Below are 115,343 nucleotides of genomic sequence, written 5' to 3'. Positions count from 1 at the left end.
GCAATGACATCGGGGCCCGGGTGAACATCGTCTGCAGAATCGTCAGATCATGGCCTGAAGCAGCCGCAGCTGTCGCACGCACCTCCCACACCACCGAGGCGTCCGTCAGCACGGGCTTCACCAGCACCGGACCCACATCGTCGATCCGGCGCCGACGCCACGGATCCTCGGTCGCGGCCTCGCTCACCAGGGCGGCGACCGGCTGCCCGACAGCATCATCCGCGGACCACCCGAAGAGTTCCTGGGCTGAACGACACCACTCGACAACCCGGCCGCTCTCATCGATCCGCATCAGCACGTCACCGTCGAGCACTGCGACACCTCCGCCCCATCCATGCCCCCGCACAAGGACAAGTGGGCTGCCTCGCACCAACCAGCCACCGATCGGCGCAACGTCGGGGCCCTTCTGCGGAGACCTGCGAACGGTGACCGCCCCTTCGCCGACAGCGTCAGCGCGAAGCCCGAGCGCAGAACCGCCCGTTGGTGTTCCTGGTGGGTTTCGGGGTCGGTGGCCGTGACGTCCGCGCCGGACACTCCGGTACCGCCCTCATACGCCTGCCGGGCGGTCATACCGCAGCAGGCCGGGAAGTCTGCAGAGGCGGTATCAGATATGTGGGCGTCGCGGCGCTAGGGTTGTGACTGCCGGGGCGCCGCAGGGAGGGACCGCAGGTGGTCGGCGTCGTTGGTGCCGCATCTTCTTGCGAGTGCGGCACCGGCCCTGTCCGGGTCCCTGGCAGTGTTCCCGAAACGAAGGTGCCATGCCCGCCGAGAACTCGCCCGCCGGTAACCTCGACGACGAGGACTACCCCGCCTTCACCATGGGTCGCGCTGCCGACATCCTCGGCATCACCCCGGCCTTTCTCCGGGCCATCGGTGAGGCCGAGCTGATCACTCCGCGGCGCTCTGAGGGCGGCCACCGCCGTTACTCCCGCCACCAGTTGCGTCTCGTCGCCCGCGCGCGAGAGCTCGTCGACCAGGGAACTCCCGTCGAGGCCGCGTGCCGCATCATCAGCCTTGAGGACCAGCTGGAAGAGGCCCGGCGCCTGAACGAGCAGATGCGCCGCAGGCTGGGCGCCTCCGGTATGGGTGACAACCGTGAGCTGAGCAGTCCGCCTGAGTGAATATCTGTCACCGCCGTTGCAGAATTAGCCACCGAATCGCCAAAGCTTCTTCATCTCCGCGAGAACAGAACGCTGCCCTCGCTGAATCAGGATGGAAGGAGTCGCGGGCGTTCCGTGTGCGCCTGTGTTAACGTGACAGCAGTTGCGGCTTTGGTTGCCGGAGATTTTTTATGAGAAATCCTCCTGGTTTTCCGGTATCCCGGATGAGTGATCATCGCGGCGACTCGGGTCTGCGCAGTGCGGATCCCGGCATTCCCTAGGGAGATTGAATATGGCATCTGGCACCGTGAAGTGGTTCAACGCGGAAAAGGGCTTCGGCTTCATCGAGCAGGACGGCGGCGGCGCCGACGTGTTCGCGCACTACTCGAACATCGCCACCTCCGGCTTCCGCGAGCTTCAGGAAGGCCAGAAGGTGACCTTCGACGTGACGCAGGGCCAGAAGGGCCCGCAGGCGGAGAACATCGTTCCTGCCTGACGCTGACACGCGTATGACGTGGCTGGGGTCCGCGCTCTTGGGGCGCGGGCCCCAGCCCGTTTACCCCTCGTTTCTCACCTTCCCGTCTTCCCGCCTTTCTGATTTTCCTTTCGGTTCATTCTTGCGAATTCTGCCGCGATTCCTCGCCGCCGAATGTGATTCATCCGGCCCCAACCGGCCGTGGGTATCCGCGTGACCATCGCCTGCAGGGCCCATCCGGTCAAGCAAGTCGGGCAGGTCATCACCAAACAGGACCGTCGCGATTTCACGGCCGCCGAGGTGAGCAGGGCACTGGCCGGGCTCGGTTTCACCTGTTGAGAGGCGCCGTCTGTCCGCCCACAGGGCCACCCCCGACCCTTCGTCCCTTCCCTGGGCATGCCCGGGCAGCGCACGGACGCGCAGCCGGAGGGCACATCCAGGGCAAGATCGAACTCACGGTCGCTTGGGAACGAGCCGTTTACCCGAAGCGTCCGGCGCCCGTCCGCGGGGCACGGCGGCCATCGAGACGCCGACGCGGAGAGCTCGGGGCGCGTCTGGCGACCAAGGCGGTCGCGATGCTCGCTGATGCGGACCGAGCCGACCGCACGGGTCGGCTCGGTGCACCGCAGGAGATCGCCGAGACGGTCGCATTCCTGATGCCGGCGGAACGGAGACATCACCGGCCGGCACATCACCGTCTCCGGCGGCAGCGGTCCGGCGTTCCGACGGTGGAGTGGTCGGTCGCAAGACGGCGCGCTGCTCACGTCGCGCCCTCCAGTTCGTCGGTCTCGACAACGGCGCTTGAAGCCCGGCGGCCGACCAAGCCCAGCCTCCACTTCTCCCGGACCAGTCGGTGCAGCGCGACGCGGGGCGCACGCGCCTGCGGGATTCCGCGTCCCCGGGGGCCACTTTGCGGTCTCAGCAAATCTGCTGGGTGTCGATCGTCGTCCGGACCGAGCATGACCGGCAGATGCTCCCGGATGCGAGAGGTACGCCGTGGTCGCTACGACTCACCCTGTTCAGCCCCTTCTCAGTGCGCGCAGACGCTGGACGGTGCTGGCCGTCTGCTGCCTGAGCATGTTCCTGGTGGGGCTGGACACCACCATCGTCAACGTGGGTCTGCCGGCCATCGGGCGTGGTTTGGGTGCGGGGACCCGCGATCTTGAATGGACCGTGGACGCGTACACCCTCGTCCTGGCCAGTCTTCTGATCTCCTCGGGTGCGTTGGCGGACCGGTTCGGGCGCCGACGGGTGTTCCAGTGCGGTCTGGCCGTCTTCGGTACGGCGTCGCTGCTCTGCGCGCTGGCCCCATCGGTGGGCGCGCTCATCGCGGCCCGTGCCGTCCAGGGGATCGGCGCCTCGATGCTCAGCCCCGTGGCTCTCGCGATCGTGGTGAACGCGATGCCCGACCCGAGGGAGCGAGCACAGGCGATCGGTGTCTGGGCCTCGGTCTTCGGGCTCAGTATGGCCGCCGGCCCGGTCACGGGCGGCGCTCTGATCGCGGGGTTCGGCTGGCGGTCGGTGTTCTGGGTCAACGCGCCGGTCATCGTCGCCGCCCTTGTGCTCAGCGCCCTGTTCGTGCCGGAGTCCCGTGGGCAGCGGGCGCGGCGGCTCGACATCCCGGGTCAGACCCTGCTGACCGTAATGATCGGCGTCCTGGTCGGCGTCCTCATCGAGGGGCCGCGCATCGGATGGACATCGCCCGCGGCGCTGGCCGCCTACGTGGTCACCGGTGGGGCGACGGCGGGATTCATGGGGGTCGAGTGCCGTCGAAGCGAGCCGCTGATGGATCCGCGCCTCTTCCGGCGTCCGGTCTTCAGCAGCGCGGTCCTGGGCGCCGTGGCGGTCTTCGTCGCCCTGAACGTGACACTGCTGCTCAACACCCTGTACTTGCAACACACTCGGGGGTGGACGCCACTGGCCGCCGGGGTGGCGACCTTGCCCATGGCCGTCGGAGCGACCGTCTGCGCCCCGCTGTCGGGCCGGCTGGTCGGGCGCAGCGGACCGCGGCTGCCGCTGGTCCTGGCCGGCGGCTTCATCACGGGGGGCGGACTGTGCCTGGTAGGACTCGACCAGCGTACGAACGTGCTCCTGCTGCTCTTGGCTTACTTGCTCATAGGCATCGGGTTCGGCTTCGCCAACGCGCCGATCACGAACACCGCGGTCAGCGGGCTTCCTCCGGCCCGTGCCGGCGTTGCCGGAGCGATCACCTCCACCGCCCGTCAGGTCGGCTCGGCACTCGGTATCGCCCTCGCCGGCGGGCTGGTTGCGGGGACAAGCCCGGCGGGGCTTGCCCACGCGTCCCGTCCGGGATGGATCCTGGTGGCCGCCTGCGGAGTCCTGCTGTTCCTCGTGGTTCGCGCATCGCGGCCGAAGACACCCGCGACCGCGGCTCGATGAGCCCGCGGACGACCGCCAGGGCTGTTGCGCAACTCCCGTCGTCCGCCCGAAGGACGGACCCCGCAGCGTCCGGAGCGTACGATCGCGGGGCGGAGGGGCGCACGCGTAAGCAGCCTCAACCCGGGGCCGCAGTCGCGGCGCCCCGCCGGCAGGCCGGACGCCGCTACCGCTCACATCAGGCCGGCGAGGTCACTGCTCGGCCGAAGTGCCGGGCGAAGAACCGGACCGCGCTGTCGGCCTCGAACCTGGGCAGCTCCTTGTGCCTGCCCGCGTTGGCGTGCAACGTCTTCTCCTTCGAGGCGAAGGCGTCGAACAGCGCAAGACCGGCCTCGCGCGGGATGTGCTCGTCGTCCCACTGCATGTCGAACTCGATCGGGACGGTGATTCGCTTCGCCTGCTCAGCCAGGACATCGGGCCAGTGCAGACCGAACACCGCGGCAGTGATCCTGGGTTCGATCGCCACAAGTGGCACGCCGATCGCGGTGCCCATGTTGATGCCGAAGTAGCCGACCGGCCCGTCGGTGCCGATCTCCGGAAGTTCCTGCAGGGCGTCCAGGGTCGCCTGCCACTCGGGCACGGCGCGCTCGGCCAGGTGGGCGTTGTAGCGGACGACGATCGGGCCTTCCGGCTCGCCCGCCGCCCTCGCCCGGTACAGCGCGGCGATCTCTTGCTCGTCGTGCGCCGTGCGCGGTCGGTCGCCATGACCGGGCGCGTCGATGACGGCGACGTGGAAACCGCAGCCGGTCACGAGGCGCTGTGCCCGGCCGGCCATCGCGGGTGACTTCTTGTGGTTGCCGCCGCCGTGGCCCATCAGGATCAGGCGGGCGCGATCGGTCGCGCCGGAAGCCGGCGACCAGAGCACGCCGGGGACGTCGCCCACGGTGAAGTCGCGCTCGACCATGCCGTTCGACGACGACTCGGCGGTGAACTGCAGAGAGTGCACAGGTGGTGCCTTTCGGGAGTGCCTTGTTGTCGAGGCGCTCCCGGCGACACCTACGTCAATCGCCCGGCCGTGACGGGAAGGGGGAGCACCCACATCGATACAGCGTTCATGGGTCTCACCTCCTCGGGCGGTGTCACGGGCAACTGCAAGCTATCAGTCTGATCATCATTCCTCATCCCTTTTCCGTCATGCGATCCCAACGCCGGACAGGTCCCGCGGCGTCGTCACCTGGGGCCCACCCTCCCCGGCAGCACTGCGTCGCCTGACCGCAACGGCCCGCTGAACGACCGAGTCGAGCAGGCTGCCCTCACCGACGTGCGTCGCCCGGCGCTGACCTTTGCTCTCAGGCCGAGAGCGCCGATTCCTGCCAGTCCGGATCGTGTGCGCAGGCGGCCGCCATCTCGTCCAGGGAGACCTGGAGGGCGGCGGCCAGAGCTGCGACGGTGAAGAAGGCCGGTGTGGGAGCCCTGCCTGTCTCGATCTTGCGCAACGTCTCTGCGGAGACTCCTGCCGCAGCCGCCACCTCCGTCATGCTCCGGTCGCCGCGTGCCTGACGCAACAGCGCGCCGAACCGCTCGCCGCGTTCTCGTTCCCACGGGGTCAGTGGAGTCCTCACCATGACCGTGATACTAATACCGGTATAAGTATTGGGTCTTCTCGGGTTGGGAATCAAAGCACATGGTGGAGATCAAGACCGATGCCGCGCTGGACGCGATGCGGGAAGCCGGACGCGTGGTGGCCCGGGCTCTCGCCGCCGCCCGGGAAGCAGCCCGGGTAGGGGTGTCCCTGCGGGAACTCGACGAGGCGGCCCGCGCCGTACTGGCCGAGGCCGGAGCCCGGTCGCCCTTCCTCGGATACCGGCCGTCCTTCGCCCCCACCCCCTTCCCCGCGGTGATCTGCACCTCGGTCAACGACGCCGTGGTCCACGGCATCCCCACCAACTACCGACTGAGGGACGGCGATCTGGTGAGCATCGACTGCGGCGCCCAGCTCGACGGCTGGACGGGCGACGCCGCCATCACCTTCACCGTCGGAACACCGCGCCCCGCCGACGTGGACCTGATCGACGCCACCCGGCAGGCCCTGGACGCCGGCATCGCCGCCGCCCAAGTCGGCAGCCGCATCGGCGACATCTCACACGCCATCGGCACCGTCGCCCACAAGGCCCGCTGCGGGATGCCCACCGACTTCGGCGGCCACGGCATCGGCCGCCGTATGCACGAAGACCCCCACGTGCCCAACCGGGGCCGTCCCGGCCGCGGTTTCCCCCTCCGACACGGCCTGGTCCTCGCCATCGAGCCCATGCTCATGGCCGGCGGACAGGACACCTACCGCACCGATGTGGACGGCTGGACCCTGCGCACCACCGACGGCAGCAGGGCCGCCCACATCGAGCACACCGTCGCCATCACCGACCAGGGCCCCCGCATCCTCACCCTGCCCTGACCCCGGCACCCACCATCAGACGGGCCGTGGTCTCCGCCCAACCGCCGGACGGAAGCGCGCCGAGTCGGGGCCCGGCACGGGCGTGCACACCGGGGGACCGGATCGTCGTGCCGTCTGAGGAGGCGGGTCACGCCCCCGCGCTAGGCGGCGGTCTGGGAGGCGGCGGCGTCGGGGCGCAGGTCGTCGAGGCTGAGCCGGTGTGCCGGGGCGTCGGGCAGGATCATCCGGTGGGTGGTGTGCAGGTCGGGGCCGACGTGAAGAAGCTCGCCGGGCTGCATCTCGCGCCAGTAGGGGTTGTCGTCCATGCGTTCGCTGGCTACGACGACGGAGGGGTGGTCGGTCAGGCGCTCGCAGTGGATGCGCATGCGGCCGTGGCTGCCGCTGTGATCGAGATGCCGGCTGCCGTGCTGGCCGCCCGCCCGACGCTCGAGGACGTACAGATCATGGGTGTCCGGATAGCGCAGCGCCCACAGCTGGTCGGAGGTGACGAGGATCAGGTTCAGGGCGTAGACCGGCAGGTTCCCGGCGATCCACCGGGCCGCCTGCTCGATACCCGCAGAGACGTCACCGTCGTACTTGCGGGTCTCCCGGGAGATCAGGGCGAAGAACCGCTCGGAATCGGTGTCGCCCTGGACCAGCGACCTGTCCTCGCCAAGGTGGTCATCGAGCTTGTCGAGACCCTCGATGACCCCGTTGTGCGCGAAGAGCCGCCCGTCCTGCTCGAAGGGGTGTGTGTTGCGGGTGTCCAGGCTGCCGGTGGAGGCGAAGCGCACATGGGCCAGGAAGGTTGCCGACTCCTCCCGCCTGGCCTCCTGGGCGAAGGCCCGGTCCTGGTACGCCGCGATGGGTGCCTTGTCGACGCGCGGGGTGCCGTCGGCGGCGAAGTACCCCAGGCCGGTGCCGTCCGGGTCGTGATGGCTCTGCCGGCTGAGACTGTCGGGGGCGTCCAGCAACCAGAACGTGGCGTGGGCGCGCCGCGGAGCACAGCTGAGACCGAACAGGCGGCACATGGGTTCCTCCTCGAAGCGGCGGACGGCGGCCCGCCGCCGGTGTCGGGTGGTCGGCGAACAGGTTCGGGAATGTGCGGACCGTGGTCAGTGACGGCCCGGGCGCCGGGGGTTCTTGGTCTCCGCGCCATGGGCGAAGCCGCCGGCGTCGTCGGCGTCGCGGTGTGGCTCACCCTGCTTGTCCAGGCGGGGCAGGACGCGGCGGAGGTCCTCGATGAGCAGGTCGGCCAGGTCGTGGCTGAAGCCGTTGCGGACCACGATGCGCAGGACGGCCAGGTCGGTGCGGTTCTTGGGGAAGGTGTAGGCGGGCACCAGCCAGCCGCGTTCGCGCAGTGCGGCTGAGACGTCGAAGACACTGAAGTGGTCGATGCTCTCGCGTACCCGGAAAGCGAAGACCGGGATGTCGCTGCCGTCGGTGATCAGCTCGAACGGGCCCAGCCCCGCGATCTCACGGGCCAGCCGGGTGGCGACGTCGCGGCACGTCTGCTGGACGCGCCGGTAACCGTCGAAGCCCAGGCGCAGAAAGTTGTAGTACTGGGCGACGACCTGGGCGCCGGGACGGGAGAAGTTGAGCGCGAAGGTCGGCATGTCGCCGCCGAGGTAGTTGACGTGGAAGACCAGGTCGTCGGGGAGGGCGTCCTTGTCACGCCACAGGGCCCATCCGACACCCGGCATGACCAGGCCGTACTTGTGGCCGGAGGTGTTGATGGAGGCCACGCGCGGGAGCCGGAAGTCCCACTCCAGGTCCGGGTCGAGGAAGGGAGCGATCATCGCTCCGGACGCGCCGTCCACGTGGATGGGGATGTCCAGACCGGTACGGGACTGCAGGTCGTCCAGGGCCGCGGCGATGCCGGCCACGGGCTCGTAACTGCCGTCGAAGGTGGAGCCGAGCACGGCCACCACGCCGATGGTGTTCTCGTCGCACAGTTCGACCGCCGTCTCGGGCGTGAGGTGGTAGCGGTCACCCTCCATCGGTACGTAGCGGGGCTCCACCTCGAAGTAGTCGGCGAACTTCTCCCAGCAGATCTGCACGTTGACACCCATCACCAGGTTGGGCCGGTCGGTCGGCTTGCCCTCTGCGCGGCGCCGGTGCTGCCAGCGCCGCTTGAGCGCCAGCCCGCCCAGCATGGCCGCCTCGCTGGATCCGGTGGTCGAGCAGCCCGTCGCCTGACGGGGATCCTCGGCGTGCCAGAGCCTGGCGAGCATGTGCACGCACCGGGTCTCGAGCTCCGCGGTCTGCGGATACTCGTCCTTGTCGATCATGTTCTTCTCGGCGCACTCGGCCATCAGACGCCGCGCCTGGGGTTCGGCCCACGTGGAGACGAACGTCGCCAGGTTCTGCCGGGCATTGCCGTCGAGCATCAACTCGTCGTGCACCACCTGGTAGGCGGTGTCCGGTTCCATCTCCCCGTCCGGCATCGCATACCGGGGCACCCGGATGGGTTCACGGCTGAAGACCGGGTTGATCGCCAGGTCCCTGCTCTCACCGCGGTCATGATGATGCACCGGCATACGCGCTCGGCCCTCTCTGCATCGGTCGGAACGGCCGCAGCCAGCGTTCCCCCACCGGGGAGCCGCGAACCAGGCAGATCGGCGGCCGGGACAGGTCGGCGCCTGCGGCGCGGGTGATGGCCTGGCGGTGGGGATGTTCAGCACCGTGCGGCCGTAGGACCACGGCCGCACGGGCGGCGTCGCGGTATCCCAGACCCTCCAGGCCTGGGGCGGTGACTGTGGTGTGGGGACGGGTGAAGCGCGGCAGGCGGTGGCCGAGCAGGTCCTGAAGCATCCGTACGTATCCGGCAGTGTCGATGATGATGCCGCGCTGCATCGGATACATCGTGTCGGTGCCGAAGGTGACCGTGGGGACGTCGGTGATCAGTCCCCTGCCGGCGGTCCGGGCGCGGGTGCGGGCGCTGCCCCTCTCCAGGGCGATGCCGCATCAGCGCCGGCACGTCGGCCAGGGTCGGTGCCGGGTGGCGTCGGTGCGCAGAGGGGGTTGCCGATCACGGGATCGCCTGCCTGATCCGCTGGCACGGGGCGCAGTGGCGGACCTGCGGCACGATCATCAGTCGTTCCCGCTCGATGGGACGCCGGCACAGGTGGCAGGCGCCGTAGGACCCCTCTTCCATGCGTTTGAGGGCTGCTTCGACGTCGGCGAGGACCATGCGGGCGGAGGCGGCGAGCTTGACGTGAACCTCGACCTGCCCGGCGGCGCGCTGCTGGAGCCGGTCCTCGGCGCGGGAGGTGACCGGGCCGGCGAGCTGCCGCAGTTGCTCCTGGCGGAACAGGCGCTGCTCATGCAGGTTCTCGCGCAGCGCCGCAAGATCTTCGGCCGACAGATGCGTCGTACTCTCGACGATGATCCGGTGGTTCACCACGTCACCCCTTCGAGGCAGGGCGTAGGAGGCTGTACGGGCGGTGGTCAGGCGGCGCGGCGCCGGCAGGCGACGCAGTGGCGCGTGTAGGGCAGGATCTCCAGCCGCTGCGCGGGGACGGCTCTGGCGCAGCCCACGCAGGTCCCGTAGGTGCCGTCCTCGATGCGGGCGAGAGCTTCATCGATCTCCTTGAGGACCCGCTCCATCGCGGCCCTCTGCTCGGACAGCGGGCAATCGTCCGCGGTCTGTCCGACCTCGTCGAGTGCCTGCAGCTGCGCCAGCCGGGAGGTGCGGGCGTGCTCCAGCCGTTGACGGGCCTCATCCAGGTGGGGATCGGCACGAGTGACATCCAGTGACATGATCGTTCCCTTTCGCGGCGGGCGGCACGCGTGCCATCGCGCGGGACGGGCCGAGGGCGGCCCGGAGGTGTGGCCGGGGCCGCCCGCCGGCTGTGGGGTGGTCGTGTGCCTTCCACCTTCTCCGGGTCCGTCGCGGACACCTATCGGGCTGGGGCCCCATTTCCGCCGGTGTGAGGGATCCATGCGGCCGCAACATGGGTAGTGCGGGCCCGGGGAAATGGGGGCCGGGTCCCATCGACGGGGCACTCGGGAAAGGGGCAGGCTGGCAGCAGCCCCACCGAGGCACCCCCGGGTTGGCGAACAGAGGCTGTAGAAGGAGAGGCGCAGGTCCTGTGTCCTTGTTCTGGCGGATCTTCGCCCTCAACGCCGTGGTGCTGGGCACGGCCACGGCGCTGCTGCTGTGGGCTCCGGTGACTGTTTCCGTGCCGGTTCTGCTGACCGAGGCGATCATCCTGGTCGGTGGTCTGGCCGTCATGCTGGTCGCCAATGCCGCGTTGCTGCGATTCGGCCTGGCTCCGCTGGACCGGCTCACGAAGCTGATGGCCACCGTGGACCTGCTGCGGCCCGGGCAACGGCTGCCCGCTTCCGGCGGCGGCGAGGTCGCCGAGGTGATCCGTACGTTCAACGCCATGCTGGAGCGGCTGGAACAGGAAAGGGCCACCAGCAGTGCCCGGGCCCTGCTGGCTCAGGAGGCCGAACGCCGCCGCATCGCCCAGGAGCTGCACGACGAGGTCGGCCAGAGCATGACCGCCACCCTGCTGGGACTCAAGCGCGCCGCGGACCACGCACCGGCGCCGCTGCGTGAGGAGCTGCACGAGGTGCAGGAGATCACCCGGGAGAGCCTGGACGAGGTCCGCCGCCTGGTGCGCCGACTGCGGCCCGGGGTGCTGGACGATCTGGGCCTTGTCAGCGCGCTGACCTCGCTCACCGAGGACTTCGCCGCTCACACCGGGCTGCAGGTCACCCGTCGCTTCGATAGCGAGCTGCCCGCCCTTGCGCCCGAGACGGAACTGGTCCTCTACCGCGTCGCCCAGGAGTCACTGACCAACGCCGCCCGCCACGCGGACGCCGAACGGCTCACCGTCGCCCTGCGGCACACCGACGACAGCGTGGTACTGGAAGTCACCGACGACGGCTGCGGCATCGGAGCGCCGCGCGAAGGAGCCGGCATCCGCGGCATGCGCGAGCGGGCCCTGCTCATCGGCGCCACCCTGGACATCACCTCCGCACCTCGCGCGGGCACCCGGGTCAAGCTCACCGCGCCCTTGCCCGGAAAGCAGTCGTGACCGTGCCCGAGACGTCCACGATCCGCATTCTTCTGGCCGACGACCACGCGCTGGTCCGCCGCGGTGTGCGGCTCATCCTCGACCAGGAACCGGACCTCGAAGTGGTCGCCGAGGCCGGTGACGGCGCCGAGGCCATCGAGCTGGCCCGCACCCACGACGTCGACCTGGCCGTGCTCGACATCGCCATGCCCCGCCTGACAGGCCTGCAGGCCGCTCGGGAACTGGCGGCCCTCAAGCCGGATCTGCGGATCCTGATGCTGACCATGCACGACAACGAGCAGTACTTCTTCCAGGCCCTGAAGGCCGGTGCGAGCGGCTATGTGCTGAAGTCGGTCGCCGACCAGGACCTGGTCGCCGCCTGCCGGGCCGCAATGCGGGACGAACCCTTCCTGTATCCCGGCGCGGTGACCGCTTTGATCCGCAACTATCTCGACCGGGCCCGCCACGGCGAGGAGACCCCCGACCAGGTCCTCACCCCCCGCGAGGAAGAAGTCCTCAAGCTGGTGGCCGAGGGACACTCGTCCAAGGAGATCGCCGAGCTGCTGTTCATCAGCATCAAGACGGTCCAGCGGCACCGGGCCAACCTGCTGCAGAAGCTCGGCCTGCGTGACCGCCTGGAACTCACCCGCTATGCCATCCGCGCCGGCCTGATCGAACCCTGACCTCACCTCCTCGCGCACCGACTCCGCCTCGGCCCTGCCCATCGGCCTCGCAGTCGCGCTCCTTCAGCGTCCATGGGGCACTACGGACCCGCTCCCTGCCGCCTCCTTCCCAAGACGACTCGTGGAGCGCCCATGTGCAGTGCATCCAGCGGGCCAGTCCGGGACCCACGACCGGTCGGCACCTGGGTCGCGCGCGGGGCCCGTGGCCCGCCCCGTGGCTGCCCTTCGCCCAACTGTTGGTTATCGCAGGTCAGTTGGCCGACGACCCGGACGAGCGCTTCGACGGCGGCGCGGAGTCGGCCTTGCCGCCTGCTGAATCGCGGTAGCGGATCGGCGCACCGGCCAGGCCTACCAGTCAGCGGCGGGGGTGGGTGCGGGCCAGAAGGAGGGCGATGTCGTCGTCCACTGGTCCGTCAGGGGCCAGCGTGTCGACGACCGATGCGCACAGGTCGTCCAGACTGGAAACGGGGCCTGCGAGTGCGGTGCGCAGCCGCTGCAGCCCCCGGTCGACGTCGTGGTCCATCTCGATCAGACCGTCGCTGTAGAGCCCGATCACGCTACTGTCCGGCAGCTCCACCTCGGTCGATTCGAAGGAGCCCAGTCCCACGCCGATGGGTGCACCAGGAGGTACTTCGGCGAAGTCGACCGATCCGTCCGGGGAGATGATCGCGGGTGGGGGATGGCCCGCGCTGGACATGGTGCATCGCTGGGACTTCGGGTCGTACACGCCGTAGAGGCAGGTGGCTCCGACAGCCGATGGTGTGGAGGTGTCTTCGTCGAAACGGTCACGGGCGCTGTCGACGACGAGTTCGTCCATGAGACGTAGCAAGTCGTCGGGCGGCACTTCCAACTTGCTGAGCGCACGGGTCGTGGCGCGCAGGCGTCCCATGGTCACGGCTGCGTTGATGCCGTGACCGACAACGTCTCCGACGACCAAGGCGACGCGGGCATCGGACAGTGGGATGACGTCGAACCAGTCGCCGCCGACGCCGACGTGCGTGTCGGCGGGCAGGTAGCGGGTGGCCACCTCGAGTGTGCCGCCGCCTGACAAGTGGTGCGGCATGAGGGCGCGTTGAATCGCGAGCGCGGCCGTTCGCTCTCGCGTGTATCGCAGGGCGTTGTCGATGATCAGTGCTGCCCGGGCCGCGAGTTCCTCGGCAAGGCTGAGGTCCGCCCTGCTGAACGGGACCGGGTTCTGGCTGCGCACGAAGACGGCGATGCCGAGCATCGCACCGCGGGCCTGCAGGGGGACGATCATGAGGGAATGCATTCCGGTCCGGCGAATGACCTGAGCCCGATCCGGGTCGTCGTCGAGCCAAGTGCCGGGGGAGATGTCGATGACAGGCTCGAAGTAGGACCTACGAGTCTTGAGTACGGCGGTGAAAGGAGATGCAGCCGGAACGTAGACCGGCGTCCCGCGCACCCAGAGAGACTCGCGAAGATCGTCGTGAATGGAAGCGGCGCCGGCGCGGTAGAAGCCGGGGATGCTCGTGTCGGTGGACTTGAGGCGTCGCAACGGCTCCTTGTCCAGCGGCACGGCCTCGACGAGGTCGATGGTGACGTAGTCGGCGAGGTTCGGTACCGCTGTCTCCGCCAGCCTCTGGCTGGTGACCAAGGGGTCCAGATCTGTGCCGATGCGGCTTTTCGCTTCATTGAGCAAGCGAAGTCGTCCGTGTTCCTGCCCGGTGCCGACCTGCACAGCCACAGAACAGACGCCGAGTGGTCGACCGTCGGGTCCATCGAGACGGATCAGGGCGACGCTGTAGTAACGGTCCTGAGCCCGAACCCCGGCAGGCCACAGTTCGTGCCCGAGCAGCGGCACGCCGCTGGACAAGACGTGCGCCATGGCGCATTCCAGAAACTCCGGGTGACGAGCACGGACCACGTCGGTGACATAGCCGCCCAGCTCAGGATCGGAGCTGTAGATGTCCTGATTGTGAACGCTTCCGTTGAACCAGACACAGCTCAATTCCCGGTCCCAGATGGCCAGACTGATCGGCGAGTGGTGGAAAAGCGCATCCACCGCAGCCGGATCCAGGCCTGGCCGGCCAAACGTGTTCGGCCCCCATACGAGCCACCCCGCGCCGCCGTCAGCGTCCAGAGGAGTGACCCGCAGATCCGCGGTCGCCTCATGGCCGTCGCGGCGGCGGATCCGCACCCGCCCTGACCAGGGGCTGCCGGCGAAGACACGGGCACCTTCCGGAGCGCCCGAAACCAGCAGCCGCTCGGCGGGACCATGGAGCACCTGGTCAGCCGAATAGCCCCATAGGCGCTCGGCGGCGCCGGTCCACACGGACACGCTCATGTCGGCGCTGAGCACTGCCAGGACGTCACCCGGTTCCACTGCCCACTCTTCAGTTGAGGATCTTGCAGAACCATCAGTGGACATATTGCAACTATGCCGCGTATGTGCCGGCCCCTCCACGGCAGGAGGCCACGCTGTTCCCGCCTCGAAGCCATCGGATGCCCGACGCGCTCAAGGGGGGCTCTCCGAGTAGCGTAGGACGCACGACGTGCCATCGGCCGCCTTCCGCTGCCGGCCTCTCCGTCGCCCCCGATGTGCGTCCGCTGCTGGTCGTGGCGTGACATCCCAAGTGTGGCTCGGGCACTGAATTCCACACGGTGCGGAATTCCGGACAAGCGCTAGAGAGGCAATCATGGCCTTTGCCACTGCCAAGGACGGCACACAGATCTACTTCAAGGACTGGGGATCGGGCCCGCCGGTCGTCTTCTCCCACGGCTGGCCATTGATCGCGGACGCGTGGGATCCGCAGCTGAAGCTGATGGCGGACAACGGCTTCCGGGTCGTGGCCCACGACCGGCGCGGGGGTGGACGCTCGGGCCAGCCCTGGCAGGGCAACGACCTCGACACGTACGCTGAGGACCTGGCCTCGGTCATCGAGGCCCTCGACCTTCGTGACGTCATCCTGGTCGGTCACTCGACCGGTGGGGGAGAGGTCACGCGCTATGTCGGCCGACACGGCGCGAGTCGTGTCACCAAGGCGGTTCTGCTCGGCGCGATCCCCCCGTTGATGCTCAAGACGGAAGCGAACCCGGAGGGGCTGCCGATCGACGTCTTCGACGAGATCCGCAAAGGCGTGCTGACGGACCGTTCCCAGTTCTACAAGGACCTCAGTGCTCCCTTCTACGGCGCCAACCGCGAGGGATCGACCGTTTCGCAAGGCACTCGCGACGAGTTCTGGCTCTGGAGCATGACGGTGGGCATCAAGGGCGCCCACGACTGCATCAAGGCGTTCTCCGAGACCGACCTCACCGAGGACCTGAAGAAGTTCGACATCCCCACGCTGATCATTCACGGCGACGACGACCAGATCGTTCCCATCGTTGCGTCCGCGAACAAATCGTCAAAGCTCGTCCAAGACGTGACCTTCAAGGTCTACCCGGGTGCTCCGCACGGCTTGTCGATGGTTCCCGAGTTCGCGGATCGGTTCAACGCCGACCTGCTCGCATTCGCACGCGGCTGACCGGCAACGGGGTCATGTGGTCTTGGGTTGGCCGGTCCCGCGGAGAGCGACGCCCTCTGACGGCCGCGGGCACGCCGATGGCCGTGATTCATCGCATGACGTGGTGCCGCGGGCGTGCCGGTCACTTGGGCCAAGGCGAATCAAGGATGCGCTCCACCATGGTCGTGCGCCGGAAACCCGGAATGAAATGTTCCAGCACGTCCTGGTTCACGGTTCCGTACGTGGTGTCGGGACGGTTTTTGAGGCCTTCGACGAAAGCCTGCAGAAACTCGTTCTTGAAGTCACCCCGCGGATGGACGGCGGTGATCTCCTCCACCTCGCCGGGATCCCTCCCGCCCAGCCCCAGGCCCACCACATCGGTCAGTACTCCGTAGTTCGTGGCGGCGATCTCCGGTCCCAGCCGGCCCGGAATGCCGGGCGTCGTGTGCAGTGCAATCGCCATCCACACCGTGTCGGTGGCCACGGTCGAGAAACCATGGTCGAGCAGAAACTTGCGCGCGTGGTCGGCGCCGTCCAGTTCGAACCGCTGCTCCTTTTCGGAAAACGGCCTCAAGAGGCCGGAATCGTGGAAAAGAGCCGCCAGGTAGAGCAGCTCGGGGTCCGGTTCCAGGCCGAGCTCGCGAGCGTGAATCGCGGCGAAGAAGAAGACGCGCCGGGAGTGGTGGAAAATAAGGGGGCTGCTTCTCTCCTGGATGAGCCGGGTGGCTTCGGCGGCCGCCGGGGTCTCGGGAACCTCTACGCCCGCGACGATTTCGGTCATGAGCTCTGTGCCCCTTCGGGTATCTTTTTCGTGCTGCACTGGACGGATGCTTTCTTCGACGATGCCGACCACCCGGCCTTCCGCGCCGCCTCGGTCCGGCCGTGAACCACCCGAATCCAGACACGCAAGGAAGGTGACGATGAGCTCCCACACACATCGGGTCGCGATCCTGGTGTACGACGGGGTCAAACTGCTGGATGTCGCCGGCCCCGCAGAGGTGTTCACCGAGGCGAATCGGTTTGGTGCCCACTACCGGATCGTGCTGGTGTCACCGAACGGTGCGGACGTCGTCTCATCGAACGGGATCCGGATCGCGGTCGACGGCGACACCGAATCCGAACGGGACCCCCACACGTTCCTTGTGGCGGGCGCGGACGTCTACCCGAGTACCCCGGTCGCCCATGATCTGGCCCGGGCCGCTCAGACCCTGTCCGCCCGAGCGGCGAGGACCGCCGCCATCTGCACGGGAGCCTTCGTCCTCGGCGCGGCTGGTCTCCTGGAAGGCAAGCGTGCCACCACGCACTGGAAGGTCACTCACCAGCTCGCCGCGCGCTGTCCGACGACCCGCGTCGAACCCGACGCGATCTATGTGCGAGACGGCACCACATACACCTCGGCGGGCGTCACCGCCGGCATCGACCTGGCACTGGCGCTCGTGGAGGAGGACCACGGCCCCGACCTCACTCGCGACGTGGCCCGCGCCCTGGTGGTCTACCTGCAGCGCTCGGGCGGCCAGTCCCAGTTCTCCGCCCCGCTGCAAGGACCACCACCCCGCACACCGGCGCTCCGTAAGATCACCGACTTGGTGACGGCGGATCCCCCAGGGAACCACTCACTCGGTGAACTCGCGAAGCACCTCAACCTGAGCCCTCGCCATCTCACCCGGCTCTTTCGCGACGAGCTGTCCACCACCCCGGCCCGCTTCGTGGAATCGATACGTTTCGACATGGCGAAAGCCCTGCTCGACCAGGGGCACACCGCCACGCAGGCGGCCGCCCTCGCCGGCTTCCCCAGCTACGAGAGTCTGCGGAGAGTCTTCGCCAGGGAGCTGTCGATCAGCCCTGCGGCCTACCAGCGCCGCTTCGCCACGGCGCGCCGCGGCAACGCCGGGTAGAACCACGGGCCCAGGCCTGGCCGAGCCGGTCAGCCGTGGAGGGCGTCGCGGAGGGTGGGGTAGCAGTTGATGATCGTGTCGAGTTCCACGATGTGCAGGGTGCGCAGGACGGAGTCCTGGGCGCTCGCGAGGCGCAGCCAGCCGCCTGCCTGTGTGGTGGCCTGGTGCGCGGCGACGAGCAGGTTGATGCCGGCGGAGTCCATGAAGGTGACCTGCCGCATGTCGACCACCACTCGGGGAGGAGTACCCATGTGGGACAGATCGAGGGCCCGCTGGAGGGGCGGGGCTGTGTCGTGGTCGATTTCACCTGCCACGGTGAGCACGTGGACGCCGTCGGTGGAGGTGGTCACGACCGACAGATGGTCGGGCTGGTGCGCCTCTCCTCCGCCACGCTTCCCCCCACGCTGTCGGATACTTCAGGCCGGTTCTCCCGGCGGGCCGACCTGCATCCTACGGGCCGGCCCTGTGAGAGGTTGAGTCAGGCGGCGGGGCGAGGGCGCATACGGACCACGAGGGAGGTGTCCTGCCGGGTGGCAGACAGCCGGGTCGTCAGTATTCTCCGGTTGCGCTGCGCACTGGCGTGATGATCTCGTCGACGAGCCACCGTGCGGCCTGTGAGGGATAGGGGCTCCGCAGGCTCAGCACGATGTGCGTCACGCCCGCTGCGATGAGCTCCGTGATGGCCTTGCGGTCGGTGGCCGGGTCGTCGTAGGAGACGATGTACTGCACGGAGCGGGTGATCGTCCGCGGATCACGGCCGATGGCGGCGCAGTGGTGGTCGAGAACGGCATTGCGCTCGGTGATGTAGTCCAGGGTGTTGTGCGGCGGCCCGGGGATGTTCCAGATGTCGGCCTGCTCGGCCACCAGTCGGAGCGTCCTGTTTCCCCAGCCGCCGATCAGCAGGGGCGGTCCCGACTGCTGCACAGGTTTCGGCTCGTTGCGGTTGCCGGTCACGCTGTAGTAGCGCCCGTGGAAGTCGAACACGTCCCGCGTCCACATGCTGCGGAGGATGGTGATGGTTTCCTTCAAGCGGGCGATGCCTTCGGCGGGCGGGACCAGTGTGAGGCCGTAGGCCGCGTACTCCGCGACGGCCGGGTTCTCGCCGGCGATGCCGCCCGCGTCGGGTGGCTGCGTGGTGCCGCCCACGCCGAGGCCCATGATCAGGCGGCCGCCGGAGATCACGTCGACTGTTGTGGCGATTTTGCCGAGGACGGCGGGTGGCCTGATCCGGTTGCTCGTCACAAGCAGGCCCAGGCGCAGCCGCCGGGTTCTGGCGGCCAGGGCGCTCAGCAGCGTCCATCCTTCGAGGATCTGCCCGTCCTTCGGGCCGGCGATCGGCATGAGGTGGTCCCACAGCCAGGCGTCCGCGATTTCGGGCAGGTCGTCGGCCTCCTGCCACACGCGGAGGATGTCCTCGTAGGGAACCCGCATCGGGGTGGTCTTGATTCCGAATGTCAGGGAGGGGAGTTGCTGGTCGGACATGGTTGCCACGCGCCCTTCGAATCGACGCGTCACCGTTGACGGCGACGCAACCGTCAACATAGCGGATCATCAGTGTCGCTGACTATCAGTCTCCGGATATGCTGCGGCCATGACCCGTGACGCACCGCCCGAGGTCCTCTCCTCCCGCCTCGGTTATCTGCTCAAGCACGCGTACCTGCGATTGACCGAAGAGTCGGCGCGGGCCTTGGCGCCGCACGGGATCGACGGCCGTGAACTGGCGGTTCTGGCCGTCCTCGACGCGTATGACGAGCTGTCTCAACTGGAAGCGTCGGGCAAGCTGGGCATCGACCGCACGACGATGGTGGCCCTCGTCGACGCTTTGGAGGGCAAGGAGCTCGTCGAGCGGCGCCGCAGTCCGCAGGACCGACGCAAGAACATCGTGCAGCTGACGCCGACCGGACGGGAGCGCCTTCGCGACGCCGAATCCGCCCGCCAGGAGATGGAACGCCGGTTCCTCGCCCCGCTCTCCGGAACAGACGCCACGTGCTTGGTGCGTGCCCTGCAGGCCGTCGTCGGTGCCCCGACGAGAGATGGCCAGGCGTCTGACTCGGCATGACGGACGGCGGCGGCCCGCATCCCCAGCCGTCCGCAAAGGGTGAGACGGGTCCCCAACCGCCTCGGGTCACGCTGCGTCAGTTCTTTGGACGCATGGCGTTCGACGAGTTGACACCGTTCAAAAGGGCCCCTGGTGCGGACGCGGGCGGAGCTCCGGGCGGCCAAGTCCCGTAAGCCGTCCGGCGGCTCACCCCCAGCAGCCATACCCTGAGCCCGCGCGCCCGTTAGAGTCCGAACAGGTCTGCTGCGTTGTCGTGGCACACGGCCCGCAGCCACTCCTGCCCGAGTTCCAGCCGTTCCAGTGCCTGGAGTTGGTGCAGGTAGGGGTAGGGGATGTTGGGGAAGTCGGAGCCGAGCAGGATGCGGTCGCCGAGGTCGGCGAGCCGGGGCAGGGCCTGGCGGGGGAAGGGCTCGAGTTCCTCGGCGAAGTCGGTGAACGTCATCGTCGTGTCCAGCCGTACCTGGTCGTACCGCTCGGCGAGGTCGAGGAACTCCTGGTACTCGGGCATGCCCATGTGCGCGACGATCAGCCGCAGCTTCGGGTGGCGGGCCAGTACTCGCGCGATGGGTTCGGGGCCGGTGTGCTTTCCGGGTGCGGGCCCTGAGCCGCAGTGCATCACCACGGGGACGTGGGCCTCGGCCAGCAGTCCCCACGCCTGCTGGAGTCGCGCGTCCGCCGGATCGTACGCCCCCACCTGCACGTGTGCCTTGAACACCCTGGCCCCGGCTTCGAGAGCCTCCCGGACGTAGGTCTCGACGTCGGGTTCGGGGTAGAGGGTGGCGGTGTGCAGGCAGTCGGGGGTGCGGCGGGCGAAGTCGGCCGCCCAATCGTTCAGCCACCGGGCCATGCCCGGCTTGTGGGGGTAGAGCATGGAGGTGAAGGCGCGCACGCCGAACTCCCGCAGCAGGGACGTGCGTTCCGACTCCTCCTTGCGGTAGGTGATCGGCCACTCCAGGCCGCCGATCAGCGGGCCGTTGGTGTCGAAGTAATCCCACACCTTGTGCAGGACACGCTCGGGCATGAAGTGGGTGTGGACGTCGATCAGCCCGGGCAGACCGAGCCCGCTCCAGAAGCGACGGACTTCACCTGCCTCCTCGCTCACGACCGTGCGGGGGGAACTCACCTGGTACTGCCTCTCTCTCGAACGGCCTGCGACTGCCACCGGCGTCAGGGCGCTGAAACGAGCCCGCCACCCTCGGGTATCAGAAGCCCTGGAGGATGGCTTCGGCAAGGAGGGTGAGGCCGACACAATCGTGGTGATGAGGGCGTTGTCGATCGCTCCACGAGACGCGTCACTGCGTGGGGCTGACGCGGATCAGCGTCTGCTGCCCGCTTGCGACGAGCTTGCGTTCGCCGTCGTCCCGGACGCCGAATACCTCCAGCCGGCACACGGTCAGGGTGCGGCCGGCCCTCACGACGGTCCCGATCGCTTCGATGTGGTCGCCGACGGCGGGCGCGAGGAGGTTGATCTTGTATTCGACGGTGAGGACCTCGCAGTCCTCGGGCAACAGTGTCAGCGCCGCGTAGCCGCCGGCGCTGTCCGCGACGGCGCTGGTGGCGCCGGCGTGAATGTAGCCGTGCTGCTGCGACACCTCGGCGCGGGCGGGGAGCACGATGTGGACGCGGCCGGGGCCTATGTGCGTGATCCGTGCGCCGAGGTGGGCCATGAGGCCCTGCCGGTCGAAGCTGTCCTGGACGCGCTTGCGGACCGCAGGGCTCGCCTGTTCCACCTGCGTCGGGTCTTCCATGAGACGGTCCTCCTTCATGTCGGTATCGGATGGAGCGAGCAGGCCGGTCAGGCAGCCAGGCGTTCCACGAGCAGGACAGCGCCGATGATGATCATCATGGCACCGGAGGCGCGGGTGATCGCCCGGGCCGCGGAAGGCCTGGTCTTCAGGACGGTGCGGGCGAGGAGGCCGACGGTGAGGTAGGCCGCCGTGCAGGCCGTCATGTGCAGGGTGCCGAACAGTCCGGTCTGTGCGGCGACGGGCCAACCGCAAGGTGGTGTCGATGAATTGCGGGAACAGCGAGAAGTACAGCAGCAGCGCCTTCGGGTTCAGGCCGCTGATGCCGGCTCCCTTGAGCATGACCTGCATTCGTGAGGAGCCGGCCGACTCCTCGGAGGCCGCCAGAGTGGCCGGCTGCCTCAGCACGCTCCAGCCCAGCCACACCAGGTAGCCGGCACCGGCGACGGTCAGCGCGGTGAGCACGGCCGGCGAACTCGCCACTATCACCACCAGGCCCGCGACCGCGAGGAGCGTGTAGCCCGCGTATCCGGCGATCAGGCCGGCCACCGCCGGCAGGACCGAGCGCTCCCGCAGGCCCGCCGAGATCGCGAAGGCCCAGCGCCTGTTCGGCGAACCCGACTACCTCCTGCGGGTCGCCACCACCGACCTCGCCGCCTACCAGCGCCTCTACGACCAGCAGCTCGCCCGACTGCCCGGCGTCCAGCGCCTGACCTCCACCCTCGTGATGAAGAACGTGGTCGACGACCGCCCCCTGCCCGCGTAACCGACGACCGCCCCTGCCCGCGTAGCCGACGACCGCCCCTGCCCGCGTGGCCGAGTCGGCGCCCGCGGGCGGCCACCCCCTACTTTTTAGGTAGACTGACCTACCTAGTACGGAGAGGGAGTGTGATGAGCGAGACCGGAACGGCGGCAGAGCGCCCCGGCAGGCGGCGGGGGGCGGCGCGCGAGAAGCTGCTCGCTGCCGCGGCGCGCCGCTTCTACGCGGACGGTGTGGCGGCGACAGGGATCGACACGATCACCGCCGAGGCGGGTGTGGCGAAGATGAGCCTGTACAACAACTTCTCCTGCAAGGCCGATCTGGTGATGGCCTACCTCGATGCACGGCATGAGGAGTGGTTGGGTCTGTACCGGCGGAGGCTGGGGGAGGCCCAGGGTGGTCGCGGCGGCGTGCTGGCCGTATTCGACGCCTACGCCGATCACGCGGCCTTCGCGTACGAGCGCGGTTTCCGGGGCTGTGGCCTGCTGAACGCGGCCGCCGAGCTGCCCGCCGGGGATGAGGGCCGGGACGTGGTGCGGCGGCACAAGGAGGAGGTCGAGGACCTGCTCGCCGGGCATCTCGAGGAGATGCTGCCCGGACGGCCGGAGGAGGTGCGCGCGGTGGCGGAGCATCTGTCGTTCCTGCTGGAAGGCGCGATGGCGCGCGCCGGCCTGGAAGGCGCGGGTACGCGTCTGGAGCATGCCCGGGCGATGGCGGCCGACCTGCTGGACCGGCTGTGACGCGGCCCGCAGCACACGCGGCAGACTCGGTCGGCGTGGGCGCGACGTGCGTGCTGATGGCGTCGGTGCTGTGGGGCACCACGGGCACCGCCGCGACCTTCGCCCCAGCGGTGGGACCGCTCGCGATCGGGGCTGTCGCCATGGGGCTGGGCGGGCTGCTCCAGGCCCTGATCGCCGCCCCCAGCATCCGCCGGGAGGCCCCTAGGCTGCGCGCGCACAGGGGTGTGGCGCTGCTCGGTGCACTGTCGGTGGGGGCCTACCCTCTGGCCTTCTACACCTCCATGCACCTGGCCGGGGTCGCCGTCGGCACCGTGGTGTCGATCGGCTCGGCCCCGCTCGCCTCGGCCCTGATCGAGCGCGTCGTCGACGGGCGCCGCCTCACGCACCGCTGGATGGCCGGGGCCGCTCTGGGCCTGTCCGGGACGGTGCTGCTGTGCACAGCCGAAGCCGCCGACGCTCACTCCGGGCCCGGTGCCCGCTCCGCAGGGGAGACCGTGCTCGGGGTGGGACTCGGCCTGGTCGCCGGGCTCACCTACGCCCTGTACTCCTGGGCGGCACACCGCCTGATCAGCCGCGGTGTCACCTCCGGCGCGGCCATGGGAACCGTTTTCGGGCTGGGCGGGCTGCTGCTGATGCCGGTGCTGCTGGCCACCGGCGCCCCGCTCCTTGCCTCCTGGTCGAACGCGGCCGTCGGCGCCTACATGGCCCTGGTGCCCATGTTCCTCGGGTACTTCCTGTTCGGCTGGGGCCTGGCGCACGTTCCGGCGAGCACCGCGACCACCCTCTCCCTGCTCGAACCCGCTGTCGCGGCCGTCCTGGCCGTACTCGTCGTCGGTGAACGCCTGCCCCTTGTGGGGTGGGCCGGCATCGCCTTGGTCGTCGGCTGCCTGGCCGTGCTCACCACGCCCACCCGGACGACTCATCGACCGCGCGGGCTCACGACGGACCAGAGCACCGGCGCAGAGGTATCCGGCTTGGCCGACCCAGGCCATGGCCCGGAGAAGGTCGGCACCGGCTGAACTACAGCACCGTGCGCGATGTCCGAACCGCCCCGCATCGCGTCGAGGGGGTTCACGGTGGCGGATCGGAAGTGCATGGCGAACGGGGGCACAGCCCCCACCACAACGATTCGACCTTCCCCAGCTCGGTCGGCAAGCGCGGCGCCGAACGCCAATACCGCTTCGGCGACCTGAGCACTGGTCACGCGACCGGCCCTTCGGCCGCGGCCGACACCACCGACCTGGACTGACCGCACCGGTCGGGCGCGCCGGGCGACCGCCATGCTGCCCGTGGCTGGTGGCATCGGCAACGAGGCGGACCTGAGCCAGGTTTGAAGGACAAGCTCAGGCCGGGAAGCCGTAGTTGTAGCCCTGAGCGTCCAGCTGGTTGAGGAGTCGGGCGAGCGCCTGCACCGTCTGCGAACGGTCACCGCCGCCGTCGTGCATGAGGATGATCGCGCCGGGGCGCAAGTCGTGGTTGATGTTGCGCAGGATGCCGTCCACGCCCGGGCGCCGCCAGTCGTTGGCGTCGTCGCTCCAGCCGAGCGGCTGCAGGTGGTTGGCGCCGGCTATCGCCCGGATCGTCGGGCTCCAGTCCCCGCCGGGCGCCCGGTAGTACATCAGCTTCGCGCCGTCTCCCGCGGCGTTGGTTATCTCACGCTTGGCGTCCACGATCTCGTGGACGTTGTACTCGACCGGCTTGCGGCTCTGCTGCTCGTCATGGTGGACGGAGTGGTCGCACAGCCGGTTCCCGGCCGCGACGATCGCCTTGGTCAGGTACGGGTGGCTCTGGGCGAGCGGCCCGACCTCGCAGAAGGTGGCCTTCGCGTGGTGCTGGGCGAGGAGCGCCAGCACCTGCGGGGTCCACCGCGGGTCCGGTCCGTCGTCGAAGGTGAGCGCTACGGACTTGCCGGTGCCCTCCACCCCGTGGCCGACCAGCACGTCGGAGCCCGTCGGGGTGCTCGGCAGCCGCCTGAAGGCGTTCGCCGAGCCGGACTGCGAAGCGGGCCCGGACGGATTCGCGGTGGCGCCCCCGTGGCGGTCGGACTGCGTTCCTCCTGCCGCGCGGCCGGATGCCGACGCGGACGGGGAAGCGGACGAGGGCGACGGCGCCTGGGACGACGAGTGCGCCCTGGGGGAGGAGGGCTTCGTCGAGGGAGTCGCGCTGCTGGGAGAGCTCTGAGGTGTGTGGCCGCCGGTGTGCGGCCCGCACGCCGTGAGCACGGTTCCCGCGATCGCCGCCGTGAGGGCGGCTGCCGTCGCCCCTTTGAGTCTGGCCAATGCCACAGATCTTCCTCCTGGGCACCACTAGGTGCCCGAATCGGTGCTGGTACTGGTCACGCGGACGCGCGCAGGGCTGGACGCAGGCGCGCCGCCGGGCCGACGGCGCGCCTGCGTCCACCGGCAGGGTCCGCTGGAGATCTGCGTCCCTGCGCATCAGTGCCCGGGGGTTACCGGTCGCCCCGAGTGCTCCGGGGGTCGTTCACGGGGCGGGCTCCATCGCCCGCCGCGGATCCCTGGTCCCGATGGCGGCCAGTACATCCGTTTTGCGCCTGATGTCCGACCACCATAAAGGCCTCGGTCGCCCTGCTTAACAATTTCAATGCGTGATGAATGTCGCATTGCTTCCTGAAGTGGAGGGGCGCGAGGTGAAAAAGCCGCCCGCGTGATACCGGGCAGTGGCATCCGTGCGCAACGGGAGAAGTCAGGCCCGCACTATTCTGTGACGACTTGACCGGAGAGTGAGTGCGTCTTCACTCGCTTTGTCGCCGAGATGGTGCCCGCGTCATCGAAGTACGAGCAACTAGTCCAGAGTGCGTCTCTTCGATCAGTGATTCGTTGATTCGTCGTTCTGATCATGCTCAGCAGGGGGATCTGAGCTCGGTGCGGCCGGTGGCGTGATCACAGGCAGGTGATCAATGGGATCATTTCTCGGCTCCGGCGCTGGCTGTGAGCGCCGCAACCTCCCGAACGTTTTGCCGTCACACCTGTCGCACTCCTCATCTGGCTCCGCTCGTGATCGAGGAGTCAAGGCACTGGGCGTCCCGGTACTTGTCCCGGACCTCGGGGCGTTGCTGAAAGCCGGCTGACCTATAGGTGGCGACGGCGCCGACATTGGAGCTCGGGGTACAGACGATCGCGCTCGACGAGCCCAACTCCTGGAGTGCGACTGCCGCGGCGACGGTGATCGCCTTGCCATAACCGTGACCGCGATGTTCCGGGTGCACGCCCATCGGTTCGAGCAACCCGGGCCTACCCGGACCGGCCGACCACGCCGTCACCGTCGCCACCGCGTTGCCCCGGTGGTCGTACGCGATCAGAGACCGGGCGTCGATGTACGGCGATCCGGCCGCCATCGCGTGCCAGCCCTCGTCCGTGAACCTGGACCCGTTGAACGCTGCGCGATGTACGGCGGCGAATACGTGCGCCTTCTCCGGCCCGACCACCTCGATCCGCACTCCTGGGTCCTCCACCGGCTCCGTGAGGTCGCGTCGCAGCGGCGTCCACGGCTCGTCGGCGTTCCAGCCGTCCTCCGACAGCAGATCTTGGATCAGTGCACCCATCGGCGCCTCGATGTTCGCCTTCCCCGCACGCAGCACGCCGCGTTCCGGCTCGGTCACGTCTTCGACCAGCTGCTGCGCCAGCTCCGCGTCCCGATGGGCGTCCGGCGCGACAGTCAGCCGCAACAGCCCGGGACCGTCCAACAGTCCCACGGCGAGAATCTGTCCGTCCCGGCTCCACGTCCTGACCGCCGCGGCAGTCGCTTCCGCACCTGACCGCCAGAACCAGCCCAGGTCCCCCGGATGCAGTTGCATCGGCGTCCCGTCGTACTGCCACTCCCGCAGTACGCCCACTGCCTCGCTCAGCCCGTCGACGCCCGGCTTGCCCAGCTCAATCGCCATACCCCCGATCACACACCACGGCACGGACAGTCCGCACCCGGTTTCCGACCGGCTCGCGTGGTGCGGGATCGGGGACTCGGGAAGGCGGCTGATGATCGAAGAGACACGGCCTGAACCAAGAGCTGTCCCGCAATGATCGTGTGCAACGGCGTGGCGGGCGGCTGTCGATCGGCCGTGGTCGCAGCGGCGACCGCGCGACCCTGCTCACCCGCTACGAGGACGTCAAGCACGCGCTCTCCGACCCGCGCCTGAGCCGGGAGGGTCTGGCCCGGCCGGACGCGGCCCGGATCACCGCCAGTGAGGCGGGCAGCATCTTCGACAGCCCGATGGCCAGGGCGCTCAACGCCGAGGGACAGCAGCGCTGGCGGCGGATGGTGGGAAAGTGGTTCACCGCCAAGCGCATGCAGGCGCTGGTGCCCAAGATCGAGGCGACGGCCGACCGGCTCATCGACGGCATGCTTGAGCACGGCCAACCGGCCGACCTGGTGCGGCACCTGGCCTTCCCGCTGGCGGTGTACGTCATCTGCGACATGCTCGGCGTCCCGGACCGTGGAGGAAGTACTCCGCTTCGAGCCCTACACGGGTTTCGGCATGCTTGGAGCTGCTGCGCTTCCTGACCATCGCCCACCTCGGGCGCCGCCGCACCGCGCTGGAGGACATCGAGCTCGCCGGGCGCACCATCCGCCAGGGCGAGGGCGTCATCATGCTCGGCGAACTCGCCGACCGGGACGCCTCCGTCTTCCCCGACCCGGGCCGACTGGACATCACCCGCGACGCCCGCCGGCACCAGGCCTTCGGCGCGGGCAACCACCACTGCATCGGCCAGCCGCTGGCCCGGAGGGAACTGCAGGTGATCTACCCGACCCTGTTGCGCCGCATCCCGACTCTCCGTCCGGCGACCGAGCTGGACCAGGTCCCGTTCAAGTACGACGCCGTTATCTACGGCGCCCACGAACTTCACGTCACCTGGTGACCGGGGAACTCTGAGTGGCTGGTTCGTGAGTCTTTGAGTGGATTTGCTGTCGCCTGATGGTGTGGCGGCGGGGCGGAATCCGCCGGCCCACGGTTGTTGATCTGGTGATGTGTTCGGGTGAGTGAACGCAAGCCGTACCCGAGTGACTTATCGGACGAGCAGTGGTCGTTGATCGAGCCGGTGATCACCGCGTGGAAGGACCGGCACCGCTCGGTCAGCGGCCACCAGGGCGTCTACGACATGCGGGAGATCGTGAACGCGATCCTCTACCAGGGGCGAACCGGCTGCCAGTGGGCCTATCTCCCGCACGACCTGCCGCAGAAGAGCGCGACGTACTACTACTTCGCCGCCTGGCGGGACGACGGAACCGACCAGGTCATCCATGAACTCCTGCGCTGCCAGGTCCGTGAACGCGCCCGCCGATTAGAGGACCCGACCTTGGTGGTCCTGGACACCCAGAGTGTCCATGTGGCCGCCGGGGTCCCCGCCACCACGAGTGGCCACGATCCGGCCAAGCGGGTGCCCGGCCGCAAACGCGGCCTGGCCGTGGACGTCCTCGGCCTGGTCATCGCAGTCGTCGTCCTCGCCGCGAACACCCACGACAACGCCGCGGGCATCATCCTGCTGGACCAGGTCGCCGAGCACGCCGGCGGAACCGTCCGCAAAGCCCTGGTCGACCAGGGCTTCAAGAACCAGGTCGTCATGCATGGCGCCGGCCTGGGAATTGATGTCGAGATCGTCGCGCGCAACCCGCAGGACAAGGGGTTCGTGCCGCAGCCGAAGCGGTGGAGGGTCGAGCAGACCTACGGGATCCTGATACTGCACCGGCGCCTGGTCCGCGACTACGAGCACCGCCCCTCCTCCTCCGCCTCCCGCGTCTACTGGGCGATGACCCACGTCATGACCCGACGCCTCACCGGCGCGAGCGCCCCCTCCTGGCGCGCGGCGCAGGCGGTGGCAGCGTGAACATCCGGCCCCTGCTCGATGCCCTGGACCTCCAGGAAGAAGCCGCCCGGGCCCTGGCCGACGACCTCCGCGCACAGATCGACGACCTGCAGACCCGGTTGCGGGAGGCCGAGACGCACCTGGAGCACCTCACGATCACCCGCAAGACCGTCATCGGCCTCGCCGACCGGCTCCCCGCGTCCGCGCCGGACCTGCCGAGCACCCGGACTACCCCCGCATCCTCGCCACCTTCAACCACGCGACCGGGCCGCTACGGGCCAAGGACGTCTGCGCAGCCCTCGGCCACGAACTGCTGCCGAAGAACGTCGAAGGCACCCGCGCCAAGCTGAAACGCCTGGTCAAACTCGGGATCCTCACCGAGGCCGACACCGGCAACTTCGCCAGGAAGCAATAGCCAGCAGAACTTCCACCAGCGTCCTTGCTCCCACCTCAGCCAGAAACGGACATCGCCTTACGAACCGCCCACTGAGAACTTTCGGGCGGCCAGGACCGAAGTCCTGGCCGCCCTCCGCACAATCACAGAAGTCATCTCTGCCAACTCGTCGGCTCCAGTGCCGCAGGCAATGTTCGCCCTGTCGGACGGTCTGCGACGATGGGCTGTATGGACGAGGAAGTCATTCCCATTCTTCATGTCGTGGATGCCGCGGCCGCCGTTCGGTGGTACGAGCGACTGGGCTTCGTCAAGCAGTGGGAGCACCGCTTCGAACCGCGACTTCCCGCGTTCGTCGAAGTCGCCCGGGGCAGGGTGCGGTTGTTCTTGTCGGAACACCAGGGCGATGCCCGCCCCGACACGTTGGTCTACCTCCGCCTTCGTGATCTCGATGCCACTGCTTCCGAGTTCGGTGTGCAGGTGAGGGACGCTCCCTGGGGACGTGAGATCGAGCTGCGCGATCCTGACGGCAACCGGCTTCGGATCGGCACGCCGACGGAATGAACTCTCGTCCGCGCTATGGACTCCATCAGCAGCGGCGGCATCTTCCGACGAGAGCCACCATTCGAAGACATTTCCGCTACAAGGACCTTCACCGTGGGCCGGACGGACTCGCTGAGGCGGGCTGAGTGGCCGTTCCGCCCTGAGCGTGTGGTTCATGACCGGCGGGGCGGCGATCATCCTCGTGACGGCCATCCTGCTTTTCCACACAGGGCACCGTGATCACGGTTACGTGCCGCTCGTGACAACGGGCGGATCGGCACGCTGATGCAATCCATCTGACGCCACGTCAGTTGATGACTCCGCAGTGTTGCAGACGGCGATCGAGCGCAGGCCGCACCAGGCTTCGGGGGTGTGGGCCTCGGCCGTCGGCAGGGTGCTCCCGGTGACGACAAGCACCCAGGGGGGGATCCGCGAGGGCTCGCATTGGATTGCGTTTTCCGCCTGAAGCCACGTCCGGCCGTGACCGGCCTGGTGATACCGAGCCCCGGATCGACCGGAGCCTTTGGTGTCTCGGGAACGTATGGCAGCGGCGAAGTACAGCAATCGCGTTCCCGCCTGTCGCCCGGTCGCGTCGGACAGCTTGCCGATCGCGGCATGTCTCTTCCCTGTCGCGGCGTGCCTCTGTGGTCGAGTGGCCCGTGCCGCCAGGGGTGTCGCCCGGCTCCGGCGGAAGTGACCAGGAAGCCTTCTGGCTGACGGTGAGTCAGGTAAAACCTGTGGAACCGCTCTGAGAGCCCTATTTCAGCGGTGTGTGCCGTGTCACGCATTTCAAGGGCTACCTAAGTTGTCTGCATCACAGCGCAAATGTCCATTTAACGCTCATGCTCGAAACGGATGCCGACTCCCGAAGTAGGGCTAGTCGGCAATTTCTTGGGCGCGCATTTCCAAAGTGACCCATGACACAGCACTCGTGACATTCCTCTTTGTTCCCTCGGAAAGGTGCCGCATTATGACCGCTTACGTCTGTCCTCCTGCCGTGATACACGGCGAGCACGCCGTGGAGACCAGCCAGATCGTGGCGGAGGTGCGCGGCCGGCACCCGCACGCGGCGTGGGCGCCGCGGATCGACGGCATCGCGGCCAGTACGGGCATCGAGACCCGCGGGTGGATGCTGCCGCTGGAGACCGCCGTCGCGCCCGGCAACGGCGGGGGCCTGCGGACTGTCGGCATCGGGCCGGCCCGAGAGGCGCTTGCACGCGACGGGTTCACTCAGCAGGACGTGGACCGCGCGATCGCCGCCCTCGAGGCGATACCCGCGCCGCAGACCGTCCAGGAGCGCACCGCGCCGGCCTGGGAGGCCGTGCAGTCCTACGGGGAGCGCGCGGCGCGCGGGGCCCTGCAGATCGCCGGGTTGGACGCGGCAGACATCGACTGCCTGATCACCAGTAATTCCACCACCCCGGCGCTCCCGGGTCTGGACATCGCCCTGGCCAACAGGCTTCCGCTCCGCAACGACGTGATGCTGCTGCCGGCCACACAGTGGGCCTGTATCGCGGGGACCCGCTCCCTGGCGCTGGCGGCGGATCTCGTGGCCGCGGACCCCGACCGTGTGGTCCTGGTCGTGATCGCGGAGGCGCTGAGCACGACCTACCAGCCCGCGGACGACACTCTCGAGTCCCTGATCGTCCGGTTGCTGTTTGCGGACACGGCAGTCGCCGCGGTGGTCACGGGCCGCCCGAGGCGCGAGTCGATGCTGCGGCTGGACGCCGCCTGGCACCACACCCTGCCCGGCACGCAGGACCTGCACCGTCTGGAAACGCGGTCGGACGGAACCCACTTCGTGATGGACCGGCGCGGGCCGCGCGCCGTACAGGAGACGGTCACCGCGATGTGGGAGTGGCTGCGCGTCCGCTACCAGGACCACCCCGACGCCTGGCACCCCGACGTGCTGCTGGCGCACCCCGGCGGGACCAAGGTGCTGGAGTACATGGAGCAGACGATGCCCGACGCGTGGCCCTCGGGGCTGCTGGACTACAGCCGGGACAGCTACACCGGCGGCAACCGTGGAGGCGCCGCCGTGTTCGACATCATGCGGCGGGCCCACGACGCCGGGCAGAAGCCGGGCAGTCGCGCCGTCCTGTACGCGGCGGCACCGGGCCTCTCCGCCACCGCCCTGGATGGGGAGTGGCTGTAGTGCGCGCCCGCGCCGCCCGTACCAGCGAACCGGCCGTCCGCGTCACCGGTACCGCCGAGGGCACCGCCCGTACGTCGGCGGCGCCGGGTGACGCGTACGGCGCCCGTACCCTCACCGCGCTCCCCTTCGCCGGCCGCGCCTCCGCCCGCAGCCGCGTCACCTCGTGAGTTCCGCCCAGACCACCTTGCCGGTGTCCGTCCACCGCACCCCCCACCGGGTAGTGACCCTGTGCACGATGTGCAGGCCACGACCGCCGTCGTCGAGGAGGCCGCCCCGGCGCAGACGCGGCCTGCCGTTGCCGGTGTCACCCACCTCGCACAGCAGGCCGCGACCGGCCCTGATCAGCCGTACCGTGATGGGACCGGTGGCGAAGCGCACCGCGTTCGTGACCAGCTCGCTGACCAGCAGCAGCACGTTGTCCCGGGTGTCGTCCCTGGTGCGCCATTTCCGCAGCAGCGCGGCGACCTGCGCGCGGGCACGGGCGGGGGCGTCGTCGCGGGCGGGCAGCCGCCAGGTCGCGGTGTCCCCCTTGCGGTAGCCGATCATGCGCGCGAGCAGCAGGGTCACGTCGTCGCGCTGGTGCCCGGGTGCCAGCGCGGAGACGACGTGCCGTGCGGCCTGCTGCAGGGTGTCCCAGGGGTGCACCGTGGACACGACCTCCGCCAGCCTGCCGATGCCCTCGTCGATCGACATGCCCGGATCCTCCACCAAGCCATCGGTGTAGAGGGCGAGCAGGGAGCCTGGGGGTGCGCCGAAGGTGTGCACGTCGAACGGCTCCCGCAGAGCGAACTCGGCGCCCAGGCCGGGATGCGGGCGGACCGCGAGCGGACCCGCGTGCCCGTCCGGGGACACCAGGACCGGGGGGAGGTGGCCGGCGCTGGACAGCGCCACGCGGTGACTGACCGGGTCGTAGAGGGCGATACAGCAGGTCGACCCCAGGGCGCTGTAGCCGGCCGTCAGCCCGGACTCCGCGTCGTCCAGCAGCGTCACGGTGTCGTCCAGGCGCTCCAGCACCTCGTCGGGTGCCAGCCCCGCGGACAGCAGCGCGCGGGCCTCCATGCTCAGCTGGCCCATGGTCGCCGCGGCTCCCAGGCCGTGCCCGACGACGTCACCGACCACCAGCGCGGTCCGGCCGTCCGGCAGCGGAAAGCTGTTCACCCAGTCGCCGCCGACGCCTGCACTGTCGGGGGTGGCGGGCTGGTAGACGCTGGCGATCTCGACGGTGTCGCCGCCGGTCCGGGGCAGCAGTCGGCGCTGCAACGCCAGCACCTGCGTGTGCTCGCGCTGGTGCTGACGGGCCAGGTCGACGTGATGGGCGGTCCTGGCCACCAGTTCCTGCAGGTCGAACAGCTCGCTGTCGCGGAAGGGGCAGTCCGACCGCCGCCAGACCTCCGCCACGCCCAGCACGACGGGCGGCGTGCCCTCCAGGACCAGCGGAATGCACGCCACACCTGCCGACCGGTCGCCGGGCACCAGGGCACGCATCACTCGCGGACTGCCGAGTACCCGCTCGACCGCCTCCCGGTCGGGCATGACGATGGCCTGCGGGGCGTCGTCCCGCCGTACTGCCTGCGCAAGCAGACGACTCGCGTCGCTGGGAAGATCGTCGCCCGGAGTCACGTAGCCGTCGGGCCACGCCCGGTCCGGCACCAGGGCCGCCCGGCGTAGCCGGATGCGCCCCTGCGCCTGCCCGGTGACCCCCTCGCCCGTCCACACGGCGAAGTCGAGGTCGACGGCTGCCACGTCTCCCCAAGCCAGCAGGGACTCCGCCAGCGACTGCGCGGTCTCGCAGATGTCCAGCGAGGTGCCGATCGCGGTCTCGGCGGCGAACAGATGCAGCCTCCTGGCCATGGCGATCAGGGAGACGGTCAGGCCCTCGTGAGGCACCGCGGCGGGCAGGATGCTCAGCGAGACCACCAGCTCCGACCCGTCGGAGCGCCGCAGGCGCTGGATCCGGGCGACATGCGCCTCACCGGTCGACAGGACCTGCCGCAACCGCCGTGTGACCGTCGGTACGTCCCCGCGGGGCAGGAGATCGACGAAGGGACTCCCGGCCACGGCGTCCAGACCCGCGAATACAGGGGCGTCCAGATTGCAGCAGGTGATCCTCAGGTCCCTGTCCAGGTTGACCACGCCGAGAATCTGTTCCTGACCATCGGCTGCCGGGTTGTCGGGTACGCGTTGGCGGCCGGTGCGGTCGCCCTGCGCGTCGGCAGGACCGGCGGGCGCTGCCGCTCCGCTGCGCGGGACGTAGCGCCCCAGGGCGCTGCTGACCAGGCTGAACGGCGAGGAGGACGAGGAGGAGGGTGTGGAGTCCATGCGGCTCTCTCAGCATTCCCCGGCGCAGCGCCGGGGCCGTACTCGAACCCATGCGACGGGACCCCGAGATCCCTGACCGCACACCTCATTCAATAACACCGGTGGTCGCTTCGCCCACACCAGCGGATCGCGCGGTGAACGCGGACAGTGACGGAACACCGCGGTCGGTGGGGGCCGTGCTCACCTGGCAAGGGGCCGCCGCCCGCCAGGATGCGACGACCGCCACAGGACCACTGGACGCCGACGCCGCCGGCTCCGGTGAGTTCCGGGCACATGGCACATGCTGCTGTGCCGGGCGATCGTCGCCTGGGGCTTCGTCTTCCAGCGGCCCCTCACCGGTGCTTGCCCTGGAGCTGTCGTTGCGGGAGCCGGGGCGCAGGTCGGGGAGCCGCTGGGTCCGGGTCGATCACCCGGCCGTGACCGTCGAGACGGTACAAACCGGCGGAGGACCGCAGCGGGGATGTGGTGGTGCGGCTGCACGAGTCCCGGGGCGACCGGGTGCGGGCCGCCCTCACGCCCCGGTTCCCGGTGGGTCGGGCCGAGGTGACGGGCCTGCTGGAACGGCCGCTGCGCGACAGCGACTTGCCTCGAGCCGCGACCGTTCCGGATTCGCACGCTGCGGGTGCGACCAGGGTGACTACTTGCGTCCCACGCCCTTCTCGCCGATGTGGAAGATCCTGTGGCTGTCGCGGGTCATGTCGACGACCAGCTTGGTGGTGGTGTCGCGGCTCCAGGTGAGGGTGACGACGGCCTCCGTGTAGTTGCGGGTGGTGCCGTTCTCGGTGACCTTCCAGGCGAGCGGGACGTTCTGCGCGCGCAGGACGCCGTCGGCGTGCTCCCGGTCCTCCCAGGCCGCCAGCTCCTTCTCGAAGGCGGGCGTGAGGTAGTGGCTGCGCAGGACCTGTCCGAGGTTGCCCCTGTCTTCGTCGATCACCGCGTCGATGTAGGCGCCGTAGAAGTCGGCGATGCGGGTGATGTTGTCGGATGGTTTGCCGCTGACGCTGCGCGGGGCGCCGGCGGAGGCCTGGGCGGTGGCGCCGACGCCGAGGGCGACGGCGAGGACGCCGGCAGTCAGGACGGTGCGGGACTTGCTGCTCATGTGTGTTCCCCGTTCTCCGAGTCGTGATGAATCGCGCCGAATGGCGCTGTCGGTGGTTGATGGGCAGCCCTCCCCACCCCCGTGGCGGAGGGCGGCCCCGGTCATGCGGTCAGTGGAGCTTGTGCACGGCCGTGACGGTCGTCTTCTTGAAGGCCTTAACCGGCGCGTCCCTGAAGCCGCCGAGCTGACCCCGGTCGACGACCGTGACGGTCCTGCCGTCCCGGCCGACGGAGAGCAGACGGATGTCGGAGGCGCCCCAGAGGGTCACCGTGTGCAGGCCGTAGACGTGGGCGCCCTCCTCGGCAGGCAGCGTGCCGTAGTCCTTCAGCGTGGCCTCGGCTTCCGGGTCGGCCTTCTCGATGCGTACCGCACAGGACTTGATGTCCTTGTTCAGCCGTGAGAACCGGCCCTTCGCCGCAGCCGTCGTGGACGACTGCACGCTGACCTGGCGGGCGCTCGTGTCATGGTCGGTACGGAACTCCCGGTACCAGGTGTCCGAGCCGCCGCCCAGCGCCATGCTCAGGCAGCGGTCCTGTTCCACCGCCTCCGGTGCGCCGGCGGTGACCTTGCCGGCCGTCCAGGACGAACTCGGGTGCGGCGGGAGGTCGGCCGCCGCGAGGAAGCCGGGCGCCTTGGCTGCCGCGTTCGCCGGTGTGGGGAGCGTCGCGCCGAGGGCGAAGCCCGTGACGGCGAGTGCGTGGAGCGCGCCTGCTCCGGTGCGCTTGGGCATGGGTGTCCCCCGTGGATGAGTGCATGGGTGTCGTCTGTCGTCCGCCGCCGGCTGGTCGGTCCGGCCCTGGTCGGTGCGACACCAAGAGCATCGGCCGTCACGGCGGCCCGGTGCAATGCCGGACGCCCGTCCGGCGACGGTGGAACCGTCCCAGCCCGTCTGACGTGCAGGTATATGGACCGCCTGGGATACGGGGACACGGTGGAGGACGGGGGAACGGTGTCGACCGGGGACGACGTCGAGCAGTTCGCGGCGCTGCTGCGCCGACTGAAGGACCGCACGGACCGGAGCTACGGCTCCCTGGCCCGGCGGCTCAACATGAACACCTCCACGCTGCACCGCTACTGCGCGGGCGAGGCGGTCCCGCAGGACTACGCCCCGGTGGAGCGCCTGGCCGCCTTCTGTGGGGCTGCATCGGAGGAACGCCTCGAACTCCACCGCCTGTGGCTGCTCGCGGTGACGGCACGACAGCGGCCGAGGGCGGGTGAACGGGGCGCGGGGGAGCAGGCAAGTGCCGAGGAGGCAGCGGAGGCGATCGGGTCCAAGGGGGCGCTGGAGCCGACAGGGGGCGAGCGGGCTTCGGGTCCGGACAGCCGGACGGCGCGGGGCGGGGGTGCCGGCGCGGACGGCGTCGGTGGTGATGGCGGTGGTACGAGCGGTGCACCGCTGCGACTCTGCGCGGGCGCACCCGACGCCGGGCGACCCGCTCGCCACGCTCATGGACCGGGCAGTCCCGAGCCGACGGCCCAGTGGGATGTGGCCCGCTCGACCGGACGGCCCTGGTACCGCCGTCGCCGCACCGTCGTCGGAGCCGCCGTGGCGACCGCGCTGCTGGTGACGCTGGGCAGTCTGTCGGCGCTGTCGGCAGATCGGTCCGACGACGACTCCGCCAGAGCCCCCGGTCAGTCCCGTACGGCAGGAGCCGGTACGTCAGGCCACCTCTCGGCCACTGCGACCAGTCCCTCTCCCAGCCGCTCGTCGGCCTCTCCCTCCGCAGGAGTTCGGGCTTCGGGGCGCACCGAGTCGAAGGGCGGACCGTCGAACAGGAAGAGCGACGCCCCGGTGACGACCGGTGTGCCGCTCGCCTGGACCGCCGACTCGCAGATCTGGCAGGGCGGTTGCGGACACGACTACGTCATCGCGAAGAAGCCGACCCAGGTACCCCCGCCGCCGGTGCAGCAGGACGCCGGGGCGTGGGCGGCGACACAGGGGGCGGTGCACGGGGGGCAGACGATGGTGCAGATCTCGGTGCAGGGGAAGTCGTCCACGGCCGTGGTCCTGCAGGCCCTCCGGGTTCGTATGGTCAGCCGTGGCACCCCGGTAACCGGCAATGTGTACGCCATGGACCAGGGCTGCGGCGGAGACCTGACGCCTCGTGACTTCTCCGTGAACCTGGACGTCAACCGCCCGATCGCCCGCGCACGCCCCGGCAACGACAGCGGAAAGCGCCTCCCCGCAGTTCAGTTCCCCTACCGCGTCTCCGCCGAGGACCCGGAGGTGCTGCTGGTCACCGCGACGACGAAGGCCTACGACTGCAACTGGTACCTGGAACTCGACTGGTCCTCCCAGGGCAGCACCGGCACGATCCGCATCGACGACCACGGCCGCCCGTTCCGCACCAGTAGCACCCAGGGCCTGCCCCGCTACTGGTACGGCGCGAACGGCGACGGAGTGCGTCAGTGGGTGCCCGCCGACATTAGAGGTCCTGACAAAGGCGTTGGACGTGACGGTGGGTGATGAGCAGGTGGCGAGGCCGAGGAATGCTTCGTGGGTGTCGTCGCGTCGCTCCCAGCGGATACGCAAGCGGCGGTCCGCCGGTCGGCGACACCGCGAGCGGGATGCCCTGCCCGTCGACGACGACGTGGTGTCAGGTGTCCCGTGGGGTCAGTCGAAGAGGGCAACGACTCCATTCACCCAGATCGCGAGGAACGCAAGGGCCCCCACCATGCAGCCGACGCCCGCCAGTACACCGCCGACCGTCCACGGCTCGGAGGGCGCCTCGTACTCCTCCTCCAGGCCGTCCCGGTGGGAGGCGGGGTCGTCCCAGTCGACGGGGTGCCCCAGCTCCTCGGCGCAGGCGGTCCGCACTGCGACCAGCTGCCCCTCCGCGAAGGCGGTGCCGGCCATCGCCTCGGGGCCGCGCCAGGCGAGGGCCTTCATCCGCCACCCGGGAGACCCGTACCGCGCCTCGAAGGCGGCGGTCTCGTCGGCGTTGCGGTCCTCTTCGAGGTACATCCAACGTCCGGCCTCGGCGGCGTCGCCGTAGAGCCGGTACACCTCGGCCAGACGCCGACGGAGCGTCAGGTCGTACGGGATGGATGAGACGAGACCGCGCAAACGCTGGCGCGCGACGGGAACCCGGCCGGCGGCCAGGTCCGCGTCGACTCGGGCAAGGGTCTCACTCAGGGGCATGAACACATGATCGGGTACCGCACTGATCCACGTCGACGTGGTTTGTCGCACGCTCCCGTTCAGCGGGGCACAGGAGTTGATCAGACGGTGGCCTGCTGGAACAGCGTCTTGAGAGAGAGCTGCTAGAGGCGGTCACGCTGGGTGTCGGCTGGTCGCCCCAGGGCGCCGGCCGGGGGAGTGGGTAGTCATAGGGGGCTGCCGACCATCGCGGTGCGGGGTTTTACAGCCCGAGGTCGGACAGGCCCGGGTGGTCGTCGGGGCGGCGGCCCAGCGGCCAGTGGTACTTGCGCTCCTGCTCGGCGATGGGCATGTCGTTGATGCTCGCGTGCCGCGCGCGCATGAGGCCGTTGTCGTCGAACTCCCAGTTCTCGTTGCCGTAGGCGCGGTACCACTGGCCGGAGTCGTCGTGGTATTCGTAGGCGAACCGCACCGCGATGCGGTTCCCGTCGAACGCCCAGAGCTCCTTGATGAGGCGGTAGTCCAGTTCCCGGTTCCACTTGCGGGTCAGGAACTCCACGATCTCGTCGCGGCCGGTGACGAACTCCGCGCGGTTGCGCCAGCGCGAGTCGGGCGTGTAGGCGAGAGCGACCTTCTCGGGGGCGCGGGTGTTCCAGCCGTCTTCGGCCCGGCGGACCTTGATGATCGCCGTTTCCCGGGTGAACGGCGGGAACGGCGGGCGCTGCTCGGACATGACGCACTCCTCTGGGAAGCCCTGCGGCACTGAGAACGATCGTTCTCACGGTGTCGTCTACACTAGGAGAACGCTGGTTCTCATGCAACGGGCAGGAAACGTGGACACCGATCTGGCACGTGAGCGCATCCTGGACGCCGCCGAAGACCTCTTCTACGCCCGAGGCATCCAAGCCGTGGGCATGGACGTGATCCGCGACGCCTCGGGCGTCACGCTACGGCGCCTCTACCAGCTGTTCCCCTCCAAGGGCGACCTCGTCGAGGCCTACTTGGCCCGCAGGGACGTCCGTTGGCTCCGAAGCCTTGCCGCCCACGTCGACACGGCCGCGGAGACTCCGCAGGAGCGGCTGCTCGCCGTCTTCGACTGGCTGGAGGACTGGTTCACCCAGCCCGACTTCCGCGGGTGCGCCTTCATCAACTCCTTCGGCGAGCTGGGCGGCACATCCCCCCGGGTCGGTGCAGTGGCTCGACACCACAAGGACACCTTCCACGCTTACGTGCGAGAGCTGGCGACAGCTGCGGGAGCGGCAGCGGATACCGGCACCCAGATCGCCCTACTGGCCGAGGGGGCCATGGCCACCGCCGCCATCTCAGGCACACCCGCAGCGGCTCGCCAGGCCAAGCAGGCGGCGCAGCTCCTGCTGACGCTCGACACACGCCGCGTCAGCTCTGACCTCCCTTCGTAGCAGGAGTCGTGGGCGCGCCTTGCGGGCGGCCGCCGGCTCGGCTCGGGCGGAGCGGGGGCCGCCCTCGGGCACGCCTTGTCCTCCTGTGCTCCGAATCGGCGACGAGCCGATGGCTCGGGCTCCCTGTCGACGCGATCAGGAGGCTCGGCCTCCGCCCGATCGCTGCCGCCCCTCCTGGGCTGGGTGCCGCCAGGAGGACCAAGTCGGGCCGCACCAGGGGGACGTCCAGGGCTTCCCTGGTACCGCACTATGCCGATACGCGGTTGATGCCGGCGAGCAGAGCGCGTAGGGGCGCGGTGTCGGGAGTGTCCGCAACGGCCGCGTCGACGGCGTCGTCCATGGCTTTCTCCCAGTCCTCCGGCAGGGCGAGTCCGGACGCCCTGACCACCCGCTCCGAGAAGACCGCCACGACCCTCCTTGCCGGCCTTCACATCGTCGGCGTCTTCCTTTCTGAGGCCGCAGGTCCAGGCTTGCGCGGACCGATCACACCGCTGACCGCGTCGGCTCAGGGCAGTGGGGATTGGGAAGGCGGCGAGGCACGCGAGGTCGTACGCCGTACCCTCATGGACATGTCGATCGTCGCTACTTGTGCGGTGCTGGCCATAGCCGTGCTGCACCTCTACATCCTGGTCCTGGAGATGTTCCTGTGGACCACGCCCCGGGCCAGGGCCTCCTTCGGCACCACGGAGGAGTTCGCCGCCTCGACGAAGACTCTGGCTGCCAACCAGGGCCTGTACAACGGCTTCCTCGCCGCAGGCCTGGTGTGGGGCGCAGTTGCCGCCGATCCGGCCGGCTTCCAGGCCAAGGTGTTCTTCCTGGTGTGTGTCGCGGTCGCAGGGGCCTACGGGGCGGCAACCTCGAGCCGCCGGATCCTGTTCGTCCAGACGGTGCCTGCGCTCGTCGCACTGGCACTGGTGGTCGCCGCCCGCTGAGTCCGTCACGGGCCGAGGACCGGTGTGGAGGGGGATGTCCGGCCGAGTAGTGGTTGATCAATCGGGGCGGAATGAGGGGGTTTCGCCTCGGCCTGGCTTACCCGCTGCACCCCATCCGATGGGCCAGGCTCCCGATCTGGCACCAAGTGCCTGATCCCATCGGGGATTTGGGTGTTATCGTCCCTCGCATGGCTGAACTGATCGCTCCCACGGAACGGCTGCATTCCTCGTGGCTCGCGGCGCGTGACGAGTGGCAGCCTGGCGCTCACCAGGACGGGGCCGGCCTGCGTCTGGTTGGTGACGATGACCTCGACAGTCCGGAAGGGTTCGCCTCGTGGGTCGAGCGCCTGCGGCAGCAATCGGACCGGTCGCTGCCTGTCGGGGAAGGACGCGTCCACGCCACCCACTGGTGGATCGTCGACGGCGAGACGTACCTCGGGGCCATCGACCTTCGGCACTATCTGAACGCCTTTCTGTTGGAAGGCGGCGGAAACATCGGCTACAGCGTTCGGCCTTCTGCCAGGAGACGCGGACTGGCCACGTGGGCGCTGGGAGCGGTTCTGCTCAAGGCGCCGGCGCTCGGTCTGGACCGGATCCTCCTCACCTGTGACGATGGCAACGTCGGCTCGGCGCGCACCATCGAGAGCAATGGCGGCGTCCTCGAAGATGTGCGCAGCATCGAGACCGGGGTCAAGCGCCGCTACTGGATCACTCTCGATCACGCTGGTCGCAGCCATTCATTGGTGGCCGCGACGAGGACGATCGCCTCGTAGCGGACGGCTGGTTCGTACCTCGTGGCCAAGGGTGGTGCCTTTTGAGGCGATTGATGCCGCACTCGACGGCGTGCCGAGCCTTGGAGTCCTGCGGGCCGTGGAGTCATGTGCACCGCTCAGGGGCACGTCGGTGTCCCGTTCTGTCTCACCTCGCCCGCTCGTGTGTCGGCGTGATGCCGGAAAGGGGCCGTGGGCTGGTCGGGCGGGTGTTGTCCGGGGTGGTCACTCGCGCCGGCCTGCGCGGTCGCCGGTGAGGCGGGCCTCGAAGCCGTCGAGGAGGGACTGAAGGCCGAACGCGAAGGTGTTGTCGGGCGCTTCGGCGTACTCCGTGGCGGCCGTGGTGCCGAGGCGTTCGCGCAGGCGCGGAAATTGCATGGCGGTCTCGGTGGCGCGTGTCATGGCGTCGGCCATCAGTTCCTCCGCGTCTGCGCTGTTCTTGCTCAGCCGGCGGTTCAGCGAGACCTGGGCGGCAGGGCCGAGCGCGCTGCCGAGCACGAAGGTGAACACGGTGGCGGCCGCCCGGTCCGCGTCGGCGGCGGCGAAGCCCGCCTTTTCGTAGATGGCCAGGCTGAGGTCGTTGTGCTGGGCCTGGCCGGGTCCGTGCAGGAGGTGGCTGCCGAATGCCTGGACGAGCCAGGGGTGCCGGGTGAGCATTGCGTGCATGCCGGTGGCATGGGCGGTGGCGGCGGTGCGCCAGTCGGTGGCATCGAGATCGGGCGACTCGACCTCGTGCCAGATCGCGTCGCTGGCGAGTCGGACCAGGTCGTCCTTGGTCTTGATGTGCCAGTAGACGGCCGTGGCGGCCGAGCCGAGCCGTTTCGCCAGGCTCCGCATGTTGAGGCCGTCCAGTCCCTCGTCGTCGAGCAGCTCGATTGCCGCACGGACGATCCGGTCTGCGGTCAGTGTGTCTCGCGGCATGGCCACCACCCTACTTGCACTTAGTTCGTGACGAGTCTTGAACTTTGTTCGAGGAGCGGTCTACGCTGCCTCTCGTACTTAGTTCAAGTACTCGAAGGGGGAGCAATGCTGCAGGACAAGCTGTCGGAGTTCGTCAAGGCGCAGGCGACGGAGTTCGCCGTGCCAGGCGTTGCCGTCGGGGTGCTCCTGGACGGCCAGGAGATCTACGCCTCGCACGGCGTGACGAGCCTCGGCAACCCGCTGCCGGTCGACGAGAAGACGCTGTTCCCTCTGGCGTCGGTGTCCAAGACCTTCACGGCGACCGCGCTGATGCGCCTGGTCGCCGAGGGGAAGGTGGACCTGGACGCGCCGGTGCGGCGCTACGTCCCCGAGCTGAAGCTGGCCGACGAGCAGGCCGCGGCGCAGATCACCGTCCTGAACCTGCTCAACCACACCGCGGGCCTGGACTGGAACCTGATCGACGACGGCGAGGGCGACCGCTCCCTGGCCGGGCTCGTGGCAAAGCTGCCCCAGCTGCCGCTGATCGCACCGCCCGGTGCCCGGGCCTCGTACAGCCAGGCCGGTTACAACCTGGCCGGGCGGATCGTGGAGAAGGTCACGGGCCTGCCCTTCGAGCAGGCCATGGCCTCGCTAGTCCTGGAGCCGGTGGGCCTTGTGGACACCGTGTACGGCCTGTCCGAGGTGATGGTCCGCAAGTTCGCCGTGGGCTACAACCGCGGCGACGACGGCGAGCTGCACCCCGCCCGGCCCTGGGGAGCGTTCAAGGAGGGCGCACGCGGCGACAACCCCGGTGGCGGCCTCGCCTCCTCGGCGAGCGATGTGCTGCGCTGGGCGCGGTTCCAACTCGGCGACGGCGGTGGCGTCTTGCCCGCCGCAGAGCTGCACCGCATGCGGGAGCAGACGGTCGAGCTGCGCGCCAGCACGCTCGGCGACGGCTTCGGCATCTGCTGGTTCCTGCACGACCTGGACGGCCTCCATGGGATCGGCCACGGCGGTTCGGGCAACGGCCAGTTCGCCGAGCTGCTCATCGTGCCCGAACGCGACTTCGCGGTGGTCTCCCTGGCCAACGTCGGCCCGGACGGCTACCCCTTCAACCAGTCCGTCGTGCGGTGGGCGCTCGAGCACTGCCTCGGCGTCGTCGAGAAGACGGCAGAGCCGGTCCCGTACGACGAGGGACAGGCCCAACAGGTCGTCGGCCGCTACGAGATCGACGCCATGAACCTCGACATCGCCACCGACGGCACCCGTCTCACCCTGGCGGTCGGGATCAAGCCGGAGATCCGCGAGGCATCGGACGAGGAAATGCCCCCGGACCACCCGGCCGCGGACATAGGCTTCCTTCCCGGCGACGGCGACGAGTACATCGTCACTGAAGGCGGCCTCAAGGGGCAGCGTGGCTACTTCTCCCGCGACGTCAACGGCTCGGTCACAGGCGTCGACCTCGCCGGCCGACTCTTCAGCCGGGTCGCGAAAGCATCCTGATCCAACGCAGGAGGGGCGGTCCCGAGCGGCCGCCCCTTCCGGCATCTCGAACCGACGACAGTCGGCTCACGGACACGACCCTTTTATGCGAACGAACCTCAGCCCCGCCGAGGGCACCGAAAACCCTGTGCGCCAGGTGCGTCTGTCGCTGTCCACGCGCACCCTCACCACCGTCGCCGACCTGCTGTGCGCTCAATGGTCCGAGAACGGCACGAACGCGTCCGGGACCTGGCGGCGCTGACGCGGCGCACGCTCACCGCTCAGACAGGCATGGATCGCCGCCTGATGCTCAGGGCCTGCCGTCGGGGTCGTGCCGGGTGATCGTCGTTGGATCAGTGCGGGCGGTCAGGGTGGAGAGGTAGTCGTCCAGGAGCCCGACTTGCCGCTGCGGCGGGAACGCCGCCGGGTCGAAGAGGGTCTGGACCACCAGGCCGAGAACGAAGGCCTGAGCGCCGACCGCGATGTCTGCGGGGTCTCCGGGGGGAAGTTCGCCGAGTTCCTGGGCCGCGGCCACCCGTTCGGTCAGCCTGTCGCGGCTTTGGGCGTACTTGCGGGCGTAGTCGGTGCTCAGGGTCGGGTCGGAGAGTGCGGCGTCCCAGGAGGAGACCCAGATCCGGTTGCTGTCGGTGGCCTCGGCGGTCAGCGGCAGGATGTCCAGCAGTGCGTCCCTGAGGGCCGCCAGACCCGCGCCTCCATGACGGCGGGGGCGGGCGATGGTGCGCTGTTCCAGCAGGTCGAGGGCGTACTCCACCAAGGCGCGTTTGCTGGGGAAGTAATGCGTGAGCAGGCCGGTGGTCGCGTCGAGTTCGGCGGCGACGGCGCGCAGTGTCAGGCCGGCGAAGCCGCGTGTGGCCATGACCTGCCAGACCGCTTCGGAGACGTCGCGTCGGCGGGCCTCGTGATCTCCCTTGGTGCGTGGCATGCTGCCACGGTACATTGTCATAACACTTGTTATGTGAATGGGGGAGGCCTCATGTTTTCGCTGTCCCTGGGCGAGGGAGCTCACCTTGGACCGTTGGAGATCTGGCATGCCGAGGAGTTCGCGGACCATATGGACCGGGCCCGTGAGCACATCCGTCCGTGGGTCGGGCCCGCGTTCGTCACCGACGATGTGGAGGGGGCGCGGGCCACGCTCAAGAGGTATGCCGAACGGCAGGCCGGTGACGGTGCCCGCCTGTATGGCATCTGGCGGGCTGGATTGCTGGTCGGCGGTGTGATGTTCACCGACTTCCAGGCTGCTTTCGGCTCTTGTGAGATCGGTTGCTGGCTGGAGCCGTCCGCCGAGGGCCACGGTCTGATCACGCGGGCATGCGGCGCGTTGTTGGACTGGGCGTTCACCTCCCGGGGGCTGCATCGAGCCGAGTGGCACTGCCGGGCCGACAACGACCGCAGCTCAGCTGTGGCCGAACGGCTGGGCATGACGCTGGAGGGCGTGCGACGCCAGGCGTGGCCGTATGGGGGCGTGCGCTACGACAAGCAGCTGTGGGCGCTCCTCGCCCCGGAATGGCGGGGCCTGGGGCAGTGACCGGCGACCAGCACCTCCAAGCGCGCCTCCGCTCATGAAGGCCGCTTCCCGACCAGCCCGCCACCGAGGCGCGCAGCGCTCGATCCTTGGCTTGCTGCGGTCGCTCGGGTACGGGAGCGGAACACACGGAACAGCCACGCAACCCAACGGAGTCCCGCTTCGCGTCTGTCTCTTGGGAACCACGGGGCGGACGAGGCGTGGAAAAGCATTGCCATTCGAGGGGTATTGACGGGCCTCGCCGACACCTTAAGATCCCTGCTGCTCGAAGTAACGATCAGTGTACGGCATATCGAACGAGGTCAGCCGGCAGCTCGGACAAGCTGCCCTACTCCGGCCGGTACGCAATGCAACGATCCGTCACAAAGGAATGAGCCGCATGCCTTCAGAAGCCGGAGTGCCCCGCAGAACCGTCCTCACCGCCCTGGGCGCCGCCTCCCTCGCCGGGACCCTCGCCGCCGCCACTCCCGCCGGCGCCGCCGCGCTCACCGGCACAGCCCCAAGCGCCGCGGCCGCGGACCTCCCCGCCGCAGCCGCCCACTGGACCTTCGACGAAGGCTCCGGCACCTCCGCCGCCGACTCCTCCGGCAACGGTCGCACCGCGACGCTCCAGGGCGCGGCCGGCTGGGACACCGGCAAGGTCGGCGCCCACAGCCTGAGCCTCACGGCAGGCGGCAACGCCGCGGCGTCCGGGCCGGCCCTCGACACCTCCAAGGGATTCTCGGTGGGTGCCTGGGTCAACCTCGCTCAACTCGGCGGCTACCAGACCGCCGTCAGCATCGACGGCAAGGTCGTCAGCGCCTTCTACCTGGGGCTGCGCGATGACACCGGCACGTTCGCCTTCGCCCGGCTCGACTCGGACGCCACCCAGAGCGCCGCGGTGGCGGCCGCCGCTTCAGCGCCCACCACCGGCACCTGGACCCACCTGGTCGGCGTCAGCGACCCGGCCGCCGGCGTCATTCGCCTCTACGTCAACGGCGTGCTGGAGGGGGAGACCGCCTACACCGCGGGCTGGGCCGGCAGCGGCGACACCGCCATCGGCCGTGCGCTCTACGGCGGTGGGCACGTCGACCAGTGGCACGGCCTGGTCGACGACGTGTGGATGTTCCCGTCCGTCCTCACCTCCGACCAGGTCGCGGCCTTGGCCGGGGTCCCTGTGGAGACCACGACGCCGCTGCTGAGCGTGGACGTCGGCACCCCCGCCCACGCCGTGTCCCCCATCCTCCCGGGCTTGATGTTCGAAGACATCAACCACTCCGGCGAGGGCGGCATCTACGCCGAACTGGTGCAGAACCGCTCGATGATGGCCAGCGACACCACGCCCGTCCACTGGTCCGCCGTCGGCGGAACGACCCTCGCGCTCGACACCGCCACCCCGCTCAACGCCGCGCTCAACCGTTCCCTCAAGGTCGCGCTGCCGAGCAGCGTGGGGGCCGGAGACCGGGCCGGCGTCGCCAACGACGGCTTCTGGGGCATACCGGTGCGGCCCGGAACGGCCTACACCGCCCGACTGTTCGCCAAGGCGTCACGACGCATCGGCCCGCTCACGGTGGCCATCGAGTCGGCAGACGGTGCGACGGTGTACGCGTCCGCTCACGTGTCCCACATCGGCACCGCCTTCCCGGACCGCCCGTTCGAGCTGACCCTGCGGACCGGTTCGAGCACCCCCGTGGTCGGTGACGCAAGGCTGACCGTCACCACGGCCGACCCCGCCGCCGCGGGCGAGACCCTGTGGCTCCAGCATGTGTCCCTCTTCCCGCCCACCTACAACAACCGGCCCAACGGCCTGCGCATCGACCTGATGGACAAACTGGTCGCTCTGAAGCCGAAGTTCCTGCGCTTCCCCGGCGGAAACTTCCTCGAGGGCAACACCATTGCGACACGGTTCAACTGGAAGAACACCATCGGTCCGGTCTGGGAGCGCCCCGGCCACATGGACGACGCCTGGGGCTACTGGTCCACGGACGGCCTCGGCCTCCTCGAATACCTGGAATGGGTCGAGGACATGCACGCCCAGCCGGTCCTCGCCGTGTTCGCCGGCTACTCACTCAAGGGCGAACACGTCACCGGCGACGCGCTCAAGCCGTTCATCCAGGACGCACTCGACGAGATCGAGTACGTCACCGGTCCTGTCACCAGCACCTGGGGCGCACGACGTGCCGCCGACGGACACCCCGAGCCGTTCCCGCTGGAGTACGTCGAGATCGGCAACGAGGACTGGTTCGACTCCTCTGGGTCGTACAACGAGCGGTTCGCGGCCTTCTACGACGCGATCAAGGCGAAGTACCCGCATCTGAAGCTGATCGCCTCGACGTCCGTGACGAGCCGCACGCCGGACCTGATCGACGAGCACTACTACCTCGCGCCGTCCGCCGCCCAGGCCTCCACCCACAAGTACGACAACCGGGACCGCAATTCGACGAAGGTGTTCGTCGGAGAATGGGCCGCACAGGAGGGCCGCCCCACACCCGACCTCAACGCGGCGCTCGGCGACGCCGCTTGGCTGGCCGGGCTGATCCGCAACTCGGACCAGGTCCTCATGGAGTGCTACGCGCCGCTCTTCTCGCACGTCAAGAACAACGTCTGGGCCACCAACCTGATCGCCTACGACAACCTCACCAGCTATGTGTCGCCCAGCTACTGGGCACAGCACATGCTGACGAGCAGGCTCGGCAACACGGTGCTGCCGGCCACCGCACGTGCACTGCCCGGCCTCGCCACCGTGGCCACCCGCTCCGGGAACCGCCTCTACCTCGCGGTCGTCAACTCCGGGACGGAGAAGCTGAGCGTGCCGGTCGAGCTGAAGGGACTGGCCAAGGGGGTCAAGAGGCAGGCCACCGCGACGGTTCTGACCGGCCCCTCGCGCACCACCACGAACACGCTGACAGAACCTGACACATTGGTGCCCAGGACGAGCACCGTCACCGGCGCGGCAAAGTCCTTCACCAGCACCGTGCCGCCGCTCTCGGTCACCGTACTGGAGCTCGTCCTGACCTGAGGCGATGGCCGGGGCGGCAACTCGCGCAGGTGCTGATCCAGCCTCGCTGCATCATGACGCGCACTCAAGTGAGGGCGGCGCCCCTGGCGCCGCCCTCTTCGTCAGGCCTCATACGTCACTTCCGGGCACACCTGATGATGGTTCGCGAAGATCCCCAGGGCGGAGCCTTGGCGAAGATATTTGACCGTTCGTTTCAATATCTTCTAGGGTTCGAGTGTGGCCAGAACCAAGGAATTCGACCCGGACGCCGCACTGCAGTCAGCCCTGGAGTTGTTCTGGCGGCGCGGCTACGAGGCGACCTCGATGGCGGACCTCGTCGAACACCTCGGCATCGGGCGCGCCAGTATCTACGCCACCTTCGGCAACAAGCACGAGCTGTATCTGAGGGCGCTGGACCGGTACAACGAGAACCGCGACCCGGTCCTTCTGCGCGAACTGTCCCAGCCGGGTCCCGCGCTGCCGGCTGTGCGGACGGTGGTGCGGCGATTCGCTGCCGAGGCGAGCTCCGATGACCAGCGTGGCAAAGGGTGCTTCGTCACCAACACGGCCGCCGAGCTGGGCGCGCACGACACGGCGGCGGCCCGCAGGGCCGAGGCGAGCTGGGACCACATCGAGACCTTGCTGCACTCGGCGCTGGTGCGCGCCCACGCGCAGGGCGAACTGCCCGCGGACCGCGATCCGCAGGCGCTCGCACGGATGCTGCTGGTGCTGATGCAAGGCCTGCGGGTGGTCGGCAAGGCGTCGAACAACCCGCGTCGCGTGCAGGATGCGGCCGAACAGGCGCTGAGGCTGCTGGACTGAGCAACACCTCCGACGGAGGGCCTCCACGGGTGGATTGTGAAACGGTTGGTCAAATATATGCGTGAGGAAACGGCCGTTACGCAGAGCTGGAACACCACGACCGCAGACACCCCGATCGCGCCTGCGCCCGGCCCGGTGGGCCACTCGCCCTCGTCCTCGCACCGCGGCTGCCACCCGCAACCCCGGTCGGGGACGGCTGCTCCCTCGATCTGCCGGGTGCACTTCTCGCCACTGCCGTGATCGCTGAGCGCCGCGCCCACGACCCTCTGCCCCTCCTGGAATTCCTCCGCGACCACCGCCGGGCCCTCGCGCCGGCCTTGCTCAATGCCCACATCAAGTGACCGAGTTCCGACCAAGGGAGTCATCGCCATGGCCGCACGCTTCAGCGGTAAGACCGTCCTCGTCACCGGCGCAGGCTCCGGCATCGGCCGCGCCGTCGCGCTAGCCTTCGCCGCCGAGGGGGCCTCAGTGGTCGCGTCAGGACGTACCGCCGTATCGCTCGACGAGACAGTCGCACTGATCGAGAGCGAGGGTGGTACGGCGGCCGCGGTCACCGCAGACGTAACCCGCTTTGAGGACGTCAGGGCTCTGGTCCGCCGTACCGTCGACCACTTCGGCAGCCTCGATGTCGCCGTCAACAATGCGGGCGTCTTCCGGGGCGGCGCACCCGTAGCCGATCTCCCGGAGGAGGACTGGCGTGCCTTGCTCGACATCAACGTCACCGGTGTCCTGTTCAGCCTCCAGGCCGAAGTCGCCCAGATGCGCGACCAGCCCACCGGCGGCACGATCGTCAACATCGCCTCCAACCTCGGTGCGCACCGCCGTACGCCGGGCCTGGCCGGCTACATCGCCAGCAAAGCGGCCGTCTCCGCGTTGACCCGCGCCGCTGCTCTGGACCACATCGCCGATGGGATTCGCATCAACGCTGTAAGCCCAGGCCCGTCTGCCACCACCATGTCGCTGCGACCCGGCGAGACCGACGCCGACCGCGCCATGCGGATGAAGAGCGTGTCCCCGCTGGGGCGTGTCTCATCCACCGCCGAGATCGCAGCAGCGGTGCTGTATCTGTCCTCGGCGGACGCCGCCTCCGTGGTCGGCACCGACCTGGTCGTCGACGGCGGCGCCGCTGCCTGACCGCGGCTGCGGTGATGGGCAGGCGGCTCGACCTGGCGCCGGCCGCCGCCGTGCCCCGCCCACGTACCGCGACGGACGGTTCCGGACTGGAGATCGTCAAGCAGTAGGCTCCTTCCGCAACACGACGCAAAGGGGAGATCGGTGGCGCGGGTTGCGGTGATCGGTGGAGGTATCAGCGGGCTGGGGACGGCGCTCATGCTTGGCCGACGGGGCCACACGGTCACGTTGTTCGAGCAGGACTCGCGGCAGGCGGGAGAGGACCTGGAGCGGGACTTCTTCCACTGGGACAGGCCCCGGGTCCCGCAGGCCGTCCAGCCCCACTCGCTGCTCGCGCCCGTGCGCACCGTGTTGCGCGCCGAGGCCCCTGACGTCTACGCGGACCTGCTGGCACGCGGAGCCCGGGAGTACCACGAGTTCGACTGGTTCGGTGAGCATCCGCCGCGTCGGGCAGGTGATGAGGACTTGGTGACCCTGCGAACCCGCCGCATCGTGCTGGAGGCCGCCCTGATCGCGGCGGTGCGTCGGGAACCCGCCGTTGAGGTGCGCCGAGGCTGCCGGGTGCGCGCCCTCACCCTCCGGGAGGGCCGTCCTGCCCGCGTCACGGGCGTGCAGGTGGGTGCGGAAGTCCACCGGGCCGACCTCGTCGTCGATGCTTCCGGTCGTCGCTCGCCGGTGCCCGCCTGGCTGATCTCGGCCGGCTGCCGCCCGCCTCTGGTCGACAGCCATCGCACCGGGATCGCCTACCTGTGCCGTTGGTACCGCCTGCGGACCGACGGCCCGCGTGACCCAGGGCGAGTGAAGACGGGCTCGGCAGCACCGTTCGCGCTCGCCGGCGTCTTCCCTTCCGACAACGACACCTTCGCGGTGAGCCTGGTCCTCTCCACGGATGATCCCACCCGCGGCGCGCTCACCGACCCTGCCGTGTTCGAGGCCGTCGCTCGCCGCTTCCCCGCGACGGCTGCCTGGCTCGACCTTGCGCCCGAACCGCAATCCGCCGTCTTGGCGATGGCCGGCCTGCACAACCGCTGGACCTCCCTCGCCGACGACGACGGGCCTGTCGTCACCGGCCTGGTCAACGCCGGAGACAGCCTCATCCACACCAATCCCACCTTCGGTCACGGCGCGGCCCTCGGCCTGCGTGCCGCCCAGTACCTCGCCACCCATGCCGACCAGATCGCCGCGGACCCCGTCGGTTACCACACCTGGACGGCACAGGCCCTCCGCCCGTGGTTCGACGCGCAGGTGAAGGCCGACCGCGCTGACGAGCAACGCCTCGCCGAGGGCTCACCACCCGCAGATCGACGGGCTGCGGCCCTTGCCGCTTGCGCCTTCGACGATCCCGTCGTCATGCGAGCCCGAGCCCAGGTGCGCCATCTCCTGCAACTGGCCGAGGACGCCTACGGCACCGACGAGGTGGACCGACACGTCACCGCCTGGCTGACCGCCCACCCGGACTTCACGCCGAAACACGACGGCCCGACCCGAGATCAGTGGGATGCACTCATCCCAAGTTGAGCACTTGCCCGGCACCTCACCTTCGGCGCTCAGTGTCGTCTTCTGGTCTGCGGCCTTGCGACCGTGCGGCTTGGTTGGCGGTCAGAAGGGTGATGACCGCAGGCCGGAAGCCCAAACCGGCATAATGCTGCGCCGGACTGCTCGACCGTGCCGTCCGCGGCCAATTCCTCAGCCACCGCTGACAGTTCCGCGAGGCCCGCGAGGCCCACCCCGGTGCCGGGCTCGGCGAAAGCCGAGCGAGGGAGAGCGAGTGCCTTGGGCAGGGCCGGGTCGTCGCCCGTCAGCGCGCGGAGCGTGACGCCGTCCGGCAGGGGCGGCCCGGAAGCACCGAGCGGTACGGGCACGCAGCGTCGGAGCTGCCTCGGCCAGCCACACCTGGAGTTCCGTCTTCTATGGGGACGTCGTCTTCGTCTCGGACATCGTGCGGAGGCCCCTGCTGAAGGTGGCCGCCAGCGCGGCGGCCGTGACGAGCATGGGGAAGACCAGCATGGCGCGGCTGGCGGGTGCGTGCGCCAGCAGTGCTCCGGCCAGGGCGGGAGCCGGGGCGGCCGCCGAACCCGCTGCCAGGAGCAACACGCTGACCACGCGCCCTTGCAGATGGTCCGGGGTGACGGCGGCCTGGTGGCCGAAGAGGGCGGCGTTCGCGCTCGGCCCGAGGAACACCGCGGCGGCCAGCGGCACGGCGGCCAGGACGGTACCGGCCAGCAGCGCGCCGGCCGTCATCAGTACCGCGGTCACCCAGCAGAGCAGCGGGATCAGCACGGGCAGGCGCAGCCGCCGCTGCAGGAGCGGGGCGGCGAAGGCGCCGAGGAAACCGCCCAACGCGAAGATCGTGCCGGCGAGGCCGACCACGAACGGTGACACGCCGGAGCGACGGAGCGACAGCGTCATCGCGAAGATCATGCCGGTGAAGGCCATGTTGAGCGGGACGGCGATCAGCAGCAGGGACCGCAGGAACGGTTGGCGCAGCAGGAAGCGGAACCCCTGGGCGGCGGACGCGCCCACCGTCTGGGCCGGCTCGTGCCGGGGCTGTTGCAGAGGCCGGCGGATGCACAGCACGGCCATCAGCGACATCAGGAAACTCAGCGCGTTGCCGAGGAACGGCAGGGCCCGGCCGATGCCGAACAGCAGGCCGCCCAGCGGCGGCCCGGCCAGCGAGACCCCGTAGGTACGTGCCTCGTTACGGGCGACGGCGGTGGCGATCTGGTCGGTGCGCACCAGGCTGCGCACGGCAGCGTGCTCCGCGGTGCTGAAGACGGCCGTGGCGGCGGCGCCGACGGCCACCACCGCGAGGACCAGGGGCAGGCCGCCCGGCCGACCACCACCGCGCAGACGAGCAGGGCGTACACCACGATCCGGACGCCGTCGCAGGCGATCATCAGCCGGCGCCGGTCGAACCGGTCGGCGAGGACGCCGGCCGGCAGGCGGCAGACCAGCGCGGCGACGAGCCCGGTGGTCCCGACGAGCCCGGCCCGCGCCGGGGAACCCGTCTGCTGGAGGACCAGCAGCGGCAGGGCCAGGTCCGTCATCGCGCCGCCCAGGTCCGACAGACACTGGCCGGCCCACAGCAGGTTGAAGTCACGGTTCCGCCACAGGTCCGGCGCCCGGCCGGTGTCCGGTGACCCCGCGTCACCCTCTACGACCGGCACCTGCCTCACGCCGGGTCCCCGGCCGACGCCGAGCCCCCCACGGGCGCCGCCGGCGCCGTTTCCGTCCGGGCGGTCGCATCCGCCGTGGGAACACCCTCGGCGGGTCTTGTCGGGATGACCAGCATCTTCGTCACGGAGCCGTCGTCGGCGACGACGTCCCGGAGGTGGCGGAATCCCAGGCGGCGGCACATGGCGAGGCTGGCGGAGTTGTCGGCGCCCACCATGCCGTAGGCCTCCGTCAGGCCAAGGCCGTCGGCGGCGTGGCGGAGCAGGCCGCGCACCACCTCACCGCCCAGCCCTCGCCCCCAGTGCTCGGGGGCGAGGGCCGTGACCAGCTCGTGGCCGGCGACGTTGCCGGTCTTCTTCACCTCGGCGTGGCCGACGTACGTGCCGTCGAGCCACAGGCCCCACACGTCGAAACGGTGCTGCGGGTAGACGTCGGTGAGGATGGCGCGGAACAGCGCGCGGATCTCGGGTTCGGGTACGCGGTCCTGGCCCATCCAGCGGCACACCTCCTCATTGCCCAGCAGAGCGACGAAGACGTCCTCGTCCTCCGCTCGGTAGGGGCGGAACTCCAGGCGTTCGGTGTGCAGTACGGGGGTCATGCGGGCTCCTCGGGAGGGGCACGGTGCGACGGGACCGGGGGCGTGGGCGCCGGGACGGCGGGCCGTGTGTGAGCGGGTGAGGGCGGCCGGGCCGGCAAGGTGTGCCGACCCGGCGTAGCGGTACTGCGCCGGTCAGGCTCCGGCGTTCTCCATGCGCTCACGCAGGCTCCGCGGGCGCATGTCGGTCCAGACCTCGTCCACGTAGGCGGAGCACTCGGCCTCGGTGCCCTCCTTGCCGACGGGCTGCCAGCCCGCGGGCACCTCGAGATCGGCCGGCCAGAGGGAGTACTGCTCCTCGTCGTTGCGCAGCACCTGGTATCGGGTGTTCTCGTCCATGTCGGGTTCCTTCGTCGTCACTGGGTCGGATGGGTCGGATGGGTCGGTCGGTCGGACGGTCGGTCGGACAGGTGGAGGGGACGTGCAGGTCGGGCCGGTGGGCGGGGTGGTGCACGGGGTGACCCCCGCCGGAGTGGGCGGTTCGGTGCGCGGGGTGACCGCGGGCCGCGCCGGGCCGTCCGGGACCGGCGTGCCTCACGGATTCGGTGGGTCGTCACCGGCCTCCCCGGGTGTGGCGGGCGATGTGCCGCAGGGCATCGGCGAACTCGTCGGCAACCCGCCGCACGGTCGCGGTGTCGTGGATGCCCGGCCGGTGGTGCCAGGTGAAGGCGAGCCGGCCGTGCTGCACCGCGCCCACCACCTCCACCAGGTGGGAGCCGGGGTCACGCGGGTCGTGGTCCTGTCCGAAGGAGCCGTGCTCGGCGCGGACCAGGCCGCCGGCCGTGGTGTCGGGGCGGGCGTCCCACTGGCCGAGGTAGTTGAAGACCACCTGCCCGTCCGCGCCGGCACGGAGGCGGTCGCGGACCTCGGGCGGACCGAAGGTGCGCAGGGCGCCGAAACCGATGCCGTTGCCGGGCACCGCGCGCAGCTGCCGGCGCACCGATTTCACCAGGGACCGCCAGTCCCGGCCGGCACCGAGGTCACCGGGGTCGGGCACCTGAAGGGCGACCGGGTGCACGGTCGTGAACCAGCCGACGGTGCGGGAGAGGTCGACACCGTCCAGCAGGTCCTCGCGGCCGTGGCCCTCGAGGTCCAGCCGGACCCGGTCGTGTCCGGTCCAGCGGGCCAGGGCCAGGGCGAGCGCGGCCAGCAGCACGTCGTTGACCCGGGTGCGGTACGCCGTCGGGGCGGCGCGCAGCAGGGCCTCGGTGTCGTCCTCGCCGAGTTCCACGTTCACCACGGCGGTCTTCGCCGCCTCGGCGTCCGGTTTCGCGTCGGAGGGTGCGGGCCGGGCGCGCACGGCCTCCTCCCAGTAGGGGAGTTCGTGATCGAGGCCGCCGTCGGCGACGTGTGCCGCCAGTTTCCGGGACCACGCGCGGAAGCTGGTGCTCCGCTCGCCGAGCGTGACCGTGCCGCCGTCGGCGGCCTGCCGGTAGGCCGTCTCCAGGTCGTCGCGCAGGATGCGCCAGGAGACGGCGTCGACGACCAGGTGGTGGGCGACGAGGAGGAGGAACGCCGGCCGGTCCGGGCCGGCGGTGAACAGCGCCGCGCGCAACTGCGGCCCGCGGGCCAGGTCGAATCCGGCGTGCAGGTCGTCGGCGGCCTTCTCCATGGCCGCGGCGCTGTCCTCCGAGGACACACCCGCCAGGTCCTGGTGCACGAGTACGTCGTAGGCGCCCGCGGGCGGCGGGTTGAACTGCCGCCAGCCGTCGCACTCCCGGGTGAACCGCATCCGCAGGGCGTCGTGGTGGTCCAGCAGAGCGTCGAGCGCGGTCCGCAGCGCCGTCAGGTCGGGGGTGCCGTCGAGTTCGAGCAGCGCCGACTGGTTGAAGTGGTGGTGGGCGGAGCGTGGGGTGGTCAGGAACCACTCCTGGATCGGGGTGAGCGGTACGTCGCCGGTCACCGGCCCGTTCCCGGAACCCTGCGGCGTGTCGCGGACGACGGTGGCGAGTTCCGCCACGGTCTGGTGGGCGAACAGGTCCCGGGTGGCCAGGTGCAGTCCGTCCCGGCGCAGTCGCGAGACGACCTGCATGCTCAGGATGGAGTCGCCGCCGAGGGCGAAGAAGTTGTCGTCCACGCCGATGCCGTCGACGCCCAGCACGTCGGACCAGACGCGGGCGATGCGCCGCTCGGCCACGGTGCGCGGTGCCGTGCGAAGTCCGCCGACCGCCTGGGCGGGGCCGGGGGCGGGCAGGGCGCGCCGGTCGGTCTTGCCGTTCGGGGTGAGCGGCAGCCGCGGCAGCGGCACGAAGACCTGCGGCACCATGTGCGGCGGCAGCGACTCGGCCAGATGCTGACGGAGTTCGGCGACGGACAGGGCCTGTGCTCCGCCGGACGCCAGGGACTGCGGCGGTTGGCCGCCGCTCCCGTGCTCCACCAGCACGGCGGCCGGGTCCGCCGGTACGACGTAGGCCACGAGCCGGGCGGGCCCGGTGGCCGCGCCCTCCGCCGGGGCGTCCGCCCGTACGACCACGGCCGCGTCCCGCACCAGCGGGCTGCGACGCAGGGCGCTCTCGATCTCACCGGGTTCGATGCGGAAGCCGCGCAGCTTCACCTGGTCGTCGGCGCGTCCCGCGAACCGGAGCTGACCGTCGGTGCTCCAGCGCGCCAGGTCGCCGGTGCGGTACATCCGCTCCCCGGGCGCGCCGAACGGGTCGGCGAGGAACCGCTGTGCGGTGAGTCCGGGCCGGCCCAGGTAGCCGCGGGCAAGGCCGGGGCCCGCCACGTACAGCTCGCCGGTCACTCCGGGCGGGACGGGTCGCAGCGCGGCGTCCAGGACGTACGCCCGGGTGCAGCCGGCGGGGCGGCCGATGGGCGGGGCTCCGGTCCCCGGGGCCAGCGGGCCGGTCCAGGTGGCGACCACTGTGGCCTCGGTGGGCCCGTAGGAGTTGATCATTCGGCGTCCGGGTGCCCAGGTCTCGACCAGGTCGGCCGGGCACGCCTCGGCGCCGACGATCAGTGTGCGCAGCCCGGGCAGGGCGCCGGCCGTCTCCGGAGGGACGGTGGCCAGCGCGGCCGGGGGGATCAGCGCGTGGCTGATGCCGCGTCCGGCGAGCACCTCGGCCAGCCGTTCGCCGACCAGCGGACCCTCCTCACCCGTGACCAGGGCGGCCCCGCTGAGCAGGGAGACGCACAGCTCCAGCACGGAGGCGTCGAAGCTGGGCGAGGCGAACTGCAGCACCCGGTCGCCGGGGCCCGCGGCATAGCGCTCGGCGGCGGCCGCGGCGAAGGAGGCGAGGCCCCGGTGGGTCACCACCACGCCCTTGGGCGTGCCGGTCGAGCCGGAGGTGTAGATCACGTACGCCGGGTGGGCGGGCACCAGTGCAGTGGTACGGTCCGCGTCCGTGGGGGCCGTCTCGGCGCCCTCGGCGGCCCACACCTCGGCCGGGTCGTCCAGGATCATGTGGGCACCCGCGTCCCGGATCATGAACTCCCTGCGCTCCGCGGGGTAGTCGGGGTCCACCGGCAGGAAGGCACCGCCGGCCTTGGCGACGGCCAGCTGGGCCACCACCGAGGCCGCGGAGCGGGGCAGGGCGAGGGCCACGACCCGCTCCGGCCCCACACCCACCCGGATGAGCCGGTGCGCAAGCCGGTTGGCCGCCCGGTCGACATCGGCGTAGGTCAGCTCCCGGTCGCCGTCCACGAGCGCCACCGCGTCCGGGGTACGGGCCGCCTGCCGCTGGAACAGATCGGGCAGGACGGTCTCGGGCACCGGGCGGAAGGTCCCGAGTCCCTGGTCCAGCAGTGCCTTCCGTTCGTCGTCGCCGGTCAGCGGCAGGGCCCCGAGGGGGCGGTCGGGGTCCTCGGCGACGGCGGTCAGCAGGGTGCCGAGCTGGCCGGCCATCCGCTCGGCCGTGGCCGGGTCGAACAGGTCTGTGTTGTAGGTGATCAGGCCGTGCAGCGCTCCGGTACCGGTCTCGGCGAACTCCAGGGTGAGGTCGAAGGCCGCCTGCCCGGAGTCGGGTTCCACGTCGTCGACCTCGAGACCGGGCAGGTCGAGGCGGGCGGCCGGGGTGTTCTGCAGGACGACCATGACCTGGAAGAGCGGGCTGCGGCTGGTGTCCCGGACCGGCTGCACCTCGTCCACGACCCGCTCGAACGGCACGTCCTGGTGGGCGAACGCGTCCAGGACGGTCTGTCGCACCCCGGTGAGGAACTCGGCGAAGGACCGCCCGGCCTCGATCCGGGAGCGCAGCACCAGGGTGTTGACGAAGAACCCGACGAGGGCCTGGGTCTCGGCCCGGTCGCGGCCGGAGGTGACGGTGCCGACGGCGATGTCCTGCCCGCCCGACAGCCGGGCCAGATAAGCCTGTGCGGCGGCGACGAGCGTGGTGAACAGGGTGGTGCCCCGGCTCCGGGCCAGCCGATTCAGACGCCGGGCGGTCCGGGCGGGCACCAGCAGCCGGGTGGCCGCCCCGTTGCTGGTGCGCACCGGCGGCCGGGGTCGGTCGGTGGGCAGCTCGAGCGGCTCGACGTCCGCCAGCGTCTCTTTCCAGTACGCGAGTTTCTCGTCCGTGCCGGTGCCGCCGGCCGTGCGCTGCCAGTGCGCGTAGTCGGCGTACTGGACCGGCAGCGGCGGCAACTCCTCGCTCTCACAGCCCAGTTCTGCCCGGTAGAGATGGGCGAGGTCGCCGAGCAGGACCGAGGTCGACCAGCCGTCGGTGACGATGTGGTGCAGGGTGAGCGTCAGGACGTGCTCGTCCTCGGCCAGCCGGACCAGGCCCGCGCGCAGCAGTGGCCCCTGGCGCAGGTCGAACGGACGGCTGCGTTCCGCGGAGAGCAGCCGGCGCAGCGCCGGCTCGCCCTCCCCGGGCGGAAGGTGGGACAGGTCGTGCAGCGGCAGGTGCACCTCGCGGGGCGGGTGGACTATCTGCACGCCGCCACCGTCCACGCTGTCGAAGGTGGTGCGCAGCGACTCGTGCCGCGCGACCAGGGCGTCGAGCGCAGCGCGGAGCGCGCCGGCGTCCAGAGTGCCGCGCAGCCGCAGGGCGAGCGCGGTGACGTACTCGCTGGCGCCGGGCGCGAACTCCTCCAGGAACCACAGGCGTTGCTGGGCGTACGACATCGGCGCGACCGCGTCCCGGGCGACCGGGACGATCGGCGGGCGTCCACCGGCCTGCTGCTCCGTGAGCAGGCTCGCCAGGCCGGCTGGTGTGGGATGGGTGAACACCGCGCGCGGCGTGAGATCGGCGCCGAAGGCCTCGGCGAGGCGCGAGGCGAGGCGGATGCTGAGGATGGAGTCGCCGCCCAGCCCGAAGAAATCGTCCTCCACGCCGGGCGGTTCGATGCCCAGGACGTCGGCGAACACCTGGGCGGTACGGCGCTCCGCCTCGGTGCGGGGCCCGACGCGCTCCCGCCCGTCCAGGGTCTCCGGGACCGGCAGGGCCGCCCGGTCGACCTTGCCGTTCCCGCTCAGCGGCAGGGCGTCCAGCCGTACGAAGACGGCGGGGACCAGGTAGTCGGGCAGGGCGCGGGCGGCGAAGTCCCGCAGCTCGTCGGGGTCGTCGCCGGCCGGACCGACCACGTAGGCCACGAGCCGCTTGGCACCCGGCCGGTCCTCGCGCGCCAGCACGGCCACGTCCACGACGTCCGGGTGGGTCGCGAGCGCGGCCTCGGTCTCGCCGGGCTCGACCCGGAACCCGCGGATCTTCACCTGGTCGTCGGCACGTCCCAGGAACTCCACTGTGCCGTCCGGCCGTCGCCGGGCCAGGTCGCCCGTGCGGTACATCCGGGTGCCGGGCGGACCGAAGGGGTCGGCGAGGAAGCGGGCCGCAGTGTCGCCGGGACGCCCGAGATAGCCGCGCGCCACGCCCTCGCCGGCGATGTACAGCTCGCCCGCCCAGCCCGGCGGTACGTTCCTGAGCCGGGTGTCGAGGACGTGGACGCGCATGTCGTCCAGTGGATGGCCGATGGGCACGGTGCCGGGCACCGTCGCCGGGTCGCCGAGGGGGAAGGACGTCGCGAAGGTCGTGGTCTCGGTGGGCCCGTAGCCGTCCACCACGGTCAGGCCGGGGCACGCGGCCAGCACCCGGCGCACCGCCTGGGCGGGCACGACGTCACCGCCGGTCCACACCTGGCGAAGGCCCCGGAAACAGTCCGGCGCGTCCTGGGCGAGCAGCCGGAACAGTCCGGCGGTCAGCCACAGCGCCGTCAGCCCGCCGTCGGCCGCCAGCCGTCGTACCAGTGCCGCGTCCACGTTCTGGCCGGGCGCCACGACGACACAGCCTCCGGTGAGCAGCGGTGCCCACACCTCGAAGGTGGCGGCGTCGAAGGCCACCGGCGAGTGCAGCAGCACCCGCGCGCACACGCCGCCGGCGAAGCGGCTGTCGGTGGCGAGCGCGGCGATGTCGCGGTGCCGTACGGCCACCGCCTTGGGCCGCCGGTGGAGCCGGAGGTGAACATCACGTACGCCAGCCGATCCGGGTCGGCGGCCTGGGCCGCGGGCGTCGGCGGGGCCGTGCGCGCGGCGGTGACGTCGGCCGCGGTGAGGCGGAGCGTGGCGCCCGCCTGGGCGAGCAGGGCCCGGCGGCGTTCTTCCGGGGCCCGGGTGTCCACGGGGAGGTAGGCGCCGCCGGCGACGAGGACCGCGAGCTGGGCGACGACGAGTTCGGCGGAGCGGTCCATCAGCAGGGCGACGCGGTCCTCCGCCGCGAGGCCGTCGGCCAGCAGCCGGGCGGCCAGCCGACCGGACCAGTCGGCGAGTTGGCGGTAGGTCAGTTCGCGCTCGCCGTCGCGCACCGCGATCGCCTCCGGGGTCCGGCGGGCCTGCTCGGCGAACAGGTCCACCGGGCTGCGCGGGGCCGCCCGGCGGGCGGTGGTGTTCCAGGCCGCCAGCAGCTCGCGGTCGGCCGCCGTCAGCGGATCGAGGTCGTCCACGTCACCGTCGATGCCGTCGGCGAGGGCGGTGAGCAGGGCGGCCAGCCGGTCAGCGGCCTGTTCCACGGTTTCCCCGTCGAACAGGGCGGGGTCGTAGGCCAGGTCGAGGCCGAGCCGTTCACCGAGGTGCGCGCGCAGGCACCAGGGGAAGGTGGCGGCGTCGTCGGCGCGCACCTCTTCGACGCGGACGCCGGTGCGGGCCGTGGCCGACTCGTCCACGGGGTAGTTCTCGAACACCAGCATGCTGTCGAACAGCGGCTCGCCGGACGGGACGTCGCTGACGGCCTGGATGCGGGGAAGAGCGAGGAAGTCGTGGCGTCGGGCGTCGCTCTGCTGCTCCTGCAGACCACGCAGCCAGGGCAGTACGGCACCGCCGGGAATGCGGACGCGGGCCGGCACCGTGTTGATGAACATGCCGATCATGCCTTCGACGCCGGGCAGCTCGGCGGGGCGGCCGGAGACCGTGGTGCCGAACACCACATCGTCCCGGCCGCTGCAACGGGCCAGCAGCAGCGCCCACGCGGCCTCCACCACGGTGTTGACGGTGAGTCCGGTGCGCGCGGCCGTCCGGCGCAGCCGTCGCGAGACCTGCTCGTCCAGCTCGCGGTGGACGGTCGCCGAGGACCGGGCGCGGTGGGCCTCGGCAGGTGTGCGGTCGTACGGCAGCGGGGTGCGGGCGGTGAACCCGGCCAGGGCGTCGGCCCAGTGGTTCTCGGCCGCCGCGGTGTCCTGGTCGCGCAGCCAGCGCAGGAAGTCCGCGAAGGGCCTGCGTGCCGGGGGAGGGGTGTCGGGTCCTCCGGTCAGCGCGGCGTGGCGTTCGCAGACCTCGGTGAGCAGCTGCCCGGTGCTCCAGCCGTCCAGGGCGATGTGGTGGGTGGACCACAGCAGCAGCACCTCGTCGCCGGGCAGGGCGGCCAGGGTGAGGCGGGTGAGCGGTGCGGTGGTGAGGTCCATGCCCGCGGCGCGGTCCTCGGCGAGCAGCCGCTCGGTCGCCTCGGCCCGCTGCTGCCGGGTCAGGGCGCGCCAGTCCAGGTGGGTGACGGGCAGCTCGGCACTGCGGTGGACCACCTGGACCGGGTGCGGCAGGTTCCGCCAGTGCACACTGGTGCGCAGCGCCGGGGTGCGGTCGGCGACCTGCTGCCAGGCCGCCGCGAACGCGTGCGGATCGGCGACACCGGACAGTCGTACCGCCGTACGGTCGAAGTAGGCGCCCTCGGTGTCGACGAGCCCGTGGAAGAGCATGCCGGACTGGAGCGCGGTGAGCGGCAGGACGTCCTCGACGTGCCGGCCGTCGCCCACGAGCCGGTCGAGCTGCTCCTGGCCGAGGCCGGCGAGGGGGAAGTCGGACGGGGTCCGGCCACCGGCGCCGGGGCGGGCACAGTGGGCCACGAGGTCCCGCAGGGCCCCGGCCGTCTCCTCGGCCAGCTGCCGAACGGTGGCCTGGTCGTAGATGCCCGTCGGATACGTCCAGCCGAGTTCCAGCCGCCCCTTCTGCACCACGCCGGTGATGTCCAGGAGGTAGGGGCGCGGTTCGTCCGGGTCGGTGTCGCGGCCGGCCGGCGGCAGGGAGCCGCGCAGGAGCCCGCCGGCCTCGGTGCCGCCCGTGTCCCACTGTCCGTGGTAGTTGAACCCGACCTGCGGGGCCGGATGGTCGGCGAGCCCGCTGCCGGGCGGCAGGTGGCGCAGGGCGCCGTGGCTGAGGCCGTGCAGCGGCACCGCGCGCAGCTGCTCCTTGACCGAGCGGAGCGTGTGGTGCCAGCCGGCGTCGGGATCGACCCGCAGGGCGAGGGGGAACTCGGCGGTGAACCAACCCACGGTCCGCGACAGGTCCACATCCGGGAAGAGCTCCTCCCGGCCGTGCCCCTCCATGCCGATCAGCACGGTCTCCCGCCCGCACCAGCGGACCAGGGTGCGGCCGAGAGCGCTGAGCAGGACGTCGTTGACCTGGGTGCGGTAGACCTCGGGAACCCGGCGCAGCAGGGCGTCGGTCGTCTCCGCGTCCAGAGTGACGGTCACGGTCGCGGCGGCGCCGTGGGTGTTGCGGCCGGGGCGTCCGGCGGGCAGGCCTGCGGGGGCCTTCGCGGCGTCCGTCCAGTACGGCAGGTCGGAGTCGAAGGCGCCGGAGCGGGTGTGCTCGTCGAGCCGGGCGGCCCAGTGGCCGTAGGAGGTGCTCGCAGGGGGCAGTTCCACGGGCCGTCCGGCCGCGGCCGCCCGGTACGCGGTCTCCAGATCCGCGAGCAGGATGCGCCAGGAGACGCCGTCGACGACCAGGTGGTGGGCGGTCACGACGAGTTGGCCCGCCTGGTGCGGGCCCCGGTCGAAGAACAGGAGGCGGGCGACCCGCCCCTCGGTGGGATCGAGGGCGGCCTGCGCCTCGTCCGTGATCCGCTGGACCTCCGCCTCCAGGGTCGTGACATCCAGCCCGGACACCTCATGACGGGTGAAGACGGTGTCCGTCGCCTCGGCCAGGACCTCCTGACGCCAGCCGTCGTCGGTGTGCCGGAACCGGGTGCGCAGGGCAGCGTGATGGCGTACGAGCGTGTCGGCGGCCCGCCGCAGGGCGGACGGTTCGGTGCCCGGGGCCAGTTCGAGGCGCTGCGTCATGGTGAAGCGCATCCGCTCCCCGGGGGCCCGCCCGTCCAGGTACCAGTGCTGGATCGGGGTGAGCGGTGCCTCCCCGGGCGGGGTGTCGCCGGCGGTTGCCGGAGGAGCAGCGGACTCGTCGGCGCGCAGGGCGAGTTCGGCGACCGTCTGATGGCGGAAGACGTCCTTCGTGGTGAGGGCGAGCCCGGCCTGGCGGGCGCGGGAGACGATCTGGATGCTGAGGATGGAGTCGCCGCCGAGCGCGAAGAAGTTGTCGTGGGCGCCGACTCGTTCGACGCCCAGTACCTCGGCCCAGATGGCGGCGAGGCGTGCCTGCGTGCCGGGCCGCGGGGCGACGTACGAGGTGCCGCTGTCCGGCTGGGCGGGCGGCGCGGGCAGCGCGCGCCGGTCGGTCTTGCCGCTGCTGGTGCGCGGAATGCGGGCCAGCGCGACGAACGCGGTGGGCACCATGTGGTCCGGAAGGGTCCGCCGCAGCGCCACCCGGAGGGCGTCGGCCGACAGCATCGTGTCACCGGCCGGCACCACATGGGCGACCAGCATGAGGCGGCCCGCCTGTTCGCGGGCGGAGACCGCGGCGTCGGCGACGTCCGGAAGGGCGAGGAGGGCCGCCTCCACCTCGCCGGGCTCGATGCGGAACCCGCGGATCTTCACCTGTTCGTCGACCCGGCCCAGGAACTCGAGCAGCCCGTCGCGGCCCCAACGGGCCCGGTCGCCGGTGCGGTACATCCGTTCCCCCGGCGCCCCGAACGGGTCGGCGAGGAAGCGGGTGGCGGTCAGGCCGGACCGGTTCAGGTAGCCCCGGGCCACCTGCGCCCCGGCCAGGTACAGCTCGCCCGGCACCCCGGGCGGCACCGGACGCAGGGCGCCGTCGAGGACGTAGGCCCGCAGGTTCCCGCCGGGGCGGCCGATGACCGGCCTGCCGGGGCCCTGCGTGACGCGGCCGTAGACGGCGTCCACGGTGCACTCGGTGGGCCCGTACATGTTGTACACCGCCACGCCCAGCTCCCGTTCCGCGGCGGCGAGTTGCCGCCAGATGGCCGTGGGCACGGCCTCGCCGCCGATGAGCAGCAGACGCGGGTGGCGGCGGCCGGGGGCGAGCAGTCCGGCGGCGAGGAGTTCGCGCAGGAACGACGGCGTGACGTTGACCAGGTCCAGCCGGTGTTCGGCGACCTGGGCGCAGAACGCCTCCGGGTCCAGGCGTGCGTCCTCGTCGATCAGGTGCACCTCGTGGCCGAGCGCGAGCAGCAGGGGCCCTTCCCAGGAGGTGTCGAAGGAGAAGGAGGCGCTGAGCGCGGCCCGCAGCCGCCGCCCGTCGGCGGTGTGCGGGGCGAGCAGGCCGGCGCGGTGGTCGTGGCAGAGGTTGACCAGCTGCCGGTGCTCGCCGGCGACGCCCTTCGGGCGGCCGGTGGAGCCCGAGGTGTAGACGACGTAGGCCGTGTGCCGCGGCAGCAGCGGCCGGTGCCGGTCGGCATCGGTCGGGTCGTGGGCGGGCAGCCGGTCCCAGGGCACCTCGCCGAGGCCCGTCAGCAGCGTGTGCGGCCGGGCGTCGTCCAGCAGCAGACGGACGCGCTCCTCGGGAAGGGCGGGATCGAGGCAGAGGAGGGTCGCGCCCGCCTTGAGGACCGCGAGCAGCGCCACCACCAGCTCGGACGTACGCGGCAGCCGTACCGCGACGATGTGTTCGGGACCGGCCCCGAGCGCGATGAGATGGTGGGCGAGCCGGTTGGCCCGGCCGTTCAGCGCGGCGTAGTCCAAGGTGGCGTCCTCGGCCGCGAGGGCCGTGCGGTGCGGCGTGCGGGCGGCCTGTGCCTCGAAGAGGGCGGGGAAGGTGGACTCCGGCTCGGGCAGCGGGGCGCCCTGCCCCTGCCGCAGCACCTGGCTCCGCTCGCCGTCGGTCATCAGCGGCAGCGCGCCGACGGCACGCCGGTCGTCCTCGGCGACGGCCTCCAGCAGGACCTGCAGCCGGTCCGCGAGGCGTTCGGCGGTGTCGGCGTCGAACAGCCGGGTGTTGTACTCCAGGTGGCCGGTGAGACCACCGTCGCGCTCGACGAAGTCGAAGGCGAGGTCGAAGGTGGCGTTGCGGACCGGCGGAGTCACCGGCTCCACCTGCAGATCCGGCAGCCGGGGAGCCTCCGCACTCAGGTTGTGCAGGGCGACCATGACCTGGAACAGCGGCGTGCGGCTGGTGTCCCGCTCGGGCTGTACCGCGTCCACCACGCGCTCGAAGGGCACCTCCTGGTGGGCGAAGGCCTCCAGGACGGTGGTGCGCACCTCGGCCAGCAGCTCGCGGAACGGCAGCTGCGGACGCACCCGGGCGCGCAGCACGAGCGTGTTGACGAACATGCCGACCAGGTCGTGCAGTTCCGGTCGCTCGCGGCCGGCGGTGACGGTGCCGACGGTGACGTCCTCCTGACCGGCCCAGCGGGCGAGCAGTACCTGACAGGCGGTCACCAGAGTCATGTACAGAGTGGCGTCCGTCTCACGGCCGCGGGCGCGCAGCCGCTCGGTCAGCGCGGCGGGCAGGTCGAAGGTCACCAGGGCTCCGTCGCGGGTGCGGACGGCCGGGCGCGGCCGGTCGGTGGGCAGCTCCAGCGGCGTGACGCCGTCCAGGGCTCTGCGCCAGTGAGCGAGCTCGGCCTCCGCGCGGTCGGCGCGGGAACGCTGCCAGACTGCGTAATCGGTGTAGCGCACGGGCAGGGCGGGCAGCGCCGGGCGCCGGTTGTCATGGGCCGCCGTGTACAGCTCGCCCAGGTCGCGGCCGAGGACGCCCATGGACCAGCCGTCGGTGACGATGTGGTGCACGGCGAGGACGAGCACGTGCTCGTCGGCGGTGAGCCGGGCCAGCCGGGCCCGCAGCAGTGGCCCGGTGGTCAGGTCGAAGGGGGTGGCGGCCTCGCGCTCCAACAGGGCGTCCAGGGCGGCGGAGTCCGGGCAGTCCTCCAGCGGGAGGTCCACGGGGCCCGGCGGGTGGACGACCTGCCGTGCCTGGCCGTCCTGCTCGGCGAAGGTCGTGCGCAGCGCCTCGTGCCTGGCCACCAGTCCGTCCAGCGCGGTGTGCAGGGCACCGGTGTCGAGCGGGCCGCGCAGCCGCAGGACCGACAGGGTCGTGTACTCGGTGCTGCCCGGCTCGAACCGGTCCAGGAACCACAGGCGTTGCTGGGCGTACGACAGCGGCGCGGGGGCGTCCTCGGCGGCGGCCGGAACGGCGTCAGCCGGGGCGGTGTGCCCGGCCGGCGGCTCAGCCAGGGCCGCCGCGAGGTCGGACAGCGTGGAGTGGGTGAACAGCAGCCGGGGCGAGACGTCCGTTCCGAAGGCGCCGCGCAGCCGGGAAGTCACCCGCACGGCCAGGATGGAGTCGCCGCCGAGGGCGAAGAAGTTGTCGTGCGCCCCGATCTCACCGGTGTCCAGGACGTCCGCCCAGGCCGCGGCGACCAGCCGTTCGGCGGCCGTGCGCGGGGCGGTGCGCTCGCCGTCGGTGGCGAAGCCGTCCGGACCGGGCGCGGGCAGGGCGCGCCGGTCCAGCTTGCCGTTGACCGTGAGCGGCAGCGCCGCCATCGGCACATAGGCGGCCGGCACCATGTGCGCCGGCAGCAACCGTTGCAGGTGGGCGCGGAGTTCTGCTGCGGGCGGGGGCGGTACGGCCCGGTCGCCGCTTCCGGTCCCGACGACGTGGGCGACCAGCCGGCGGGTACCGGCGGTGTCGTCGTACACGCCGACGGCGGCCGCGCCCACGCCCGGGTGGGTGTGCAGGGCGGCCTCGATCTCGCCGGGCTCGATGCGGTAGCCGCGGATCTTCACCTGCTGGTCGGCGCGGCCCAGGTACTCCAGGGTGCCGTCTGCCCGCCGACGGGCCCGGTCCCCTGTGCGGTACATCCGGCTGCCGGGGCGGCCGAAGGGGTCGGCGACGAAGCGGGCGGCGGTCAGGCCGGGCCGGTTCAGGTAGCCGCGGGCCAGGCCCTCCCCCGCGACGTACATCTCACCGACCGCGCCCGGCGGTACGGGCTGCAGCCTGGCGTCGAGGACGTGTACGCGCAGGTCGGGGATGCCGGTGCCGATGGGGCTCCCCATGCCGGTGGCGGCGGTCGTGCGGTCCAGCGGGGCGTAGGTGACATGCACGGTGGTCTCGGTGATGCCGTACATGTTCACCAGGCGGGGCGCGGTGTCCGGGTGGCGGGCGTACCAGTCGGCGAGCCGGGACACGTCCAGCGCCTCGCCGCCGAAGACGACCGTGCGCAGCGCCAGGCGGGCGCCGGTCTCCGGGTGTTCGGCGTCGGCACGGACCAGCGGGTAGAAGGCGGACGGCGTCTGGTTGAGGACGGTGACGCGTTCGTCGGCGAGCAGACGCAGGAACTCCTCGGGGGAGCGGGCGGTGTCGTCCGGGACGACCACGAGCCGGCCGCCGTGCAGCAGCGGGCCCCACAGCTCCCACACCGAGAAGTCGAAGGCGTAGGAGTGGAACAGCGTCCACACGTCGTCCGGGCCGAAGCCGAACCACTGCCGGGTCCGGGTGAACAGCCGCACCACGTTGGCGTGCGGGACGACGACACCTTTGGGGCGGCCGGTGGACCCGGAGGTGTAGATGGCGTAGGCAGGGCTCTCGGGCAGCGGGCGCAGACCCGGGTCCGCCGGGCCGCTGACCGGGCGCCGGGCCAGGTCGGCACGCACGCCGGGGTCGTCCAGCAGCAGGACGGGCACGGTGGTGTCCGGGGCGGCCTGCGTGGTGGTCACCACGGCCACCGGCCCCGCGTCGGCGAGGAGATGGGTGACTCGTTCGGCCGGCAGCCCGGGGTCGAGGGGCAGGTAGGCGGCGCCGGTCCTGAGCACGGCGAGGACGGCCACGACCAGGTCGGCGGAGCGGGGGAGCGCGAGCGCCACGAACTTCTCCGGCCCGGCTCCGAGTTCGGCGAGCCGGTGGGCGAGCCGACCGGACCGCGCGTCCAGCGTGGCGTAGTCGAGGCGGTCGTCGCCGCAGGTGACGGCCTCGGCGTGCGGGGTGCGGGCGGCCTGCGCCGCGAAGAGGTCAACCAGGGTCTCGGTGGGCCGGCCCTCCTCGGCGCCGTTCCACTCGGCCGGCATCCGCCGCCGCTCCTCGGCGGTGGTCCAGGCGAGGGCGTGCAGCGGACGGTCCGGCTCGTCGGCCAACTCGGTGAGCAGCAGGCAGAGTCGGCCGGCGAGAGCCCGTACGGTCGTGGCGTCGAACAGCTCGGGGTCGTAGGCGAGGTCGAAGCCGAACCGCTCGCCCTGATGAGCACGCAGGACGAGGGCGTAGTTGGTGGCGTCGTGCGATGACACGTCGGACACCCGGATCCCGGACGTGGCCGAACGCGCCTCGTCGAAGGGGTAGTTCTCGAAGGCGACCATGCTGTCGAACAGCGCGCCGCCGGACGGCACGTCGCTCAGGCCGGTCAGCTCGGCCAGGGACACGGTCGCGAACCGCCGCGCCTCGGCCTGTGCCTCCTGCAGCTCCCTGAGCCAGGCGGTGGCGGTGCGCGCGGGATCCACCCGGACGCGTGTGGGCAGCGTGTTGATGAACATGCCGACCATCGACTCGACGCCGGGCAGGTCGTCGGGGCGGCCGGAGACGGTGGTGCCGAACAGCACGTCCCGTTCGGCGCTGAAGCGGGACAGCAGCAGCGCCCAGGCGCCCTGCACCACGGTGCCGAGGGTCAGCCCGGCCTCCCGTGCGCGGCGCGCCAGCCGCGCCGACACCTCCTGCGGCAGCCCGGCCGTGTGCACGCCCGCGGAACGCGTCTCGTGCCCGGGCCGCCGTACGCGGTCGGCCGGCAGCGGTGTGGGGGTGGCGAACCCCGCGAGGGCGCCCCTCCAGTACTCGCGGGCGGCGTCGGCGTCCTGGCCGGCCAGCCAGCGCACGTAGTCACCGAAGGGCCGCCGCACCGGCGGCCGGGCCTCGGTGCCGCTCGTCAGCGCGGTGTACTCCGCGAACACGTCGGTGAGCACCTGGGCCAGGCTCCAGCCGTCCAGGATCAGGTGGTGGGAGGTCCACAGCAGGTGCAGCCGGGCGCCGGGCAGCCGGACCAGGGTCAGCCGCATCAGGGGGGCCGTGCCGAGGTCCAGCCCGCGCGCGAGGTCGTCGGCCCGCAGCCGGGCCAGCCGTTCGGCGCGCTCCCCGGGGGCCGACTCCCGCCAGTCCAGCTGGGTGACGGGCACGTCGACGTCCCGGTGCACCACCTGGAGCGGTACCGGTACGCCCTCCCACACCACCGAGGTGCGCAGCGCGGGTGTGCGGTCGGTCACCCGCTGCCAGGCGACGGCGAGCGCGTCCGGGTCGTTCACGCCCTCCAGCAGCAGTGCCGCCTGGTCGACGTACACGTCGTCCGGGCCGCCGACCAGGCGGTGGAAGAGCATGCCCTCCTGCAGCGGGGTGAGCGGCAGCACGTCCTCCACGTCCCGGCTGTCGCCGACGAGGCGGTCCACGCCGGCCTGGTCCAGGTGGGCCAGCGGGAAGTCGGAGGGGGTGCGGCCGCCGGCGCCGGGGCGGGCGCAGTGCTCGACGACGGCGCCCAGCGCGCGGACCATGCCGTCGGCCAGCTCCCGCACGGTGTCGGCCCGGTGCACCTGGTCACTGTAGTGCCAGGTGATCTCCATCTCGCCGTCGGTCACCGCGGCCGAGACGTCCAGGAGATGGTCCAGCCGTGCGCCGGGATCCGTGTCCCGGCCGGGCACCTCGGCGGCAGGCGCGAAGTCAGCCCCGCCGGGCGCCTCCCACTGGCCGTGGTAGGTGAAGCACACCTCGGGCAGCGGCAGATCGCGCAGGGCGCGTGCCTCCTCCCGGGAGCCGAGGTGGGCCAGCGCCTGGTAGCTCAGGCCACGCCGGGGCACGGCGCGCAGCCGCTCCTTGACGGCCTTGAGGGTCGCCCCCCAGTCGGGTGCCGCGGCAGGGCCCACCGGGGCGAGGGTGACGGGATACTGGCTGGTGAACCAGCCGACCGTGCGCGACAGATCGACGCCCTCGACCAGATGCTCCTCCCGGCCGTGGCCCTCCAGCGCGACCGTCACCCGGTCCGCGCCCGCCCAGTCCGCGAGCACCCGGCCCAGCGCGCTCAGCAGCACGTCGTTGATCTGGGTGCGGTAGACGCCCGGCACCCGGCGCAGCAGCGCCTCGGTGGTGGCGCGGTCCAGCCGGGTCCGTACGGTGCGCACGGACCCGGCGAGCGGGCTGCCGGGCAGGTCCACGGGGAGCGGAGTGCGCGGTACGGCGACCTCGGCCGTCCAGTACGGCAGATCGTCGTCCAGGTCGCCGGCCCCTACCCGCTCGGCCAGCTGCCGTGCCCAGTGGGTGAACGGAGTGTGCTCGGGGTCGAGCCGGGGCGGTCCGCCCGCCGCCGCCTGCCGGTAGGCGAGTTCGAGGTCGGCGAGCAGTACGCGCCAGGAGACGCTGTCGACGGCCAGATGATGGACGGCCAGGAACAGCCGGGGGCGCTCGCCGCCGGTCAGCAGGGCCGCGCTCAGCAGCGCTCCGGTGCTCGGGTCCAGCAACGCGCGGGCGGCGTCCGCCGCCTCGGTGGGCGGGGTCCCGGGGGCGGGGCGGGTCAGCGGTCCGGTGGCCGGGCCCGGTCCCGGTTCCTGCCGCCAGGTGTCTCCCGACCGGGTGAACCGGGCCCGCAGGGCCGGGTGCCGGTCCACGAGCGCCTCCAGCGCCTGCTCCAGGGCACGTTCGTCCAGGTCGTGGGGCAGGTGGAGCAGCATCGACATGGTGAAGTGCCGCAGCGGGCCGTGAGCAACGAAAAACCACTCCTGGACCGGGGTGAGCGGGGCGGGTCCGTCGTCCCGCCGGCGCCGGGGCGGGGCGGTGGTGCGGTGGGAAGCGGCGGCGGCCAGGTCGGCGACCGTCTGGTGGCGGAAGACGTCCTGCGAGCCGATCCGCAAGCCGGCGGCGCGGGCCCGGGAGACGGCCTGGATGCTCAGGATCGAGTCGCCGCCCAGTTCGAAGAAGTTTTCCGTGACGCCGACACGGCTCACGCCGAGCACCTCGGTCCAGATCCCCGCGAGTGTCTCCTCGGCCGGGGTGCGGGGGGCGACGAACTCCCGTCGCCGCTCGACGACTTCGAGGTCGGGGACGGGCAGGGCGCGGCGGTCCAGCTTGCCGCTGGTGGTCAGCGGCAGCGCGTCGAGCGCGGTGAAGGAGGACGGCACCATGTGGTCGGGCAGGACCCGGCGCAGGGCGGAACGGAGGTCCGCGGGGACGGGCCGCGGTGCGCCCGGTGCGGGGACGACGTAGGCGGCCAGCCGGGTGTGGCCGTGGGCGTCGGGGACGGCTACGACAGCCGCCGCCCCGATGTCCGGCAGGTCGAGCAGGGCGGCCTCGATCTCGCCCGGCTCGATGCGGTGGCCGCGCACCTTGACCTGGTCGTCGGCGCGTCCCAGGTAGTCCAGCCGGCCGTCGGCGGTCCAGCGGGCCAGGTCCCCGGTGCGGTACATCCGCGTCCCCGGCGGCCCGAACGGGTCGGGCAGGAAGCGCGAGGCGGTCAGCCCCGGCCGGCCGGCGTAACCCCGGGCCAGTTGCCCGCCCGCGAGGTACAGCTCGCCGCCGACCCCGGGCGGCACCGGCCGCAGCCGGGCGTCCAGGACGTAGGCCCGTACACCAGGCAGCGGACGGCCCACCAGCGGGCGGTCCGCGGCCTCGATACGGCAGGCCAGGGCGTCGACCGTGCACTCGGTGGGGCCGTAGAAGTTGTAGGCGGCCACGTCCGGGAGCGCGGCCAGCTCGCGCCACAGGGCGGGGCCGACGGCCTCGCCGCCCAGCATGAGGACCCGCGGGCGGTGCCGGGGATCGGTGAGCAGCCCGGCGGGCAGCAACTGCCGCAGATAGGAGGGAGTCACGTCGAGGAAGTCCACGCGGTGCTCGACGACGTACTCCACCAGGGCGGCCGGGTCCATCCGGGTCACCTCGTCCACCAGGTGCAGCGGATGGCCGTCGGCCATCAGCAGCACGCCCTCGAGGGAGGTGTCGAAGGAGAACGAGGCGGTCAGGGCCACCCGCAGCGGGCCGCCGCCCGCTTCGGCGACGAAGCCCGCCCGGTGGGCGGCCAGCAGGCCCGCCACCGAGCGGTGCGTCACGGCGACGCCCTTGGGGCGGCCGGTGGAGCCGGAGGTGTAGATGACGTAAGCGGTGTGCGCCGGGTCCGGCGCGGTACGGCCCGGGTCGGTGTCCAGGGCGATGGCGGGCACGGCCCGCAGCGCCACCTCGTCCAGGACCAGCGCGGGCCGGGCGTCGTCCAGCAGATGGCGGACACGTTCCTCGGGCAGGGCCGGGTCGAGGGGAAGGTAGCCCGCCCCGGACTTCCACACGGCGAGGATCGCCACGATCATGTCGGCGGTGCGCGGCAGCCGCAGCGCCACCAGCCGTTCGGGGCCGACGCCGCGGGCGATGAGGTGGTGGGCGAGCCGGTTGGCGCGGGCGTTGAGGGTGGCGTAGTCGAGGCGTTCGGTTCCGGCGACGAGGGCGAGGGCGCCCGGGGTGCGGGCCGCCCGGCGCTCGAAGAGCTCCGGGTAGGTGGTGTCGTCGAGATCGTGGGCGGCCGGGTTCCAGTCATGGACGACCCGCCGCACCTCCCGCTCGGACATCAGGGGCAGCGTGCCCAGCGGGCGGTCGGGTTCGGCGGCTGCGGCCTGAAGCAGCCGGAGCAACTGGTCGGCCATCCGCTCGGCCGTGGCCGGTTCGAACAGGTCGGTGCGGTACTCCAGCAGACCGGTCAGGGCCTCCCCGTCCGGCACGAACTCCACGCTCAGGTCGAAGGTGGCCGCCTGCCGGGGCACGGTGACCGGGGCGGTGGAGAGCCCGCGCGGGGCCGTGGCGGCGGGCGGTTCGGGGTGCAGCAGCACCATGACGTCGAACAGCGGATTGCGGCCGGCCTCGCGGGAGGCGCCCACGGCCTCCACGATCCGCTCGAACGGCGTGTCCCCGTGCGCGAAGGCACCGTTGACCGTACCGGCCACCTCGCCCAGCAGGTCGCGGAAGGACCCGGCCGGCTCCACCGGTGTGCGCAGCACCACGGTGTTCACGAAGAAGCCGACGGCCCGCTCGAGGTCGGTGCGGGACCGGCCCGGGGTCAGGGAGCCGACGCTGATGTCCTCCTGCCCGGACCACCGGGCCAGCAGCGCCTTGGTGGCGGCGACCAGGGTGGTGTACAGAGTGGTGCGCCCTTCTCTCGCCAGGTCGCGCAGCCGGGCCGTGAGGTCCGCGGGGACGGTGAAGGTGAGCACGGCGCCCGCGCCCGCCTCCTCGCCGTCGCGCGGCCGGTCCAGCGGGAGCTGCGGGGCCACCGCCCCCGCCAACCGCTCCTTCCAGTAAGCAAGATGACGCTCCGGACGGGGCCCGGAGAGCTGCTCGCGCTGCCACACCGCGAAGTCCGGGTACTGGGCCTCGACCGGCGGCAGGTCCACGGCGACACCCCGGGCGAGGGCGTCGTACGCGGCGCACAGCTCGTCCAGGACCACACCCATCGACCAGCCGTCGGTGACGATGTGATGCGCCGTCAGCAGCAGGACGTGGGAGGTGGCCGACTCCCGCAGCAGCAGGGCGCGCAGGAGAGGGCCGCGCCCCAGGTCGAACGGGCGGGCGTACTCGGCCCGCAGCTCCGCGTCGAGGTCCGTGACGTCCCGGACCGGCAGCGGCACCGGCCCGGCCGGGTGCACCGTCTGCACCGGCCTGCCGTCGGCCTCGTCGAACGTGGTGCGCAGCGCTTCGTGGCGGGCGACCACGACGGCCAGGGCCCGCTCCAGCACCTCCCGGTCGAGCGCCCCGGCGAGCCGTACGGCCACCGCGCTGTTGTAGCGGGCGTCACCGGGCCGCAGCCGGTCCAGGAACCACAGCCGCTGCTGGGCGAAGGACAGCGGCAGCGGCCGGTCGCGGTCCGCGCGCGGGATGCCCTGCCGGGCGTCGGGGGCCGCACCGCCCGCACCGCCCGCCCGTCCGGCCAGTCGGCGGCGCAGCGCTTCCCGCAGCTCCTCGGGCAGGGCCTCGGCACGGTCTCGCTTCGAAGGCTTCGAGGACGTCATGGTCGTCGGATCCTCACCGTTCGTCGTGGTCGTGGCCGCCGGATGCGGCGTCTTCGAGTTCGCTCAGCACCTGCTCCTCGACCAGTTCCGCCAGGGCGGCGACGGTGCGGGAGACCAGGACGTCGCGGGGGGTGAGCGTGACGCCGAACGCGTCGTTCGCGCGGGAGGCGATGAGCAGGGCGCGCAGTGAGTCGCCGCCCAGCAGGAAGTAGTCGTCCTCGGCGCCCACGGGACTGTGGAGTGCTTCCTCCCAGATGGCCGCCAGGGCCTCCTCGGTGGGCGTCCGGGGTGCCACGTGGGCGGCGCTTTCCGGCTCCTCGGCCGCCGGTGCCGGTGCGGGCAGCGCGGCCCGGTCGGTCTTGCCGTTCTCGGTGAGCGGGAAGCGGTCGAGGACGACGAATGCCGTGGGGACCATGTAGCCGGGCAGCGAGCGGGCGGCCAGGTCCCGCAGCCCGGCCACGGTGGGCGGTTCGGCGCCGGGTGCCGTGAGCAGGTGGGCGACCAGGCGCTGCAGGCCCGGTTCGTCCTCCCGTACGGTCACCACCGCGTCCAGCACACCCGGATGGCGGACGAGTGCTGCCTCGACCTCTCCCGCCTCGATGCGGTGGCCGCGCAGCTTGAGCTGGTGGTCGGTGCGGCCCAGGTAGTGCAGTTCGCCGCGGGCGTCACGGCGTACCAGGTCGCCGGTCCGGTACATGCGCGTGCCGGGCGGTCCGAAGGGGTCGGCGACGAATCGGGTCGCGGTGAGTCCCGGCCGGTCCAGGTAGCCGCGGGCCAGGGCCGGGCCGCTGAGCCAGAGTTCGCCGACCGCGCCGTCGGGTATCGGCCGCAGCCGGGCGTCGAGGACGTAGGCGCCGGTGGCGGGCAGCGGACGGCCGATGGCGGGGGCGCCGCCGTCGGGTACCAGGGGCGCGGACCATGTGGCGACGACGGTGGCCTCGGTGGGGCCGTAGGAGTTGACCATGCGGTGGTACGGGGCCCAGCGGGCGACGAGTTCGGCGCTGCACGCGTCGGCGCCGACGATGAGCGTCTTCAGGTCCGGCAGTGTGCCCGGGGTGTCCGCGGGCACGGTGGCGAGCGCGGCCGGCGGCAGCAGCGTGTGGGTGATGCGCTCGGCCCGCAGCACGCCGGCCAGTTCGGCGCCGAGCAGGGGACCGGGCGGGGGTACGACCAGGCTGGCGCCGTGCGGCAGGGACATGCACAGCTCCAGCACGGAGGCGTCGAAGCTGGGTGTGGCGAAGGCCAGCACGCGGTCGCCCTCGGCCACCCGGTAGTGGGCGGCCTCGGCGGCGGAGAACGCGGCGAGCCCGCGGTGGGTGACGACGACTCCCTTGGGTGTGCCGGTGGAGCCCGAGGTGTAGATGACGTAGGCCGGGTCGTCCAGGTGCAGCGGCCGGGTCCGGTCGGCGTCGATGGGCCGGTGCCCCGGCACCTCGTCGGGGGGAGCGGCGAGCAGCCCCGCGATCTCCTTCGCGTCGAGGGTGAGGGCGGGAGTCGCGTCGCGCAGCATCAGCGCGATCCGCTCCTCCGGATAGGCGGGGTCCACGGGCAGGAACGCGGCGCCGGCCTTCGCCACCGCAAGCTGGGCCAGCACCATGTCCGCCGAGCGCGGCAGCAGCAGTGCGACGAGGTCACCGGGGCCCGCGCCGCGGGCGATGAGCCGGTGCGCGAGCCGGTTGGCATGCGTCTCCACCTCGGCGAAGGTCAGCAGCCGGCCCGGGGCGCCGAGCGCGGGTGCGGCCGGCCACCGGTCGACGGCCGCCTCGAACAGTGCGGACAGGGTGGCCGGGGCCACCTGGCCGAGTGCCGGGCGGACCGGTCCACGCAGCAGCCGGGCCCGTTGCTCGGGCGGCAGGACGTCGACGGCGTCGAGGCGGCCGGTGCCGTCCGTGCCCACCAGAGCGCGCAGCGTGTGCAGCAGCTGCCCGGCCAGGGAGCCGGCGGTGGCCGCGTCGAAGTACCGCGGGTCGTAGCCGAGTTCGACGGCGAGCCGGTCGCCGGGGGAGACGACCACGGTGAGGGGGTAGTTGGTGGCCTCCCTGGCGTCCAGGTCCCGGAGGGTCAGGCCGTGCGCGCCTGCGGTCGCGTCGCCCACCGGATAGTTCTCGAAGACCACCAGGGAGTCGAAGAGCGAGGTGCCGGGCGGCAGTTGTGCGAGCGTGTGCAGCTCGTTCAGGGGCATGTGGTCGAAGCGGCGGTCCTCGGCCCGCGCCTCCTGCACCGCGCGCAGCCAGTCGGCGCAGCGGGCCGCGCCGTCGACGGTGATCCGGGCGGGCAGGGTGGTGATGAACAGGCCGGTGATGGTGTCGGCGCCGGGGAGATCGGCGGGCCGCCCGGAGACGGTGGTGCCGAAGCACACCTCCCGCTCTCCGCTCCAGCGCGACAGCAGCACGGCCCAGGCTCCCTGGACCAGCGTGTTCAGCGTGAGACGGTGCCGTCGGGCGAACTCCTGCAACCGGTGCGTCTCCTCGCTGCCCAGCCGCTGGGACAGCCAGGTACCGGAGCGCGCCGTGCCGCCGGGTGCGGGCCTGCGGTCGTACGGCAGCGGGGTCGGCGTGGTCAGGTCCGCGAGGACGCCGCGCCAGTGCTCCGCCGCACGGCCGGTGTCGCGGGCGGCCAGCCAGGCGGCGTAGTCCGCGAAGGGCCTGCGCTCGGGCAGCCGCGGACGCTCACCCCAGGCCAGGGCCGCGTGCGCGGCCATGACGTCGGACAGGACGTGGAAGACGCTCCACCCGTCCAGCAGCACATGGTGGAACGTCCACACCACCCGCACGGCGTCCGGCCCGAGCCGGACCAGGGCGAGCCGCAGCAGCGGGGGCCGGTCCAGGGCCACGCCCCGGGCGCGCTCGTCGGCGAGCAGCCGTTCCAGTTCGGCCTCGTGCCGGCTGGCCAGCAGGGCGCTCCAGTCGTGCTCGGCGACCGGCAGGGTGGCGCTCCCATGGACGACCTGGAGCGGCACGGGCACCTCGCGCAGGGCGACGGACGTGCGCAGCACGGGTGTGCGGTCGACCACGTGCTGCCAGGCCGCGGCCAGCGATCGGGGATCGCGGGCGCCCTCGACCACGAAGGTGATCTGCTCCACGTACAAGCCCCCTCCGGCCTCGTCCAAGCCGTGCAGGACCATGCCGGCCTGGGTGGGGGTGAGCGGATAGACGTCCACCACGTCTTCTCCGGTGCCGACGAGGCGGTCGACGGCCGCCTGGTCCAGCGGCGCCAGCGGAAAGTCGGACGGCGTGCGGCCGCCGGCACCGGGCTCGGCGCAGTGCCGCACGATCGCCCGGAGTTCGTCGGCCAGCTCGGCCGCGAGACGGGCGACGGTCTCCCGCCAGTGCACCTCCCGGGAGTACGACCAGGTGAACTCCAGCCTGCCGCCCGTCACCTGACCGAGGACGTCCAGCAGGTGGGGCCGGTCCGCCGAGCGGTCCATGCCGCCGCTGAGGCCGCTGCCGGGCGCGTGCAGCAGACCGCCCGGCCGGGCGGCGTTCCAGTCCTGCTGCCCCAGGTAGTTGAAGCAGATCTGCGGCAGGTCAGGCAGATCCGGTCCGGCCGTGGGGTGGAGGTGGCGCAGCGCGCCGTAGCCGATGCCTCCGCTCGGTACCGAGCGGAGGTTCTCCTTGACGGCCTTGAGCGCGGTGCCGGTGTCCGCGTCCCGCGGCACGTCCAGGGTGACCGGGTACATGCTGGTGAACCAGCCGACGGTACGGGAGAGGTCCACGCCGTCGAAGATTTCCTCGCGGCCGTGGCCCTCCAGGGTGACCGCCACCCGGTCCCGGCCGGTCCAGCGGGCCAGGACGCGGCCCAGCGCGCACAGCAGGACGTCGTTGACGCGGGTGCGGTACGCCTCCGGAACGTCCTGGAGGAGGCGGCGCGTCTCCTCGGCGTCGAGGCCGGCCGTCACGGTCTCCTCGACGGCGGCCGTGTTGGCGCCGCCGCTGTGGTCGGCAGGCAGGGGAGTGCCGGCACCCAGACCCCGCCAGTGCGCGAGTTCGCCGTCGAAGCCACCGGCCCGGGTATGGGCGGTGAGCCGCTGGGCCCACGCCAGGAACGACGTCGTCTTCGCGCCCAGGTCGGGCCGCTCACCGTCGCGCAGGGCACGGTACGCGGTGTCCAGGTCCTCCAGGAGCACCCGCCAGGACACCGCGTCCACGACCAGGTGGTGCGCGGCCAGCAGCAGCACCGGCCGTCCCGCGTCACCCGGCCGCCCCGCGTCACCCGGTCGGCACAGTGTGGCCCGCAGCAGCGGCCCGCCGGTCAGGTCGAAGGCGGACGCCAGCGCCTCGGCCACCTCCTCCGCAGGAACGCCGTGATGGACCTCCAGGTGCGGGGAGCCTCCCGGTGCGGTGCCGTGCTGCCGCCACTGCCCGTCGCCGGCCGCCTCGTAACGCAGCCGCAGCGCGTCGTGGTGCTCCAGTACGGCGGCCAGGGCGGCCCGCAGCAGCGTCTCGTCGGTGTCGGGGTCCGTCTCGAAGGAGACGGTCTGGGCGAAGTGGGCGGGGTCGCCGGGGAGGGTGTCGAACAGCCAGTGCTGTACGGGGGTGAGCGGGGCGTCGCCGGTCACCGGGCCCTGTTCGGCGGCGGCCGACGGGGCCGGCACCCGCTCCGCCGCGGAGGCGAGTTCGGCGAGGGTCTGGTGCGTGAACAGCTGCCGGGGCGTCAGGGTAAGGCCGGCACGGCGGGCGGCCGAGACGATCCTGATGCCCAGGACGGAGTCCCCGCCGAGCATGAAGTAGTTGTCGTCTGCGGCGACTTCGGTCACCCCGAGCACCTCGGACCAGATCGCCGCAAGGGTGATCTCGGCCTCGGTGCGCGGCGGCCGGCTGCCGCTGGCGGCCGGGGCGGCCCACACGGGGGCGGGCAGCGCCTTCCGGTCCAGCTTGCCGGTGGCGCCGAGCGGCAGCCGCTCCAGGGGCACGACGAGGGCCGGGACCAGGTGGTCGGGGAGGCTGTGGGCGAGGAAGGCGCGCAGCTCGGCCGGATCCGGAAGCCCGCCCTCGCCGGGCACCGCGTAACCGACCAGCCGGCGGTGGCCGTCGTGCTCGACGACCCGGGCCGCCGCCTGGGCCACGGCCGGGTGGCGGGCCAGCGCGGCCTCGACCTCGCCGAGTTCGATGCGGAAACCGCGCACCTTCACCTGGTCGTCGCCGCGGCCGAGATAGACGAGGTCGCCATCGGCCGTCCAGCGCACCAGGTCGCCGGTGCGGTACATGCGGCTGCCGGGCGAGCCGAACGGATCGGGCAGGAAGCGGGACGCGGTCAGGCCGGGCCGGCGCAGATAGCCGCGGGCCACACCGGTGCCGGCGAGGAACAACTCGCCGGGGGCACCGACGGGGACCGGGCGCATCCGGTCGTCCAGGACGTAGGCGCGGGTGCCGCCGAGCGGCCTGCCGATGGGCGGGTCACGGTCGGGGTCGGCCGGGTCGCAGGTGAAGGAGGTGGCGTAGACGGTGGCCTCGGTGGGGCCGTAGATGTTGCGCACCCGGCATCCAGGGATCGCCGCGCGCGCCCGACGGACCGTGCGGGCGGGCAGGCCCTCGCCGGCCAGTACGACCGTGTCGGCGGTGACCCGCACGGCGTCCTCCGCCAGGAGTCGGTCCAGGGCCGAGGGCACCGCGCTGAGCAGTCCGGCGCGCCACGGTCCGGGACGCTCCGCCAGGGACAGCAGGTCGCGGACCACCTCCACGCAGCCGCCGGACAGCAGCGGCGAGAAGATCTCGAAGACCGACACGTCGAAGTTGAGGGAGGTGGAGGCCACCACGTGCTCCAGTCCCCGGCCGGTGAACTCGGCCGCCGCCCAGTCGGTCAGCGCCAGCACCGAGGCGTGGCTGACCACGACACCCTTGGGACGGCCCGTGGAACCGGAGGTGTGGATGACGTAGGCGGGGTGGCCGGGGAGCAGGGGGCTGCGCCGTTCGCCGTCGCCGACGGTGGCGGTCGAGGCGCGGCCCGGGGCGTCCAGCAGGATCCGGGTGAAGTGCCCCTCGGGCAGGCGCTCCTCGGTCTCTGCGCAGGTGATGACCGCGTCGGGCCGTACGTCCTCGAAGAGGAACGCGACCCGCTCGGCCGGGTACCGGGGGTCCACCGGCAGATAGGCGGCGCCACTCTTGAGAACTGCCAGCAGCGCCACGATCAGGCCGGCGGTGCGCGGCAGGCAGAGGGCGACGAAGCGCTCGGGTCCGGCGCCGGCGGCGATGAGCAGACAGGCCAGTTCGCTCGAGCGCTCGTCCAGTTCGCGGTAGGTGAGGCGTTCGGCGCCGCAGCGGACGGCCTCGGCGTCGGGCGTGCGCCGGGCCTGCCGCGCGAACGCCTCGGGCAGTGTGCCGTACGGCACCGGTACGACCGCTCCGCCGAACCGTTCCACCAGGTCACGGCCCGCGCCGGCATCCTGGAGGGACAGGTCGGCCAGGCGGCGGTCCGGGTCGGTGGCCATCCCCGTCAGAAGGGTGCGCAGGCTCTCCCCGAGGCCCTCCACCGTCTCGGCGTCGAACGCGGTCGGGTCGTAGTCGAGGTTGACGGCGAGGGTGTCCCCGGGCGCGACGACCACGCTGAGCGGGTAGTTCGTCGGCTCCAGATCTCGCTCCTGCTCCATGGCCAGGCCGTGCCGGCCCAACGCCCCCTCGTCGAAGGGGTAGTTCTCGAAGACCACGATGGAGTCGAACAGGCTGGTGCCGCCCGGCAGCTCGCTCCACGCCTGTACCTGGGCCAGCGGGACGAAGTCGTGGAGCCGCGCCTCCGACTGCGCGGCCTGGAGCTCGAGCAGCCACTCCCGCAGCGGGCGCCGTCCGTCGATCCGGACCCGCGTGGGCAGCGTGTTGATGAACAGGCCGACCATCGAGGTCACGCCCGGCAGTTCGGCGGGCCGGCCGGAGACGGTCGTACCGAACACCACGTCGTCACCGCCGCCGTAGCGGGACAGCAGCAGCGCCCAGGCGCCCTGCAACACGGTGTTGACGGTGAGGCCCGCCCGCTGGGCGGTGTCCCTCAGCCGCGCCGACACACCGGCGTCCAGGGTCACCCGCACCGACCCCGACGAGGAGCTGCGGTGGGCGTCGGCGGGCCGCCGGTCCCGGGGCAGCGCGGTGGGTGCCGGGAACCCGGCGAGGGTCGTGCGCCAGTACTGCTCGGCTCGGGCGGTGTCCTGCCCGGCCAGCCAGCGCAGGTAGTCGCCGAACGGCCTGCGCTCGGGCAGCTGCGGGCGGCGCCCGGTGGTCAGGGCGGCATAGCGCTCGCACACCTCGTCGAAGACCTGGGCCGCGCTCCAGCCGTCGAGCAGGACGTGGTGGAAGGTCCACACGATCCGCACCCGGTCCGGCGACAGTCTGATCAGGGTCAGCCGCATCAGCGGCGCCGTGGCAAGGTCGATGCCCATCCGCCGGTCCTCGGCGAGCAGCCGGTCCAGCTCCCGCGCGCACCGCTGCGCGGACCACCCGGACCAGTCGTGGTGGGTGACGGGCACCGTGGCCCGGTCCTGCACCACCTGGAGCGGGTCGGGGGTCTCCTGCCACACCAGCCGGGTGCGCAGCGCCGGGTTGGCGTCGGCGGTGCGCTGCCAGGCCTCGCCGAGGGCCCGCGGGTCGTTGACGCCGGACAGCACCAGCTGCACCTGGTTGACGTAGGTACGGACGTCGGGGTCCAGCAGGCTGTGGAAGAGCATGCCCTCCTGCATGGGTGTCAGCGGGTGGACGTCCGCGATCCCGCGTCCGTCCCCGCAGACCCGGTCGACGGCCGCCTGGTCCAGGCGGGCCAGCGGGAAGTCCGACGGCGTACGGCCGCCCGTCCCGGGCCGCCCGCAGTGGGCGACGATCTCCTCCAGCGCCCGCAGCATGCCCTCGGCGAGCCCGCTGACGGTCTGTTCCCGGTGCCGTCCGCGGCTGTAGTACCAGGTGATCTCCAGCCGGCCCTCCTCGACGCGGGCCACCACGTCCAGCAGGTGCGCCCGTTCGGTGCCGGGCGCCTCGGCGCCGCCGAGTCCGCCGGGCACCGCGCCGATCAGGCCGCCGCCGTCGGCGCTCCAGTCGAAACGGCCCAGGTAGTTGAAGCTGACGCCGGGCGCGGGCGTGCCCGTCAGCCGTTCGTCGCGGGCCAGGTGGCGCAGGGCGCCGTGGCCGAGGCCCCGGTCGGGCACGGCCCGCAGCTGCTCCTTGACCGATTTCAGCGCGGTGCCCCAGTCGCCCGCCGGGACCCGCAGGGCGACCGGGAAGAGGGAGGTGAACCAGCCGACCGTGCGGGACAGGTCGACGTCCTCGAACAACTGGTCCTCGCGGCCGTGCCCTTCCAGGCCGACGGCGACGGTCTCGCGTCCGGTCCAGTCGGTGAGGACCCGGCCCAGCGCGGTGAGCAGGACGTCGTCGATGCGGGTGCGGTAGACACCGGGGACCCTGCGCAGGAGGTCGTCGGTGCCGTCCCGGTCCAGGTGGACGGTCACCTGACGCACGTCGGCCATGGTGTTTCCGCCGTCCCCGTCGACGGGCAGCGGAACGGCGCAGTGCCGGGCGGCCTCCTCCCAGTGGGCGCGCTGGTCGGCGAAACCCCCCGCACCGGTGTGGTCGCTCAGCCGGCGGGCCCACTCCTGCACGGAGGTCGTACGGCCGGGCACTTGCACGGGCTGCCCTGCCGCGGCCTGCCGGTAGGCGGTCTCCAGGTCCTCCAAAAGGATCCGCCAGGACACGCCGTCCACCACCAGGTGGTGCACGGCCAGCAGCAGCCGGGTGGGCCGGGTGCCGTCGGTGGTGAACAGGCGGGCGGTGAGCAGTGGGCCGGTGTCCAGGCGGAATCCGGCGTGGGCGGCGGCCGTCACGCGGGCCTCGGTCTCCTCGGCGGTCCCCGCCTCGACGGGGCAGACCTGGAGCAGCTCGGGCACCGGGGCGTCCGTGGCGGTGACGTACTGGCGCCAGGTGTCGCCGTCGAAAACGAACCGGGAGCGCAGGGCGTCGTGACGGGTCCACAGGGCGGCCAGGGCGCGGCGCAGGGCGTCCGGGTCGACGTCGCCGGGTGTCTCGACGACGACGGACTGGTTGAAGAACCCGGCGTGCGCGGGACGCGGGTCGAGGAACCAGTGCTGGATCGGGGTCAGGGCGGCCTCTCCGCTGACCGGTGCGGTGCCGGCGGCGGATGCGGCACTGCCGCCGGCGGCGGCCGCTTCGGCCACCGTGGGATGGCGGAACAGCTCGCGGGGCGTGAGCGCGAGGCCCGCCGCCCGGGCCCGGGAGACGACCTGGATGCTGAGGATGGAGTCGCCGCCCAGCATGAAGAAGTTGTCGTCGACGCCGACCCGCTCCACGCCGAGCAAATCGGCCCAGATCTCGGCGAGCACCCGCTCGGCCTCGGTGCGCGGGGCGCGGTAGGCGGTCTCGTCGCCCGCGGACCAGTCGGGGGCGGGCAGGCGCCGCAGGTCGACCTTGCCGTTGGCCGTCAGCGGCAGCTCCGGCACGGTGACGAACGCGGCGGGCAGCATGTAGTCGGGCAGCGCCTGCGCCAGGTGGGCGCGCAGCTCGGCGGCGGGCGGCAGCGCCGCGCCGCCGGCCGGTACGACGTGGGCGGCCAGGCGCTTGCGCCCGCCGTCCGTGCACAGGGACACGACCGCCTCGGCGATGTCCGGGTGGGCGGTGAGCCGGGCCTCGATCTCGGCGGGTTCGATCCGGAAGCCGCGGATCTTGATCTGGGCGTCGGCCCTGCCGACGAAGTGCAGTTCGCCGTCGGGGCTCCAGTGCACGATGTCGCCCGTGCGGTACATCCGCTCGCCGGGCGGCCCGAACGGGTCGGCGACATAGCGGGCGGCGGTCGCGCCGGGCCGTCCCGCGTAGCCCCGGGCCAGTCCGGCGCCGGCTATGTACAACTCGCCGGGAACACCGGGCGGTTGGGGCTGGAGGGCGTCGTCGAGGACGTACACGCGGGTGTTGTCCAGGGGGCGTCCGATGGGCAGCACCGCGGGCAGCGGGTCGCCGGCGTGGAAGACGCGGCGGGTGGCGAAGGTGGTGGTCTCCGTGGGACCGTAACCGTCCACGACGGTCAGTCCGGGGCAGGCCTCCAGGACCCGGCGGACGACCGCGCCGGGCACGGCCTCGCCGCCCGTCCACACCTCGCGGGCACCGCGCAGGCAGGCGGGGTCCTCCTGGGCGAGGAGGCGGAACAGCCCCGCGGTCAGCCACAGGCATCCGACTCCCTGTTCCGTGACGGCGCGGCGGACCTGGGCCGCGTCGAGGTCGGCCGGTGGCGCCAGCACGGCCGTACCGCCGCGCAGCAGCGGCACCCACACCTCGTAGGTGGCCGCGTCGAAGGCGTGCGGGGAGTGCACGAGTACCCGGTCGTGCCCGCTGAACGCGCGGTCCCGGGCGAGCGCTGCGACGTCGCGCTGGCGCACCGCGACCCCCTTCGGGGTGCCGGTGGAGCCGGACGTGAACATCAGGTACTGGACGTTGTCGGGGTGCACGGCGAAGGAGGCGGTCCGGTCGGTGCCGGGGCCGGGCCGCGTGCCGTCCGTACCGCCGCTCGCGGGACCGTCCGCCGTGCGCTCGTCGACGCGCACGACGCTGTCGCCAGGCAGCACGGCGTGGGCCGTCTCCTCCCAAGCGGCGTCGGTGAGCAGCAGGTCCGCCCCGGCCTCGGTCAGCATCCGGCGCAGCCGCTCGCGCGGCGCCCTGCCGTCCAGGGGCACGTACACCCCGCCGCAGCGCACGAGCGCCAACTGCACGACGATCAGCTGCGCTGAACGGTCCATCAGCACCGCGACCGGACGTTCCGTCCGGACCCCGAGCGCGGCCAGGCGCCCTGCCAGCCGTGCTGCCCGCGCGTCGAGTTCCCGGTAGGTGGCGTGCTCGTCCCCGTCCTCCAGGGCGACGGCGTCGGGGGTACGGCTCACCTGGGCGGCGAAGAGGTCCGCAACCGTCGCCTCGGGCAGAGCGGTGGCCGTGTCGTTCCAGGTGCGCAGCACCTGTTCGCGGCGGTCCGTGGTCAGCAAGGGCAGCCGGGCGGACGGGTGCTGGGCGCCGGCGGCCATGCCGCTCAGCAGGACGGTGAGGTACTCGGCCATCCGGTCGGCGGTGGCGGCGTCGAACAGCTCCGGGTCGTAGCCCAGGCGCAGGGTCAGCTCGGAGCCCGGGTAGGCGACCAGGCTCAGCGGGTAGTTGGTGGTCTCGACGCCGTCCAGGTCGCTCAGGCGCAGTCCGTGGGCGGCGGCGAGGCCGTCGTCCACCGGGTAGTTCTCGAAGACGACGATGCTGTCGAACAGTGCGGCTCGCTCGGGGAGTTCGGTGAACGTGCGCATCCGGGTGAGCGGCAGCTGGTCGAAACGCCGGTCCTCGCTCTGGTCGCGCTGCAGTCGGCGCAGCCAGTCCAGCAGGGTGCCGTCGGCCGGGACGGTGACCCGGGTGGGCAGAGTGGTGATGAACAGGCCGGTCATGGACTCGGCGCCCGGCAACTCGGGCGGCCGTCCGGACCCGGTGGTGCCGAACACCACCTCACCCCGACCCGCCTGCCGGGCCAGCAGCAGTGCCCAGGCGCCCTGGACGAGGGTGTTGAGGGTCAGGCCGGAGCTCCGCGCCATGTCCCGCAGCGCCCGGGTCGTGGCAGCGGGCACGGTGGCGCGGACCGCCCGCGTGGACTCGGCGCGGTGGGTTTCGCGCGGCTCGCGGTCGTACGGCAGCGGCGTGGTCTCGGCGAGCCCGGTCAGGCGGTCCCGCCAGTGCCTTTCGGCCGCGTCGGTGTCGCGTTCACGCAGCCAGGCCACATAGTCGCGGTAGGGGCGGCGGTCGGGCAGGGCGTCGGCGGTGGCCCCGGCGTGGCAGGCGAACACGTCCGACAGGACCTGGAACAGGCTCCAGCCGTCCAGGAGCAGGTGGTGGAAGGACCACACCACGCGCACCGCGGTGTCGGAGACGCGGGCGAGCCGCAGCCGCTGCAGCGGGGCCCACGTCAGGTCGATGCCGTCCGCGCGGTCGCGTTCCAGCAGGGTGCGCAGCCGGTCGCGGCGCTCGTCCTCCGTCAGGTCGCGCCAGTCCAGGTGGGTGACCGGCACGGTCGCGTGCCGCTGCACCACCAGAAGCGGCTCGGGTACGTCCTGCCAGACGGCCCTTGCGCGCAGAACATCGGTGCGGTCGGTCACCCGCTGCCAGGCCGCGGCGAGAGCCGCCGGGTCGGGGACGCCGTCCAGGACGAAGGTCAGCTGCTGGAAGTAGACGCCGCGGTCGTCCTGCGCGACACCGTGGAAGAGCATGCCGGCCTGGGTCGGCGTCAGCGGCAGGACGTCCTGCACCGCCGCCGGGTCCGCTCCCGCGATCCGGTCCACGGCGGCCTGGTCCAGACGGGCCAGCGGGAAGTCGGACGGGTGCGCCCGGCGGCGCCGGGCCCGGCCGCGTACCGGGCGAGGTCCGCGAGCTCACGGGCGAAGCGTTCCGCCAGGGCGGCGACGGTGTCCCGCCGGTGTACCTGCTCCGAATAGAACCAGCTGAACTCCAGTGCGTCGCCGTCCAGTCGGCCGACGACCTCCAGGGGGTGCGGACGCCGGGCCGCCGGGTGGGCGTCCAGCTCCAGAGCCCGGGCGATGCCCCGGTACAAGCCGTCCGAGCTCTCCGACAACCCCATCCGGCCCAGGTAGTTGAAGCTGACCTGTGCGGCCGGGGTCTGCGGCGCCGCCGACGGCCCGGGCAGTCGGCGCAGCGCGTCATGGCCCAGGCCGTGCCGGGGTACGGCGCGCAGCTGCTCCTTGACCTGTTTCAGCACGGTGTCCCAGCCGGCCTCCGCCGGGACGGCGAGGACGACGGGATAGCGGGTGGTGAACCAGCCGACGGTGCGGCTGATGTCCAGTTCGGGGAAGAGTTCCTCGCGGCCGTGTCCCTCGACGTCGACCACCACCCGGTCCCGTCCGCTCCAGGCGCACAACACCCTGCCGAGGGCGCCGAGCAGCACGTCGTTGGCGCGGGTGCGGTAGGTGTCCGGCAGGGTGCGCAGCAGGGCCGCGGTGTCCTCCGGGTTCAGACGCACGGTCACCGCGCGGGCCGAGGCGTAGGTGTCGGGGCCCGTCAGGTCGGCGGGCAGGCCGGCCGCGGCGTCCGGGACGGCCTGCTCCCAGTACGCCCTCTCGTCGGCGAAACCGCCGTCGTCGGCGTACGCGCCGAGCCGACGCGCCCACTGCCGAAGCGCCGAGGACTTCGCGGGCAGGGCCGCGTGACCGTCCCGGCCGGCGCGGCGGGCCCGGTAGGCGCGGTCGAGGTCCTCCAGGAGCAGCCGCCAGGAGACCCCGTCGACCACCAGGTGGTGGACGGCGAGGTGCAGGACGCACGGCCGGCCGGGGCCACGGTCGTGCAGCACCGCCCGCAGCAGCGGCCCCCGGGCGAGGTCGAACGGGCCGAAGTGCGGGGTGTCGGTGTCCGGTCCGGTGTGGCGGGCCAGGCGCAGCCGGGGTGCCTGCTCGTCGATGTGCCAGCGGACCTGTTCCCCTTCGCCGGCGACGAAGCGGGAGCGAAGGGCGTCATGGTGGACGGCCAGATCGTTCAGCGCCGCCTCCAGCGCCGCCGCGTCCAGGTCCTCGGGCACCTCGACGGACACGGCCTGGGCGAAGTGACCGGCGCGCTCGGCTAAGTCCTCGAACAGCCAGTGCTGAATGGGTGTCAGGGGAGCCGCCCCGGTGGCGGCCTCCGGCGCGGGGCCCGCCGCCCGCAATGGCCCTGTGGCGTCGGCGTGGCGGGCCAGCGCGGCGACCGTCTGGTGCCGGTAGACGTCCCGGGAGGTCACCGCCAGCCCCTCCTGCCGGGCCCGGGACACCACCTGGATACCGAGGATGGAATCGCCGCCGAGTTCGAAGAAGTTGTCGTCGACGCCGATCCGCTCCACGTCCAGGACGTCCGCCCAGATCGCGGCGAGGGTGCGCTCGGTGGACGTACGGGGCGCGACATGCCGTGTCGCGCGCACGGCGGGGCCCGGGTCGGGGAGCCGGCCGCGGTCGAGCTTGCCGTTAGGGTTGAGCGGCAGGGCGTCCAGCACGACGACGGGCGAAGGGACCATGTAGTCCGGCAGCGTGCGGCCCAGTTCCCGGCGTACGGCCTCCGGCTCCACATGCTCCCCGGGGGCGGGGACCACATAGCCGACCAGGCGACGGTGGCCGTCGCCGTCGGTGGTGGTGGCCGCCGCCTCGGCCACGCCCGCGCAGCGGCGCAGCGCCTCCTCCACCTCGCCCAGTTCGATGCGGAAGCCGCGCACCTTGACCTGCTGGTCGATCCGGCCCAGGTACTCCAGTTCGCCGTCCGCGCGGCGGCGCACCAGGTCGCCGGTGCGGTACATGCGCTCTCCCGGCGCGCCGAACGGGTCGGCGACGAACCGGGCGGCGGTCAGTCCGGGGCGGTTCAGGTAGCCGCGGGCGAGGCCGGCGCCCCCGAGATACAACTCGCCGGTGACCCCGACGGGTTGGGGGCGCAGGGAGCGGTCCAGGACGTAGACGCGGGTCCGGGCCACCGGTCGGCCGATGGGCGGGGCCTGGTCGGGCAGCGGGTCGCCGGCGAACCAGGCGGTGGCGTACACGGTGGCCTCGGTGGGGCCGTAGATGTTGGCGACCCCGCAGCCGGGCATGGCGGCGCGCACGTCGTGCACCGTCTGGGCGGGCAGCGCCTCTCCGGCCAGGACGACGGTGTCCGCCGTCACCGGTGCCGTGCCTCCGGCGACCATTCGGGAGACCACCGAGGGCACGCCGCTGAGCAGCGCGGCGTGCCGTGGGTCCGGCGCGTCGGCGAGGGCCGGCAGGTCGGCCACCACCTCAACGGTTCCACCGGCCGTCAGCGGGCACAGCAGCTCGAAGACCGACACGTCGAAGTTGAGGGAGGTGGAGGCGATCACATGGGCCGGCCGGCCCACGCCGAAGCGCTCCCGCGCCCAGTCGGCCAGCGCCGCAACACTGCGGTGGGTGACCACGACACCCTTGGGGCGGCCGGTTGAGCCGGAGGTGTAGATGACGTACGCCGGATGGTCCAGCAGGAGCGGCCCGATCCGGTCGGCGTCGGTCAGCTCGGTGTCGGCCACGGCCGCCTCCGCGCAGTCCTCCAGGATGAGGGGGTCGCAGTCCTCGGGGAGGGCGGGCGCGGTCTGACGGGTGGCGACGACGAGGGCGGGCCCGGCGTCGGCGAGCATGAGGCGGATGCGTTCGTCCGGGTAGGCGGGGTCGACCGGCAGGTAGGCCGCCCCCGACTTCAGCACCGCCCACAGCACCGGTACCAGGTCGGCGGTGCGCGGCAGGCACAGCGCGACCAGGGTCTCGGGACCGGCGCCGTGCGCGACGAGCAGCCGGGCGAGCCGGTTGGCGCGCCGGTCGGTCTCGGCGTAGTCGAGCCGGACGGGGCCGCAGACGACGGCGGTCCGGTCGGGGGTACGGGCCACCTGCGCGCGGAACAGTTCGGGGAGCGTGACCTCCGGGGTGTCGCGGGTGCGCCGGGCAGGCGGATTCCCGTCGTGCACCAGCGTGCGCTGCTCCTCGTCGGAGAGCATCGGCAGTTCGGCCAGCGTCCGGCCCGGCCCGTCCGCCATGCCTTCCAGCAGGCGGTGCAGATGGCGGGTGAGCCGCATCACGGTCGCCGCCTCGAACAGGTCCGTGTTGTACTCCACGGTCAGCGCGCAGCCGCCGTCGGGGTGAGGTGTGAACTCCAGCACCAGGTCGAAGCGGGCGGCCGGGCGGGGCAGTGGGTGGTCCTCGAAGCGCAGGCCACCGGAGAGGTGCGGCGGGGCGGTGGCGGCCTGCTGGACGACGAGCGCCTGCACCAGAGGGGTGCGGCTGGGGTCGCGGGGCGGCGACAGCTCCTCGACCACCCGGTCGAACGGCACCCCGTCATGCGCGAAGGCGTCCAGCACCGTCGCCCGCATGCTCTCCACGAACCCGTCCACGGTCGCCCGCTCGTCCACCTCCCCGCGCAGCACCACGGTGTTGGCGAAGAAGCCGGGCACGTCCTCCAGGTCCCGGCGGGCCCGGCCGTTGGTGACGGTCCCGAACGCGACGTCCCGCTGCCCCGAGTACCGGGAGAACAGCAGCGCCGAGGCTCCCGCGAACAAGGTGAACAGCGTGGTGCCCCGCCCCCCGGCCAGGTGCCGCAGGCGGGCCACCAGTTCCGCCGGGAGGCGGTGCCGGTGGGCCGCGCCGGCGGTGGTGCGCACCGGTGGCCGGGGCCGGTCCGTCGGCAGGTCCAGCTGCTGAAGGCCGGCCAGGTGCCGCTTCCAGTAGGCGAGGTCGTCCGCTTCCGTCTCCGTGGCCCGCTGCCGCTGCTCCCAGAGGGCGAAGTCCGGATACTGGACAGCCGGCCGGGTCAGCCCGTCGGGCTCTCCGGTGACCTCCGCCCGGTAGAGGGCGGCGAGTTCACGGGTGAGGATGCCCACCGACCACCCGTCGGTGACGATGTGGTGCTGGGCCAGCAGCAGGAGGTGGTCCGCGCCGGTCAGGCGGACGAGCAGCGCGCGGGTGAGGGGACCGGCCGCCAGGTCGTAGGGGCGGCCCAGTTCCTCGGTGAGGAGGCGTTCCGCGGCCTCGGCGCGGCGGTCCGCGGGGACGTCACCGAGGTCGGCGATCCGCAGCGGAAGATCGCCCTCCGCGTCGACGCGTTGGACACCCTGCCCGCCGACGGTGGCGAAGGTGGTCCGAAGGGAGTCGTGGCGCGCAGCGAGGCGGTGCAGGGACCGCTGCAGGGCGGCAGTGTCCAGGGCGCCGCGCAACCGCAGGGACACGCCGGTGTTGTACTCGGTGCCGCCGCCGGTGAGGTCGTCGAGGAACCACAGCCGCCGCTGCGCGCTGGACAGCGGCAGGGCGCCCTCCCGCGGGGCGGGCGGGATCGGCTCCTGCGGCGCGGTGCCGGACGCGGAACCGAGCAGGGGGGCCAGGGCGGCGATCGTGCGCGCGGTGAAGACGTCCCGTACGTGCAGCCGGACGCCCAGGTCTTCCCGGATCCGGGCCAGGGTGCGGGCGGCGAGGATCGAGTCGCCCCCCAGGTCGAAGAAGTCGTCGGCCGTGCCGATCGGGTCGACGCCCAGGACGTCCGCCCAGATGACGGCCAGCGCCCGCTCCTCGGCGGTGCGGGGCGGGACGTGGCCGGCCGCGGCCGTCCGCTCGGGGGCGGGCAGGGCCCGACGGTCGATCTTGTGCTGCGCGGTGAGCGGCAGCCGGTCCAGAACCACCACGGCGGAGGGCACCATGTGGGCCGGCAGCACGGCGGCCACGGCCGTCCGCAGGGTCGCCGGGTCCGGCCTCCGTTCGCGGGCGGCGGGGGTGACGTAGCCGACGAGGCGTGCTCTGCCCGGCTCGTCCTCCCGGACCACGACCACGGCCTCGCCGACCCCGGCGTCCCGGCGCAGGGCCGCCTCTATCTCCCCGGGTTCGATGCGGAAGCCGCGTATCTTCACCTGGCGGTCGAGCCGGCCGAGGAACTCCAGTTCCCCGTCGGTCCTCCAGCGGGCCCGGTCGCCGGTGCGGTACAGGCGCGCACCGGGCGGCCCGAAGGGGTCGGCGACGAAGCGGGCGGCGGTCAGTCCGGGGCGGTTCAGGTAGCCGCGGGCGACCGCGTCGCCGCCCACGCACAACTCGCCGTCCACGCCGGGCGGTACGGGCTGCATCGCGGTGTCGAGTACGTGCACCTGGGTGTGGGGCAGTGCCTTGCCGATGGTCGGCGTGCCCCGGCCGGCGCTGAGCGGTCCGGTCCAGGTGGCGACGATGGTGGCCTCGGTGGGGCCATACGAGTTGATCATGCGGCGACCGGGTGCCCACCGGTCGACGAGCGCGGCCGGGCAGGCCTCGGCGCCGACGATCAGCGTGCGCAGGTGGCGTGCGGTGCCGTCGGCGGGGTCGGGCAGGGTGGCCAGGGCGGCCGGCGGGATCAGGGCGTGAGTGATCCGGTGCCGGTCCAGGACGGTGGCGAGTTCGTCACCCAGCCAGGGGCCGTCGGGCGGTACGACCAGGGTGGCGCCGGACAGCACGGAGACGCACAGCTCCAGGACCGAGGCGTCGAAGCTGGGGGAGGAGAACTGCAGCACCCGGTCGCCCGGACCCACGGCGTAGCGCTCGGCGGCGGCCGCGGTGAAGCCGCCGATGCCGCGGTGGGTGACCGCGACGCCCTTGGGGGTTCCGGTGGAACCGGATGTGTAGATGACGTAGGCGGTGTGGCCGGCGTCCGCGCCCAACCCGGGTACCGCGCCGTCGCCGCTGTCCATCAGCTCGCGGACCTGCCGCAGGTCGTCGAGGGTGACCGTGGGCGCGGCGTCGGCGAGCATCAGCGCCCGCCGCTCCGCGGGGTAGGCGGGGTCCACGGGCAGGAAGGCGGCGCCCGCCCGGGCTACGGCCAGCTCCGCCGCGACCAGTTCCATGGAGCGCGGCAGGACCAGGGCGACCACCCGTTCCGGTCCGGCATCGTGCCGCAGGAGATGGGCGGCCAGCCGGTCGGCGCGCGCCGCCAGTTCCCGGTACGTCCAGGTCCGCCGGCCGTCGGTCAGGGCCGGCGCGTCCGGGGTGCGGGCCACCCAGGCGGTGAACAGCGCGCCGAGCGTCGGATGGGGCCGAGCCGGGGCCGCGGCGCTCGCTGGCGCCCCGTCGGCGAGGCCGTCCTGCGGCTCGGAGGCCGCCGGTGCGGGCTTGTCGTGCAGGTCCGTCATGGGTGAAGTCCTTTGGAGAGGGACGATGCGGAGCGGGCGGCCCTGGGGCCCACCGCGGAGGTGGGACACGCGGGCGTCACGGGCGCACGCGGGTGCCGTGGCGTTGGGGGCGGTCGGCGGTGCCCGGCGCCGCCTCGGCGGGGGAGGAGGCTCGCGCGGTCCACCCCGCACCGGCGCGAGGCGGTCCGCCATCGGCCGACCCGGCGCCCTCGGCGGTGTCACCCGGGCCCGGCGGAGCCACCGGGACTCGGCGAGGCGTGGACAGCTCGGCTGGCCGCCGAGCGTCGGCGGCTCGGGCGTCGTGCCGCTCGACGGACCGGCCGCCGTACCGCCGATGGCTCGAACGGCGTGCCGTGCGGCTCGGCCGCCGAGCCGTCGAGGCACCGCGACCCCGCCGTCCGGTCCGGCCGTCGAACCGAACTCGGCGCCCCTGCGGACGGATCAGCCGTCGTCGGTGCGGCGCGCGGTGCGTCCGGATATCTGCACCCGGCTGACCCTGCCGGTGGCCGGATCCCGGTGGAATCGGCCGCCGGGTTCCAGCCGACCGCCGGCCGGGTCGAGCAGATCGCACGACAGGTCGTCGTAGCAGACCAGCGGGATGGGCAGGTCGCCGTCCACGGACAGAGCCGGCATGCCGTCCGGTCCCGGCGCCACGGTGTACACGGTGCTGCCGTTGCGGTAGCTGCCCAGGCAGTCCGGCACGACGACGGGACGGCCGCGTTCCGCCGGTGGGACGGTGGTGGGCACCCGTACGCCTGTGATCCCGGCCAACTCGGCGGCGAGGTCGCGCCAGAGCGCGGTGGCGCCCGAGGCGTTGCCGGTGAAGGCGATCACCACGCCGCTCTCGGGCTCTGCCCGCAGATGGCAGGATGTGCCCTGGGCGTTGCCGTCGTGCCCGCACCACAGGCGCTCGTCCTGCCGGTACAGGGCCAGTCCCGGGCCCCAGCCGTCGGCGAGTGCGCCGGGGCGGGCGGCTGTCTCCGGTCGGCGCATCTCCTTGGCGACGGCAGGCGGCAGGACGTCGCAGCGGCCGATCAGGGCGTTGCCGAACGCGCAGAGGTCCTGCGCGCTCGCCAGCAGGGCACCGGCCGGAGCCTCCAGCGGCGCCAGGTTCTGCCGGGCCGGACGCGCCAGGCCCGTCGCGGTGTTGAACGCGTGACCGGTGGCGACCGGGCGGAGGGAGGCGGTGTCGCCGACGAACGCGGGGACGGTACCCAGGGGTTCGAGGAGCAGGGCGCGGACTGCTTCCCGCCACGGCATGCCGGTCACCGCCTCGACCAGCCGGCCGGCGGCGACGTAGCCGGCGTTGGAGTAGGAGAAGTCGGTGCCCGGCGCGAAGAGCGCGTCTTCGGCGGTGCAGACGGCAGCGAGATAGCGCGCTGCGGTCGTTGCGGCGGCGGTGTCGGAGTCGGGCCCGGTGGGCAGTCCGGCGGTGTGACTGAGCAGCTGGCGGACCGTCACGTCCGGTGCGCCACGTAGCTCGGCAAGGTGGTCGGCGGCGGGCTCGTCCAGGTCCAGGTCGCCGTCGTCCGCCAGGAGCATGACGAGGGCGGCCGTGTAGGGCTTGGTGAGCGACCCCAGGGGCACTGCCGTGTCTGCCGTCAAGGGGGCGCCGGAGGCGGCGTCGGCCGTACCGGTGTGCAGCACTAACAGGTCCGAACCGGTGTCCAGGGCGAGTTGGGCGCCGGGCACCCGGTGGATCCGGGCCAGCGCGTCGAGTCGGTCCTGCAGCTCCTGGCGGACCAGGGCCGGCGCACAGGAGGCGGCCGGAGCGGTGGGGACGGTGTAGGGCATGAGAAGGGGACTCCCGTTGGTGGGTCTCATGTGCGGGTGTGGTACGGCCCGGCCCCAGGAGTGAGCGGTGTCCGGGGCAGGCCGGGCGCGGGCACGCCGGCGTTACGGTCTGCTGACCTCGACGGGCAGCCGGCGTACGCCGATGATGACGGCCGGGTTCTGGAAGGCGATGTCCTCGTAGGAGGGCACCGTCAGGGTGCGGAATCGTTTATGCAGCAGTTGCAGGGCGATCCGTGCTTCCAGCCGGGCCAGCGGCGCGCCGAAGCAGAAGTGAATCCCGTGGCCGAAGGTCAGGTGCGGATTCGGGTGTCGGCCCACGTCGAAGACGTCGGGTGCGTCGAAGTGGGACGGGTCCCGGTTCGCGGCACCGAGATGGACCATCAGCAACGTGTCGGCGGGCAGTTCGTGCCTGCCGAGTACCACGGGCCGGGCGACGCGGCGCCCGAGTTCGGGGAAGGGGGGCAGCCAGCGCAGCACCTCCTCCACGGCGGCCGGGATGCCTGCCGGGTCGGCGCGCAGTGCGGCGTCCGTACCCGGGTGCCGGTCGAAGGTGACGACGGCGTTGCCCAGCAGCGCCGTGGTGGTGATGTGCCCGGCGACCAGCAGCAGGGCCACGAATCCGACCATCTCCTGGTCGGTGAGGCGGACGCCGTCCACCTCGGCGGCGATGAGCCGGCTGGTGAGGTCGGTACCGGGATGGGCTCTGCGATGGCGGATGTGGTCCAGCATGTAGCCGTTCATCTCGCGCACCGTCGGGGCGATGGCCTCCAGGGCCCGTTCCAGGTCGGCCATGTCGGGGGCCTCGCCGAGCTGGTCCCCGCCGAACAGCACGCTCGCCCATTCCTGGAAGAGCCGGTGTTCCTCCGCGGGGATGCCGAGCAGTTCGGCGATCACAATGATGGGGAGCGGATAGGCCAGGGCATCGACCAGGTCGAACCGGTCGCGATCGGCGACGGCGTCCAGCAGCCGTACGCACACGGCCTCGATACGGGGCGCGAGCCCCTGAACGACGCGCGGGGTGAATGCCTGGCTCACCAGTGTGCGGAGTTTGCGGTGCTCAGGCGGGTCCATGCCGACGAAGTTGCCCTGCCGGAAGGTCTCGAAGTCTGCCTGGGTGGGTGTGAGGGCGGACAAGTCCGAGGAGTAGGTCGCCGGGTCGGCGAGCACGGTGGCGACGGTCTCGTGGTCCAGGACCTGCCACACGCCCTGCGCCTCGTCGTACCGCACCGGCCCGGCGTCGCGTAATTCCCGCCAGCGGTGGGGTAACACCTCCAAGAGGAGCGGTTCACCTGCCAGTTGATTACTGATCACCATTTCTCCTTGGTAGCGGCGCGCGGGCACGGAGGGCGAGGTCCACGAGAGGGGTGTGGGCCGATGGCGGCGCTCGGCGCAGACGCCAGGGGCGGCCGGGCACCGCTCGCCACCGCTGTTCGGCGGCCGGGACTGCCGGTGGCGCGGTTGAGCGGTGGCCTCCGCGTGGCTTGCCGTGCGTGGCGCGACGGTCAGGCGTCGTCGGCCGGGCGCCGGGCGGCCCGAAGCGGCTCAGCACGTCCGGCGCAGGGCACTGCGGTTGCGCGACCGGCCACGGCCCCGCCGCGCACCCTGTCGTGCAGTGCACAAACCCGGCATGACACGTCCCCCTCGGTGACACCTCCCGCGCGACGGCCACGCGGGGTCCTCCCGGCTCCGGAGCGGACAGCGGGGTCCGCAGACCCGACCGCTCGAAACGACGTCTGAGAATATGCAGTCGCGGGTTCCTGTCGCCTCACGATTGGCATGAGGCGCAGGCCGGTGACCTTCGTTTCGATGGAACTCAGCCACAGTTTTCACGTTCCGTCACCTTGAAGCAACCCCCAAAAGTTGAACGCTGAGTATGCAGGCGGTGCATTTGCGTCACCGCCGGGCCACTTCGGCGGGGACTCTGGCGGGTGCAGCGCTCCGGCCGGAACGTCGCTCCGCGTGTGCCCCGGGCTTTCGCCGGCAAACCAGGCACGCCGGAAAAAGTTGCCGTCGGGGCGCTCAGCGGCCGCCGGCCGGCCCCGCGCGCGGCCGTCCCGGGGCCGACCGCCGCTCCGATCGGCAGATGACCTGAAACCACCGCTATCAGGGGAGAGTTGTTGCAGTCACCGGGCGGGATCCGGACGGGCGTGAGGGAGGGCGAAGAATTGCGCCACCTGTGCACGCTTGTACGTCGGTGACCGCGGCCCCGCTGGGGGCGGAGCCGCAGCCCCCGAACCGCCGTGGCATCGATGCCCCGAGCCGCTGCCGGAACGGTGCCGTGGACGTGGCGGGACGCGTTCTGACCGTCTCCGAGTGGGGGACCCAGGGGAGTGCGGGGAAGGACGCGGTCCTGGGCGTCGCATCCAACCCGCTTCAAGGCGCCGCCAGGACAGCTCGGCGGGCGAGATGAAGAACCCGACCTCGGGGAAGACCGGGTGGTCGGGGCCGTCGTCCAGCGCTACGAACACGCCGAACCGTTCGATCGCCGGGACAGTGGCGGAACGGAGGTCCACGGAGCAGTGATCACGCTGGCGCCCTGCGCCACCGGCACCGCGAAGTTCGACGCGACGCCCGCTGTCGACGAGACCCCGGGCGGAGGGTTCGACGGTCACCTGGAGCACCACGCCGCCCTGTGCGACGAAGCGGCCGCCCGGCGCGTGGTTGAGGACTACCTGGGGATGCTGGACGAGGTCGTCCGCGACCCGGACCACCGGGTGGTGGTGTACCGGGTGGCGGGGTCATGAGCGCCGTGGCCTCAGGGCGCGCCGACGCGCGGCGGGAGACGGGAGCCGATGTGCTCCAGCAGCGCCTCCTCGTGCTCCCGAAGATAGAAGTGTCCCCCGGAGAAGACCACGGTCTCCTGGCCGGTGTCGGTGACCTCCGCCCAGCTGTCCAGGTCCGCGACCGGGCAGGCCGGGTCCCTGTCGCCGCCGTAGACCGTGACCGGGACCGACAGCCGCTCGGTCGGCGGGCCGGGGCGGTAGGCGCCCAGCAACCGGTAGTCGGCGCGCAGCGACGGCATCAGGACGTCGCGCAAGTCCGGGTGCTCGTACGCCGCCGCATCGGGTCCGGCCAGCCGCTTCACCGACTCCAGCAGCCGTACGTCGTCGAACGCGTCGCCGGCCGAGGTGCCGTGCAGGTGGGGCGCACTCCGAGCGGACACCAGCAGTGCGACGGTCTCGGCACCGGCCGTACGCGTCAGGCGTCGCGCCACCTCGTAGGCGACGGCGCTGCCCATGCTGTGCCCGAACAGGGCCACCGGCACGTCGAGATGGGGGACCAGCGCGGCCGTGACGGCGTCGGCCAGCTCCGTCATGGACGTCGCGCACGGCTCGGCGAGCCGGTCCTGCCGCCCCGGGTACTGCACCGCGAGTAGCTCCGTCCCCTCCTCCAGCCGGGACGCCCAGGTCGCGTACAGGGTCGCGGTGCCCCCGGCATGCGGGAAGCAGACCAGCCGTAGCCGCGGACGTTCGACCCGGTAATGCCGGAACCATGGATTCCGGGAGTCGACCCGTGCTCGTCGTGGACCCCGTGAGTACATCGTCATCCCCCACCGCGCCGGCAGCTCGGGCGGCCGTCCGCCCGGCACATGTCGATCGACCGCGTCAGCGTACCAACCGTCCCACCTCGGACATCGCCCGTTGGAGTCCCAGTGGCCTCCCCCCACCAGCCGTTCCTCATAGCTCAGCAGTGAGTCCGAGCACGGGAACGCAAGGGCTCAGAACATGCCCACACCGGTGGTGGGCGTGGCTTCAGCCGACCCAGGGGCCTGGGAGTTCTTCACGGATGGTCTCAAGATCGGAAATCGTGTGCCCACGCGCGTGGATCCAGGACTGGTCCTGAATGCCGTCCCGGCGCAGCAACCGGCCGGGAGCCGCGTACCAGCGGACCGGCGAGTCGTCCTCGCTCGCCCACATGGGATGGTCGGGCAGGCCGACCCGGGCATAGCGGGCGTGGAGATCCGGCATGAGCGCGTTGGGGAGCTCGCAGGCGTCATAGAGACTGTCCGCCGCGAAGAGCGACTCGCTCAGCACCAGTTCGACCCACGCAAGGGACATCCGGTCGAGAAAGGGAATCCAACCCTGATGTGATGCCACCACCACCGGTGGGTCGTCCTCCTCGATCTGGGCGAGCGGAATTCCCCAGAAGGCGCAGTCCTGGTTCTCGCGGCGGAAGACCAGGACGCCGCCGAGGGCGTCATCGATGTAGAGGCCAGTTGGCTTGACCAGAGGGTCCTGTTGCCGGGTCAGGTCGTCCCGACGGCCGATGAGCGCGTACCCCTCACTCAAAGCGGCCGGCAGCTCGAAGCCGAGATCAGCCTCCACAGCCGCCAATTCCTCTGCGGTGCAGCCGTCTTCCGGCACCACCGGACGGCTCGTCCATGCGTCGGCGAACCAGCGCACGAACTTCCAGGTACGGGAGCGAGTACACACTCCGCCTCGCAGAGCCACCGACACATCAGGACCGTCCAGCATGCCGAGGACGCTACCGCCTCCCTCAACCGTGCGGCGAAGCACAGGAGCCCCGGCTCCCGATCGTCGGCGGCTCAACTCGACCCGCCGACGACATGAGATGTCCGACGTTTCGGCCGCCGGACCCCGAGGGCGGATCGCGAGCCCGCCAGGTGCGGGACCCGGCCTGGTGGCGTAAGCACGAAGCCGGGTGCTGTCGCAGCGGTGAGTCTGCCGGCGCGCACAGGTCCACCTCCCGACCGAGACAACCAACTCATCGGGAGCAAGGCGATCTCGGTGCCGTTTCTTTCGTCGGCGGTTGATCCGCCAGGTCGCCGCCGTCACGCAATGGTGCGACGACAGCGGCGCCCCGGACCTGCCCTTCCACGCCGAGCTGCCCACCTCCGGCAACTGGTGGCAAGCTGGTCCGGCGAACGCGCACCCACAGAGGGCGTGTCTGTGGGCGGCGGTCCGCACCTTGGAAGGAAGGCTTCACAGATGCACGCCGTACTGCACGCACTGTCGATTGCCGGGTCCATGACCTGGGAGATCACCTGGGCCCTGGTTCTGGGCTTCGCGCTGTCCGCTGTCGTCCAGGCCGTGGTTCGCAAGTCCACCGTGGTTTCGCTCCTGGGCGATGACCGGCCCCGCACACTCGCCGTCGCCGCCGGACTGGGCGCGGCCTCTTCATCCTGCTCCTACGCAGCCGTCGCGCTGGCCCGCTCACTGTTCCGCAAAGGCGCGAATTTCACCGCTGCGATGGCTTTCGAGATCGCCTCCACCAACCTGGTCGTCGAGCTCGGCGTGATCCTGGCCCTGCTGATGGGCTGGCAGTTCACCGCCGCCGAATTCTTCGGCGGCCCGATCATGATCATCCTGCTGGCGGTCCTGTTCCGCCTCTTCCTGCGGGACAGACTCCTGCACACTGCCCGCGAGCAGGCTGAACGCGGGCTGGCCGGCTCGATGGAGGGCCACGCCGCGATGGACATGTCCGTTCACCGTGAGGGCTCCTTCGCCCGGCGCCTGTTCTCCCGCGAGGGTTTCACCTCGACCTCGCATGTCTTCGTCATGGAGTGGGCGGCGATCCTGCGCGACCTGATCGTTGGCCTGCTCATCGCCGGTGCCATTGCCGCCTGGGTTCCCGATTCCTTCTGGCGCGGCTTCTTCTTCGAAGGCCACCCTCTCGCTGCCAAGCTGTGGGGCCCGATCGTCGGCCCGCTGGTAGCGATTGCCTCATTCGTGTGTTCCATCGGCAACGTGCCGCTGGCGGTGGTGCTGTGGAAGGGCGGCATCAGCTTCGGCGGCGTGGTCGCATTCATCTTCGCCGACCTGCTGATCCTGCCGATCCTCAACATCTACCGGAAGTACTACGGCGCCAAGACGGCCGCCTTCCTGCTCGGCACCTTCTACCTCGCGATGGTCGTCGCCGGGTACATCGTCGAATTCGCCTTCGGCGGGCTCGGCCTGATCCCCGACCAGGCCGACGCGAAGATCCCCACGGAGGGCGTGAGCTGGAACTACACGACCTGGCTCAACATCGCCTTCCTCCTCCTGGCCGCAGTGCTCCTGGTGCGCTTCCTGCGCACCGGCGGGCTGTCCATGCTCCGCATGATGGGCGGCCCACCCGACACCGGCCACGATCACACCGGTCATCTGCAGCATGGGCACCCGGCAGGGGACACGCACGGCGGGAACCACCACTGAAGTGCGGCCTCCACCCGTGGGTGGAGGGCCGATTCTGCCCACGGGCCGATCCGTTGACCGGGGTCGACATGCTGGAGTAGCTCTGTGACTGCCATCTTGCCGCGCGTCCTGCCCAGCCCGGACGGCAAACCGGTTCCGCCGCCCGGCACCGCCGACGTCTTACGGGCCTTCGCCCATGACCTGGCTGCCGGACGGCGGCCCTGGACGGCTGAGACAGCCCAGTTCATCGCCGCGCAGTTCGACCAGCTCGCCACCGACTGGGACACCACCCGCGCCACCGGCCGCGACGACCCCCTGCGCGACGCGCTCACCCGTGGAGGGCCACTGCCTACGGGCCCCTGCCTTGAACTCGGTTCGGGCACCGGCCTGTTCACCCCCCTGCTGAGTACCGTCTTCCCGCAGGTGATCAGCGTGGACCTGTCGCTACGCATGTTGCAGGAGGCCCATGGCCGCTCACCGGTACGCGTCCAGGCCGACGCGAGCGCACTGCCGCTGCCGGACTCCTCCGTCTCCGTCATCGCCGCGATCGACATGCTGCTGTTCCCTGCCGAGACCGCCCGCGTCCTGACACACGACGGAGTACTGCTGTGGATCAACCAGCTCGGCAGCGACGGCCCGCTGTACCTTCCCGCCACTGCCGTCGCCACAGCCCTGCCCGGCGCCTGGCAGGCGACCGAGTCCGAAGCCGGCTGGGGCACATGGGCCGTCCTGCGCAGCACCCGCTGACACGCCTCCGGCCCGCCAGCGAACCACCGCCGGGCAGGTCATCGGATGACGCCCCGTTCATCGCTGACATACAGCCCGACCCAGTCACGCCAGGTGCCGGGGCGGTCGTCTCGTCGGCCCAGTCCCCGGTGACCGCCGGGCCGCCCGCCTCGAACGGGGAGGCGGACCATGTGGTCACGGCAGCCGTTCCAGGGCGCGGGCCCCGGCAACTGGGACCGCGAACGTGAAGGCTTCGGCGCCTGAGACTTGTCCCGTAACTGATCTTCGACTGCAGCAGGTGGATCCCCCTGCACTTGGGGAGTCATGCGGCCGAGAGCGGTTGTGTAGGCGGGCGGTGCCAAGCATGGCGTGGATGCCGTCGTCCTTGACGTGGCGGTCGCGCGGGAACCTGGGCTTGGGTCGCGATGCTGGGCACTTGCCGGCTGGCGCTGCTGCTCGTGGGGGAGCGGAGCCTCAGCTGTTCTGGATGCGCCGGGCCGCAGCCACGAGTTCGGCCGGCAGCGCGGGACCAGCACACGCGTGATCAATCAGCAGGTCCCGGTACGAGTCGTTCGGCAGATTCGGCGCCAGTTCGATGAGTTCGCTCAGATCGGCACGCGAGCCGGTCAGTCGTGCACGGTAGGCGGCCCCGGCCGCGCGAAGTGAGAGCTCAGCCGGCTCGTACGTCGTCCCCTGATCGATCAGCCGGACCGCAGAGGTGAAGTCGCCCTGCTCGGCACGCACATCGGCCAGGTCGAGATAGAGCGACCAGTTGGCCGGTTCTAGGGCAAGAGCCCGCTCGAACGCCGCCACGGTCTGCTGAAGATCCCCCAGCTTGCGCCACGTGCCCGCTCGCACTACTTCCGTCAGCATGATCCGCTCAACGGAGTCCGCCTGGTCGCAGAGGGCAAACGACGCATCGGTGAGACCGCATGCCCGGAGCAAGATCGCCATCTTGGCCAACGCCTCCGGCACCGGCTGGCGGGCAGAGACCACGTCGATGGCTTCGAACCAGGGCCGAAATCGTTCCCGCATGCTTTCGGTGTCCAGATCACGGCCATAGTCCATCGTCCGCATGGCGGCCTCGGCCAGAGCATCGGCACTGACCACACCGAGAAATCGTGCATCGCTGAACCAGGGGGCTTTGGCCCAGGCGATGTCGGGCCGCACACCCGTGACCGATCCGATCGCCAGCGCCGCGCCGTCCATGTCGTCCCGAAGGAAGCTGATGTACGACTGCGCCAGTACCGTCCTCAAGGAGTCGGCACCCTGGACGACTTCGGCCAGCTCTGACGGCTTGTCCCTCCACAACTCGGCAAGAACCGCATAGGGCTCGGGGTTCTCAGGAGCGGAGGCGATGGCACCCGCCAGATAGTGCACGGCTGCTGATGGGCTGCCCCCGCAGTGCGCCATCACCCGTGCGAGACCTACTCCAGCTGCTACCGCCCGATTCGACATCGTCCGAGGGTATCCCCGGTCCGGCCTCTGTCGGCTGCCCCCCATGGCTCGCTGGACACGATGCCGTGATCTTTTTGTGGCAGGGCGCGGACCCGGTCCGCAAGGGCCGGTCCTGTGGGCTGCAGTTGGAGGACCGGGTTCTGTTGGCGGCATCGCCCACCTGCACAACCTCGCCCTCGCCGGATGGACGAGGGTGCCGCACGGCGACCGACCTGGGCCATGCCCATTCGAAGACCAGTTACGGGACAAGTCTCAGTACGCCGCTGAGATCAACCGAGTTGACCCGACCTCCAGGGCGGAGGCGCATTGGGGAACCTGATAAGTTGTCTGTCAGTAGTCAAGCCTTCCCGGCCGGGCATCGCCCCCGCCAGGGAGGCTTTTTTCATGTCCGGGCTCGCCCACCGACGCAACGGGCACCCTCCGCGATCGTGCCGCACTCGCCGAGCCCAAGAGGGCCCAAACGCCATGGAACATGCAACCTGAAGGAGACTCATGACCGACGTATCCGTGCGCCTCGCCGATGCGGCCGACCAACCGATACTGGAGCGTCTCTGGTTGCTCTTCCGACACGACATGTCGGAGTTCAGCGGTGCTCTGCCCAACCCCGACGGAACCTTTCGGAGCGATCGGCTCCAAGCCGCATTCGCGCAGGCCGACTGGGCGCCCTATCTCTTGACCAGTGGCGCATCCCCCGTTGGTCTCGCTTTCGTCCGCAGCCTGACTGCTCCGACGCGCGTGCTGAGCAGCTTCTTCGTGGTCCGCGGCGCACGCAGGACGGGGATCGGGCTGCGAGCCGTTCAAGAGGTCGTGGCGAAACATCCGGGGCCGTGGGAAGTCGCCTTCCAGGAGAGCAATGTCGCCGCAGTCGGATTCTGGCGCCGCGTTGCTACCGAGATCGCCGGCGACGTATGGACTGAGGCGCGCAGGCCGGTACCGGAGCGCCCAGATCTGCCACCTGACACCTGGATCACGTTCAACGTACCGGCTGAGGCTCAGGGCTGAACCCTGACGTTTCCTTGCTGCCGGGCACGACTCGGCAGCAACGGAGACGGACCTCCGCGCCAGGAGGCTTTCCTCAAGCTCGACCGACTGGGGCCGAAGCTGGTCCAGGCGGCCGTCCGCCACGGTTACGCCTCGGTCTCCTGGCCGGCGGCTTCCTCCACGGCGTGCTTGCGGGAGTCGCGGGCCGCGGGCGCTCGAGGAGCAGACGCTCCCGGCACTGCGATGGCAACACCAAGGTCATGCAGTGGTGGCGGCGCAAGTTCGCACGGCCCGTGGACAACGGCCCGACCTCGCTCGCATCCGGCAGGAGTTGAGCGTCACGCCGGCGGCCGGGTGAGCTTGGCGGCCACGGCGTCGAGGACCCAGTCCAGGCCGGTCGCGAAGGATGCCTCGGCGTCCACGTCCGTGCCGTCGTACACGGCCCTGGCCAGCGCCGGGAAGCGGCCCGTGGCCAACATTCGCGTCACATGCGGGCCGTGGGCGCGCTGCCAGTCGCGCTTGGACAGGCCCGTGGCGCGCTCGGCCCGCAGGTTCGCGATCTCACGCCTGATCGCGCCGGTGAAGTAGGCGCTGACAGTCTCCACGGCGCGCATGACGGTGTCGATGTCGGCGAGGCCGTCGAGGGCGGCCAGGGTGGCCTCGGTCACGGCGAGGCCGTTCGGGCCCAGGCTCGGGCGGCCGCCGAGCAGGTCGGCCAGCCATTCGTGACGGAGAACGGCCTGCCTGGTGCGGTGGGCGAGGATGCACAGCGCCTCCCGCCAGTCACCGGGCTGCTCCTCGGGGAGGATCTCGGCTTGGACCTCGTCCACCATGAGGTCGAACAGCTCTTCCTTCGTGGAGATGTATCCGTACAGCCGCATCGGGCCGGCGTTCAGCCGGGCGGCGACCTTGCGCAACGACACCGCCTCCAAGCCGCCCTCATCGGCCAGCGCGATGGCGGCGGCGACGATCCGCTCCCGGTCGAGCGGCACGGGGCGAGTCGGCGGCTCCGGCCGGTCCCACACAGTCATGGTGACATCGTACTGTTGCGATACACTGTAAAGGAGAAATACAGTGTATCGACATGAGACACCGCATCGCAGTGGTCGGGAGCGGCCCCGGCGGCCTTACCTTCGCCCGCGTCCTGCACCGCCATGACTACCCCGTCACCATCCTCGAACGTGATCCCGCCCCCGACGCCCGCCCCCCGGGCGGCACGCTGGACCTGCACGAAGGGCTGGGCCAGCTCGCACTGGACAAGGCCGGGCTGCTGGCGGAGTACGAGGCGCTGTCCCGTCCCGAGGGGCAGGCCATGCGCATCCTGGACACGGACGGGACCGTCCTGCGCGACTGGCGACCCCGTCCAGACGACCGGGCCAATCCCGAGATCGACCGCGGGCAACTCCGTGACCTGCTGCTCGGCCCTCTCGACGTCCAGTGGGGGCGTGGCGTGACAGAGGTGGTGCCGGGGACCCGGGACGGCGTACTCGTCCATTTCGCCGACGGGCGACAGGAGACGTTCGACCTCGTGGTCGGCGCGGACGGCGCCTGGTCCCGGACCCGCCCGGCAGTCTCATCGGTGACGCCGCACTACACCGGCGTCACCACGATCGAGACCTCCCTCGACGACGTAGACACCCGCCACCCTCACCTCGCCCGGTTGATCGGCGACGGCTCCGTGGCTGTGTACGGCGTGAACCGAAAGCTCGTCGCCCAACGCAACAGCGGCGGCCACGTCAAGGTGTACGCCCAGTTCCGCGCTCCGCTGGACTGGCACGCGAACCTGGACCTGGAAGACGCCGAGGCCGTGCGATCGAGTCTGCTGGCACTGTTCGACGGCTGGGCCGCGCCCGTCCTCGACCTCCTCCGCCAGGGCACCGCTTTCGTCCACCGCCCCCTCTACGTCCTGCCCGTGTCCCACACCTGGGCCCACGTCCCCGGGGTGACGCTACTGGGCGACGCCGCCCACCTGATGCCCCCATTGGGGGCGGGCGCGAACCTCGCGATGCTGGAAGGCGCCGAACTCGCCGAGTCCATCGCCACCTGCTCTGGAGATCTGGACAAGGTCGTCCGCGACTTCGAGGAACAGATGTGGGCACGGGCCGGCAGGTGGGCGAAGATCACGACGGCTGGTCTGGAGCGCCTGGTGAGCCCGGACCCCGCCGAAGCCCTCGCCCTCTTCGACCAAGTCCAGCCATCCTGACTGCCAAGCACGAGATGGCGCACGAGTTTGCCGTGTTGCCGGGGACGGCTCCTACCGGTCGGCCGCAGCCGAGCTGCGCGATAGAGGCGAAGAGCCGGTGGGTCCGTGGTCCGACCTCGCCAAGATGAAGACGGTTCGCGTGAACGCCATGCCAGGGGAGGGAGCGGTGGCGTCCCACCACGGTGCGAGACCGCCGCCCATCCTCCATCCCGGGCCCCTTGCTTTCAGCTATCGAGATTCGATAGATTCCCATCGCAATTCGATGGGAGGATGGGTCATGGGAAAGCTGACAGTGGGTGCGCTGCGCGCCGTGCTCGTGGTGGTGCTCGCCGGCACCGTGTTCGTGCAGGCATCGATGGTGTGGGCGTTGGCCACCGACCCGGAGGACGGGTCGCTCCCGCTGACTCCGCTGCGCCTGATCACGATTCTGGGCATGGTGTCGGCCCAGGTCGTCGTGGTCTGCGTATGGCGGCTGGTGACGATGGTGCGACGCGGAACCGTGTTCTCCCACGCCGCCTTCCGGTACGTGGACGTCGTGATCGGCGCGATCGTGGCGGCTGCCCTCGTGTGGTTCGCGGTCACGGTCATCAATGCGCCGGGCCAGCGGGACGACCCGGGCGTCACCATCATCATGGGCGGGGTTGGCGTGGCCATCCTGGGAGTTGCTCTCATCGTCCTCGTGCTGCGGATGCTGCTCGCCCAGGCCGTCGCGCGCGACGTCGAAGCGGCGCAGATGCAGGCCGAGTTGGACGAGGTGATCTGATGCCGATCGTCGTCGACATCGACGTGATGCTGGCCAGGCGGAAGATGTCCGTGGGCGAGCTCGCGGACCGCGTCGGTATCACGCCCGCCAACCTGGCGGTACTCAAGAACGGCCGCGCCAAGGCGGTGCGCTTCGCGACGCTCGCCGCGCTCTGCGAGGTGCTCGAGTGCCAGCCGGGCGACCTGCTGCGCTGGGAGCCCGAGACGCCGCGAGCGGATACCGTGCCCCAGGGCGGGCGTGAAGACGCATGGCGCCACCGGTGAGCTCCGCCTCGGACCGCTCAGTCAACGCGTCCTTCAGCGGATGATCGAGGTCAGCGCGTCCACGCCCAGGTGCATGAGGCAGTCGGTGTCGAGCCGGCGGTAGACCACCTGGGCGGTTGCCTCTCCCTGGTCCTGACCTCACGGGAACCCGCAGCGACGTTCCCCAGCGCCCAGGAAGCAAGAGATCCCGAAAGGACGACATCCCCCCACCAGGAGACAGGGGCGCCACCGGCTCGCCGACGGTGGCGACCTCGTCCGGCGGCGATCACCAGCCCGGCGACACCAGGCCCGGCGCACCTCGTCGGTGCTGCCGACCTCAACGCGATCCGGACGGCTTCCTCGCGGAAATCCGGCGATTACTTGCCGGGTGGCGCCACTTCTTCCTCGTTTCCGGTCCAGGACGACCCTAATCTGCACGGCATGATCGACTCATACGCGAGTTCCGACGATGCTGCGGTCGCGATAGCCGGGGCGCGTGCTGGTGCGGACGTGGTCCGCGCGATGTACGGCCAGCGGCTCAACCGCATCGACAAAGGTTCCGGGGACTTTGCCACCGCCGCCGATGTGGAGGCCGAGAGGACGATCCTCGGCGTCATCCGTGCCGCACGGCCCGATGATGCGGTGCTCGGCGAGGAAGGCGGGCAACAAGGTGCCCCCGATGGTGTACGCCAGTGGTTGGTGGATCCTCTGTGCGGCACGTTGAACTACGCCGTCGGCAACATGCTGGTAGCCGTCAACGTGGCCTTGCGCGATGGGGCGGCGGCGGTGGCCGACCCGTTCAGCCGCGAGGTCTTCTTCACCGACGGCGAGACCGCCTGGGTGCGGCATGACGGGGCCGACGACGCACTACTGACGCCCTCGCCCGCTACCCGATTGGTGGACGTCAACCTGGATCCGCCGTTCCCCAACGCGCCCGGCTTCCGAGCCGTGGAGCTGCTGGCCCGCCCTGAGTTCGTCGAACGTTTCCGGCCTCGCGTCGTATCCACGACGCTGGCGCTGGCCTGGGTCGCTGCCGGCAAGCGCGCCGCGTATGTCACCGATGGAAGCGGCCTCTCCAGGAGCGTGCATTTCGCGGCCGGCATCGCTTTGTGCCGTGCTGCCGGCTGCGTCATCACCGGGATCGACGGTGCCCCGATCGGTGAGGCGGGTCGTGGGCTGGTGGTCGCCGCCGACGACGAGACCCACGGGCTGCTGATGTCGATGATGCGCAGCTGAAGCCAGTGCCCCAACAGGCAACGTTTCGGCGCACCTGTCACCCGCTCGTTGGTCGCCTACGACCTGTGAGCCACATAGGGACTACTCGTCCACCTGTTCTGCCGTCGAGTTTGACATGGCTGCCGGACATCCACCATGCTTCCGTTAATTCATTAATACAAGCCTGGTGGAGCCGAGGAAGGCGACGTGATCGACTACCGGATCGACCGCGGCAGCGGCGTGCCGGCCTACGTGCAGATCGTCGAGCAGACCGAACGGGCGCTCCGGATGGGCACCTTGCAGGTCGGGGACAAGCTGCCCACGGCCAGGGAGGTGGTGGCGGCGACCGCCGTCAACCCCAACACCGTGCTGCGGGCCTACCGCGACATGGAGCAGGCCGGTCTGGTCGAACTGCGCCGTGGCCTCGGGACCTTCGTGACGCGGTCGCTCGCCCGGCCCGGCGCGGAGAACGACTCCCCGCTGCGCCGGGAGGTCACCGACTGGGTGGCCCGCGCGCGGGCCACGGGACTGGAGCGGGCCGATGTCCTCGCCCTGGTCACAGCCGCCCTGGACGCCTGCGAGAACGGGCACGACAGCAAAACCCCGGGCGACCGGGAACGAAAGAAGGAGGACGCATGACCGGGCCTGACGCGTCGGCCGCGCTGTGCGCCACAGGACTGGCATTCCGGCACCGGAGGCGGGGCGGCTGGGCCCTGCGGGACTGCGAGTTCACCGTGCCCGGCGGTCGTATCACCGCACTCGTCGGACGCAACGGCGCCGGTAAGAGCACACTGCTGCACCTGGCCGGGGGCCTGCTGCGGCCCGCGTCCGGGCAGCTGCGTGTGCTGGGCGCCGTACCCGGCACATCGGAGGCCCGCGCCCGCGTCGCGCTGCTCACCCAGGACAAGCCGCTCTACCCGCGCTTCACCGTTGCGGACACCCTGCTGATGGGCGAGAAGCTGAACTCCTCATGGGACCGGACGACCGCCGAGCGGATCGTCCGCGAGGGCGACATCCCGCTCCACGCCCGCGTCGGCGAGCTGTCCCCCGGGCGGCGCACTCGGGTCGCGCTCGCCCTGGCACTGGGGAAGCGACCCGAATTCCTGCTTCTCGACGAGCCGTTGGCCGACCTGGACCCCGTGGCACGAGGCGAGATCATGGCGCAGCTGATGGCCGAGACCGTGGAGCGCGGCATGAGCATCGTGCTGTCCTCGCATGTCCTGCCCGAACTCGAGGAGACCTGCGACTGGGTGCTCGTACTGCGGGACGGCCGCGTCGAGCTGAGCGAGGACGTCGAGGTACTGCGCGGGAGCCATGCGGTGCTGGTCGGACCCGCCGGCCAGGCCGACACCCTGGCCGGACAGCACACCGTCGTGCGGAGCCGTACCGGCGGCAGGCAACTGACCGCTCTGATACGGCAGCGTGGACCGTTGCGCGGCGACTGGCACGTCGAACGGCCCGGCCTCGAGGACATCCTGCTCGGCTACCTCCAGGCCGGTGAGCCGGGTCACCGAGCCCCCGCCGATTGGACGGAGGCGGCGGCGTGAAGGGCTCCCTCTGGCTCGCATGGCGCCAGCAGCGCGTGTCGGCCGGCATCGGGGCGGCCGCCCTGGTCGCCGCTGCGGCAATCGCCGCGTACTACCGCTCGGGCATGCTGGACGCCCTGCACAGCGGACTGTTCGACCACTGCGCCACCGGGCCGCTGTACTGCACACGGTCCGACACCGGTCTGCCCCTGCTGCTGGACGTCGAGCCGCTGAAGTACCTCGGGGCGTTGAACATCGCCCTGCCCGTCGTCATCGGTGTCTTCTGGGGCGCCCCACTCCTGGGCCGCGACCGGGAACTGGGCACACACCGCATGATCCTCGCCCAGGGCGTGAGCCGCGGCCAGTGGTTCGCCTCCCGATTCGCCCTGGCCGCGGTGACCACGATCGTCCTCTCCGGCCTGCTCGCGGGAGTGTTCGCCTGGTGGTGGCGACCGGCCGCCGACCGGAGCTACGGCCTGTTCTGGTACGACAACACGGCCCTGAGCGGCTCGGGCCCCCGCGTCGTCGCGGCCGCCCTGTTCGGCCTGGCGGCCGGCACCCTGCTGGGTCTGCTGGCCCGCCGGGTGCTTGCGGCGATGGTCCTGACCCTGCTGGTGACGGGGCTGATGACGCTCCTGCTGGAGTGGACGCACCGGGCCCGGCTGCTGGTCCCGCCGGACACCTACGTCAGCGCCGGCAGCACCCCCAAACCGCCGATGGGTGAGAAGTGGTCGACCGGCGACTACGGCCTGATCACCGCCACCGGCCGTCACGACGACGTACTGAACTGCCCCTTCCCGTCGGGCGCCCAGCTCAAGGAGTGCATGGCGGCACACGGGTACGTCGCCCGCTTCTACGAGGCCAACCCGGCCGGTGACTACTGGACCTTCCAGTGGACCGACACCGCCGTCCTCGGCGGTCTCGCCGCTGTGCTCACGGTCGTCACCGTGCTGCTCCTGCGTCGCCGGGTCTGACCTCGGCGACCCCATCGGGGCACTTCGCCTTCATCCCCTTTTTCTCCCTTCACCCCTCACGGGGATCCCCTTTCGCACGGAGGTCGCTTCGCCATGCCCGCCGACGCCAAGTCACCGAAGAAGCTGCGCAACAACCGCGCCGCCCTCACCCACAAGACCGGTTACGCCCTGCGCCACCCCGGCCGTGTCATCCCGTACCTGCGCCGGGCCGGCCGGGACGCGTGGCTGCGCCTCAAGCACCCCGATCACGTCGGCTACTACCGCGCCGTGATGGCTTCGGACACCCGCCGCAACCCGGAAGCCGCGGTCGGCAGCAAGACCCACGACCGCTGGCTGGCGCTCGGGCAGATGCAGTTCGACTACCTCGTCGAACACGGACTGCGCCCCGACCACCGCATGCTCGACATAGGCTGCGGCAACCTGCGCGGCGGCTGGCGCTTCATCAGCCATCTCGACACAGGCAACTACTACGGCATCGACATCTCACCCGACATCCTGGTGGCCGCCAAGAAGACCCTCGTCGAGCGCCGTCTCCAGGACAAGCTGCCGCATCTGACCATCACCGGCGACCTCACCCTGGACTTCCTGCCCGATGACCACTTCGATGTCGTCCACGCGCACAGCGTCTTCTCCCACTCGCCGCTGGAGGTCATCGACCAGTGCCTGGCGCACGTCGGCCGCGTGCTGACCGACACCGGGTTCTTCGACTTCACCTTCGACCGCACCGAGGGCACCGAACACCAGGTACTGCGCGAGGATTTCTACTACCGCACCGAGACGCTCCTGGATCTGGCGCGGCGGCACGGTCTGCACGCGCGGTTCATGGAGGACTGGGAGAAGCGCCCGCACGGCCAGTCGAAGATACGTGTCAGCCGCTCGCCCCTGCCCACCGACTGAATCAACTTCGCGCCGCTTCTGCATGAGATCAGGCGCTACGGCTGGCTCGGCGTCGAGTTCTTCTTCGTCATCAGCGGCTTCGTCATCTGCATGAGCTGCTGGGGGCGGACTCCCGCACAGTTCACCGTCTCCCGCATCGCACGGCTCTTCCCGGCCTACTGGTACGCCGTACTCCGACTGCCCCCGTCCGTCTTCTGCGTGCTGGGGCTGTCCCTGCTCATCCACGCAACGGTGGAGCGTCGGCTCGGACGGCTGCTGAGGCATCGCCTGACCCTCGACATGCGGCTTCAGGACCCCGCCGCGAGGCCGGCTCCCGCCCACACGCGGTAACCCGGGAACTCCATCCGAAGAAGGATCTCGCATGCCCTTCATCACGCGCACAAGACGCTCTCGCCTGCTCATCGCCGCCCCGACAGTGGTGGCCGCCGTGCTTGCCGTCGCGCTGACTCTGGCCCTGACGGTCACGACCTACGATCACACCTCGCCGCGCGCCGCCCGAGCAGAGGCGTCCGGATCGGTGGCCGCAAACGTCGACTGCCGCAAGGCGAAGTGCGTGGCCCTCAGCTTCGACGGCGGCCCCAGCCCCACGACCCCCAGGCTGCTGGACATCCTCAAACTGGACGGGCTGCACGCCACGTTCTTCGTTCAGGGCAAGGGCCACATCGCGAGGTACCCCGACATCCTGCGACGCATCTCGGACGAGGGGCACGAGATCGGCAATCACACCTGGAACCACAGGAGGCTGACAGACCTCGACGAGGACGACGCCCGTCGGGAACTGACCCGTACACAGGACGCCATCGAGAGGATCACAGGCACCAGGCCCGTCCTGATGCGTCCGCCGGAGGGCCGCACCAACCGCAAGGTGGCCGGGCTCTGCCGGGACTTGGGGTTGGCGCAGGTGCTGTGGAGCGTCACGGCCAAGGACTACGAGACGACCGACTCGGCTCTGATCACCAAGAGAGTGCTCGACCAGACGCACCGCGACGGCATCATCCTGCTGCACGACCTGCACAAGGGCACCGTGCCCGCCGTACCGGGGATCATCAAGGCGCTCGAACAGCGCGGCTACACCATCGTCACGGTGTCGCAGTTGCTCGCCCCTGCCAAGCCCCGGCCGGGTATGGTCTACCGGCCGTGAGGGAGCGCCGCGAGCGCGCCCCGGAACCGGGCGATCGAGCATGCATCCCACGGAACCTGCACCCGGATCAGGTTCCGTCGGCTTCGGCGAGAGTGTGGGCGACGAGGGCGTTGGCGTGGCCATGGCCGAGTCCGTGTTCGGCCTTGAGCCAGGTGACCAGTTCCATGTGCTTGGTCAGGGGCGAGGCGCGGATGAGGTCCTTCCACTCCGCGATCGGGCGGCCGTACTTCTTCTCGATCGAGGGGAAGTAGCTGGCGGGGCCCTTCACTGGTGCAGTCATGTGCGATGTTCTGCCTGTCATGTCGTAGTGATCTTGCCTGCGTGCTTCCAGCGGGTGTCACGTCCGGAGACGCGACGGCAGGGCGGGTGTGGGTGCCTTGTCAACGGACGACATCGAATACGTTCTTCTGCAGGCCGTTGGCGTACGCCTCGTGCTCGACCAGCTTCAGCTTCTGGGTGTCCTTGTCCGTAGCGCTGAACAGACGCTTGCCCGCGCCGAGCAGGAGCGGGAAGACGAGCAGGTGGTAGCGGTCGATCAGGCCGGCGTCCGAAAGGCTCTGGTTCAGGGTGGCGCTGCCGTGGACGATGATCGGGCCGCCCTCGGTCTCCTTCAGCGCGGCGACCTCGTCGAGCGAGCGCAGGATCGTGGTCTCGCCCCAGTTCGACACCAGGTCGTCCTCGGTGAGCGTGGTGGAGACAACGTACTTGGGCATCACCTTGTAGTCGGCGAAATCCTCCATGTTCGGCCATACCGGGCTGAACGCCTCGTAGCTGACCCGGCCCATCAACATCGCGCTGGCTTCCTTCTGCTCCCGGCCCTTGATCTCGAACGCCTCGGCCAGGAAGTCGACGTTCTTGAAGGTCCAGCCGGAGTTCCGGTAACCGGGCTCGCCGCCCGGAGCCTCCACGACGCCATCGAGAGAGATGAAGGCAGTGCTGATCAGGGTGCGCATCTAAGGTTCCTCCGTCACTCGTGGTTGCTTCACAGTGTCAGACGGGGCACCGCGATGGAACTCATCGCCTTCGGACGGAGATCTCCAAAAAACTTTCGGCGGGCTGCGCGGCAGGCGACGAGCGCGTCGAGCGCCCACTCTCGAGGCCCTGACCTCCAAGCGGTCCGCAGGCGGCAGCCGAGGTGGCCCGGGCCGTGCCGTGGCGTCCTGGCCCGCGCCGCCGGCGAAGCCTTTGCCGGGCTGCCGGGCTGCCGGCGGAGGTCGAGGTCCGCAACGAGGCTCGCGTACATCTCTGGTAAGAGCAGAAGTAAGAACGGTCCTTCCAGCCCAGCCGTGGTCCATGCCAGCCACTCGCGCGCGGTGTCGGGGTCGGTGGTCGATGGGTACGCGCCGCCTCGGCGCCAAGCACCGCGAACCGCGCACCCTGACCGAGTACGCCCCAACGGCTGTGCTCCGACGGGCTGTCGGATGACCCGTGGCTGAGCGTGCACGCCCGCGCCGGCGCTGCCATCGACTCCATCGCCCGGCCTCCATGACGCTCGGCGCCTCGCTGCCAGAGGGGTGCCCCCTGGGCCCGGGCTGACCGGACGGGGCCGCGGAGACGGAACCGCACACTTCACATCGATCACCGAAGAATGAAGAAAGGATCCAGGATGTGTGACGGTCAGGCAAAGCGGTTTACAAGTTGCGAAGGGGCGCCGAACAGCAAATCGGTCAGGTTCGGCAAGGATCGGTCAAGCTCTGCACAAGATCAGCTCTTGAAAGCGCCCACAGGTCGTTCACGGAAGGCAAGATCAGAGCGTTTTTATGTCGCTCTTAATAACTGGAGTCCTAGCCGTGCCTCTGTGGCCGCCCAGCCGCCGTCTACGCCCCCAGCGCACCGCGCGGCCCGCACGTCGTGCCCGTAGGGCGCGGCGCTCCATAGCCGTGCTGGTGCTCACCGCGCTGGCGCTGATGCTGACCACCGATCAGGCCCTCGCCGAAGGCATGGAATTGGGCCGGATCCAGCTGCCCAGCCTCAGCCTGTCCTCACTTGCGTCGTGGTTCACCGACCCGAACTGGGGCAAGCTGCCGCACCAGCAGTCCGGCACCGCGGCCGGCCGGCGCCACCATGTGTCGGCCGCCGCGACCGAGGCGCACCGTGGCGCGGGCCACAAGCCGGGCAAGGGCCGCGGCGAGCTGGCCGCCTACCAGGCGCACCGGTCCACGGTGAAGGCGGGCAAGAGCGCCTCGTTCCGCGGCTTCAACGCCCGGACGAGCAAGCGCGTGGCCGCCAAATCGACGGCGCACTCGACGTACTACCGCAACGCCGACGGCTCGTTCAGCCGGAAGGTTTCGCCGTTCCCGC

81 protein-coding genes and 9 pseudogenes (2 of these 90 cut by a window edge) are annotated in these 115,343 nt (G+C 71.3%); 49 read left to right on the top strand and 41 right to left on the bottom strand.

Annotation, left to right across the window (positions count from 1 at the left end; genetic code table 11):
- A protein-coding gene (locus tag N8I84_RS03310; protein ID WP_263227982.1) for a SpoIIE family protein phosphatase crosses the window boundary here: on the bottom strand, positions 1-313 show its beginning. 2,012 nt of this gene lie to the left of the window's left edge; 313 of the gene's 2,325 nt are visible here — the first part of the coding sequence; the start codon lies at positions 311-313; its stop codon lies beyond the left edge, outside the window.
- A 445-nt stretch (positions 314-758) separates the two neighbouring features.
- On the opposite strand from N8I84_RS03310, the gene N8I84_RS03305 reads away from it, so the two are divergent.
- From N8I84_RS03305 to N8I84_RS03290, 4 genes and pseudogenes are all read left to right on the top strand, one after another.
- Positions 759-1,121: a MerR family transcriptional regulator gene (locus N8I84_RS03305; protein ID WP_263227980.1), complete on the top strand. Its 363-nt coding sequence runs from the start codon at positions 759-761 to the stop codon at positions 1,119-1,121.
- Positions 1,122-1,392: 271 nt separating this feature from the next.
- Complete coding sequence (locus N8I84_RS03300) at positions 1,393-1,596, top strand: cold-shock protein (RefSeq protein ID WP_007383480.1); 204 nt, start codon at positions 1,393-1,395, stop codon at positions 1,594-1,596.
- Positions 1,597-1,803: 207 nt separating this feature from the next.
- A pseudogene (locus N8I84_RS03295) lies at positions 1,804-1,911 on the top strand (SCO5918 family protein); the annotation flags it as partial.
- A gap of 660 nt (positions 1,912-2,571) precedes the next feature.
- Complete coding sequence (locus N8I84_RS03290) at positions 2,572-3,975, top strand: MFS transporter (protein WP_390898836.1); 1,404 nt, start codon at positions 2,572-2,574, stop codon at positions 3,973-3,975.
- Between the two features lie 175 nt (positions 3,976-4,150).
- Here N8I84_RS03290 and N8I84_RS03285 read toward each other — a convergent pair whose 3' ends face one another.
- Both N8I84_RS03285 and N8I84_RS03280 read right to left on the bottom strand, forming a co-directional pair.
- Positions 4,151-4,918, bottom strand: coding sequence for an alpha/beta hydrolase family protein (locus N8I84_RS03285; RefSeq protein WP_263227968.1), 768 nt, complete (start codon positions 4,916-4,918; stop codon positions 4,151-4,153).
- Positions 4,919-5,261: 343 nt separating this feature from the next.
- Positions 5,262-5,537, bottom strand: coding sequence for a helix-turn-helix domain-containing protein (locus tag N8I84_RS03280; protein ID WP_263227967.1), 276 nt, complete (start codon positions 5,535-5,537; stop codon positions 5,262-5,264).
- A 59-nt stretch (positions 5,538-5,596) separates the two neighbouring features.
- On the opposite strand from N8I84_RS03280, the gene map reads away from it, so the two are divergent.
- Positions 5,597-6,364: a type I methionyl aminopeptidase gene (gene map / locus N8I84_RS03275; protein WP_263227965.1), complete on the top strand. Its 768-nt coding sequence runs from the start codon at positions 5,597-5,599 to the stop codon at positions 6,362-6,364.
- A 140-nt stretch (positions 6,365-6,504) separates the two neighbouring features.
- On the opposite strand, the gene N8I84_RS03270 is transcribed toward map, so the two are convergent.
- The 5 genes from N8I84_RS03270 to N8I84_RS03250 all read right to left on the bottom strand — a co-directional run bounded on the left by N8I84_RS03270 (position 6,505) and on the right by N8I84_RS03250 (position 10,105).
- Complete coding sequence (locus tag N8I84_RS03270) at positions 6,505-7,374, bottom strand: class II glutamine amidotransferase (protein WP_263227963.1); 870 nt, start codon at positions 7,372-7,374, stop codon at positions 6,505-6,507.
- A gap of 84 nt (positions 7,375-7,458) precedes the next feature.
- Positions 7,459-8,883 (bottom strand): glutamate decarboxylase, encoded by a 1,425-nt coding sequence (locus tag N8I84_RS03265; RefSeq protein WP_263227962.1) that lies wholly within the window; start codon positions 8,881-8,883, stop codon positions 7,459-7,461.
- Positions 8,864-9,199 (bottom strand): hypothetical protein, encoded by a 336-nt coding sequence (locus N8I84_RS03260; RefSeq protein WP_263227960.1) that lies wholly within the window; start codon positions 9,197-9,199, stop codon positions 8,864-8,866. Before N8I84_RS03260 ends, N8I84_RS03265 begins: the two co-directional genes overlap by 20 nt.
- Positions 9,200-9,374: 175 nt before the next feature.
- Positions 9,375-9,749, bottom strand: coding sequence for a TraR/DksA family transcriptional regulator (locus N8I84_RS03255; RefSeq protein ID WP_263227958.1), 375 nt, complete (start codon positions 9,747-9,749; stop codon positions 9,375-9,377).
- A gap of 44 nt (positions 9,750-9,793) precedes the next feature.
- A complete protein-coding gene (locus N8I84_RS03250) occupies positions 9,794-10,105 on the bottom strand; it encodes a TraR/DksA C4-type zinc finger protein (protein WP_263227957.1) in 312 nt (103 codons plus the stop codon).
- Positions 10,106-10,437: 332 nt separating this feature from the next.
- Between N8I84_RS03250 and N8I84_RS03245 the strand changes: the two genes are divergently transcribed.
- On the top strand, positions 10,438-11,391 hold the full coding sequence (locus N8I84_RS03245; protein WP_263227956.1) for a sensor histidine kinase: 954 nt from the start codon (positions 10,438-10,440) through the stop codon (positions 11,389-11,391).
- Positions 11,388-12,053, top strand: a complete 666-nt coding sequence (locus tag N8I84_RS03240; RefSeq protein WP_263227955.1) for a response regulator — start codon at positions 11,388-11,390, stop codon at positions 12,051-12,053. The genes N8I84_RS03245 and N8I84_RS03240 overlap by 4 nt, the downstream gene beginning before the upstream one ends.
- Before the next feature lie 355 nt (positions 12,054-12,408).
- Here the strand turns inward: N8I84_RS03240 and N8I84_RS03235 are convergent, their stop codons facing one another.
- Positions 12,409-14,442: a SpoIIE family protein phosphatase gene (locus N8I84_RS03235; protein WP_263227954.1), complete on the bottom strand. Its 2,034-nt coding sequence runs from the start codon at positions 14,440-14,442 to the stop codon at positions 12,409-12,411.
- 268 nt (positions 14,443-14,710) lie between these two features.
- Here N8I84_RS03235 and N8I84_RS03230 point away from each other — a divergent pair, with 268 nt between their 5' ends.
- Entirely contained in the window at positions 14,711-15,538 is an 828-nt protein-coding gene (locus N8I84_RS03230; protein ID WP_263227953.1) for an alpha/beta fold hydrolase, read from the top strand.
- Positions 15,539-15,659: 121 nt separating this feature from the next.
- On the opposite strand, the gene N8I84_RS03225 is transcribed toward N8I84_RS03230, so the two are convergent.
- On the bottom strand, positions 15,660-16,298 hold the full coding sequence (locus N8I84_RS03225; RefSeq protein WP_263227952.1) for an HD domain-containing protein: 639 nt from the start codon (positions 16,296-16,298) through the stop codon (positions 15,660-15,662).
- Positions 16,299-16,437: 139 nt separating this feature from the next.
- Here N8I84_RS03225 and N8I84_RS03220 point away from each other — a divergent pair, with 139 nt between their 5' ends.
- Positions 16,438-17,412, top strand: a complete 975-nt coding sequence (locus N8I84_RS03220) for a GlxA family transcriptional regulator (RefSeq protein ID WP_263227951.1) — start codon at positions 16,438-16,440, stop codon at positions 17,410-17,412.
- Between the two features lie 29 nt (positions 17,413-17,441).
- On the opposite strand, the gene N8I84_RS03215 is transcribed toward N8I84_RS03220, so the two are convergent.
- Both N8I84_RS03215 and N8I84_RS03210 read right to left on the bottom strand, forming a co-directional pair.
- Positions 17,442-17,762, bottom strand: coding sequence for an STAS domain-containing protein (locus tag N8I84_RS03215; protein WP_263227950.1), 321 nt, complete (start codon positions 17,760-17,762; stop codon positions 17,442-17,444).
- A gap of 199 nt (positions 17,763-17,961) precedes the next feature.
- Positions 17,962-18,894 carry an LLM class flavin-dependent oxidoreductase gene (locus N8I84_RS03210; protein ID WP_263234639.1) on the bottom strand — a complete coding sequence of 311 codons (933 nt, stop codon included), beginning with the start codon at positions 18,892-18,894 and terminating at the stop codon, positions 17,962-17,964.
- 109 nt (positions 18,895-19,003) lie between these two features.
- On the opposite strand from N8I84_RS03210, the gene N8I84_RS03205 reads away from it, so the two are divergent.
- Positions 19,004-19,471 (top strand): MarR family winged helix-turn-helix transcriptional regulator, encoded by a 468-nt coding sequence (locus N8I84_RS03205; RefSeq protein WP_263227949.1) that lies wholly within the window; start codon positions 19,004-19,006, stop codon positions 19,469-19,471.
- A gap of 223 nt (positions 19,472-19,694) precedes the next feature.
- Here the strand turns inward: N8I84_RS03205 and N8I84_RS03200 are convergent, their stop codons facing one another.
- The 3 genes and pseudogenes from N8I84_RS03200 to N8I84_RS03190 all read right to left on the bottom strand — a co-directional run.
- Positions 19,695-20,594, bottom strand: coding sequence for an amidohydrolase family protein (locus tag N8I84_RS03200; protein ID WP_263227948.1), 900 nt, complete (start codon positions 20,592-20,594; stop codon positions 19,695-19,697).
- Positions 20,595-20,763: 169 nt separating this feature from the next.
- On the bottom strand, positions 20,764-21,219 hold the full coding sequence (locus N8I84_RS03195; RefSeq protein ID WP_263227947.1) for a PaaI family thioesterase: 456 nt from the start codon (positions 21,217-21,219) through the stop codon (positions 20,764-20,766).
- A 47-nt stretch (positions 21,220-21,266) separates the two neighbouring features.
- Positions 21,267-21,828: pseudogene (locus tag N8I84_RS03190) on the bottom strand (LysE family translocator); the annotation flags it as partial.
- Between N8I84_RS03190 and N8I84_RS03185 the strand changes: the two are divergent.
- From N8I84_RS03185 to N8I84_RS03170, 4 genes and pseudogenes are all read left to right on the top strand, one after another.
- A pseudogene (locus N8I84_RS03185) lies at positions 21,800-21,982 on the top strand (Lrp/AsnC ligand binding domain-containing protein); the annotation flags it as partial. The pseudogenes N8I84_RS03190 and N8I84_RS03185 sit on opposite strands and share 29 nt — an antisense overlap.
- A 125-nt stretch (positions 21,983-22,107) precedes the next feature.
- Positions 22,108-22,716, top strand: coding sequence for a TetR/AcrR family transcriptional regulator (locus tag N8I84_RS03180; RefSeq protein WP_263227946.1), 609 nt, complete (start codon positions 22,108-22,110; stop codon positions 22,714-22,716).
- A 35-nt stretch (positions 22,717-22,751) separates the two neighbouring features.
- The gene (locus N8I84_RS03175) at positions 22,752-23,735 is read left to right on the top strand and encodes a DMT family transporter (protein ID WP_390898834.1); all 984 of its coding nucleotides are present in this window, start codon (positions 22,752-22,754) and stop codon (positions 23,733-23,735) included.
- An 11-nt stretch (positions 23,736-23,746) separates the two neighbouring features.
- The gene (locus N8I84_RS03170) at positions 23,747-23,965 is read left to right on the top strand and encodes a hypothetical protein (protein WP_263227945.1); all 219 of its coding nucleotides are present in this window, start codon (positions 23,747-23,749) and stop codon (positions 23,963-23,965) included.
- Between the two features lie 94 nt (positions 23,966-24,059).
- Here N8I84_RS03170 and N8I84_RS03165 read toward each other — a convergent pair whose 3' ends face one another.
- On the bottom strand, positions 24,060-24,656 hold the full coding sequence (locus tag N8I84_RS03165) for a polysaccharide deacetylase family protein (RefSeq protein WP_263227944.1): 597 nt from the start codon (positions 24,654-24,656) through the stop codon (positions 24,060-24,062).
- On the opposite strand from N8I84_RS03165, the gene N8I84_RS03160 reads away from it, so the two are divergent.
- Positions 24,628-24,897: a hypothetical protein gene (locus tag N8I84_RS03160; RefSeq protein ID WP_263227942.1), complete on the top strand. Its 270-nt coding sequence runs from the start codon at positions 24,628-24,630 to the stop codon at positions 24,895-24,897. The genes N8I84_RS03165 and N8I84_RS03160 overlap by 29 nt on opposite strands.
- An 817-nt stretch (positions 24,898-25,714) precedes the next feature.
- Here the strand turns inward: N8I84_RS03160 and N8I84_RS03155 are convergent.
- Positions 25,715-26,617: a GNAT family N-acetyltransferase gene (locus N8I84_RS03155; RefSeq protein WP_263227940.1), complete on the bottom strand. Its 903-nt coding sequence runs from the start codon at positions 26,615-26,617 to the stop codon at positions 25,715-25,717.
- Positions 26,618-26,757: 140 nt separating this feature from the next.
- Between N8I84_RS03155 and N8I84_RS03150 the strand changes: the two genes are divergently transcribed.
- The 7 genes from N8I84_RS03150 to N8I84_RS03120 all read left to right on the top strand — a co-directional run bounded on the left by N8I84_RS03150 (position 26,758) and on the right by N8I84_RS03120 (position 31,791).
- Entirely contained in the window at positions 26,758-27,234 is a 477-nt protein-coding gene (locus N8I84_RS03150; RefSeq protein ID WP_263227938.1) for a cytochrome P450 family protein, read from the top strand.
- Positions 27,213-27,590 carry a cytochrome P450 gene (locus tag N8I84_RS03145; RefSeq protein ID WP_263227937.1) on the top strand — a complete coding sequence of 126 codons (378 nt, stop codon included), beginning with the start codon at positions 27,213-27,215 and terminating at the stop codon, positions 27,588-27,590. Before N8I84_RS03150 ends, N8I84_RS03145 begins: the two co-directional genes overlap by 22 nt.
- Positions 27,591-27,707: 117 nt before the next feature.
- Positions 27,708-28,556 (top strand): IS5 family transposase, encoded by an 849-nt coding sequence (locus tag N8I84_RS03140; RefSeq protein ID WP_263227758.1) that lies wholly within the window; start codon positions 27,708-27,710, stop codon positions 28,554-28,556.
- Complete coding sequence (locus N8I84_RS03135; protein ID WP_263227936.1) at positions 28,553-28,885, top strand: hypothetical protein; 333 nt, start codon at positions 28,553-28,555, stop codon at positions 28,883-28,885. The genes N8I84_RS03140 and N8I84_RS03135 overlap by 4 nt, the downstream gene beginning before the upstream one ends.
- Positions 28,886-29,157: 272 nt before the next feature.
- The gene (locus N8I84_RS03130; protein ID WP_263227935.1) at positions 29,158-29,490 is read left to right on the top strand and encodes a glyoxalase superfamily protein; all 333 of its coding nucleotides are present in this window, start codon (positions 29,158-29,160) and stop codon (positions 29,488-29,490) included.
- Positions 29,491-30,439: 949 nt separating this feature from the next.
- Positions 30,440-31,624, top strand: a complete 1,185-nt coding sequence (locus N8I84_RS03125) for a beta-ketoacyl-[acyl-carrier-protein] synthase family protein (RefSeq protein ID WP_263227934.1) — start codon at positions 30,440-30,442, stop codon at positions 31,622-31,624.
- Positions 31,615-31,791: a hypothetical protein gene (locus N8I84_RS03120; RefSeq protein ID WP_263227932.1), complete on the top strand. Its 177-nt coding sequence runs from the start codon at positions 31,615-31,617 to the stop codon at positions 31,789-31,791. Before N8I84_RS03125 ends, N8I84_RS03120 begins: the two co-directional genes overlap by 10 nt.
- Here the strand turns inward: N8I84_RS03120 and N8I84_RS03115 are convergent.
- Entirely contained in the window at positions 31,781-33,943 is a 2,163-nt protein-coding gene (locus tag N8I84_RS03115) for an ATP-binding SpoIIE family protein phosphatase (protein WP_263227930.1), read from the bottom strand. The genes N8I84_RS03120 and N8I84_RS03115 overlap by 11 nt on opposite strands.
- 462 nt (positions 33,944-34,405) lie before the next feature.
- Here N8I84_RS03115 and N8I84_RS42645 point away from each other — a divergent pair, with 462 nt between their 5' ends.
- Entirely contained in the window at positions 34,406-34,681 is a 276-nt protein-coding gene (locus N8I84_RS42645) for a hypothetical protein (protein ID WP_313884228.1), read from the top strand.
- Here the strand turns inward: N8I84_RS42645 and N8I84_RS03105 are convergent.
- Together N8I84_RS03105 and N8I84_RS03100 are read right to left on the bottom strand one after the other, a co-directional pair.
- Positions 34,581-35,042 (bottom strand): hypothetical protein, encoded by a 462-nt coding sequence (locus tag N8I84_RS03105; protein ID WP_263227928.1) that lies wholly within the window; start codon positions 35,040-35,042, stop codon positions 34,581-34,583. The genes N8I84_RS42645 and N8I84_RS03105 overlap by 101 nt on opposite strands.
- A gap of 109 nt (positions 35,043-35,151) precedes the next feature.
- Positions 35,152-35,772: a hypothetical protein gene (locus N8I84_RS03100; RefSeq protein WP_263227927.1), complete on the bottom strand. Its 621-nt coding sequence runs from the start codon at positions 35,770-35,772 to the stop codon at positions 35,152-35,154.
- A gap of 174 nt (positions 35,773-35,946) precedes the next feature.
- Here N8I84_RS03100 and N8I84_RS03095 point away from each other — a divergent pair, with 174 nt between their 5' ends.
- The gene (locus tag N8I84_RS03095) at positions 35,947-37,509 is read left to right on the top strand and encodes a helix-turn-helix domain-containing protein (protein ID WP_263227925.1); all 1,563 of its coding nucleotides are present in this window, start codon (positions 35,947-35,949) and stop codon (positions 37,507-37,509) included.
- A 147-nt stretch (positions 37,510-37,656) separates the two neighbouring features.
- Here the strand turns inward: N8I84_RS03095 and N8I84_RS03090 are convergent, their stop codons facing one another.
- A complete protein-coding gene (locus tag N8I84_RS03090; RefSeq protein ID WP_263227924.1) occupies positions 37,657-38,184 on the bottom strand; it encodes a DUF6584 family protein in 528 nt (175 codons plus the stop codon).
- A gap of 220 nt (positions 38,185-38,404) precedes the next feature.
- The gene (locus tag N8I84_RS03085; RefSeq protein WP_263227923.1) at positions 38,405-38,875 is read right to left on the bottom strand and encodes a nuclear transport factor 2 family protein; all 471 of its coding nucleotides are present in this window, start codon (positions 38,873-38,875) and stop codon (positions 38,405-38,407) included.
- 82 nt (positions 38,876-38,957) lie between these two features.
- Here N8I84_RS03085 and N8I84_RS03080 point away from each other — a divergent pair, with 82 nt between their 5' ends.
- Complete coding sequence (locus N8I84_RS03080; protein WP_263227922.1) at positions 38,958-39,560, top strand: TetR/AcrR family transcriptional regulator; 603 nt, start codon at positions 38,958-38,960, stop codon at positions 39,558-39,560.
- 247 nt (positions 39,561-39,807) lie between these two features.
- Here the strand turns inward: N8I84_RS03080 and N8I84_RS03075 are convergent, their stop codons facing one another.
- Positions 39,808-39,969, bottom strand: coding sequence for a hypothetical protein (locus N8I84_RS03075; RefSeq protein ID WP_263227921.1), 162 nt, complete (start codon positions 39,967-39,969; stop codon positions 39,808-39,810).
- A 160-nt stretch (positions 39,970-40,129) separates the two neighbouring features.
- Here N8I84_RS03075 and N8I84_RS03070 point away from each other — a divergent pair, with 160 nt between their 5' ends.
- Entirely contained in the window at positions 40,130-40,492 is a 363-nt protein-coding gene (locus N8I84_RS03070; RefSeq protein ID WP_263227919.1) for a DUF1304 domain-containing protein, read from the top strand.
- Between the two features lie 188 nt (positions 40,493-40,680).
- On the top strand, positions 40,681-41,265 hold the full coding sequence (locus N8I84_RS03065) for a GNAT family N-acetyltransferase (RefSeq protein WP_263227917.1): 585 nt from the start codon (positions 40,681-40,683) through the stop codon (positions 41,263-41,265).
- Here the strand turns inward: N8I84_RS03065 and N8I84_RS43395 are convergent.
- A pseudogene (locus N8I84_RS43395) lies at positions 41,211-41,359 on the bottom strand (IS5 family transposase); the annotation flags it as partial. The gene N8I84_RS03065 and the pseudogene N8I84_RS43395 overlap by 55 nt on opposite strands.
- Before the next feature lie 128 nt (positions 41,360-41,487).
- Positions 41,488-42,183 (bottom strand): TetR/AcrR family transcriptional regulator, encoded by a 696-nt coding sequence (locus tag N8I84_RS03060; RefSeq protein ID WP_263227915.1) that lies wholly within the window; start codon positions 42,181-42,183, stop codon positions 41,488-41,490.
- 105 nt (positions 42,184-42,288) lie between these two features.
- On the opposite strand from N8I84_RS03060, the gene N8I84_RS03055 reads away from it, so the two are divergent.
- The gene (locus N8I84_RS03055) at positions 42,289-43,665 is read left to right on the top strand and encodes a serine hydrolase domain-containing protein (RefSeq protein ID WP_263227914.1); all 1,377 of its coding nucleotides are present in this window, start codon (positions 42,289-42,291) and stop codon (positions 43,663-43,665) included.
- An 85-nt stretch (positions 43,666-43,750) separates the two neighbouring features.
- On the top strand, positions 43,751-43,906 hold the full coding sequence (locus tag N8I84_RS03050; protein ID WP_263227912.1) for a hypothetical protein: 156 nt from the start codon (positions 43,751-43,753) through the stop codon (positions 43,904-43,906).
- Between the two features lie 48 nt (positions 43,907-43,954).
- Here the strand turns inward: N8I84_RS03050 and N8I84_RS03045 are convergent, their stop codons facing one another.
- Positions 43,955-44,587, bottom strand: a complete 633-nt coding sequence (locus tag N8I84_RS03045) for a TetR/AcrR family transcriptional regulator (RefSeq protein ID WP_263227910.1) — start codon at positions 44,585-44,587, stop codon at positions 43,955-43,957.
- Between the two features lie 51 nt (positions 44,588-44,638).
- Here N8I84_RS03045 and N8I84_RS03040 point away from each other — a divergent pair, with 51 nt between their 5' ends.
- The 5 genes from N8I84_RS03040 to N8I84_RS03020 all read left to right on the top strand — a co-directional run bounded on the left by N8I84_RS03040 (position 44,639) and on the right by N8I84_RS03020 (position 51,635).
- Entirely contained in the window at positions 44,639-45,190 is a 552-nt protein-coding gene (locus N8I84_RS03040; RefSeq protein ID WP_263227908.1) for a GNAT family N-acetyltransferase, read from the top strand.
- A gap of 376 nt (positions 45,191-45,566) precedes the next feature.
- Positions 45,567-48,185: a LamG-like jellyroll fold domain-containing protein gene (locus N8I84_RS03035; RefSeq protein WP_263227906.1), complete on the top strand. Its 2,619-nt coding sequence runs from the start codon at positions 45,567-45,569 to the stop codon at positions 48,183-48,185.
- A 216-nt stretch (positions 48,186-48,401) separates the two neighbouring features.
- Positions 48,402-48,986, top strand: coding sequence for a TetR/AcrR family transcriptional regulator (locus N8I84_RS03030; RefSeq protein WP_263227905.1), 585 nt, complete (start codon positions 48,402-48,404; stop codon positions 48,984-48,986).
- A 369-nt stretch (positions 48,987-49,355) separates the two neighbouring features.
- Positions 49,356-50,120 (top strand): SDR family NAD(P)-dependent oxidoreductase, encoded by a 765-nt coding sequence (locus N8I84_RS03025; RefSeq protein WP_263227904.1) that lies wholly within the window; start codon positions 49,356-49,358, stop codon positions 50,118-50,120.
- Between the two features lie 141 nt (positions 50,121-50,261).
- Entirely contained in the window at positions 50,262-51,635 is a 1,374-nt protein-coding gene (locus N8I84_RS03020) for an FAD-dependent oxidoreductase (protein ID WP_263227903.1), read from the top strand.
- 390 nt (positions 51,636-52,025) lie between these two features.
- Here the strand turns inward: N8I84_RS03020 and N8I84_RS03010 are convergent, their stop codons facing one another.
- From N8I84_RS03010 to N8I84_RS02965, 9 genes and pseudogenes are all read right to left on the bottom strand, one after another.
- Positions 52,026-52,934, bottom strand: a complete 909-nt coding sequence (locus N8I84_RS03010; RefSeq protein WP_390899013.1) for an MFS transporter — start codon at positions 52,932-52,934, stop codon at positions 52,026-52,028.
- 26 nt (positions 52,935-52,960) lie between these two features.
- Positions 52,961-53,284: pseudogene (locus N8I84_RS43040) on the bottom strand (MFS transporter); the annotation flags it as partial.
- A gap of 5 nt (positions 53,285-53,289) precedes the next feature.
- The gene (locus N8I84_RS03005; protein ID WP_263227899.1) at positions 53,290-53,889 is read right to left on the bottom strand and encodes a GNAT family N-acetyltransferase; all 600 of its coding nucleotides are present in this window, start codon (positions 53,887-53,889) and stop codon (positions 53,290-53,292) included.
- 132 nt (positions 53,890-54,021) lie between these two features.
- The gene (locus tag N8I84_RS03000; RefSeq protein WP_263227898.1) at positions 54,022-54,225 is read right to left on the bottom strand and encodes an MbtH family protein; all 204 of its coding nucleotides are present in this window, start codon (positions 54,223-54,225) and stop codon (positions 54,022-54,024) included.
- A gap of 214 nt (positions 54,226-54,439) precedes the next feature.
- Positions 54,440-74,385, bottom strand: a pseudogene (locus tag N8I84_RS02990) (non-ribosomal peptide synthase/polyketide synthase).
- A gap of 13 nt (positions 74,386-74,398) precedes the next feature.
- Positions 74,399-92,988, bottom strand: a pseudogene (locus N8I84_RS02985) (non-ribosomal peptide synthase/polyketide synthase).
- A 441-nt stretch (positions 92,989-93,429) separates the two neighbouring features.
- Positions 93,430-94,782: a serine hydrolase domain-containing protein gene (locus N8I84_RS02975; RefSeq protein WP_263227894.1), complete on the bottom strand. Its 1,353-nt coding sequence runs from the start codon at positions 94,780-94,782 to the stop codon at positions 93,430-93,432.
- Positions 94,783-94,884: 102 nt separating this feature from the next.
- Positions 94,885-96,051, bottom strand: a complete 1,167-nt coding sequence (locus tag N8I84_RS02970; protein ID WP_263234636.1) for a cytochrome P450 — start codon at positions 96,049-96,051, stop codon at positions 94,885-94,887.
- A gap of 1,100 nt (positions 96,052-97,151) precedes the next feature.
- Positions 97,152-97,295: pseudogene (locus tag N8I84_RS02965) on the bottom strand (S1 RNA-binding domain-containing protein); the annotation flags it as partial.
- A gap of 6 nt (positions 97,296-97,301) precedes the next feature.
- Here N8I84_RS02965 and N8I84_RS02960 point away from each other — a divergent pair.
- The gene (locus N8I84_RS02960) at positions 97,302-97,526 is read left to right on the top strand and encodes a hypothetical protein (protein WP_263227893.1); all 225 of its coding nucleotides are present in this window, start codon (positions 97,302-97,304) and stop codon (positions 97,524-97,526) included.
- A gap of 11 nt (positions 97,527-97,537) precedes the next feature.
- Here the strand turns inward: N8I84_RS02960 and N8I84_RS02955 are convergent, their stop codons facing one another.
- Complete coding sequence (locus tag N8I84_RS02955) at positions 97,538-98,329, bottom strand: thioesterase II family protein (protein WP_263227892.1); 792 nt, start codon at positions 98,327-98,329, stop codon at positions 97,538-97,540.
- Between the two features lie 205 nt (positions 98,330-98,534).
- A complete protein-coding gene (locus tag N8I84_RS02950; RefSeq protein WP_263227890.1) occupies positions 98,535-99,185 on the bottom strand; it encodes an SMI1/KNR4 family protein in 651 nt (216 codons plus the stop codon).
- A 546-nt stretch (positions 99,186-99,731) separates the two neighbouring features.
- Between N8I84_RS02950 and N8I84_RS02945 the strand changes: the two genes are divergently transcribed.
- Both N8I84_RS02945 and N8I84_RS02940 read left to right on the top strand, forming a co-directional pair.
- Positions 99,732-100,937, top strand: a complete 1,206-nt coding sequence (locus N8I84_RS02945; protein WP_263234635.1) for a permease — start codon at positions 99,732-99,734, stop codon at positions 100,935-100,937.
- 84 nt (positions 100,938-101,021) lie between these two features.
- On the top strand, positions 101,022-101,663 hold the full coding sequence (locus N8I84_RS02940; RefSeq protein WP_263227888.1) for a class I SAM-dependent methyltransferase: 642 nt from the start codon (positions 101,022-101,024) through the stop codon (positions 101,661-101,663).
- Positions 101,664-102,116: 453 nt separating this feature from the next.
- On the opposite strand, the gene N8I84_RS02935 is transcribed toward N8I84_RS02940, so the two are convergent.
- Entirely contained in the window at positions 102,117-103,022 is a 906-nt protein-coding gene (locus N8I84_RS02935) for a tetratricopeptide repeat protein (protein ID WP_263227886.1), read from the bottom strand.
- A gap of 570 nt (positions 103,023-103,592) precedes the next feature.
- Here N8I84_RS02935 and N8I84_RS02930 point away from each other — a divergent pair.
- The gene (locus N8I84_RS02930; protein WP_263227885.1) at positions 103,593-104,102 is read left to right on the top strand and encodes a GNAT family N-acetyltransferase; all 510 of its coding nucleotides are present in this window, start codon (positions 103,593-103,595) and stop codon (positions 104,100-104,102) included.
- Between the two features lie 317 nt (positions 104,103-104,419).
- On the opposite strand, the gene N8I84_RS02925 is transcribed toward N8I84_RS02930, so the two are convergent.
- A complete protein-coding gene (locus N8I84_RS02925; RefSeq protein ID WP_263227883.1) occupies positions 104,420-105,112 on the bottom strand; it encodes a TetR/AcrR family transcriptional regulator in 693 nt (230 codons plus the stop codon).
- Between the two features lie 53 nt (positions 105,113-105,165).
- On the opposite strand from N8I84_RS02925, the gene N8I84_RS02920 reads away from it, so the two are divergent.
- The 10 genes and pseudogenes from N8I84_RS02920 to N8I84_RS02875 all read left to right on the top strand — a co-directional run bounded on the left by N8I84_RS02920 (position 105,166) and on the right by N8I84_RS02875 (position 113,042).
- A complete protein-coding gene (locus N8I84_RS02920; RefSeq protein WP_263227882.1) occupies positions 105,166-106,284 on the top strand; it encodes an FAD-dependent oxidoreductase in 1,119 nt (372 codons plus the stop codon).
- Between the two features lie 277 nt (positions 106,285-106,561).
- Complete coding sequence (locus N8I84_RS02915; protein WP_263227881.1) at positions 106,562-107,047, top strand: DUF2975 domain-containing protein; 486 nt, start codon at positions 106,562-106,564, stop codon at positions 107,045-107,047.
- Complete coding sequence (locus N8I84_RS02910) at positions 107,047-107,310, top strand: helix-turn-helix domain-containing protein (RefSeq protein WP_263227880.1); 264 nt, start codon at positions 107,047-107,049, stop codon at positions 107,308-107,310. The genes N8I84_RS02915 and N8I84_RS02910 overlap by 1 nt, the downstream gene beginning before the upstream one ends.
- A gap of 420 nt (positions 107,311-107,730) precedes the next feature.
- Positions 107,731-108,525, top strand: coding sequence for an inositol monophosphatase family protein (locus N8I84_RS02905; protein WP_263227879.1), 795 nt, complete (start codon positions 107,731-107,733; stop codon positions 108,523-108,525).
- A 186-nt stretch (positions 108,526-108,711) separates the two neighbouring features.
- On the top strand, positions 108,712-109,143 hold the full coding sequence (locus N8I84_RS02900; RefSeq protein WP_263227878.1) for a GntR family transcriptional regulator: 432 nt from the start codon (positions 108,712-108,714) through the stop codon (positions 109,141-109,143).
- A complete protein-coding gene (locus N8I84_RS02895) occupies positions 109,140-110,051 on the top strand; it encodes an ABC transporter ATP-binding protein (protein WP_263227876.1) in 912 nt (303 codons plus the stop codon). Before N8I84_RS02900 ends, N8I84_RS02895 begins: the two co-directional genes overlap by 4 nt.
- On the top strand, positions 110,048-111,004 hold the full coding sequence (locus N8I84_RS02890) for a transporter (protein ID WP_263227874.1): 957 nt from the start codon (positions 110,048-110,050) through the stop codon (positions 111,002-111,004). The genes N8I84_RS02895 and N8I84_RS02890 overlap by 4 nt, the downstream gene beginning before the upstream one ends.
- A gap of 93 nt (positions 111,005-111,097) precedes the next feature.
- Positions 111,098-111,901, top strand: coding sequence for a class I SAM-dependent methyltransferase (locus N8I84_RS02885; RefSeq protein WP_263227872.1), 804 nt, complete (start codon positions 111,098-111,100; stop codon positions 111,899-111,901).
- A 33-nt stretch (positions 111,902-111,934) separates the two neighbouring features.
- Positions 111,935-112,075: pseudogene (locus N8I84_RS02880) on the top strand (acyltransferase family protein); the annotation flags it as partial.
- 187 nt (positions 112,076-112,262) lie between these two features.
- Positions 112,263-113,042 (top strand): polysaccharide deacetylase family protein, encoded by a 780-nt coding sequence (locus tag N8I84_RS02875; protein WP_263227871.1) that lies wholly within the window; start codon positions 112,263-112,265, stop codon positions 113,040-113,042.
- Positions 113,043-113,109: 67 nt separating this feature from the next.
- On the opposite strand, the gene N8I84_RS02870 is transcribed toward N8I84_RS02875, so the two are convergent.
- On the bottom strand, positions 113,110-113,322 hold the full coding sequence (locus N8I84_RS02870; protein ID WP_263227870.1) for a DUF4287 domain-containing protein: 213 nt from the start codon (positions 113,320-113,322) through the stop codon (positions 113,110-113,112).
- A 100-nt stretch (positions 113,323-113,422) separates the two neighbouring features.
- Entirely contained in the window at positions 113,423-113,995 is a 573-nt protein-coding gene (locus tag N8I84_RS02865) for a dihydrofolate reductase family protein (protein ID WP_263227868.1), read from the bottom strand.
- An 837-nt stretch (positions 113,996-114,832) separates the two neighbouring features.
- Between N8I84_RS02865 and N8I84_RS02860 the strand changes: the two genes are divergently transcribed.
- Positions 114,833-115,343 carry the beginning of a LamG-like jellyroll fold domain-containing protein gene (locus N8I84_RS02860; RefSeq protein ID WP_263227866.1) on the top strand. The gene runs 10,505 nt beyond the window's last position, so only the first 511 of its 11,016 coding nucleotides appear in the window; the start codon lies at positions 114,833-114,835; the stop codon falls past the right edge of the window.

The sequence above is a fragment of the Streptomyces cynarae genome, from assembly GCF_025642135.1.
GTDB lineage: Bacteria > Actinomycetota > Actinomycetes > Streptomycetales > Streptomycetaceae > Streptomyces > Streptomyces cynarae.
The sequence above is the reverse complement of the archived record's forward strand: the minus strand, read 5'-3'. Positions and strand labels throughout refer to the sequence as shown.

Excerpts from the sequence above, each read along its gene's own strand:
- N8I84_RS03180 (WP_263227946.1), top strand. The coding sequence starts at position 22,108 with ATGAGCGAGACCGGAACGGCGGCAGAGCGCCCCGGCAGGCGGCGGGGG.
- N8I84_RS03130 (WP_263227935.1), top strand. The coding sequence starts at position 29,158 with ATGGACGAGGAAGTCATTCCCATTCTTCATGTCGTGGATGCCGCGGCC.
- N8I84_RS03205 (WP_263227949.1), top strand. The coding sequence starts at position 19,004 with ATGACCCGTGACGCACCGCCCGAGGTCCTCTCCTCCCGCCTCGGTTAT.
- N8I84_RS02925 (WP_263227883.1), bottom strand. The coding sequence starts at position 105,112 with ATGACTGTGTGGGACCGGCCGGAGCCGCCGACTCGCCCCGTGCCGCTC.
- N8I84_RS03235 (WP_263227954.1), bottom strand. The coding sequence starts at position 14,442 with ATGTCCACTGATGGTTCTGCAAGATCCTCAACTGAAGAGTGGGCAGTG.
- N8I84_RS03105 (WP_263227928.1), bottom strand. The coding sequence starts at position 35,042 with ATGAGCAGCAAGTCCCGCACCGTCCTGACTGCCGGCGTCCTCGCCGTC.
- N8I84_RS03265 (WP_263227962.1), bottom strand. The coding sequence starts at position 8,883 with ATGCCGGTGCATCATCATGACCGCGGTGAGAGCAGGGACCTGGCGATC.
- N8I84_RS02955 (WP_263227892.1), bottom strand. The coding sequence starts at position 98,329 with ATGACGATGTACTCACGGGGTCCACGACGAGCACGGGTCGACTCCCGG.
- N8I84_RS03250 (WP_263227957.1), bottom strand. The coding sequence starts at position 10,105 with ATGTCACTGGATGTCACTCGTGCCGATCCCCACCTGGATGAGGCCCGT.
- N8I84_RS03305 (WP_263227980.1), top strand. The coding sequence starts at position 759 with ATGCCCGCCGAGAACTCGCCCGCCGGTAACCTCGACGACGAGGACTAC.
- N8I84_RS03025 (WP_263227904.1), top strand. The coding sequence starts at position 49,356 with ATGGCCGCACGCTTCAGCGGTAAGACCGTCCTCGTCACCGGCGCAGGC.
- N8I84_RS02885 (WP_263227872.1), top strand. The coding sequence starts at position 111,098 with ATGCCCGCCGACGCCAAGTCACCGAAGAAGCTGCGCAACAACCGCGCC.
- N8I84_RS03115 (WP_263227930.1), bottom strand. The coding sequence starts at position 33,943 with ATGGACTCCACACCCTCCTCCTCGTCCTCCTCGCCGTTCAGCCTGGTC.
- map (WP_263227965.1), top strand. The coding sequence starts at position 5,597 with ATGGTGGAGATCAAGACCGATGCCGCGCTGGACGCGATGCGGGAAGCC.
- N8I84_RS03260 (WP_263227960.1), bottom strand. The coding sequence starts at position 9,199 with ATGCAGCGCGGCATCATCATCGACACTGCCGGATACGTACGGATGCTT.
- N8I84_RS03070 (WP_263227919.1), top strand. The coding sequence starts at position 40,130 with ATGTCGATCGTCGCTACTTGTGCGGTGCTGGCCATAGCCGTGCTGCAC.
- N8I84_RS03230 (WP_263227953.1), top strand. The coding sequence starts at position 14,711 with ATGGCCTTTGCCACTGCCAAGGACGGCACACAGATCTACTTCAAGGAC.
- N8I84_RS03280 (WP_263227967.1), bottom strand. The coding sequence starts at position 5,537 with ATGGTGAGGACTCCACTGACCCCGTGGGAACGAGAACGCGGCGAGCGG.
- N8I84_RS03100 (WP_263227927.1), bottom strand. The coding sequence starts at position 35,772 with ATGCCCAAGCGCACCGGAGCAGGCGCGCTCCACGCACTCGCCGTCACG.
- N8I84_RS03155 (WP_263227940.1), bottom strand. The coding sequence starts at position 26,617 with ATGGCGATTGAGCTGGGCAAGCCGGGCGTCGACGGGCTGAGCGAGGCA.
- N8I84_RS03065 (WP_263227917.1), top strand. The coding sequence starts at position 40,681 with ATGGCTGAACTGATCGCTCCCACGGAACGGCTGCATTCCTCGTGGCTC.
- N8I84_RS03085 (WP_263227923.1), bottom strand. The coding sequence starts at position 38,875 with ATGTCCGAGCAGCGCCCGCCGTTCCCGCCGTTCACCCGGGAAACGGCG.
- N8I84_RS02910 (WP_263227880.1), top strand. The coding sequence starts at position 107,047 with ATGCCGATCGTCGTCGACATCGACGTGATGCTGGCCAGGCGGAAGATG.
- N8I84_RS02870 (WP_263227870.1), bottom strand. The coding sequence starts at position 113,322 with ATGACTGCACCAGTGAAGGGCCCCGCCAGCTACTTCCCCTCGATCGAG.
- N8I84_RS03000 (WP_263227898.1), bottom strand. The coding sequence starts at position 54,225 with ATGGACGAGAACACCCGATACCAGGTGCTGCGCAACGACGAGGAGCAG.
- N8I84_RS02975 (WP_263227894.1), bottom strand. The coding sequence starts at position 94,782 with ATGCCCTACACCGTCCCCACCGCTCCGGCCGCCTCCTGTGCGCCGGCC.
- N8I84_RS02895 (WP_263227876.1), top strand. The coding sequence starts at position 109,140 with ATGACCGGGCCTGACGCGTCGGCCGCGCTGTGCGCCACAGGACTGGCA.
- N8I84_RS02930 (WP_263227885.1), top strand. The coding sequence starts at position 103,593 with ATGACCGACGTATCCGTGCGCCTCGCCGATGCGGCCGACCAACCGATA.
- N8I84_RS03210 (WP_263234639.1), bottom strand. The coding sequence starts at position 18,894 with ATGTCCGACCAGCAACTCCCCTCCCTGACATTCGGAATCAAGACCACC.
- N8I84_RS03035 (WP_263227906.1), top strand. The coding sequence starts at position 45,567 with ATGCCTTCAGAAGCCGGAGTGCCCCGCAGAACCGTCCTCACCGCCCTG.
- N8I84_RS02905 (WP_263227879.1), top strand. The coding sequence starts at position 107,731 with ATGATCGACTCATACGCGAGTTCCGACGATGCTGCGGTCGCGATAGCC.
- N8I84_RS03055 (WP_263227914.1), top strand. The coding sequence starts at position 42,289 with ATGCTGCAGGACAAGCTGTCGGAGTTCGTCAAGGCGCAGGCGACGGAG.
- N8I84_RS02920 (WP_263227882.1), top strand. The coding sequence starts at position 105,166 with ATGAGACACCGCATCGCAGTGGTCGGGAGCGGCCCCGGCGGCCTTACC.
- N8I84_RS02915 (WP_263227881.1), top strand. The coding sequence starts at position 106,562 with ATGGGAAAGCTGACAGTGGGTGCGCTGCGCGCCGTGCTCGTGGTGGTG.
- N8I84_RS03195 (WP_263227947.1), bottom strand. The coding sequence starts at position 21,219 with ATGGAAGACCCGACGCAGGTGGAACAGGCGAGCCCTGCGGTCCGCAAG.
- N8I84_RS03060 (WP_263227915.1), bottom strand. The coding sequence starts at position 42,183 with ATGCCGCGAGACACACTGACCGCAGACCGGATCGTCCGTGCGGCAATC.
- N8I84_RS02945 (WP_263234635.1), top strand. The coding sequence starts at position 99,732 with ATGCACGCCGTACTGCACGCACTGTCGATTGCCGGGTCCATGACCTGG.
- N8I84_RS03090 (WP_263227924.1), bottom strand. The coding sequence starts at position 38,184 with ATGCCCCTGAGTGAGACCCTTGCCCGAGTCGACGCGGACCTGGCCGCC.
- N8I84_RS02865 (WP_263227868.1), bottom strand. The coding sequence starts at position 113,995 with ATGCGCACCCTGATCAGCACTGCCTTCATCTCTCTCGATGGCGTCGTG.
- N8I84_RS03220 (WP_263227951.1), top strand. The coding sequence starts at position 16,438 with ATGAGCTCCCACACACATCGGGTCGCGATCCTGGTGTACGACGGGGTC.
- N8I84_RS03080 (WP_263227922.1), top strand. The coding sequence starts at position 38,958 with ATGCAACGGGCAGGAAACGTGGACACCGATCTGGCACGTGAGCGCATC.
- N8I84_RS03045 (WP_263227910.1), bottom strand. The coding sequence starts at position 44,587 with ATGCCACGCACCAAGGGAGATCACGAGGCCCGCCGACGCGACGTCTCC.
- N8I84_RS02875 (WP_263227871.1), top strand. The coding sequence starts at position 112,263 with ATGCCCTTCATCACGCGCACAAGACGCTCTCGCCTGCTCATCGCCGCC.
- N8I84_RS03125 (WP_263227934.1), top strand. The coding sequence starts at position 30,440 with ATGACCGCTTACGTCTGTCCTCCTGCCGTGATACACGGCGAGCACGCC.
- N8I84_RS03095 (WP_263227925.1), top strand. The coding sequence starts at position 35,947 with ATGGACCGCCTGGGATACGGGGACACGGTGGAGGACGGGGGAACGGTG.
- N8I84_RS03225 (WP_263227952.1), bottom strand. The coding sequence starts at position 16,298 with ATGACCGAAATCGTCGCGGGCGTAGAGGTTCCCGAGACCCCGGCGGCC.
- N8I84_RS03050 (WP_263227912.1), top strand. The coding sequence starts at position 43,751 with ATGCGAACGAACCTCAGCCCCGCCGAGGGCACCGAAAACCCTGTGCGC.
- N8I84_RS03300 (WP_007383480.1), top strand. The coding sequence starts at position 1,393 with ATGGCATCTGGCACCGTGAAGTGGTTCAACGCGGAAAAGGGCTTCGGC.
- N8I84_RS03040 (WP_263227908.1), top strand. The coding sequence starts at position 44,639 with ATGTTTTCGCTGTCCCTGGGCGAGGGAGCTCACCTTGGACCGTTGGAG.
- N8I84_RS03270 (WP_263227963.1), bottom strand. The coding sequence starts at position 7,374 with ATGTGCCGCCTGTTCGGTCTCAGCTGTGCTCCGCGGCGCGCCCACGCC.
- N8I84_RS03005 (WP_263227899.1), bottom strand. The coding sequence starts at position 53,889 with ATGACCCCCGTACTGCACACCGAACGCCTGGAGTTCCGCCCCTACCGA.